The sequence below is a fragment of the Flavobacterium okayamense genome, assembly GCF_019702945.1.
GTDB lineage: Bacteria > Bacteroidota > Bacteroidia > Flavobacteriales > Flavobacteriaceae > Flavobacterium > Flavobacterium okayamense.
Map to the genome: position 1 here is coordinate 2,421,489 of NZ_AP024749.1, position 115,343 is coordinate 2,536,831.

Annotated in this window: 113 protein-coding genes, 1 tRNA gene, 1 other RNA gene and 1 pseudogene (1 of these 116 only partly in view); 50 read left to right on the forward strand and 66 right to left on the reverse strand. The window is 30.8% G+C overall.

All coding sequences use genetic code 11. The features are described 5' to 3' along the window. The 9 genes from KK2020170_RS11330 to KK2020170_RS11370 all read right to left on the reverse strand — a co-directional run. Positions 1-407 carry the 5' portion of a peptidylprolyl isomerase gene (locus KK2020170_RS11330; protein WP_221258437.1) on the reverse strand. It extends 178 nt beyond the left edge of the window, so only the first 407 of its 585 coding nucleotides appear in the window; the start codon lies at positions 405-407; its stop codon lies off the left edge, out of view. 11 nt (positions 408-418) lie between these two features. Then, complete coding sequence (locus KK2020170_RS11335) at positions 419-1,477, reverse strand: nucleotidyltransferase domain-containing protein (RefSeq protein ID WP_221258438.1); 1,059 nt, start codon at positions 1,475-1,477, stop codon at positions 419-421. Beyond that, positions 1,474-2,565 carry a radical SAM/SPASM domain-containing protein gene (locus KK2020170_RS11340; RefSeq protein WP_221258439.1) on the reverse strand — a complete coding sequence of 364 codons (1,092 nt, stop codon included), beginning with the start codon at positions 2,563-2,565 and terminating at the stop codon, positions 1,474-1,476. The genes KK2020170_RS11335 and KK2020170_RS11340 overlap by 4 nt, the downstream gene beginning before the upstream one ends. After that, the gene (locus tag KK2020170_RS11345; RefSeq protein WP_221258440.1) at positions 2,543-2,968 is read right to left on the reverse strand and encodes a hypothetical protein; all 426 of its coding nucleotides are present in this window, start codon (positions 2,966-2,968) and stop codon (positions 2,543-2,545) included. The genes KK2020170_RS11340 and KK2020170_RS11345 overlap by 23 nt, the downstream gene beginning before the upstream one ends. Continuing rightward, positions 2,965-3,360, reverse strand: a complete 396-nt coding sequence (locus tag KK2020170_RS11350) for a hypothetical protein (RefSeq protein ID WP_221258441.1) — start codon at positions 3,358-3,360, stop codon at positions 2,965-2,967. The genes KK2020170_RS11345 and KK2020170_RS11350 overlap by 4 nt, the downstream gene beginning before the upstream one ends. Then, on the reverse strand, positions 3,344-5,527 hold the full coding sequence (locus KK2020170_RS11355; RefSeq protein WP_221258442.1) for an NACHT domain-containing protein: 2,184 nt from the start codon (positions 5,525-5,527) through the stop codon (positions 3,344-3,346). The genes KK2020170_RS11350 and KK2020170_RS11355 overlap by 17 nt, the downstream gene beginning before the upstream one ends. Positions 5,528-5,530: 3 nt before the next feature. After that, positions 5,531-5,809, reverse strand: coding sequence for a hypothetical protein (locus KK2020170_RS11360; protein ID WP_221258443.1), 279 nt, complete (start codon positions 5,807-5,809; stop codon positions 5,531-5,533). 12 nt (positions 5,810-5,821) lie between these two features. Beyond that, complete coding sequence (locus KK2020170_RS11365) at positions 5,822-6,571, reverse strand: nucleotidyltransferase domain-containing protein (RefSeq protein ID WP_221260039.1); 750 nt, start codon at positions 6,569-6,571, stop codon at positions 5,822-5,824. 79 nt (positions 6,572-6,650) lie between these two features. Then, entirely contained in the window at positions 6,651-8,072 is a 1,422-nt protein-coding gene (locus KK2020170_RS11370; RefSeq protein WP_221258444.1) for an RtcB family protein, read from the reverse strand. 176 nt (positions 8,073-8,248) lie between these two features. Here KK2020170_RS11370 and KK2020170_RS11375 point away from each other — a divergent pair, with 176 nt between their 5' ends. The 4 genes from KK2020170_RS11375 (at position 8,249) to KK2020170_RS11390 (ending at position 11,333) form a co-directional block, all read left to right on the forward strand. Then, positions 8,249-8,836: a Crp/Fnr family transcriptional regulator gene (locus KK2020170_RS11375; RefSeq protein WP_221258445.1), complete on the forward strand. Its 588-nt coding sequence runs from the start codon at positions 8,249-8,251 to the stop codon at positions 8,834-8,836. A 65-nt stretch (positions 8,837-8,901) separates the two neighbouring features. Further along, positions 8,902-9,624, forward strand: a complete 723-nt coding sequence (locus KK2020170_RS11380) for a sterol desaturase family protein (RefSeq protein ID WP_221258446.1) — start codon at positions 8,902-8,904, stop codon at positions 9,622-9,624. An 84-nt stretch (positions 9,625-9,708) separates the two neighbouring features. Further along, positions 9,709-10,320, forward strand: a complete 612-nt coding sequence (locus KK2020170_RS11385; protein WP_221258447.1) for an HD domain-containing protein — start codon at positions 9,709-9,711, stop codon at positions 10,318-10,320. A 2-nt stretch (positions 10,321-10,322) separates the two neighbouring features. Next, entirely contained in the window at positions 10,323-11,333 is a 1,011-nt protein-coding gene (locus KK2020170_RS11390; protein ID WP_221258448.1) for a helix-turn-helix transcriptional regulator, read from the forward strand. On the opposite strand, the gene KK2020170_RS11395 is transcribed toward KK2020170_RS11390, so the two are convergent. Beyond that, positions 11,330-11,887: a DUF6642 family protein gene (locus tag KK2020170_RS11395; protein ID WP_221260040.1), complete on the reverse strand. Its 558-nt coding sequence runs from the start codon at positions 11,885-11,887 to the stop codon at positions 11,330-11,332. The genes KK2020170_RS11390 and KK2020170_RS11395 overlap by 4 nt on opposite strands. Before the next feature lie 83 nt (positions 11,888-11,970). On the opposite strand from KK2020170_RS11395, the gene KK2020170_RS11400 reads away from it, so the two are divergent. After that, positions 11,971-12,171, forward strand: coding sequence for a YqaE/Pmp3 family membrane protein (locus tag KK2020170_RS11400; protein WP_221258449.1), 201 nt, complete (start codon positions 11,971-11,973; stop codon positions 12,169-12,171). Here the strand turns inward: KK2020170_RS11400 and KK2020170_RS11405 are convergent. Beyond that, the gene (locus tag KK2020170_RS11405; RefSeq protein WP_221258450.1) at positions 12,168-12,686 is read right to left on the reverse strand and encodes an NUDIX hydrolase; all 519 of its coding nucleotides are present in this window, start codon (positions 12,684-12,686) and stop codon (positions 12,168-12,170) included. The two genes, KK2020170_RS11400 and KK2020170_RS11405, sit on opposite strands and share 4 nt — an antisense overlap. Before the next feature lie 46 nt (positions 12,687-12,732). Further along, positions 12,733-13,773 (reverse strand): GMP reductase, encoded by a 1,041-nt coding sequence (locus tag KK2020170_RS11410; RefSeq protein WP_221258451.1) that lies wholly within the window; start codon positions 13,771-13,773, stop codon positions 12,733-12,735. 314 nt (positions 13,774-14,087) lie between these two features. Between KK2020170_RS11410 and KK2020170_RS11415 the strand changes: the two genes are divergently transcribed. Continuing rightward, positions 14,088-15,308, forward strand: a complete 1,221-nt coding sequence (locus KK2020170_RS11415; protein ID WP_221258452.1) for a glycosyltransferase family 4 protein — start codon at positions 14,088-14,090, stop codon at positions 15,306-15,308. Here the strand turns inward: KK2020170_RS11415 and KK2020170_RS11420 are convergent. Continuing rightward, the gene (locus KK2020170_RS11420) at positions 15,305-16,291 is read right to left on the reverse strand and encodes a hypothetical protein (RefSeq protein ID WP_221258453.1); all 987 of its coding nucleotides are present in this window, start codon (positions 16,289-16,291) and stop codon (positions 15,305-15,307) included. The genes KK2020170_RS11415 and KK2020170_RS11420 overlap by 4 nt on opposite strands. 18 nt (positions 16,292-16,309) lie before the next feature. Then, positions 16,310-16,897, reverse strand: coding sequence for a MiaE family protein (locus KK2020170_RS11425; RefSeq protein ID WP_221258454.1), 588 nt, complete (start codon positions 16,895-16,897; stop codon positions 16,310-16,312). Between the two features lie 197 nt (positions 16,898-17,094). On the opposite strand from KK2020170_RS11425, the gene KK2020170_RS11430 reads away from it, so the two are divergent. Next, complete coding sequence (locus tag KK2020170_RS11430; RefSeq protein ID WP_221258455.1) at positions 17,095-17,325, forward strand: hypothetical protein; 231 nt, start codon at positions 17,095-17,097, stop codon at positions 17,323-17,325. 59 nt (positions 17,326-17,384) lie between these two features. Here the strand turns inward: KK2020170_RS11430 and KK2020170_RS11435 are convergent, their stop codons facing one another. From KK2020170_RS11435 to KK2020170_RS11450, 4 genes are all read right to left on the reverse strand, one after another. Beyond that, complete coding sequence (locus KK2020170_RS11435; RefSeq protein WP_221258456.1) at positions 17,385-18,419, reverse strand: o-succinylbenzoate synthase; 1,035 nt, start codon at positions 18,417-18,419, stop codon at positions 17,385-17,387. A gap of 85 nt (positions 18,420-18,504) precedes the next feature. Further along, positions 18,505-19,182 (reverse strand): metal-dependent hydrolase, encoded by a 678-nt coding sequence (locus KK2020170_RS11440; RefSeq protein ID WP_221258457.1) that lies wholly within the window; start codon positions 19,180-19,182, stop codon positions 18,505-18,507. 31 nt (positions 19,183-19,213) lie between these two features. Continuing rightward, positions 19,214-20,104: a 1,4-dihydroxy-2-naphthoate octaprenyltransferase gene (menA, locus tag KK2020170_RS11445; RefSeq protein WP_221258458.1), complete on the reverse strand. Its 891-nt coding sequence runs from the start codon at positions 20,102-20,104 to the stop codon at positions 19,214-19,216. 76 nt (positions 20,105-20,180) lie between these two features. Continuing rightward, positions 20,181-21,020 carry a 1,4-dihydroxy-2-naphthoyl-CoA synthase gene (locus tag KK2020170_RS11450; RefSeq protein ID WP_221258459.1) on the reverse strand — a complete coding sequence of 280 codons (840 nt, stop codon included), beginning with the start codon at positions 21,018-21,020 and terminating at the stop codon, positions 20,181-20,183. Positions 21,021-21,201: 181 nt separating this feature from the next. On the opposite strand from KK2020170_RS11450, the gene KK2020170_RS11455 reads away from it, so the two are divergent. The 3 genes from KK2020170_RS11455 to KK2020170_RS11465 are packed head-to-tail and all read left to right on the forward strand — an operon-like array spanning position 21,202 to position 23,932. Beyond that, complete coding sequence (locus KK2020170_RS11455; protein WP_221258460.1) at positions 21,202-22,320, forward strand: C1 family peptidase; 1,119 nt, start codon at positions 21,202-21,204, stop codon at positions 22,318-22,320. After that, positions 22,321-22,773 carry a PH domain-containing protein gene (locus KK2020170_RS11460; protein WP_221258461.1) on the forward strand — a complete coding sequence of 151 codons (453 nt, stop codon included), beginning with the start codon at positions 22,321-22,323 and terminating at the stop codon, positions 22,771-22,773. Continuing rightward, positions 22,766-23,932, forward strand: a complete 1,167-nt coding sequence (locus tag KK2020170_RS11465) for a serine hydrolase domain-containing protein (RefSeq protein ID WP_221258462.1) — start codon at positions 22,766-22,768, stop codon at positions 23,930-23,932. Before KK2020170_RS11460 ends, KK2020170_RS11465 begins: the two co-directional genes overlap by 8 nt. Here KK2020170_RS11465 and ygiD read toward each other — a convergent pair. The 4 genes from ygiD to KK2020170_RS11485 all read right to left on the reverse strand — a co-directional run bounded on the left by ygiD (position 23,905) and on the right by KK2020170_RS11485 (position 27,949). Then, on the reverse strand, positions 23,905-24,762 hold the full coding sequence (gene ygiD / locus KK2020170_RS11470; RefSeq protein WP_221260041.1) for a 4,5-DOPA-extradiol-dioxygenase: 858 nt from the start codon (positions 24,760-24,762) through the stop codon (positions 23,905-23,907). The genes KK2020170_RS11465 and ygiD overlap by 28 nt on opposite strands. A gap of 85 nt (positions 24,763-24,847) precedes the next feature. Continuing rightward, a complete protein-coding gene (locus KK2020170_RS11475; RefSeq protein ID WP_221258463.1) occupies positions 24,848-25,810 on the reverse strand; it encodes a YheT family hydrolase in 963 nt (320 codons plus the stop codon). A 45-nt stretch (positions 25,811-25,855) separates the two neighbouring features. Further along, complete coding sequence (locus tag KK2020170_RS11480; protein ID WP_221258464.1) at positions 25,856-26,683, reverse strand: CvfB family protein; 828 nt, start codon at positions 26,681-26,683, stop codon at positions 25,856-25,858. A 45-nt stretch (positions 26,684-26,728) separates the two neighbouring features. Further along, on the reverse strand, positions 26,729-27,949 hold the full coding sequence (locus KK2020170_RS11485) for a porin (RefSeq protein ID WP_221258465.1): 1,221 nt from the start codon (positions 27,947-27,949) through the stop codon (positions 26,729-26,731). 100 nt (positions 27,950-28,049) lie between these two features. On the opposite strand from KK2020170_RS11485, the gene prmA reads away from it, so the two are divergent. After that, a complete protein-coding gene (gene prmA / locus KK2020170_RS11490) occupies positions 28,050-28,889 on the forward strand; it encodes a 50S ribosomal protein L11 methyltransferase (RefSeq protein WP_221258466.1) in 840 nt (279 codons plus the stop codon). Between the two features lie 24 nt (positions 28,890-28,913). After that, positions 28,914-29,189, forward strand: coding sequence for an ATP-dependent Clp protease adaptor ClpS (locus KK2020170_RS11495; RefSeq protein ID WP_221258467.1), 276 nt, complete (start codon positions 28,914-28,916; stop codon positions 29,187-29,189). A gap of 33 nt (positions 29,190-29,222) precedes the next feature. Here the strand turns inward: KK2020170_RS11495 and KK2020170_RS11500 are convergent, their stop codons facing one another. The 3 genes from KK2020170_RS11500 to KK2020170_RS11510 all read right to left on the reverse strand — a co-directional run bounded on the left by KK2020170_RS11500 (position 29,223) and on the right by KK2020170_RS11510 (position 30,546). Further along, complete coding sequence (locus KK2020170_RS11500; RefSeq protein ID WP_221258468.1) at positions 29,223-29,492, reverse strand: heavy-metal-associated domain-containing protein; 270 nt, start codon at positions 29,490-29,492, stop codon at positions 29,223-29,225. A gap of 78 nt (positions 29,493-29,570) precedes the next feature. Next, the gene (locus tag KK2020170_RS11505) at positions 29,571-29,984 is read right to left on the reverse strand and encodes a DUF6691 family protein (protein ID WP_221258469.1); all 414 of its coding nucleotides are present in this window, start codon (positions 29,982-29,984) and stop codon (positions 29,571-29,573) included. A gap of 1 nt (position 29,985) precedes the next feature. Then, the gene (locus KK2020170_RS11510) at positions 29,986-30,546 is read right to left on the reverse strand and encodes a YeeE/YedE family protein (RefSeq protein WP_221258470.1); all 561 of its coding nucleotides are present in this window, start codon (positions 30,544-30,546) and stop codon (positions 29,986-29,988) included. Between the two features lie 87 nt (positions 30,547-30,633). Between KK2020170_RS11510 and KK2020170_RS11515 the strand changes: the two genes are divergently transcribed. The 4 genes from KK2020170_RS11515 to KK2020170_RS11530 all read left to right on the forward strand — a co-directional run bounded on the left by KK2020170_RS11515 (position 30,634) and on the right by KK2020170_RS11530 (position 33,308). After that, on the forward strand, positions 30,634-31,095 hold the full coding sequence (locus KK2020170_RS11515; RefSeq protein ID WP_221258471.1) for a DUF4199 domain-containing protein: 462 nt from the start codon (positions 30,634-30,636) through the stop codon (positions 31,093-31,095). Between the two features lies 1 nt (position 31,096). Beyond that, complete coding sequence (locus KK2020170_RS11520; RefSeq protein ID WP_221258472.1) at positions 31,097-31,555, forward strand: 2-dehydro-3-deoxyphosphooctonate aldolase; 459 nt, start codon at positions 31,097-31,099, stop codon at positions 31,553-31,555. A gap of 67 nt (positions 31,556-31,622) precedes the next feature. Then, positions 31,623-32,441 carry a 3-deoxy-8-phosphooctulonate synthase gene (gene kdsA / locus KK2020170_RS11525; protein ID WP_221258473.1) on the forward strand — a complete coding sequence of 273 codons (819 nt, stop codon included), beginning with the start codon at positions 31,623-31,625 and terminating at the stop codon, positions 32,439-32,441. 18 nt (positions 32,442-32,459) lie between these two features. Further along, positions 32,460-33,308, forward strand: a complete 849-nt coding sequence (locus KK2020170_RS11530) for a hypothetical protein (protein WP_221258474.1) — start codon at positions 32,460-32,462, stop codon at positions 33,306-33,308. A gap of 33 nt (positions 33,309-33,341) precedes the next feature. On the opposite strand, the gene KK2020170_RS11535 is transcribed toward KK2020170_RS11530, so the two are convergent. After that, positions 33,342-33,689 carry a DUF1801 domain-containing protein gene (locus KK2020170_RS11535; protein WP_221258475.1) on the reverse strand — a complete coding sequence of 116 codons (348 nt, stop codon included), beginning with the start codon at positions 33,687-33,689 and terminating at the stop codon, positions 33,342-33,344. 75 nt (positions 33,690-33,764) lie between these two features. Here KK2020170_RS11535 and KK2020170_RS11540 point away from each other — a divergent pair, with 75 nt between their 5' ends. From KK2020170_RS11540 to KK2020170_RS11565, 6 genes are all read left to right on the forward strand, one after another. Further along, the gene (locus tag KK2020170_RS11540; protein WP_221258476.1) at positions 33,765-34,373 is read left to right on the forward strand and encodes a hypothetical protein; all 609 of its coding nucleotides are present in this window, start codon (positions 33,765-33,767) and stop codon (positions 34,371-34,373) included. After that, on the forward strand, positions 34,373-35,020 hold the full coding sequence (locus KK2020170_RS11545; RefSeq protein WP_221258477.1) for a SanA/YdcF family protein: 648 nt from the start codon (positions 34,373-34,375) through the stop codon (positions 35,018-35,020). Before KK2020170_RS11540 ends, KK2020170_RS11545 begins: the two co-directional genes overlap by 1 nt. A 1-nt stretch (position 35,021) precedes the next feature. Continuing rightward, on the forward strand, positions 35,022-35,318 hold the full coding sequence (locus KK2020170_RS11550; protein ID WP_221258478.1) for a winged helix-turn-helix domain-containing protein: 297 nt from the start codon (positions 35,022-35,024) through the stop codon (positions 35,316-35,318). A gap of 41 nt (positions 35,319-35,359) precedes the next feature. After that, a complete protein-coding gene (locus tag KK2020170_RS11555) occupies positions 35,360-35,815 on the forward strand; it encodes a hypothetical protein (protein WP_221258479.1) in 456 nt (151 codons plus the stop codon). A gap of 319 nt (positions 35,816-36,134) precedes the next feature. Beyond that, positions 36,135-37,487, forward strand: coding sequence for a cell envelope integrity protein CreD (creD, locus tag KK2020170_RS11560; protein ID WP_221258480.1), 1,353 nt, complete (start codon positions 36,135-36,137; stop codon positions 37,485-37,487). Positions 37,488-37,492: 5 nt separating this feature from the next. Continuing rightward, the gene (locus KK2020170_RS11565; RefSeq protein WP_221258481.1) at positions 37,493-37,807 is read left to right on the forward strand and encodes a potassium transporter KefB; all 315 of its coding nucleotides are present in this window, start codon (positions 37,493-37,495) and stop codon (positions 37,805-37,807) included. 51 nt (positions 37,808-37,858) lie between these two features. On the opposite strand, the gene KK2020170_RS11570 is transcribed toward KK2020170_RS11565, so the two are convergent. Continuing rightward, entirely contained in the window at positions 37,859-39,061 is a 1,203-nt protein-coding gene (locus KK2020170_RS11570; protein ID WP_221258482.1) for an NAD(P)-dependent oxidoreductase, read from the reverse strand. A gap of 144 nt (positions 39,062-39,205) precedes the next feature. On the opposite strand from KK2020170_RS11570, the gene ssrA reads away from it, so the two are divergent. After that, positions 39,206-39,603: a transfer-messenger RNA gene (gene ssrA / locus KK2020170_RS11575) on the forward strand. An 86-nt stretch (positions 39,604-39,689) separates the two neighbouring features. Here the strand turns inward: ssrA and KK2020170_RS11580 are convergent. From KK2020170_RS11580 to KK2020170_RS11620, 9 genes are all read right to left on the reverse strand, one after another. Next, positions 39,690-40,130, reverse strand: a complete 441-nt coding sequence (locus tag KK2020170_RS11580; protein WP_221258483.1) for a heavy-metal-associated domain-containing protein — start codon at positions 40,128-40,130, stop codon at positions 39,690-39,692. A 32-nt stretch (positions 40,131-40,162) separates the two neighbouring features. Further along, positions 40,163-41,938, reverse strand: coding sequence for an efflux RND transporter periplasmic adaptor subunit (locus KK2020170_RS11585; protein ID WP_221258484.1), 1,776 nt, complete (start codon positions 41,936-41,938; stop codon positions 40,163-40,165). Continuing rightward, the gene (locus tag KK2020170_RS11590) at positions 41,928-42,410 is read right to left on the reverse strand and encodes a DUF305 domain-containing protein (RefSeq protein WP_036122983.1); all 483 of its coding nucleotides are present in this window, start codon (positions 42,408-42,410) and stop codon (positions 41,928-41,930) included. Before KK2020170_RS11590 ends, KK2020170_RS11585 begins: the two co-directional genes overlap by 11 nt. 26 nt (positions 42,411-42,436) lie before the next feature. Beyond that, a complete protein-coding gene (locus KK2020170_RS11595; protein ID WP_027879802.1) occupies positions 42,437-43,228 on the reverse strand; it encodes a cation efflux transmembrane domain-containing protein in 792 nt (263 codons plus the stop codon). 4 nt (positions 43,229-43,232) lie between these two features. Next, complete coding sequence (locus tag KK2020170_RS11600) at positions 43,233-45,728, reverse strand: heavy metal translocating P-type ATPase (RefSeq protein ID WP_221258485.1); 2,496 nt, start codon at positions 45,726-45,728, stop codon at positions 43,233-43,235. A gap of 14 nt (positions 45,729-45,742) precedes the next feature. Next, positions 45,743-48,016, reverse strand: coding sequence for a multicopper oxidase domain-containing protein (locus KK2020170_RS11605; RefSeq protein ID WP_036122979.1), 2,274 nt, complete (start codon positions 48,014-48,016; stop codon positions 45,743-45,745). A 3-nt stretch (positions 48,017-48,019) separates the two neighbouring features. Next, on the reverse strand, positions 48,020-49,246 hold the full coding sequence (locus KK2020170_RS11610) for a TolC family protein (protein ID WP_221258486.1): 1,227 nt from the start codon (positions 49,244-49,246) through the stop codon (positions 48,020-48,022). Positions 49,247-49,256: 10 nt separating this feature from the next. Then, positions 49,257-52,988, reverse strand: coding sequence for an efflux RND transporter permease subunit (locus KK2020170_RS11615; RefSeq protein ID WP_221258487.1), 3,732 nt, complete (start codon positions 52,986-52,988; stop codon positions 49,257-49,259). Positions 52,989-53,091: 103 nt separating this feature from the next. Further along, a complete protein-coding gene (locus KK2020170_RS11620; RefSeq protein ID WP_221258488.1) occupies positions 53,092-53,505 on the reverse strand; it encodes an HYC_CC_PP family protein in 414 nt (137 codons plus the stop codon). A 319-nt stretch (positions 53,506-53,824) separates the two neighbouring features. On the opposite strand from KK2020170_RS11620, the gene KK2020170_RS11625 reads away from it, so the two are divergent. Together KK2020170_RS11625 and KK2020170_RS11630 are read left to right on the forward strand one after the other, a co-directional pair. Then, positions 53,825-54,346 (forward strand): hypothetical protein, encoded by a 522-nt coding sequence (locus tag KK2020170_RS11625; protein WP_221258489.1) that lies wholly within the window; start codon positions 53,825-53,827, stop codon positions 54,344-54,346. A gap of 30 nt (positions 54,347-54,376) precedes the next feature. Next, positions 54,377-54,895: a hypothetical protein gene (locus KK2020170_RS11630; RefSeq protein WP_221258490.1), complete on the forward strand. Its 519-nt coding sequence runs from the start codon at positions 54,377-54,379 to the stop codon at positions 54,893-54,895. 132 nt (positions 54,896-55,027) lie between these two features. On the opposite strand, the gene KK2020170_RS11635 is transcribed toward KK2020170_RS11630, so the two are convergent. The 8 genes from KK2020170_RS11635 to KK2020170_RS11670 form a co-directional block, all read right to left on the reverse strand. Continuing rightward, on the reverse strand, positions 55,028-55,462 hold the full coding sequence (locus tag KK2020170_RS11635; RefSeq protein WP_221258491.1) for a DUF6730 family protein: 435 nt from the start codon (positions 55,460-55,462) through the stop codon (positions 55,028-55,030). Positions 55,463-55,464: 2 nt separating this feature from the next. Beyond that, positions 55,465-56,223, reverse strand: coding sequence for a relaxase/mobilization nuclease domain-containing protein (locus KK2020170_RS11640; RefSeq protein WP_221258492.1), 759 nt, complete (start codon positions 56,221-56,223; stop codon positions 55,465-55,467). Beyond that, a complete protein-coding gene (mbpA, locus tag KK2020170_RS11645) occupies positions 56,220-56,516 on the reverse strand; it encodes a mobilization protein MbpA (RefSeq protein WP_221258493.1) in 297 nt (98 codons plus the stop codon). Before mbpA ends, KK2020170_RS11640 begins: the two co-directional genes overlap by 4 nt. A 72-nt stretch (positions 56,517-56,588) precedes the next feature. Further along, a complete protein-coding gene (locus tag KK2020170_RS11650; RefSeq protein WP_221258494.1) occupies positions 56,589-57,446 on the reverse strand; it encodes a toprim domain-containing protein in 858 nt (285 codons plus the stop codon). A 206-nt stretch (positions 57,447-57,652) separates the two neighbouring features. Then, on the reverse strand, positions 57,653-58,888 hold the full coding sequence (locus KK2020170_RS11655) for a DUF5906 domain-containing protein (RefSeq protein WP_221258495.1): 1,236 nt from the start codon (positions 58,886-58,888) through the stop codon (positions 57,653-57,655). 80 nt (positions 58,889-58,968) lie between these two features. Beyond that, entirely contained in the window at positions 58,969-59,253 is a 285-nt protein-coding gene (locus KK2020170_RS11660) for a helix-turn-helix domain-containing protein (protein WP_221258496.1), read from the reverse strand. A 101-nt stretch (positions 59,254-59,354) separates the two neighbouring features. Beyond that, positions 59,355-59,966 carry a hypothetical protein gene (locus KK2020170_RS11665; RefSeq protein WP_221258497.1) on the reverse strand — a complete coding sequence of 204 codons (612 nt, stop codon included), beginning with the start codon at positions 59,964-59,966 and terminating at the stop codon, positions 59,355-59,357. Then, positions 59,963-61,216 (reverse strand): tyrosine-type recombinase/integrase, encoded by a 1,254-nt coding sequence (locus KK2020170_RS11670; protein ID WP_221258498.1) that lies wholly within the window; start codon positions 61,214-61,216, stop codon positions 59,963-59,965. The genes KK2020170_RS11665 and KK2020170_RS11670 overlap by 4 nt, the downstream gene beginning before the upstream one ends. A 261-nt stretch (positions 61,217-61,477) precedes the next feature. Between KK2020170_RS11670 and KK2020170_RS11675 the strand changes: the two genes are divergently transcribed. The 5 genes from KK2020170_RS11675 to KK2020170_RS11695 all read left to right on the forward strand — a co-directional run bounded on the left by KK2020170_RS11675 (position 61,478) and on the right by KK2020170_RS11695 (position 68,236). Next, positions 61,478-61,864 carry a hypothetical protein gene (locus tag KK2020170_RS11675; RefSeq protein WP_221258499.1) on the forward strand — a complete coding sequence of 129 codons (387 nt, stop codon included), beginning with the start codon at positions 61,478-61,480 and terminating at the stop codon, positions 61,862-61,864. A gap of 122 nt (positions 61,865-61,986) precedes the next feature. Beyond that, a complete protein-coding gene (locus KK2020170_RS11680) occupies positions 61,987-63,078 on the forward strand; it encodes an efflux RND transporter periplasmic adaptor subunit (RefSeq protein WP_221258500.1) in 1,092 nt (363 codons plus the stop codon). A gap of 21 nt (positions 63,079-63,099) precedes the next feature. After that, positions 63,100-66,294, forward strand: coding sequence for an efflux RND transporter permease subunit (locus tag KK2020170_RS11685; RefSeq protein WP_221258501.1), 3,195 nt, complete (start codon positions 63,100-63,102; stop codon positions 66,292-66,294). Then, entirely contained in the window at positions 66,287-67,714 is a 1,428-nt protein-coding gene (locus tag KK2020170_RS11690) for a TolC family protein (protein WP_255567316.1), read from the forward strand. The genes KK2020170_RS11685 and KK2020170_RS11690 overlap by 8 nt, the downstream gene beginning before the upstream one ends. A 141-nt stretch (positions 67,715-67,855) precedes the next feature. After that, the gene (locus tag KK2020170_RS11695; protein ID WP_221258503.1) at positions 67,856-68,236 is read left to right on the forward strand and encodes a RidA family protein; all 381 of its coding nucleotides are present in this window, start codon (positions 67,856-67,858) and stop codon (positions 68,234-68,236) included. 42 nt (positions 68,237-68,278) lie between these two features. Here the strand turns inward: KK2020170_RS11695 and KK2020170_RS11700 are convergent, their stop codons facing one another. Both KK2020170_RS11700 and trxA read right to left on the reverse strand, forming a co-directional pair. Continuing rightward, positions 68,279-68,656 carry a rhodanese-like domain-containing protein gene (locus KK2020170_RS11700; protein ID WP_221258504.1) on the reverse strand — a complete coding sequence of 126 codons (378 nt, stop codon included), beginning with the start codon at positions 68,654-68,656 and terminating at the stop codon, positions 68,279-68,281. Positions 68,657-68,682: 26 nt separating this feature from the next. Beyond that, positions 68,683-68,985 (reverse strand): thioredoxin, encoded by a 303-nt coding sequence (trxA, locus tag KK2020170_RS11705; protein ID WP_221258505.1) that lies wholly within the window; start codon positions 68,983-68,985, stop codon positions 68,683-68,685. A 137-nt stretch (positions 68,986-69,122) separates the two neighbouring features. On the opposite strand from trxA, the gene hemN reads away from it, so the two are divergent. From hemN to KK2020170_RS11725, 4 genes are all read left to right on the forward strand, one after another. Continuing rightward, entirely contained in the window at positions 69,123-70,487 is a 1,365-nt protein-coding gene (hemN, locus tag KK2020170_RS11710; RefSeq protein WP_221258506.1) for an oxygen-independent coproporphyrinogen III oxidase, read from the forward strand. Between the two features lie 48 nt (positions 70,488-70,535). Then, the gene (locus KK2020170_RS11715) at positions 70,536-71,885 is read left to right on the forward strand and encodes a DEAD/DEAH box helicase (RefSeq protein ID WP_221258507.1); all 1,350 of its coding nucleotides are present in this window, start codon (positions 70,536-70,538) and stop codon (positions 71,883-71,885) included. 87 nt (positions 71,886-71,972) lie between these two features. Beyond that, positions 71,973-72,545, forward strand: a complete 573-nt coding sequence (locus KK2020170_RS11720; protein ID WP_221258508.1) for a pentapeptide repeat-containing protein — start codon at positions 71,973-71,975, stop codon at positions 72,543-72,545. 2 nt (positions 72,546-72,547) lie between these two features. Continuing rightward, on the forward strand, positions 72,548-74,035 hold the full coding sequence (locus KK2020170_RS11725; protein ID WP_221258509.1) for a YfcC family protein: 1,488 nt from the start codon (positions 72,548-72,550) through the stop codon (positions 74,033-74,035). Here the strand turns inward: KK2020170_RS11725 and KK2020170_RS11730 are convergent. After that, the gene (locus KK2020170_RS11730; RefSeq protein WP_221258510.1) at positions 74,004-74,975 is read right to left on the reverse strand and encodes an alpha/beta fold hydrolase; all 972 of its coding nucleotides are present in this window, start codon (positions 74,973-74,975) and stop codon (positions 74,004-74,006) included. The two genes, KK2020170_RS11725 and KK2020170_RS11730, sit on opposite strands and share 32 nt — an antisense overlap. Before the next feature lie 20 nt (positions 74,976-74,995). Further along, a complete protein-coding gene (locus tag KK2020170_RS11735; RefSeq protein ID WP_255567317.1) occupies positions 74,996-75,430 on the reverse strand; it encodes a TerB family tellurite resistance protein in 435 nt (144 codons plus the stop codon). Between the two features lie 43 nt (positions 75,431-75,473). Between KK2020170_RS11735 and KK2020170_RS11740 the strand changes: the two genes are divergently transcribed. From KK2020170_RS11740 to KK2020170_RS11770, 7 genes are all read left to right on the forward strand, one after another. Continuing rightward, positions 75,474-75,872 carry a DUF1456 family protein gene (locus tag KK2020170_RS11740; protein WP_221258511.1) on the forward strand — a complete coding sequence of 133 codons (399 nt, stop codon included), beginning with the start codon at positions 75,474-75,476 and terminating at the stop codon, positions 75,870-75,872. Between the two features lie 48 nt (positions 75,873-75,920). Next, positions 75,921-76,124: a YgaP family membrane protein gene (locus KK2020170_RS11745; RefSeq protein ID WP_221258512.1), complete on the forward strand. Its 204-nt coding sequence runs from the start codon at positions 75,921-75,923 to the stop codon at positions 76,122-76,124. Between the two features lie 83 nt (positions 76,125-76,207). Next, positions 76,208-78,133 carry a vWA domain-containing protein gene (locus tag KK2020170_RS11750; protein ID WP_221258513.1) on the forward strand — a complete coding sequence of 642 codons (1,926 nt, stop codon included), beginning with the start codon at positions 76,208-76,210 and terminating at the stop codon, positions 78,131-78,133. Beyond that, entirely contained in the window at positions 78,130-79,389 is a 1,260-nt protein-coding gene (locus KK2020170_RS11755) for a dihydroorotase (protein WP_221258514.1), read from the forward strand. Before KK2020170_RS11750 ends, KK2020170_RS11755 begins: the two co-directional genes overlap by 4 nt. Before the next feature lies 1 nt (position 79,390). Beyond that, positions 79,391-79,705 carry a hypothetical protein gene (locus KK2020170_RS11760; RefSeq protein WP_221258515.1) on the forward strand — a complete coding sequence of 105 codons (315 nt, stop codon included), beginning with the start codon at positions 79,391-79,393 and terminating at the stop codon, positions 79,703-79,705. 24 nt (positions 79,706-79,729) lie between these two features. Continuing rightward, positions 79,730-80,368: an alpha/beta hydrolase gene (locus KK2020170_RS11765; RefSeq protein ID WP_221258516.1), complete on the forward strand. Its 639-nt coding sequence runs from the start codon at positions 79,730-79,732 to the stop codon at positions 80,366-80,368. 6 nt (positions 80,369-80,374) lie between these two features. Further along, positions 80,375-80,836 (forward strand): hypothetical protein, encoded by a 462-nt coding sequence (locus KK2020170_RS11770; RefSeq protein ID WP_221258517.1) that lies wholly within the window; start codon positions 80,375-80,377, stop codon positions 80,834-80,836. Between the two features lie 187 nt (positions 80,837-81,023). On the opposite strand, the gene KK2020170_RS11775 is transcribed toward KK2020170_RS11770, so the two are convergent. Then, positions 81,024-81,593, reverse strand: coding sequence for a fasciclin domain-containing protein (locus KK2020170_RS11775; protein WP_221258518.1), 570 nt, complete (start codon positions 81,591-81,593; stop codon positions 81,024-81,026). A gap of 140 nt (positions 81,594-81,733) precedes the next feature. Between KK2020170_RS11775 and tpx the strand changes: the two genes are divergently transcribed. The 6 genes from tpx to ribB are packed head-to-tail and all read left to right on the forward strand — an operon-like array spanning position 81,734 to position 88,374. Continuing rightward, positions 81,734-82,231, forward strand: coding sequence for a thiol peroxidase (gene tpx / locus KK2020170_RS11780; RefSeq protein WP_221258519.1), 498 nt, complete (start codon positions 81,734-81,736; stop codon positions 82,229-82,231). Positions 82,232-82,234: 3 nt separating this feature from the next. Further along, a complete protein-coding gene (locus KK2020170_RS11785; protein WP_221258520.1) occupies positions 82,235-82,609 on the forward strand; it encodes a diacylglycerol kinase family protein in 375 nt (124 codons plus the stop codon). A 34-nt stretch (positions 82,610-82,643) separates the two neighbouring features. Continuing rightward, on the forward strand, positions 82,644-85,136 hold the full coding sequence (locus tag KK2020170_RS11790) for a DNA translocase FtsK (RefSeq protein ID WP_221258521.1): 2,493 nt from the start codon (positions 82,644-82,646) through the stop codon (positions 85,134-85,136). Position 85,137: 1 nt separating this feature from the next. Continuing rightward, a complete protein-coding gene (gene lolA1 / locus KK2020170_RS11795) occupies positions 85,138-85,785 on the forward strand; it encodes an outer membrane lipoprotein periplasmic chaperone LolA1 (protein ID WP_221258522.1) in 648 nt (215 codons plus the stop codon). Between the two features lie 8 nt (positions 85,786-85,793). Then, positions 85,794-87,263, forward strand: coding sequence for an LptF/LptG family permease (locus tag KK2020170_RS11800; protein WP_221258523.1), 1,470 nt, complete (start codon positions 85,794-85,796; stop codon positions 87,261-87,263). Then, positions 87,238-88,374 carry a 3,4-dihydroxy-2-butanone-4-phosphate synthase gene (gene ribB, locus KK2020170_RS11805; RefSeq protein WP_221258524.1) on the forward strand — a complete coding sequence of 379 codons (1,137 nt, stop codon included), beginning with the start codon at positions 87,238-87,240 and terminating at the stop codon, positions 88,372-88,374. Before KK2020170_RS11800 ends, ribB begins: the two co-directional genes overlap by 26 nt. On the opposite strand, the gene KK2020170_RS11810 is transcribed toward ribB, so the two are convergent. Then, positions 88,371-89,126 carry a sulfite exporter TauE/SafE family protein gene (locus tag KK2020170_RS11810; protein ID WP_221258525.1) on the reverse strand — a complete coding sequence of 252 codons (756 nt, stop codon included), beginning with the start codon at positions 89,124-89,126 and terminating at the stop codon, positions 88,371-88,373. The two genes, ribB and KK2020170_RS11810, sit on opposite strands and share 4 nt — an antisense overlap. A 185-nt stretch (positions 89,127-89,311) precedes the next feature. Between KK2020170_RS11810 and KK2020170_RS11815 the strand changes: the two genes are divergently transcribed. After that, a tRNA-Ser gene (locus tag KK2020170_RS11815) sits at positions 89,312-89,396 on the forward strand. Between the two features lie 350 nt (positions 89,397-89,746). On the opposite strand, the gene KK2020170_RS11820 is transcribed toward KK2020170_RS11815, so the two are convergent. The 6 genes and pseudogenes from KK2020170_RS11820 to KK2020170_RS11845 form a co-directional block, all read right to left on the reverse strand. Continuing rightward, positions 89,747-91,594: a heavy metal translocating P-type ATPase gene (locus tag KK2020170_RS11820; protein ID WP_221258526.1), complete on the reverse strand. Its 1,848-nt coding sequence runs from the start codon at positions 91,592-91,594 to the stop codon at positions 89,747-89,749. Positions 91,595-91,781: 187 nt separating this feature from the next. Further along, a complete protein-coding gene (locus tag KK2020170_RS11825; RefSeq protein ID WP_221258527.1) occupies positions 91,782-92,063 on the reverse strand; it encodes a heavy metal-binding domain-containing protein in 282 nt (93 codons plus the stop codon). Positions 92,064-92,093: 30 nt separating this feature from the next. Then, a complete protein-coding gene (locus KK2020170_RS11830; protein WP_221258528.1) occupies positions 92,094-93,311 on the reverse strand; it encodes an efflux RND transporter periplasmic adaptor subunit in 1,218 nt (405 codons plus the stop codon). Position 93,312: 1 nt separating this feature from the next. Next, a complete protein-coding gene (locus tag KK2020170_RS11835) occupies positions 93,313-97,653 on the reverse strand; it encodes a CusA/CzcA family heavy metal efflux RND transporter (RefSeq protein ID WP_221258529.1) in 4,341 nt (1,446 codons plus the stop codon). A 99-nt stretch (positions 97,654-97,752) separates the two neighbouring features. Next, the gene (locus KK2020170_RS11840) at positions 97,753-98,079 is read right to left on the reverse strand and encodes a DUF6660 family protein (protein ID WP_221258530.1); all 327 of its coding nucleotides are present in this window, start codon (positions 98,077-98,079) and stop codon (positions 97,753-97,755) included. 78 nt (positions 98,080-98,157) lie between these two features. Continuing rightward, positions 98,158-98,436 (reverse strand): annotated as a pseudogene (locus tag KK2020170_RS11845) (tyrosine-type recombinase/integrase); the annotation flags it as partial. 280 nt (positions 98,437-98,716) lie between these two features. On the opposite strand from KK2020170_RS11845, the gene KK2020170_RS11850 reads away from it, so the two are divergent. After that, positions 98,717-99,241: a hypothetical protein gene (locus tag KK2020170_RS11850; protein ID WP_221258531.1), complete on the forward strand. Its 525-nt coding sequence runs from the start codon at positions 98,717-98,719 to the stop codon at positions 99,239-99,241. A 160-nt stretch (positions 99,242-99,401) separates the two neighbouring features. Next, a complete protein-coding gene (locus KK2020170_RS11855; protein WP_221258532.1) occupies positions 99,402-99,920 on the forward strand; it encodes a hypothetical protein in 519 nt (172 codons plus the stop codon). On the opposite strand, the gene KK2020170_RS11860 is transcribed toward KK2020170_RS11855, so the two are convergent. The 10 genes from KK2020170_RS11860 to KK2020170_RS11905 form a co-directional block, all read right to left on the reverse strand. Further along, positions 99,917-100,225, reverse strand: a complete 309-nt coding sequence (locus KK2020170_RS11860) for a hypothetical protein (RefSeq protein ID WP_221258533.1) — start codon at positions 100,223-100,225, stop codon at positions 99,917-99,919. The two genes, KK2020170_RS11855 and KK2020170_RS11860, sit on opposite strands and share 4 nt — an antisense overlap. Further along, a complete protein-coding gene (locus KK2020170_RS11865; RefSeq protein ID WP_221258534.1) occupies positions 100,222-100,563 on the reverse strand; it encodes a hypothetical protein in 342 nt (113 codons plus the stop codon). The genes KK2020170_RS11860 and KK2020170_RS11865 overlap by 4 nt, the downstream gene beginning before the upstream one ends. Continuing rightward, the gene (locus KK2020170_RS11870; RefSeq protein WP_221258535.1) at positions 100,556-101,338 is read right to left on the reverse strand and encodes a relaxase/mobilization nuclease domain-containing protein; all 783 of its coding nucleotides are present in this window, start codon (positions 101,336-101,338) and stop codon (positions 100,556-100,558) included. The genes KK2020170_RS11865 and KK2020170_RS11870 overlap by 8 nt, the downstream gene beginning before the upstream one ends. Positions 101,339-101,343: 5 nt before the next feature. After that, positions 101,344-101,643, reverse strand: coding sequence for a plasmid mobilization protein (locus KK2020170_RS11875; protein WP_221258536.1), 300 nt, complete (start codon positions 101,641-101,643; stop codon positions 101,344-101,346). A 276-nt stretch (positions 101,644-101,919) separates the two neighbouring features. Further along, positions 101,920-103,080, reverse strand: a complete 1,161-nt coding sequence (locus KK2020170_RS11880) for a virulence-associated E family protein (protein WP_221258537.1) — start codon at positions 103,078-103,080, stop codon at positions 101,920-101,922. A gap of 61 nt (positions 103,081-103,141) precedes the next feature. After that, positions 103,142-103,489, reverse strand: coding sequence for a DUF3853 family protein (locus KK2020170_RS11885; RefSeq protein ID WP_221258538.1), 348 nt, complete (start codon positions 103,487-103,489; stop codon positions 103,142-103,144). Between the two features lie 199 nt (positions 103,490-103,688). Continuing rightward, the gene (locus tag KK2020170_RS11890) at positions 103,689-104,660 is read right to left on the reverse strand and encodes a hypothetical protein (RefSeq protein WP_221258539.1); all 972 of its coding nucleotides are present in this window, start codon (positions 104,658-104,660) and stop codon (positions 103,689-103,691) included. Beyond that, positions 104,657-105,940, reverse strand: a complete 1,284-nt coding sequence (locus KK2020170_RS11895) for a site-specific integrase (RefSeq protein WP_430622302.1) — start codon at positions 105,938-105,940, stop codon at positions 104,657-104,659. The genes KK2020170_RS11890 and KK2020170_RS11895 overlap by 4 nt, the downstream gene beginning before the upstream one ends. Positions 105,941-106,213: 273 nt before the next feature. Next, positions 106,214-114,928, reverse strand: a complete 8,715-nt coding sequence (locus tag KK2020170_RS11900; protein WP_221258540.1) for a T9SS type B sorting domain-containing protein — start codon at positions 114,926-114,928, stop codon at positions 106,214-106,216. An 8-nt stretch (positions 114,929-114,936) separates the two neighbouring features. Continuing rightward, positions 114,937-115,317 carry a hypothetical protein gene (locus KK2020170_RS11905; protein ID WP_221258541.1) on the reverse strand — a complete coding sequence of 127 codons (381 nt, stop codon included), beginning with the start codon at positions 115,315-115,317 and terminating at the stop codon, positions 114,937-114,939. Between the last annotated feature and the right edge of the window lie 26 nt (positions 115,318-115,343).

A 115,343-nucleotide genomic window follows, 5' to 3' on the forward strand; every position in this document is an offset into this window, starting at 1 on the left:
AAATTACCTCCAGGTTTAACATTACGATCCATTGTAAATTCAGCTACTAATTCATCTGATGTAGCTCCTTTTTTATATAGCTCTAAAATTTCATTTCGCTTTACATCAATAGCATCTTTTGAAAGTTGACTTCCATCAAAGAAAATATAGTTTAGTTTCATTTCAACAATTGGTTTTGCTTCTAAAAACTTCTGTTGTTCACGTTCCTTTTTTATATTTATTTGATCTTTATAAAATGCTATACTATCTTTTGTAGTAGGAATGTATTCTATCATTGCAAATACATTTGGATTGTCTTTAATAAAAACTTGGGCATCTGACATTGAATTTACTTTACTTAAATCAATGTCTTGCGCAAACATATTTGAAAATGTAATCAAAAATAGTATTGTTAAAATTCGTTTCATTTTATTTTTTGTTAATTATATAATTCTTTACGCATTTCTACTAAAATAGCTATTATTTTCTCAATATCGGGTGTTTCTTGTAATGTTGAAGTGTTATAAAAATCTTCTATTGAAGCAATTAAATCATCTGCTTTTTGTAACAACGCATCATATTCCATTTCGCCTGCTTTTATGGCTAATAATTCTTCACGGTTGGAAACTCGAATATTCAAATTCCCTGTTGCTAAAATTTGTTCAGCAGTTTGTAACAAGCGAATGGTATGCATCATGTTTTTACTGTCATAATTTTTACCGTGCTGCTGATTAGTATTATAGCGTTCCTCATTTCGTTTTTCTATCCAGTCCCAATATTCCGCATATTCTTTACAATATTTAGAATAGCCTTCTAAATTGCAAGACAAATACCCAGTGGGTTCCTCTCCTTTTGGAATAGATGACAACGAAACTTCATTAGACAATTCATTTTTAATAATGCCTCGATAACCCAAGGTTTTATCAGCATCATAAAACAAAGCATAAATTCCTTTTGCATTAGGAACGTTAATTAAACCACATTGCTCCTGATACAAATTGTTTTTCTCCAACCATTTTGACAGCGGAACCGAATCGTAACCGTTTAAAATAGCACAAAAATCCAACAGGCTTTTGCGTTCTTTTGCCATTGGATTCACAATTTTCTTTTTTAAACCGCGCGCTTTTTTAATTTGTGTCATGGCGTAACCGGCAAAACTATCTTTGCATAATTTTGACAAGAAATCGTGCAATTGCAAACGCTCCATTAAGGGATGTTTATATAAAATACAATCCTCTGGTGAAGCTAAAATTTCTAAAATATTTGGGTTATTTTTAAGCAACAACTCCACAAAACGACCCAACTCATAATACACCTCATCATTGGTTTCGTTACTGATTTGCGTAATATACTGCAACCCATAAAACTGTTCTTTAGGTAAATAATATACGCCTTTAATATCCGTATCAGAAGTTGGCGTATTTAAACCAAACGACTTACTGCCCGAAATGACTTCGAAAAGAATAAGATTTTGGGATTTGAGGTCTTGGATGGTCATTTTGTTTTAAAGTTTAACCCAAGCCTATCATCTTTCCAATCACATTGAGACAACTCTTCGATAAACGGACAACCTCCCATACAAGTTTTTTGAAAAGAACAAGAAGTACATCCATTATTCAAAATATTATTTCTATACTTTTTGAAAAATTCATTATTCTGCCATATATCCAACATACTAACTTCTCTTAAATCTCCATACCAATTATTATTTGTCATAAATGAGCAAGGCATCATTCTTAAATTTTCATCAATAAAAGCAGAAAATCTTCCAGCATCACAACCTTCATAAAAATTAGAATTTACATCAAGATATTTTACGACTCCAGAAATACTACAACTATCAAAACCTATTTTAAGAACATTTTTATTAAGCCCAACTAAACTATAAAATTCCTTAATTTTTTCAGTATCTTTTAGCAATAATGACAAATCAGGCTTTCTACCTATAGGCTTATAATTCAAAAAAATAAGTGAATTAATTCCTTTAAGAAAAGAAGGCGGATTTTTCAACCAAGAAATCGCAGTATCAATACTTTTACTATCAGTAACAAAATGTACGTTCGCTTTTATATCATACTCAAATAGTTTTTCAAGATGGCTTCTGAATTCAGAATAGGGTTCATAGGCGCTAATAGCTACCGAGCCACAAAATTCTTTAGTAGCTTTTAATATCTCAGGAGTTAATCCTCTTCCATTTGTAGTATAACAAGGAACTATTCCATATTTAACAGTAGTTTCTAAAATTTCAATAAATTCAGGATGTTGATTCGGATTTCCACCTCCTAGCGCAACTTGAAATACATCAAGTTCTTTAGCTTGTTTCATTATAAAATCATAATCACTTAAGCTCATATGGCTCCCTCTAGTAGTCGATTTTCTATAACAGAAACTACAGCCTTGATCACACCAATTAGTTATACTAATATCCAAAAGTTCAGGACCGTGTTTTGCCCAAAGAGGTTCAGGAAAACCTTTGTCCTCAGCACGTACAAAATAGCCAGTTTTTTTATTAAATATAACTGAGTAGTTTTGGTCAGGATATTTCTTGTATATTATATTTACGCTACCATGCATTTTCTTGAGCATTTATATAAAGATTACCATTTTCATTTTCAATAATAAATTCATCAGTACAAAAAAAACATTCTATTTCATTTGTATCACTGCTTAATGAACCCGCATAAACATTTTTTCCTTTAGATTCAGCCTCTAATATTAAAGGCAATAATTCTTTACCATTTTTCCAAAAATAACTCTCTACAAAATTTTCAAAATTATCATAACCTCTTCTGTTCTCGGTAAACACTTGTCTTATAGGTGTCATATCTTCTTTAAAAGAATTAAATAGTTCTTGGTATATGTCAAGAAATTCAGAATCTCCTTTAATTCCAACAGCTTCAATAAATTCCTTAAAATTGAATTCTCCATCAGAAATTATTACGAATGATGTTGAGGAGCTATTGGTTACAAAGTCATATCTTATTTTCATTTATTTTGTTTTAAAACATTCATAATTCGTTTATACATAGGTTCAGAAGTAATAAACTGTGGGATAGTATAGTCCCCATAAGAATGATCATCCTTTTTAAAAATTCTACAATGCGGATTCTTTTTCTTTTTCTTCATTAATCTTTCTATGTCTTTAACTTCAACATTATATTTTTTGTACAGATAGTTTTCAAAACTTTCATATTCAAAAGAATAGTATTTTTCAAATTCGCTTTCTAAATCAATCAATTCAGAATATATCGAGTTATGAATTCTTGTGAACATATTTAATGCATATCCTTTCTCTGCACCTACAATTTCTAAAAAAGTTTTTAAAGAAAGGCTAGGGTTAATCAACCAAAACGATTTATAAAAATCATACGCTAATTTCATATCTTTTCAAAAATTTGGTTATTTCTAATTTTAGGCTTTCATTTTTTGACGTTAAAGCTCTCTTTATCTGATCCTTTCCGTGACTAAGGTATCTAAAACAATACCTTTCATATAATTCTTTAATGTCATAACTATAATTATTTAAAAACATATAAAGCAATAATTCAAAAAGTTTATGTTGAGAATCAGTTTCTACAATCGTATTATTCAATTTTTCATCTAGTATTTTTACAATTTCTTCCTGATTTATTTTTAAATAGCTAAAACTACTTTCTCCAAATACATTAACAAAATTTTCTCTATACTCTTCCTCGTTCATTTCTCGAATAGAATCAAAGAGAAAATCAATACTAAAAACCTGATTATCCCTTCTATTTATAAGATCTACAAAAATTTTTTTCTTTTTGAAATCAGCATCAAATAAAATCTCCTTAAATATTTTTTTATCATCATCAGAGATAAGCTCATCTTTAATGTTAAAAACACATCTCGAAAAGACATTTTTATACCATTCTTGGTTATTTATTACCAATTTTAATGCTTCGTCAGTACTTCTTTTAGATTTATAAAATAAAAATGTACTACACCCTTCTATCAAAGGCGAGTCTTTATGTAAATCTTTTAAAAATTCAAGGAACTTATCCTTAGCCTTTACATAAAGTTCTGAAATTAAAAAGTCGGAGATTAAAAAATCTCTGAATTCGTCAAAAGTAAAATTCACTACTTCTGTTGGACTAAACACGTTGTTTTCAGATTCAATTAAATCTCTTTTTATCAAAATATTTTCATCTAAGAATCTCACATAAATTTCTTTTTCTGAAGGAGTATCTATAATTTCATCTAAAACAATATTTACGTATTGCTTTTTTTCAATCATTTTAGCAATTACCTTTTTTATAAATTTTTTAATATCAATAGAGCCACTAATTTGACCAGCATTAATGTCATTTAACATTAAATTGATTTGCTCAGATTTTCTATCGTAGTAATAAGTAAATAGCTCTTCTTTATAGATATTATCAATTGTGTCTAATTCTTTACCTTGATAAGTTTCACAAAAAATTCGAAGAAGTAAAAAATTAGAAAGTAATTGATCTTTTACTTCTCTATTGATACTCTTGTATTTTATCTTAAAATTTTCAATATAGATTTTAAACAATTTCTTTTTTATATTCCTATCAATATTACGTTTCATCAAACTATCGATAACTATCATATCGTTTGAAAAGGTAGATTTTTCAAGATTAGTAAAGTTATCTTTATAATACTCACTTCTACAACTTATAATAATCTTAACGAAATCATATTGCTGCATATCAGAAATAAATATTTCCAGATTTTTAGCAAATACTTTAGATTTATAATTTTCATTAATCCCATCAATTATTATAACAAAGTATTCTCCATTTTCCTTACTTATCTGTTTAGCTACATCTAAAATCTCTGAAAAATCTATATCATCATAATCAGGAAATATTCGTTTAATTATAGATTTTCTTATGTCATCTGCGCAAATTTCAATACCAGTTAAAAATACACTTAGTATCTTTTTCTTTAATAAAAAATTTTCGGTATAATCACACAAGAAATTAGTTTTTCCTTGACCAGCCATCTCAGTTATTAGTACAACATTTGATTTAAAAAAATCCAAGTCGTCAACTAAATCTCTAATTTTAATTTCAAAAGTTACTCTAATGTTATTTAATTCAGGATGTGAACAAATAATTCTTTTTTTAGAATCTAAATGTGCATGAAGGTCATCAAAAAACTCTTTAGCGTTGTTTACCGACAATTTTTTTTGGCGCAAAAGAAACGGTTCTATATCTAGATTAAAAAGTTCTAAATTCTTCTTGGCCAAAAAATCATTTAAATATCTAAAATCAAGAACTTTAATAACATCAAATAATTTTTCAGAATAAAAAATCGGAGACGAAAAATATCTCAAAAAATCTTTTTGATTTCCAGTTTCTATAAATGTATTTCTCAAATATTTTCCAGAATTAACTTGAGCTTTAATTTGTCTTATATTTAAGTTTGTTAATGCCTCAATAAGCTCAACCTTAGTGATTACTTTTTTATCACTAATAATTATAGTAGAATGCTTATTTCCTTTAACGCTAATAAATCTAAACGAAGGAAATTTAATGTTTTTAAAATTAAATTTCATTAATTAATCTCTTGTTTTAATTTTTATATCAGAATTTTCATTCTTATTTGCATTTATTAAATCACCTTTTGAAACATCCAAATCAAGTTTGCTTCTAACATTTTTATTAGCATTTATAACAGTATTTATCTTACCTTCTAATAAAAGTACTATTAAGGCAGAAAGTTGTCCTAAAATCGAAATTAAAGGTTCTTCTTCATTATTTTTTAAATACCACTTTATAGAAAGTAGAATCATTACAATGTTAATTATAAATAACAAGGCTTTTACTGATTTACTCATAATTTATTACTCTTAAATTAATATTAAACTTCTAAAAAACTCCTCCAACTCCCCTTTAACCTTCTTACCACTCCCTAAACCAACTGCATTTTCTTTGTTAAACTGCACCGTTTCCTGTAAAAAAGTCGTGATTAACGTCTCTTTTGGGTGTAAGTAGCTTTCTTCTTGGTTGGCTTTTATGTTCAGTAATTCATTTATTTTTTCTTGTATGTTTAGTGGAGCAATCGGTAATAATTCCATAAAATCTACTGGAGGAAAGGTGTTGCGTTCTATAATCCATTTTCCAGCCAATGCTGTGCGTAAAGCATAAAAATAACTTTTCAGTTTTACCTCTTCTTGCTCGCAAACGTCCATGAAATTCTTAGTCGTACCCAAATAATGGTGCAAACACGCTACAGGCGAAAAACAATCTTTGGCTAGTGTTCGCATTTGCTTCATAAAGGCTTCATTTTCATAATACACCACAGGTGAATAAATCCATTCTAGCAAAGGTGCATTGGATTTGGCTAATAATTTTATGGTTTTCCGTAAATCCCAACCACTGCCATCCAAATCGTCTTCGGTCATAAACTCAATTACATCGGTTTGTTCCCATAATGACAAATAGTAATCTAAATCATGCTTGTAGATAAAGCGTATGTCATAATCGCTATCTGGCGAAGCAAATCCCCATGCTCTACTCCCCGATTCAACTGCGTATAGTATTTCAACTCCTTTTTGAAGTTCTATTTCTTTTAGTTTATTAAGTATTGCTTCTTTCATGTAATTCTTCAAATTTAAAAAAACAAAACCACAAACCGATAGTAACTATTCTAATTTGTGGTTAAGTTATTAATATTTATTAATCTTCTCTACTTCCATCATCTGCCATTCGTACCATTTTAGGCGTAAATTTAGCCACTACATCTACCAAATCTTCTTGGCTTGCCATAACTTGATTGATGTCTTTGTACGCCATAGGCGCTTCGTCTAAACCGGCACCAATTAACGTTACGCCATGATCTTTTAAAATGGCTTTCATCTCATTTCGGGTAATGTTTTTAATGGCTTGTGTTCTGCTCATTTGTCGTCCAGCACCATGTGATGCGGAATGTAAAGCTTCGGTTTCGCCTTTTCCACGAACTAAAAATCCTGGAGCCGTCATACTTCCTGGTATAATTCCCATGACACCTTCAGCAGCTGGCGTTGCGCCTTTTCGATGCACAATTACTTCTTCGCCATTATGGATTTCTTTCCATGCAAAATTATGATGGTTTTCCACTTTGGCTAAAACAGTTGCACCTAATGCTTTGGCTATTTTGTTATGAATCACTTCATGACAAGCTGAAGCATAATCGCCCGCTAAATTCATTGCCATCCAATATTCCTGACCTAATTCGGTATCTAAACCTAAATACGCCAAATTTTTTGCTTTCTCAGGAAGTTTACAGTTTTCTTTGGCTAATTTGGTGTAATGTCCGGCAATAGTAGCACCAAAACCTCTAGAACCCGAATGTGTTAACAAAGCCACATATTTTCCTTTAGGAATATTTAAAACGGCATCATCTTTTTCGAATTCGATTATACCAAACTCCACAAAGTGATTTCCACCACCCGAAGTTCCCAATTGCGACCACGCTTTATCTTTCAACTCTTTAATGAATTTACTATTGGTAAAGTCTTTTCGTTCTAAAACTTCATGATCGGATTTGTATTGACCGTGAAATCCATATCCGGCACCAAATTTAGTATGCGCTACCAATTCTCTTTTGAATTTAGCTTCATTTTCGAAATAAAAAAACTCTGGAATATCATATACCGACAATGCCATTCTACAACCAATATCCACACCAACTCCATAAGGAATAACCGCATTTTTAGTAGCCAAAACACCACCAATTGGCAATCCATAACCTTGATGCGCATCGGGCATTAATGCACCGGCAACCGTAACGGGTAATTGCATCGCAACTTCCATTTGTTTTCGAGCACCTTCTTCAATATGATCTTCTCCGTACATCGCAAAAGCCGACGGATTTTCATTTAATGCAATAAAATCTTCAGGTTTTTCATTTGACTTATCTATAATTGCTTGTGCCAAACCACTGAATAACTTATCCTCTAAATACAATTCTGGATGTTCCAAAACCTTTGCGTAGTTTTCCAACATTTGTTCTTTGGTAAATCCGGTTCTTTTTCGGTTACACTTTAAAGCGATTCCAATTAAACTTCCTTCTGGATAACCTAATGCTAATAAATCGTTTCCGTTGATTGCTGTATTCATAATCGTAAATTTAATTCATTTTCTTTTGGCAAGCCCAATGTATTCCCCCGACACATTGGGCGCACTTCCCTTTGTTTGATGAAGCAAAGGTTTTGTATAAGTGCGCAATTATTTTGCGTAGTAATATTTTTTTATTTATAATCTAAAAAATGTAATTTGGTACTAATTATAAAAGCATGGAATCATTTGAACATTTAATAAAAAGTTTTTCAGAAATAATTACACTTGAAGAAAATGAAAAAGAGTTGTTTTTAAAAGCTTTCAAACCAATAAGCATTAAGAAAAATGACTATTTTCTACAATCATCAAATGTTTGTAATCAAATAGGATTTCTGTCTAAAGGTTTAGTACGCTATTTTGTTTTCAGAGATAATGAAGAAGCAACTTTGGAATTCACAAAAGAAGGTGAATTTGTCGCCGATTATGAAAGCTTTTTAACCAAAAAACCTTCTCTACAAAACATTCAAGCATTAGAAGATTGTGAACTACTCATCATTGATTTTGATTCATTACAACATTTATATTACGTTTCTAAAAATGCAAACTATTTAGGTCGAGTTATAATTGAACATCGATTTATCATAATGGTAAGTCAATTGGTTACTTTACATCGCTATTCTCCTGAAGATCGCTATCGATTCTTTTTAGAACAATACAATGACTTAAATCAGCGCATACCACAGTATTTAATTGCTTCTTATGTAGGTGTAAAACCTCAATCTTTGAGCAGAATTAGAAAAAGAATTCACAAAAGCATTAATTAACTTAGGTGCATCAATCTAATATCTAAGGCGTATTAATTTTGATGTCATAATCAAAAGTTTTCATTATGACATTAACAATCATTTTTATCGTATTTGCATTTTGTTTTGTTTTAGAACGTTTAATTCCTGGTTGGAAATTACCAGATGTACCTACTTGGACAATTCGTGTTTTGGCAGTAAACTTTATTCAATTAGGTATAGTAATTTTAGCAGGTTACTCTTGGGAAATCTGGTTATCAAAAATATCCATTTTTCATTTATCAAATTATGTAAACTCTTTTTGGGGAGGCTTAATTGCTTATTTTATAGCAACTTTTGTTTTTTATTGGTGGCACAGATGGAGACATACTTTGGATTTTCTTTGGTTACATTTTCACCAAATTCACCACAGCCCTCAAAGATTAGAAGTTATTACTTCATTTTACAAACATCCTTTTGAAATGACGCTAAATTCAATCATAGGAAGTTTATTGGTTTTTACAACATTAGGTTTGGATGTTGAAGCTGGAGCAATATATACTTTGTTTACAGCACTTGGAGAATTCTTCTACCATACTAATGTAAAAACACCACAATGGGTTGGTTACATTTTTCAAAGACCAGAAATGCACCGAATTCATCATGAGTATGAAAAGCACAGTAATAATTATGGCGATATTGTTTGGTGGGATATGCTTTTTGGCACCTATGAAAATCCGAAAGAATTTAAATCAACCTGCGGATTTGATAATGAGAAAGAACAACGCTTATTTGACATGATAAAATTTAAAGATGTTCATAAAGAATAACTAATGATCTTTTTAATTATACTTTTACTGCGCAAAATGATTTCGTAGTAAAAAAAGAATTGTATTTTTGAGAAAATACTTCGTATGAATCTTGAAAATATTTTTACGGCATTACTTTTAAAGATAGGATTTGAATCCAACGAAATAGGAGTTCTTTGGAAAGGTTTGGAAAAAGCTTATTCAGCAAAATCTAGGTATTATCATAATTTGACGCATTTACAGGAAATGATTGCAGCTTATGATGAATATCATTCTCATTTGCAACATCCCGACGAAGTGTTATTCGCTATTTTTTATCATGATATTATTTATAAAACGACTCGAAAAGATAATGAACTAAAAAGTGCTGAATTTGCTGTTTCGTTAATACAACCTCAACATGAATTGGATAAAGAATTAGTTTTTGAAATGATTCTAGCAACTCAACATCATCAGTTTAACATAATTGAAGATATAAATTGGTTGATTGATTTCGATTTGAAAATTCTATCTAAAAGTTGGGAAGAATATCAAGTATATTGCAATCAAATTCGCAAAGAATATAAGATTTACCCAGATGTCTTGTACAAACCTGGACGTAAGAAAGCTTTGGAACATTTTCTGGAACATGAGTTTATTTATCAAACGGAAACTTTTAGAAATCTTTACGAAAAACAAGCACGAGAAAATATTCAGAGAGAAATTAATTTGTTGTAAGAATGGCACAAAATAAAAACGCATTAATTCGCTACAAAACCATTGATAAATGTTTACAGAATCAATACCGTCAATGGACATTAGAAGATTTAATTGAAGCTTGTAATGAAACATTATACGAATACGAAGGTAAGCAAAATCCAGTCAGTAAACGTACCATTCAATTAGACATACAAATGATGCGCAGTGAAAAATTGGGTTACAATGCGCCTATTGAAGTTTACGATAAAAAGTTTTATCGCTATGCCGATGAGGATTTTTCAATTACAGATATACCGCTTACCGAAACAGATATTAATGTTTTGACCGAAACGGTTTCAATGTTGAAGCAATTCAAAGACTTTTCACTTTTTGCAGATGTTTCGGATATTTTACAGCGTTTGGAGGATAAAATTTATGCAGAAAAAACACATTCGCAACCGATAATCCATTTGGATAAGAATGAAAAACTAAAAGGTTTACATTTTTTGGATAGTATTTATCAAGCTATAGTTAAAAAAGTAGTTTTAATGATTACTTATAAATCATTTAAATCAACCGAAGAAAGTACATTCCAATTTTATCCATTGTTATTAAAGGAATTTAATAATCGCTGGTTCTTAATAGGCAAACGTAATGCTGCTCAACCCATTGTGAACTTAGCATTAGATAGAATTGTTTCAATTGATTTTGATTTTAATAGAGATTTTGTTGAAATCAATTTTGATCCTGAAGAATATTATAAAAACGTAATAGGCGTTACCGTAAATACGGGTTTAAAGCCAAGAGTTGTTCAACTATGGATTGATGCTAAAAACGCACCTTATGTAATTACAAAACCCTTGCATTCAAGTCAACGGTTATTACAAACGAACGATGACGGAAGTATCATTATCAATCTTTTCTTAATTGAGAACTACGAACTGGAACGTGTTTTACTTGGTTTTGGAGACAGTTTGGAAGTCTTAAAACCAGAAAGATTAAGAAATAGAATGAAGCAAATTTTAGAAAGAGGTATAAAAAGATATAATTAATAATACATTTTAAATCCTAAGCTAAAACAAAGCGCATATTGTTTTTCATATAAACCTTCTACAATCTTAAAAATAGAATCTTCCTCTTCGTTTATTGAAAAATATAAATTGTCTAAAATTGTACTAAGTATTGGTACTCTATTTCCATATCCAGAAATTACTTTTGCACCAGTTACATCCAAAAAGTATTGAAAAGTTTCTTCTTCTAAATCCAAACAAAGTGTGTTCGCAAAATGAACTATTTTACCCTTAAGCTTACCCTCAAATAATTCTGCAATTTCTTCAAAAGTAAAATAATAATTTCCCAATTTAATTTGATTACCACTTCCTTCTAGAACCAAATAAATTATGGCATAATCTTTAAAATGCTTATCTTCATATAGCAATGTGCTCAAACTTTCTTCAAACCCTTCAATACTATCACAAGATTTATACACATTAGTTAAACCATATTGAAGTGCTAATGATTCCAAAGAATTTAATACTAAACTTTTCTTTTGAAACTCTAAGTCATCAACAGATTCTAAGCAATATATAAAATGATTATTATTCAATATGTTATTTGCATTTTTAATTTTCAATTTTAATAAGTGTAACTTATTATCAATTTTTCTACTAATTTAATAAAAAACAAAAAATGCGTTACGTTGTTGCTTTTTTCTTTCCATGGCTTAGTCTAATGTTACAAGGAAAAATTGTTTCTGGAATTATTTGTCTTTTACTCCAAATCACTATTATTGGTTGGATTCCTGCTTTTATTTGGGCCGTTACTGCATTAAACAGAATGTATGCTGATAGAAGAACGAATAAAATAATTAGAAAAATGAAAAAAAGTTAAATTTTCGTTTTATAATTTTCTTCCATAACTTTTCTAATGGAAACAAATCCTATTTGATTTATATCAATTTCTAAACGTTTTACCCAAATTAAATCTTGAATTTCGTCTTCTGCATTTATGCTGATTACATTTGTTTGTAACGGACACTCATAAAAAATATCCATTGTTCGATACGGAACATTTTTGTACAAATAATTATTTGGTGAAGTCGTTATATATTTTAAATCATTTGGTTTTACTTCAATTCCTAGTTCTTCATTTATTTCTCTACATGCTGCTTCTTCAGCATTTTCACCTGGATCAATAAATCCGCCTGGTAAATCCCATTTTCCTTTATCAGGATCAACATTACGAACCGTAAACAAAACATTATCTTCAAAAGTAAAAACAATGGCAACCGCCGCTGCTATATTATGGTAATAGGTAAAATTACAATCATTACAAATGAAACGAACATTATTGGGAAATTCAATATTTTCAGATTTACAATTGGGACAGTATTTAAAAATGGACATTAAAAATTGATTAGTGATTAGCGCAAATTTACTTTATACTTTTTACTTACTTCGTAAAAACTCTATTTTCTTGTTCGGTAACTCTAATAAAAGTGGTACGTTTTGATAATTCTCTTAATTGAGCCGCACCAACATAAGTGCAAGTACTTCGTAATCCTCCTAAAATATCTAAAACAGTATCTTCAATTGGTCCGCGATAAGGAACTTCAACTGTTTTTCCTTCACTCGCTCTATATTCAGCAACACCACCTGCATGTTTATTCATCGCAGTATCCGAACTCATTCCATAAAATAGCTTGTACATTTGACCATTTCTTTCCACCAATTCTCCTCCACTTTCATCATGACCTGCAAGCATTCCTCCTAGCATTACAAAATCGGCACCAGCACCAAATGCTTTTGCAACATCACCAGGAACACTACAACCGCCATCACTAATAATATGTCCGCCTAAACCATGAGCAGCATCAGCACATTCTATAATTGCTGATAATTGTGGATAACCAACACCCGTTTTAACTCGAGTAGTACAAACTGAACCTGGTCCGATTCCTACTTTTACAATATCGGCTCCAGAAAGTAATAATTCTTCTACCATTTCACCAGTAACTACATTTCCTGCTATGATAACTTTTTCAGGCAAAAGAGTACGCATTTTCTTTACAAAATGCACAAAATGCTCTGAATAACCATTGGCAACATCAATACACAAAAATTGTAAAGTTGGGTTTTCTTTAAATATGGTTTGAACTTTATCAACATCTTCTTTTCCTGTTCCTGTACTAACCGCTATATAATTGATAATATCTTTTGGAGCACTTTTCATGAAAGTATTCCATTCTTCAATCGAATAATGTTTGTGAATGGCTGTAAAAAGTTGTTTTTCTGCTAAAGCTAAAGCTGCTTGAAAAGTTCCAACCGTATCCATGTTGGCCGCCATAATAGGAACGCCTTTCCACTTAAACGGACTATGCAAAAACTTGTATTCACGTTCTAAACTAACTTGAGAACGACTTTTTAATGTAGAACGCTTTGGCCGAAACATAACATCTTTGAAACCTAATTTTAAATCACTTTCAATTCTCATAAGTCAAAAAATTATACTTTAAAGTTAAGATTTTAAGAGTCTATTAAAGAACGATTTAAAATTTAAAAGTCAACATTTTATTAACATTTTAATTTTTACATTCATTTTCTTTGCTTATCCAAAGAAAACGAATCAAAAGAAAGGACACTTTTACAAGGAATTTTTAATCTTCGATTAAAACCATCTGAAAAACTCTGCGGACTTTGTCCTGAATTTCAGAGCTTTTTCAGACTATTCTGTGTAAAAGGATACAATGCTTCGCATTGTTTTAATAAACAGAAAAGCTAAAACTAAACTTTATTTATATTTGCACAATGCAAAAACATTTAGTAATCATTGGAACAGTTTGGCCTGAGCCGAATTCAACAGCCGCAGGAAGTAGAATGTTGCAATTGATTACATTGTTTCAAAAACAAAACTTTAAGATTACCTTTTTGTGTTCGGCATCTAAAACTGATTTTTCTTTTGACTTAGAAAAGCTAAATATTGTTACCGATTCTATTGAATTGAATAGTGAAAGTTTTAACAACCAAATCGCTTTATTACAACCGGATGTAGTTCTTTATGACCGATTTATGACGGAAGAACAATATGGTTGGCGTGTAAAAGAAGTTTGTCCGAATGCACTAACGATTATAGATACCGAAGATTTACATTTTCTACGAAAAGCGAGAGAAATAGCCTTCAAGCAAAATCGAGAATTGGTTTTTGAAGATTATATTTCTGATGTTTTTAAACGTGAACTAGCTAGTATTTATCGTTGCGATTTGAGTTTAATCATTTCGGAACACGAAATGAAATTGTTAACCCAAACCTTTAAGGTTGATGCTACCCTTTTACATTATTTACCGTTTTTAGTTGATGTAATCAATACAAATCACCCCAATTTTTCTGAAAGAGCGCATTTTGTAAGTATTGGCAACTTTTTACACGAACCAAATTGGCAAACTGTTTTACAACTGAAAAAACTTTGGAAATCAATTAAAAAAGAACTTCCAGAAGCTGAATTACACATTTACGGCGCTTATGCTACCGAAAAAGTATTCCAATTGCATAATGAAAAAGAAGGCTTTTTAGTAAAAGGAAGAGCTAATTCTGTTGGAGAAGTTTTTAGTTATGCGAGAGTTTTATTAGCTCCTATTCCATTTGGTGCAGGTTTAAAAGGAAAATTATTAGAAAGTATGCAATTTGGTTTACCCAATGTCACTTCAACTATTGGTGCTGAATCGATGCAATTTGAAAACCTTTGGAATGGCTTTATTACAGATGATGAAAAAGATTTTGTTGCAAAAGCAATTGAATTATATTCCGATGAAAATCTTTGGAATGAATTTCAACAAAATGGTTATGCCATTTTAGAAAATAAATTTAAAACGAATTTGTTCCAAAATGAATTTTCAAATAAAATTGATTACTTGTTAAACAACTTGAAAGAGCATCGCCAACAAAACTTTTTAGGACAAGTATTCCAACATCAATCTTTACAAAGTACAAAGTTTATGAGTAAGTGGATTGAGTTGAAGAATAAAAATTAATAGAATATTTTTTCAGAATTAAATTCACTATTGTCTATAATCAAGACGTTCTTTGATTTAATTTCATCTTTAAATTCAATCCAATTTTTTTCAAATAAATTATCAGAACTAATTGAAATATTTTCAAAATATTTAGTTTTAACAACTATACTTTTTCCAAATTGCCTATTATATTTATATATGACAATAGATTCAATATCGTTTAATCTGATATAACGATTTTTCCAAAAACAAATCGAATTCTTAACTATTAAATATTTATCAGTTATTCTAAAATAATGAGCATTACCTCCGAGTAAAATTAACAATAAAAGAATAAAAACAGTAGAAATTATAAGTTTACTAATAACTACTGGTTTCATTGAAACGACATCATAAATTATTGGCAAAATAAAAATTAACAGTATTAAACCTGAGAATGAGATTAAAAAAGAGAAATTAATTGTTTTGGATTTTTCATAGGAACTAATATGAATGTTTTTATCAGGAAAATCTAAATCTGAAAAATTAATCGATTTTAACTCATCATTTAACAAAAGTTTGTTCTTAATATAATTTAATACAATTCTTAATTTATAGAAACTAAAATACTTAAAAGAATAAAGATTTATCTCCTTATCATCAAATAAAATAATTTTTGTTCTATCAACTGTAATTCCATAATAATTAACAATTTCAGATAATATTATTTGTTTAATATTTTCAATTTTAACTACTTTCTTTCGGAATAAATAATTTATTAAAATATTAGTCTTTGTTACTTTAATAATTGAAATATAATTAACGGAGAAAATTAAAGAACTTATAAAAAGAAACAACAATATGATTAGAATTACTAAGATTGAGTGTTTAGTCTCTTTGTTAATTTCCTCAAAATATCTAAAAATCATGTAAATTGAAAGAAATCCAAAAATGAAAAATACAATTAACCCAAGTAATAAAATTAATTTAAAATTTGCTTGTATTTTTATTTTTTCAATCATAAAGCCAAAGTACTAAAACTACCCATGAATAGTTTCTTTCTTTCCGTAACCTTGAATAATTTTAGCTTCGGCTTCTAACCATTCATTCCAACGTTTATCAACGTCAATATTTCCAGCATATTTACGTGCAAAACTTATAAAAGTCGTATAATGATTGGCCTCGCTTTCCATTAAATCGCGGTAAAATTTAGCTAAATCTTGGTCTTTTATGTTTTCGCTTAACACTCTAAAACGTTCGCAACTACGTGCTTCAATCATAGCAGCAAAAAGTAAACGTTCGATTAAACCTGATTCTCTAGAACCATCTTGGTTTTGCTTTAAGTATTTCATTAATTCGTTTACATAATCGTCTTTACGTTCTCGCTGAAATTCATAACCTCGCGCCAAAATAATATCGTGTACTGCTTTAAAATGTTCCATTTCTTCAATCGAGATTTTCAACATTTCTTCAACTAAATCTGGCTTTTCAGAATTATTAATAATTAAATTAATGGCGTTAGTTGCTGCTTTTTGTTCGCACCAAGCGTGATCTGATAAAATCTCTTCTAAATTGCCTTCGGCTATGTTGGCCCAACGTGGATCTGTTGGTAATTTTAAACGGAACATATATTTTAAGTTAGAAGTTAGAAGTTAGAAGTTAGAAGTTGTATAACAACTTTAAACTTAAACTTTAACTAAAATTACTTTGCAAATTTAAGTGGTAAACCTCTAATATTAAAATTATATAAGTGTTTTAAAAAATTGTGTAACAAGAGTTGTAACTTCTGAACGTAACTTGCAATTGAATTTAAAAACAAAAAGTCATGAAAAAAGTAACCTTAATTATTGCTACAATTGCCATGTTAGGAATTGTATCGTGTAAAGAAACAAAAGAAGAAAGTAAAACAGTAGTTGTTGAACAAGAAGCTGCTCCGGCCACTGAAGAACCAAAAGAAGGAACTTCTCTAAGTGTTGGTTCCGATGGTGTTGAGTTTTCTACAAACGATGGTGAATCGCAAACAGAAATCGATATTAATACGAAAGACGAAAAATAAAAGCAAATAGTAACTTCACAATGCGTTATAAAAAAAGCAACTCAATTGAGTTGCTTTTTTTATAATCTGAAGTTCCAGTTTTCACTTGGATTATAATGAATTCTTCCCTTTTCGATATACAACGGACTATCAAAATTGTTAGTATATAAACCACCAGTACCTAAACCTTGAGGCATTGGATTATTCAAAGTAAATGTAAATTGGGTAATTGCATTTAATCCAACATTACTCTCTAAAGCAGATGTAATCCACCAACCAATATTGAGTTTTTCAGCAATCGAAATCCACTCTAAAGTCCCTTTAAAACCACCAACCAAACTCGGTTTCAAAATGATGTATTGTGGTTTAATTTTTACTAATAATTGTTCTTTATTTTCAATTCCGAAGATACCAATTAGTTCTTCATCTAAAGCAATAGGAAAAGGTGTGCTTTTACATAGCTCTGACATGTTGTCAGTATTACTTTTTTGAATAGGTTGCTCAATACTATGTAATTTATAATCAGATAATTGATTCAATTTATTTAAAGCTTCATTTAAACCAAAAGCACCGTTTGCATCTACACGAATCTCGATTGTTTTTTCATCAAAATTTTCACGAATAAAACGTAATAATTCTAATTCTTTTTTGAAGTCTATAGCACCAATTTTTAACTTTATACATCGGAAACCTTGCGCTAATTTCTCTTCAATTTGTTGTTTCATAAACACTTGTTCACCCATCCAAACCAAACCGTTAATTTCCATTGATTCTTTACCATCTGTAAACGCACTTGGAAACAATTCAAAAGGTGATTTTGAAGCTAAGGAAAGAAAAGCCATTTCTACTCCAAACTGAATGGAAGGAAACTCGATTAATTCATGCCAAAGTTTGTCTTTTCCTAAATGAATATTCTCGCAAACCCATTGTAATTTTTCTTCATAATCGGGACGGTCATCAATAGAAAGTGTTCGAAGAATACCGCATTCCCCTATTCCTGTCTTTCCGTTTTCTTCTAAAATAAGAAACCAAGTTTCTTTCTCTGTTAAAATGCCTCGAGAAGTTCCACTTGGTCTTTTAAAATTTAAAATATATTTTTTGTAACTGGCTTTCATTTGTAAATGTCCCATCGAGCGGAGTCGAGATGTAATAATTTGTCTAATCTCTCGACTCCGCTCGAGATGACAAACTAAACTAACATTATAATTCTATACTCTCTCCAATTTCTAACAACATTAAATCCTTGTTTTTATCAAAGAACTTACGTTTTGCTTCTTCATGATTGATTTCGATGTAACCAAAAGTATCAAAATGGTAACCTAATACTTTATCGCATTGTATAAAATCAGAAGCTACAATAGCATCGTCAACATCCATCGTAAAATTACTACCAATCGGTAAAATGGCTAAATCTAACTTGGTTCGCAATGGAATAAGCTTCATGTCCATTGTAAGCGCCGTGTCTCCTGCAATGTAGATGTTTTTATGTTCACCTTCAATTACAAATCCACCCGGTTGACCACCATAACTACCATCAGGAAAAGATGACGTATGAATAGCGTTTACATACTTAACTGTTCCAAACTCAAAATCCCAACTTCCACCGTGATTCATCGGGTGAAATTGAAAACCTTTATTTCCGAAATGAGAAGCAATTTCGTAATTTGAAACAATTACAGCATCAGTTCGTTTTGCAATAGCTTCAACATCTAAAATATGATCTTGATGTGCATGTGTTAAAAGAATATAATCCGCTTGGATTGAATTGATATCAATATGTGAAGCTTTTGGATTTCCAGTGATAAATGGATCAACTAAAATGTGAATATCTTCAATTTGAATTCCTAAACATGCGTGTCCGTAAAAAGTAATTTTCATGATTTAGTAATTAGTTGTTAGTAAATAGTAATTAGCTAATAAAAATTAAAGTTAACCAAAATAATATACTTAATGCAAATGTACTCAAAGCAACTTTTTTTAATTCTGGATCGAAATCTTCGTATTTTGTAGCTTTATTTACCTTGTTCCAATTCATGAAAATTGAAATATTAATAATTAAAATTGGAATTAATGAAAAATCTTTTAGTATACAAAATAACATAAATACAACTGAAGAAATAGCCAAAATTATTTCATGATATCTTTTAGCTTTTTTCAAACCTAATTTTACTACTAATGTTTTTTTGCCAGCTGCTTTATCGTTTTCAATATCGCGCATGTTGTTTAGGTTTAAAACCGCCACACTTAATAATCCTATTGAAATAGCTGGAAGAAAAATTTTCCAATCAATGAAATGGGAATACAAAAAGTTTGAACCAACCACACTAACTAATCCGAAGAAAACAAACACAAATAAATCGCCCATTCCGTTATAACCATAAGCGTTACTTCCCACAGTGTATTTTATAGCCGCACCAATTGCGCCAATTCCCAACAAAATAAAAACTGAGCTAACAAGAAAATTCTCTTTACCAAAAGCTACATAAATTAAAATCAAAGCACTTAAAAGCGATAAAATTGAGAATAAAATAACCGCTTTTTTCATTTGTTGAGCTGAAATAACTCCAGCTGCTACCAAACGCTTTTCCCCTATTCTATTGGCATCTGTTCCTTTTACGCCATCGCCATAATCATTGGCATAATTCGATAGAATTTGAAACAATAATGTAGTTAAAATGGCTAAACCAAAAACAGTCCCGTTAAAAGTATTTTGATAATACGCATACGCGCTTCCCATAAAAATACCGGAAACCGATAATGGTAATGTTCGCAAACGCGCAGCTTGAATCCAGTGTTTCATTTTAAGTAGTGATTAGTGAAAAGTAAAAAGTGATTTGCTAAAAACTATTAACTAATCACTCTTCACTAATTACTTATTAAGGAATATATTTTTTCTCGAAATTAGGCTTACGTTTTTCTAAGAAAGCATTTCTACCTTCAATGGCTTCATCACTCATATACGCTAAACGTGTAGCTTCACCTGCAAATACTTGTTGTCCCACCATTCCATCATCGGTTAAATTCATGGCAAACTTCAACATTTTGATAGAAATAGGCGATTTTTCTAAGATTTCTTGCGCCCATTGGTAAGCAGTATCTTCTAATTCATCATGAGGAATTACAGCATTTACCATTCCCATTTCGTAAGCGTCTTGAGCCGAATAATTTCTACCTAAAAAGAATATTTCACGCGCTTTCTTTTGCCCAACCATTTTTGCTAAATATGCCGAACCATAGCCACCATCAAAACTAGTAACATCAGCATCGGTTTGTTTAAAAATAGCATGTTCTTTACTTGCCAAAGTTAAATCACAAACCACATGTAAACTATGTCCGCCACCAACAGCCCAACCTGGGACTACTGCAATAACCGCTTTTGGCATAAAACGAATTAATCGTTGCACCTCTAAAATATTTAAACGATGGTAACCATCTTCACCTACATAACCTTGCTTACCACGTGCTTTTTGATCGCCTCCGCTACAAAAAGACCAAATTCCATCTTTAGATGAAGGCCCTTCTGCCGACAATAACACCACTCCTATTGAAGTATCTTCATGTGCGTCTTTAAAGGCATCTAATAATTCAGAAGTCGTTCTTGGACGAAATGCATTTCTAACATCTGGTCGATTAAAAGCAATTCGAGCAACTCCATCACATTTCTTATACGTAATATCGCTATATTCTTTTACTGTTTTCCACTCAATTTTACTCATTATAAAAGTTTTAATTCGTTAAATTAAAATTTGATTAAGATGTATAATTTTAAATTTAAAAGGTAAAAATACGCCATTTTTATATTAAATTGCAGCAGAAACTTAATAAATTAAAGCTATTAACCGATGACTTCATTTATTAATTTCTATTAACTTTTTGATTACCAAACCATTTAATAAGATGAGAAAATCATTCTTACTACCTATTGCTATACTTTCCTTTGTTTGTAGTTTTTCGCAAAACTATGAGTTTAAGGAAACTATTAACCTTGAACATTTACCTGTAATTTCTCAAGATAAAACAGGAACATGCTGGAGTTTTTCAACTTCTTCTTTTTTAGAATCGGAAATTATTCGGTTAACCGGCAAATACATTGATCTTTCTGAAATGTACCAAGTACGCACAACTTATCCTAAAAAAGCTGAGAATTATATAATGCGTCAAGGAAAAGCGCAATTTGGAGAAGGTGCTTTAGCTCATGATGTTATTAATAGTGCTACACAATATGGATTAGTTCCGGTTTCAGTATTTACTGGACTTTCTGAAGATGAGAAAATTCATAATCACGCCGAATTAGAAGCTGTTTTAATTTCGATGCTGAAAACTTATATTGAAAACCCTGGCAAAAAGTTGTCTCCAAAATGGAAAGAAGCAGTTTCAAGAGTTTTAGATGTTTATTTAGGGACAATCCCACAAAAGTTTAATTACGAAGGAAAAGAATATACGCCAATTTCATTTATGAAAATGACTAAGATTAATCCTAATGATTACTTAACCGTAACAAGTTTTACTCAAGCTCCATTTTATGAGAAATTCATTTTAAATATTCCTGATAATTTTTCAAATGGTAGTTTGTATAACTTACCTCTAAATGAATTTATAACTGTTATTGATAATGCTTTAGAAAAAGGTTATACTTTATCGTTGGATGCCGATGTTTCTGAAGCTACTTTCTCAGCAAAATATGGAGTTGCCTTTATTCCTGAAAATGAAGAAGATGAAAAAACGGGATTAGCAGAAATTATAAAAGAGAAAAACATTACACAAGAATACCGCCAACAAGAATTTGAAAATTTTAATACTACAGATGATCATTTAATGCATATTGTTGGAAAATTAGTAGACCAAAAAGGAAATGTTTACTACAAAGTAAAAAACTCTTGGGGTACTAATGAAAAAAGAGTTAAAAATGGAGGTTATATTTATATGAGTGTTGCTTATATGAAAGCTAAAGCTATTTCGGTTTTAGTTCATAAAGATGCTTTAGATAAAACTATCAGAAAAAAATTATTCTTATAAATGACGTTTCGTTCAGCATTTAGTAAAAAAAGTAAGATCATTTTCAGTGTGGTTGCATTAATTATTATTGCAAGTACACTTCCTGTTTTTTTTGATACTAATATGACTGGAAATTGGCAAGCTAAATTAATTGTACTAACAATTAACATTTTAAGTTTAGTTTTAATATGCTGGATAATTACTAAAACTTTTTATGAAATTAAAGGCGATAGTTTACTCATTTGCAAATCAGGACCTTTTAAAAAGAAAATTCAAATTAAAAACATTAAACGAATTGAATTTCACAACGGTTTAATAATTCCTTCATTATGGAAACTTTCCTTAAGTGACGAAGGAATAATTATCCACTATAATCAATTTGATGAAATTTATATTTCACCCAAAAACAAAGAAAAATTCTTAACCCAAATACTAAAAATAAACCCAAATATTTTATTACCTATCAATGCCTAAAATTTTATTAATCGCCATTTGCTCAATTCTAATTTTAACATCATGCAAAAAAGAGCATAAAAAAGAAAAGCTTAATGAAGTAAATAAAGAAACTGTTTCCTTTCCAGTAGATTTCCCTGAATTAAAAGAAAGTGAAATTAAACAATTTAAGGAAGAGATTCATTCATTCTACACTTCAAAGATAAATTTAGATGATTTCAGTGGATCTTTTCTGGTGGCAAAAAACGGACAAATTTTGTTTGAAAATTATATAGGTTTTTCAAATTATAAAGAAAAAAGTACCATTACTGAAAATACCCCTTTACATTTAGCCTCAATTAGTAAAGTTCTTACAGCAAGTGTTATATTGCGAATGGTAGATGAAAACAAAATTAGTTTAGAAGATTCTTTTCAAAAATACTTTCCAAAATTTCCTTTTGAAAAAATTACTATACGTATATTGTTAAATCATAGAAGTGGATTGCCAAATTATGCTTATTTTACAGACAATGATAGTATTTGGGATAAATCTAAAACTTTAAAAAACAGCGATGTTCTTGATTTATTATGTAGTAAAGAAATCCCTTTAGATTTCACTCCAAATACTAAATTTAGCTATAGTAATACAAACTATGCTTTGTTAGCCAGTTTAATAGAAAAAGTTAGTAAAATGTCTTTTCCTATAGCAATGCAAAAATTACTATTCGAACCTTTACAAATGAATAACACTTTTGTTTTTGAATTAGAAAAACAAAAAGATAGTATTAGTCAATCTTATAAAAGTACATGGGAAAAAATTCCCTACGACCATTTAGATGCAGTTTATGGAGATAAAAACATTTATTCGACACCAAAAGATTTATTAAAATTTGATATTGCTACTTACTCCGAAAATTTTTATTCTAATAAACTACGTTCAGAAATTTTCAAAGGTTACAGCTACGAAAGACCTGGAGTAAAAAATTATGGTTTGGGCATACGTTTAAATGAATGGGATCATACCCCAACCTTATTTTATCACAATGGTTGGTGGCACGGAAATACCAATTCTTATACAACTTTAAAAAATGAAAAAGTTTGTATAATTGCGCTTTCTAACAAATACACACGTAAAGTTTATCAGGCTAAAAAACTTTCTAGCATATTTGGGAATTATCCTTTTGAAATAGAAGAGGAATAACCAATCTTTACGGAAGTCATAGTTAATGAACCTGCAACTAATTTATCGTTAAAAAATTCCACTTTATCATTATCAGTTTGTAAGGCCAAACTGTAAATTAATGGAAAATAATGATCTGGTGTAGGTATAGCAAGTTTTGCTGCACTATTCAATTTTTCGTATTCGAATAAGGCTTTATGATCTTTACTTAAAATTTTATTTTTGAAGATATCATTCATTTCAATTGCCCAATCGTAACCATAATTATCCACATTCATTTTATCCCAAGCTACCATTCTAAGATTATGTACCATGTTTCCACTTCCAATAATTAAAACTCCTTTTTTACGTAGGTTTAATAATTGCTTTGCTAATTGATAATGATATTCCGCAGGTTTATGATAATCTATACTTAACTGTAAAACCGGAATATCGGCTTTTGGATACATATGTTTCACAACCGACCAAGTTCCGTGATCTAATCCCCAATCATGATCAAACTCAACAGCAGGATTAGTTATCATTTTTTGAATTTCATTTGCTAATGAAGGATCTCCAGGCGCTGGATATTGTACATCAAATAAAGCTTGGGGAAATCCACCAAAATCATGAATTGTTTTAGGTTGGTTCATTGCAGTTACAAAAGTTCCTATTGTTAACCAATGTGCTGAAATTACAACAACCGCTTTAGGTTCAGGAATTTCTTTTCCCATTTTCTGCCAGCGTTGTGAAAACTCATTATCTTCAATAGCATTCATGGGTGATCCGTGACCGATAAATAAAACCGGCATTAAGATGTCGGCCTCATTTAAATCATTAGACCAACTATAGAATTGATTTGTAGTTATCATTGCTCCTCCTCCTATTAATAATTTAATAAAATTCTTTCTATTCATTTCTATACAATATTTGTATATACAAATGTATGAAATATTTTTAAATAGAGCTAAAAAATTCTAATGCTTTTATTTCAGCATAACTATATTTAGAATCTTTAACAGGAAAAGCACAATGCCCACCATAATTTGTAACCTCAAAAAAGACATTCGATTTATTTTCAGAAAGTTGTTTAGGAAAACAACCCTCTCCTAAGAAAGGATCATCGTATGAGTTTAGTATTAAAACTGGATGAAAAATATTATCTAAACTTCTTGCTGGTGATACTTGGTAATAATAATCATGTCGGTCAGTAAATCCGTGTAAAGGTGCTGTGAAATTATCATCAAGAAAATCAAAATCTCTAATTTGTTTTACTTTTTCCATGGTAATTACATCAGGAAATTGTTGCGCTTTTAATTTCAGTTTATGTTTTAAGCCAATTAAAAAATTATACATATACACTTTATTAAAACCTTTCTTTAGTGCTTCGGCACTTGCTTTAATTTCAATAGGAACAGAAACTGAAACACCTGCTTTCACTCTACTATCAATGTTTTTAATCCTACCTAAATAATTTAAAACTTGCGCTCCACCCATAGAGAAGCCTACTAAAAAAATTTGTTCAATTCCTTTATTTAAAGCAAATTTCACAACAGCATCTAAATCTTCGATAGAAGCATGATGATACATCTTAGGTAAACGATTCATTTTTCCGCTACATGTTCTATTATTCCACGCAAAAACTGAATAATCTTTTTCAAGAAATAATGTAGCACAACTGTTTATATAAGTTCTTTGCGAATTTCCCTCTAATCCGTGACAAAGTATAACCGCTTTTTTTGGATTCTTTAAATTAAAATCAATTTCTAAAAAATCACCATCAAACAACTCAATAATTTCTCTTGTATATTTTGGAGCAGCAAATTTTTTAAACTTACCTGCATAAATCGTCGAGTAATGCGCATTTTTATGTAATAAGGGAACTTGTGAATTATATGTATTATTTTGTATAAAAGGCATGCGCTGTGTAATTAAAAAAACCTACAAAATTGTAGGTTTAGTGCGTTATAATAATGATATTCCGTTTTCTCTAATTTCGATTACTCTTTGTTTGTATAAGTTTCCTACGGCTTTTTTAAATGACTTTTTACTCATTTGTAAAACCGATTTAATTTCTTCAGGATGACTTTTATCGGTTAAACCTAAATAGCCATTATTAGCTTTTAATTCTTTCAATAAAATTGCAGCATCATCATCAATTGATTCTACACCTACTTTCTTAAACATTACATCAATTTTTCCATCAGGACGAACTTGTTTGATGTAAGCTTTAGTTTTAGTTCCTAATTTTAAATCTTTAAAAACTTCACCTGAAAATGCAAGTCCTTTATACTTATTTTCAATAATAACGTTTATTCCTAAATCGGTAAAATGAGAAATCATAACTTCAACTTCCTGATTAGGTTCATACGAAGGAAAATCTTCAGAAAAATACTTATTAACTTTACTCGTAGCAACTAATCGATTCGTTTGTTCGTCTAAATAAACATAGATTAAATATCGTTTATTTACTTCCATGTTAACTGCTTGTTCTTTAAAAGGAACAAACAAATCTTTTTCTAATCCCCAATCTAAAAATGCACCAAATTTGTTAACAAAATTAACTTTTAAATGTGCAAATTCATTAAGTTTTACATAAGGCTTTAAAGTAGTAGCTACAGGTCTTTCTTCATTGTCAAGATAAACAAAAACTGTCATTTCATCTCCAATAAAGTACTCTTTAGGAACATACTTATTTGGCAATAAAACATCGTGTTCTTCGTCTCCTAGGAACAAACCAACTTTTGTATTTCGTAAAACTTTTAATGTATTGTATTGACCAATTTGCAACATAGTGTAAAAAATATGCCACAAAGGTAGTTAATTGAATTGGATATTTTAAATACCAATTTCTAACTGTAAACGTAAATACCAATTATTTTGAACATCACCTGAGTAATATTCCTTCTCATCCATAGTAACTTCTGCTTGAAGTTTAAATGCATGCTCTCTTAAATATTTTGTAACACCGAAACTATATTGTTTTAAATCGGGTGTAAAAGGCTTTATTTCCTTATCTACATTTTGATTAGAAAATCTTCCAATGATTTCAAAATCATTTTTAAAAATATAGCTTAATTGGTAATCCATTCCTTTACCAGCATAAACATAGTTGAATTGAGTAATATCGTCTGGATTATATGTCACCAAATCAGAAGATTCTCTTTGCATGTAAGCCGACATAAAAGCCCAACCATTATATTTAACCATAAAATCGGCAAAATATGAACGTAAGGTTTTAGGTTCGTAAAGTAGATTTCCTAGTTGTCCATTTGTTCTAACTGCTCTGTTATTTTGTTGATATGCCCCCGAAAATAAAACTTTTGGTGTTTTCTCTCGAGCTAAATCTCCTTCAAAATAAATACCATTATTTTTGAATGAACCAAATGGCATAATTTCTACTTTTCCTGTTAAAGCAACTCCATCATCTGATGTTTGGGTCCAGTTTCGACCTTCGCCTGTTGAAACAGCAGTTTTAACATTGTATGAGAAAGCATCGTTTTTTTCATTAAGATAGTAGGCTTGAAAACCAAAATCTCTATCGATTGTAAAACGAGCATTATTTATAGTTCTATCGGTTAATTGTAAAGCTCCGGATGAATTAACACGTTGACGATTACCTGGCAATTTAGTTTGTCCAAAAATAAAGTTCCAATGTTTATTTGGTCTATAATAGAATGCTGCATCCCTAATAATATTGATATTATCGCCTTCTTGAACCTGACCAACATCGCCTGGAGCAAAAGACAATTGAATAATATATATAAATTTAGGATTCCAAACATAACCATCAAAACGCAAACGAAGACGCCTTATCTGTGCTTCATATCGATTATCTCTATCCTCTTCATTAAAATATGTCACCCTATTTTGCATACGGAAACGAATATTTAATTGAAATAAACTATCTGCTGAAGTAACTCCTAAACCCTTCCCATAACTATAATAAGGTAAGGCTGCTAGTTTTAAATCGTTATTTTTAATTGAGTCATTGTGTGTTTGTGAAAAACCAATACTCGCAAAAAAAACAATAAAAAAAAGTTTATAAAAGAATTTCATTTGCGCGGTGTTTGTTGTGTTGTTGCATTAAGAAGCTGCAAAATTAAAATAATTAATTCATAAATCTAATCTTTAGTTACCTTTGCAAAAAAATTAGAGCATGTCAAACACATATATTGGATATCATTTTAATGTTGAACCAAAAGAACCGGGAACAGAAATTTTAATAGCCGAACTTGGCGAATTAGCTTTTGAAAGTTTTATTGAAACTGAAGAAGGTGTTTCTGCTTATATTCAAAAAGAGTTTTGGAATGAAAATATTCTAGAAGATATTTACATTTTAGAAAATCCTGAATTTAAAATTTCATATACTATTGAAGATATTGAACAAGTCAACTGGAATGAAGAATGGGAAAAGAATTTTAATCCAATTGATGTTGATGGGATTTGTTATGTTCGCGCTCCATTTCACGAAGCTTCAAATGTTAAATACGAAATTGTAATTGAACCAAAAATGAGTTTTGGTACTGGTCATCATGAAACAACTCACATGATGATTCAACATATTCTAGATACTGATGTTGTTGGTAAGAAAACTCTAGACATGGGTTGTGGAACTGCCATTTTAGCCATTTTAGCCGAAATGAAAGGTGCTGAACCTATTGATGCAATTGATATTGATAACTGGTGTTATTTAAATTCAATTGAAAATGCAGAACGTAATAGCTGTAAACAAATTTCGGTTTATGAAGGCGATGCTGAATTGTTAAAGGATAAAAATTACGATGTAATTATTGCAAATATTAATCGTAACATTTTATTAAACGATATGCAAACTTATGTAGATTGTTTAAATGAAAATGGAATTTTATTTTTAAGCGGATTTTACACAGAAGACTTTGATGCCATAAACGAAAGTTGTGTTTCTAAAGGTTTAATTTTTGAAAAAGAAATCGTTAGAAATAATTGGATGTCACTAAAGTATACAAAAAATTCTTAATTTTGAATATTCAATAGTCAGATTATGAGCACAATAGAAAAAGTACAAGAAGAAGTTTTAGTAGAAGAACTTGTTGGTTTAAACAACGAAATTATTCTTTTTAATGATGATGTTAATACTTTTGATCATGTAATTGAAACGCTAATTAGAGTTTGTAATCACGATGCGCTACAAGCAGAGCAATGTGCTTTACTAGTTCATTATAAAGGAAAATGTGGCGTAAAAACTGGAAGTTATGACGAGCTTAAACCGCAATGTTCCGCATTACTCGATGCTGGCTTAAGTGCCGAAATACAATAATAAAAAAGCCGAAAATTAGTTTCGGCTTTTTTATTATTTTGACATCTTCCCTACTGCACAACTCACATACGATTTAGCTTTTGCAGTAATTGAATTGGCTTCTCCATCTTCTGGATAACCCAAACGATTTAATGTATTCTTTACATTTTCTAATTTTTCATCTGAAGAAAATTCAAAACTAACTGAACTTTCTTCTACATTAACCAAAACATTCGATATACCTTCAATTTCAGTTAAATTTTTGGTAACCGTATTGGCACAACCACCACATTTTAAATTTTGTATATATATTGTAGTATTCATTGTAATAAAGATTTAATACTACAAATTTACGTAATTTTAAAGCTGCATATTGGTAACAAAAGTCACTTTAACTTAATTTTAATGCGGTAATTTATCTTTAAAATAACCATAGATAAAATTTCCAATAAGAGCTCCGAATAATACAATTCCAATGGTTCCAATACCTGCTCCAAGTAAAACAAAAATTGGTCCAGGACAAGCACCTACTAATCCCCAACCTAAACCAAACATAATTCCTCCTATAATATAACGGAACTTTGAAGGTTCTTTATCTAAAATTTCAATTGGTAAACCTTTATAATCCTTAATTTCTTTTTTCTTGATAAATCGAATTCCTACAACACCAGTCAGGATTGCTGTAAAAATGATTCCATACATATGAAAAGAATGAAAATTGAACATTTCAAAAATTCGATACCAAGAAATGGCTTCGGCTTTAGTTAATACAACTCCAAAAATAAAACCTACTATAACAAAACGTAATAATTTCATCTTATCCAAAAATTAAAGGAATTATAAAATGAACCGCTATAAGTCCGCCAATAAAAAAACCAATAACAGCAATTAAAGATGGTAATTGTAAATTACTCAAACCTGTAATAGCATGTCCAGAAGTACAACCTCCAGCATATGGTGTTCCAAATCCAATTAAAATTCCACCAACAAATAACATTATTACAACTTTATAATTGCTTAAAATTTCCCAACCGAACAATGCTTCTGGAACAATTTTACCGTTTGGAGCATCAATATTATAATCGTTTAATAATACTAACGTTTTTGAGTTTAATTGGAGTATTGAATCGCTTTCTAAAAAATGAGTTGCAAAAAAACCTCCTAAAATAGCTCCAATAACAACTGCTAAATTCCACTTTTGCTCTCGCCAGTCAAACTTAAAATAATTAATTTTTCTTCCTACACCAGCTATTGAACAAAATGTCCTAAGGTTTGAAGACATTCCAAAAGTTTTTCCAAAATATATTAAGGACAGCATCACCAATCCAATCACCAGTCCAGAAATTGACCAATGCCAAGTACCTGTTAAAATCTCCATATTGCAAATTTGAGAATACAAATATAATCAACCAAAAACGAATAACTTCTATCAAATATAGTATCTTTGAAACGTTAAACTAAAATTATGAACAAATATTCAGTTGAGATAAAATGGGCGTTTATTTTTGGTGTAGCCTATCTAATTTGGATGTTACTTGAAAAGTCATTAGGTTATCATTCAATTAAAGCAGTACAAGAACCAATTTTTAACTTACTCTTTACTTTAATTTCATTTGTAATTTATTTTTTAGCTTTAAAAGAGAAAAAGACAAAAATTTATCAAAATGAAATGGAATGGAAACATGGTTTTGCAAGTGGTATAGTTTTGAGTTTTTTTACAACAATTATTACAACAACAGTTGTTTTTATCACTTTTAGTTTAATTTCGCCTACTTTTTTTGAAAACGCTATTGAATTAGCTGATAATAAAGAATTAGCTCAAATTAACTTTAATCTACCCGTCTTTGTTAAAAACAATATCTTCGATAAACTTTCGTTTGGTGTAGTATTTACTGCTTTAATTAGTTTCATGATAAAATCTAAGTAAGATGAAATATCTATTCTTTTTTACGTTTTTTATATTATTTAGTTGTACTAGTACAAAATCAACTATTCAAAATATTGACAACACTGCAATAAAACCGAAAATTAAGAATAATGCTTTTTTACTAACGGAATATTCGAATGACGCAAAATATGGTTATAATGCTGACTACCCTATCAACATAGGCTTAATTTTAGAACGCCAAGAAGATATTTATATTGGCTATTTTTTTAACGCACTTGAGGGTGAAAAAGGAAAAAAAATAGAAAAATTTGAAAAAGTTGATACTTGTTGTCCTTTTCCAACTACACATAATACTATGGGCGCAGGAACATTATCGATTTATGAAATTACTTTTGAAGGTAGTAATAACAAAGTAAAATTACATTTTAACATTTACGAAAAAGGGAAATTAGTTTGTCCTAAAGGATTTATAATCAAAAATTCCATTTCAACAAATTAATATTTTGTAACAAAAGTTTCACATATAAAAGTTTAATAGTTAGTATCTTTGCAATCAAATTTTTACCATGAATTTAAATAATATTCCACAAATAAAACATACTGATAGTGGTAATTTCTTTGTACTAGCCGGTCCATGTGCTATAGAAGGAGAAGAAATGGCAATGCGAATTGCTGAAAAATTAGTGACTATCACAAATAATTTAGAAATTCCTTATGTATTTAAAGGATCTTTTAAAAAAGCAAATCGTTCTAGAGTAGACAGTTTTACTGGTATTGGAGATGAAAAAGCTTTAAAAATTTTAAATAAAGTTTCTAGAGAATTTGGAATACCTACTGTTACAGACATTCATACTAATGAAGATGCTGCAATGGCTGCTGAATATGTGGATATATTACAAATTCCAGCTTTTTTAGTTCGTCAAACCGATTTAGTTGTAGCAGCTGCAAATACTGGTAAAACAGTTAATCTAAAAAAAGGACAATTTATGAGTCCTGAAAGTATGAAACATGCAGCTCAAAAAGTACTTGATAGTAATAACGAAAACTTCATGATTACTGATAGAGGAACTATGTTTGGTTATCAAGATATGATTGTAGACTTTAGAGGAATTCCTACAATGAGAGAATTTGGAACTACAGTTTTAGATGTTACTCATTCCTTACAACAACCTAATCAAATGAGTGGTGTTACAGGTGGTCGTCCTGATATGATAGAAACAATTGCCAAAGCTGGTATTGCTGTAGGAGTGGATGGAATTTTCATAGAAACTCACTTCGACCCTGCAAATGCTAAAAGTGATGGTGCTAACATGCTACACTTAGATTATTTTGAAGGACTAATGACAAAATTAGTTGCTATTCGAAAAACCATAAATCAATTTTAACCTATATTTTAAATTTTAATGAAACAATCATTTTTAATGGTTGTACTATCTTTTTGTGTTTTTTCACAGTACGCCATTTCGCAAGAAATAGTTGAAGCACCTGAAAAATACACGGCACATAACAAAGGAAAGTTTTATATTTTCTGGGGAGGAAACAGAGAAAGTTATTCTAAATCTGATATTCGTTTTAAAGGTAGTGATTACGATTTTACACTTTATAATGTAGAAGCTCACGATAAACCTAAAGGTTGGCATTGTGATTATATCAATCCACTTCGAATGACAATTCCTCAAACTAACTTAAGAATAGGCTACTTTATTAATGATCATTACAATATTTCAATAGGTGTAGATCATATGAAATATGTAATGTATCAAGATAAAACGGTTAAATATTCTGGTTATTATCCTAATGCTGGTTCTTATAATGAAAATCCAACCTCTGACGAATTAACGCTTCACGAAGATTTTCTAACATTTGAACACACAGATGGACTGAATTATATTAATACTGAGTTTTCTAGAGTTGATGATATTTCTACACTTTTTTGTAAAACTTTAAATACCGACAAATTTCAAATTAATGTAACTGAAGGATTAGGTGCCGGAATACTTTATCCTAAAACTAATACAACGCTTTTAGGAAAAGATCGTTATGATGCATTTCATACCGCTGGTTATGGACTTTCTGCTAAAGTGGGATTAAACTTTACATTCTTTAAGCATTTCTTTATTCAAACTGAATTGAAAGGTGGGTATATAAATATGAATGATATTAGAACTACAAGTAATACATCCGATCATGCGGAACAAGATTTTTGGTTTTTCCAACAAATTATAGCCTTTGGAGGTATCTTTAGAATATAAAATAAAAAAGCCGATTAGATGTAATCGGCTTTTTTATTTGTATAATGTTATGGCTTCATGAATTACAGAAAGTAATATTTCATGATTAATCTCCTCTAAACTTGAATACCTTAAAGACTTAACGGTATTACGCTTCTCTCCTATTAATATTTCTTGATTCAATACAAGCTGATATCCTCTTGTAAATCCTAAATCGACATATCTCTTTTTATTGGGAGCCATATATAAAAAGGGTTTCTTCTTATAATAGAAATAAGGAATTCCCCATTTAAACAATAACTCTGTTTCTTCGAGTTCATTCTCAACAACGTTTATGACATACAACATAATATCTTGAAAAGATTGAGGTTGTTTTAAAATATATTCTTCAACTGGATTCATTTGATAAAATTAATTCAAAAAATATTTGGTTGGAAAAAAAATTTACACTTACTTTGTTTTTCAAAGTACTTTAATATGGAAGCAAGCAAATACTTAAACGACATCAAAGAAATTAAGGATATTATGAATCGTTCAACTCAATTTTTTTCTTTGAGTGGCCTTTCAGGAATATTAGCTGGTGTATATGCTATTTTTGGTGCATTATATGTAAATCATCTTATCAATAATCACTATGACCGTTACATAACATTAGAAAGTTTAGTATTTAAAAAAATAGTGTTAACAGCATTTGTTACTTTGCTTGCTTCATTAGTTACTGCATATATTTTAACTGCTAAAAAGGCTAAGAAGAATAATGAAAAAGTTTGGAATACATCATCAAAAAGATTACTTGTCAATTTTGCAATCCCGTTAGTGGCTGGTGGTATTTTTGCTTTACTTTTACTTCGTAATGGCTATTATGGTTTAATAGCTCCAATTACACTTTTATTTTATGGTTTAGCTTGTTTTAGTGCTAGTAAATACACATTACGAGATGTTCGTTATTTAGGAATTACCGAAATTATATTAGGTTTAGTTGCTGTAGAATTTTCTGGTTACGGACTTTGGTTTTGGGTGTTAGGTTTTGGGGTTTGTCATATTGTATATGGTAGTATGATGTATTTTAAATATGATAGAAAATAATGTTATTTAAAAAACATATCTATATAATATACATTGGCTTTTGGTGTCTATTACCAATAGTAATTGTATCTTTTTTTTGCAATACTATTGTATTAGAAAACTCTAAAAATAAAAGTTTCTCAGACGCGAGTAAAATTTCACACAACAAAGTTGGACTCGTTTTAGGAACCTCAAAATATTTAAAAAATGGAAAATTAAACCCTTATTTTACATGCCGAATTAAAGCTACACAAAAACTATATAATGCAAATAAGATTTCATTTATACTAGTTAGTGGTGATAATTCACAAATAGATTATAATGAGCCTTTAGATTTTAAAAAAGAGTTAGTATTACTTGGCATTCCTGAAAACAAAATAATTTTAGACTATGCTGGCTTTAGAACTCTGGATTCAGTTGTAAGAGCAAATAAAATTTTTAATTTGAATTCATTTACTATTATTTCACAACCATTTCATACAAGAAGAGCATTATTTATATCAAATGTGAATAATTTAAATGCAATTGCTTTTAATGCTGAAGAAATAGAAGGAACTGCCAATATTTTCTCATCAATTAGGGAATATTTTGCAAGAACTAAAGTACTTTTGGATTTTCTTTTTGGAATTGAACCCAAATTCTTAGGTGAAAAAATTTTAATCAAATAAAATGAAAAACATTATCCAAAATATCAACAAAGCTTTTGATCACCGAATTCGTTTGGGGATTATGTCGGTATTGATGGTTAATGAAAGTGCAGATTTCACCTCGCTAAAAGAAATCCTTGGTGTTACTGATGGCAATCTTGCCAGTCATGCTAAGGCTTTAGAAGTTGAAAATTATATTGTAGTAGAAAAGCAATTTATTGGAAGAAAACCAAACACAAAATACATTGCAACAAAAGCTGGAAAAAAAGCATTTCAAGAACATATTGAAGCTTTAGAAAAATTAATATCTGGCCAATAATATATTTTTTTATTATTTAACTTTGAAATACAAAGTACTTTATGAAAGATAAAATAATTGAATTTTTGTACAAAACGATTAAAATCCCCTACTCGTATTTCTTTAAAAATAGCGAACCTTGGGGCGTTACAGTAAGCTCTTTGCTACAAAATGAAACAGGAAGCTTGGGTCACGATTTAGGGCAATTTTTATTAATTAACAACTACCAAGTACAAGATAGTTTAGAAGAACACGATGTTTTTCATGTATTAACGAAAATTGGTACTTCTGTAAAAGAGGAAGTTGATATGCAATTTTATCTATTGGGAAATGGCAAAAAAAGTCTGTTTGTTTTTATAGTTATTACTACAGGAATCATCTTTTATCCTAACCATTATAAAAGTTTTATCGACTGCTACAAAAGAGGAAAAAATGCTTATCAATTCTATGATTTAGAATTTATTAGATTATTACATCAACCCACAAATGTTATTCAATCAATTTTTAATATTAAATAATTATGGACGAATTAAGACAATTTAAAAATTTATATCCAACAACTCAACTTATGCTGGTTTCATTGGCTTTTGGCACATTACTATTAATGATTCACTTAGTACTACCAAAAAATGAATTTGTAATTATAATCGGCTACTTCTATGTGATACTAACTTTCATAATAAATTTTTTAGCCGCTATAATATTGATTATCAAATTATTTTTAAATCTAAAAGAATATGAAATGTACGTCATCCGCTTGCTCATTTTATTCGCTAATATACCTATTGCTGCATTATACTTTTATATCACAATAATTACTTTTTAAAATCAAAAATCATGGAAAATCAAACAGAAAAAGAAACATTTGAAAGATCAACTTGGTTTCAAACCAATACTGCCAAAATGATGATGGTAGGAATTTTAACTTTAGTTTTATTAATTCCCCTAACCATAGTTCAAGATCTTATTAAAGAAAGATCAGAAAGAAAAAATGAAGCTACAATTAAAGTCACGAATTCTTGGGGAGATAATATAAACTTAATGGGGCCTATTTTAAAAGTTCCGTATAAGATTTATTCACAGACCGAAGAAATAGATGAAAAAACTAAAGAGAAAACCATTAAAAAATATTCCTACACACAAAATGCTTATTTCTTTCCATTTGAACTTAATCATACAACTAAAGTTGATAAAGTTGATAAACTAAAACTTGGTTTATATAAACCAATAGTATTTAAAGCTAATGTGGGTGTTAATGGAAATTTTAAAGAATTAAACTTCGAAAAACTAGGTATTAAACCCGAAAATGTACTTTGGGACAAAGCTACTATTCAAATAAGAACTTCAAACTTGAAAAGTATAAAAAGTGATTTGTTCATTAAACTTAATGGCGATAAATATACATTAGAAACAAATGGAGAATCTAAAGGTAATTTTGATGTTTTAGAAACTAAAAATTTTAACCTAGATTCGATTACTAATTTAGATTTTAACTTTGATATACAATACAACGGAAGTAATTCTATCGAATTCATTCCAATAGGTAAAACAACCAAAACTAGTATTGATGCGAATTGGAATTCGCCTTCTTTTATAGGAAGTTATGCGCCACTAGATACAACGAAAAACATTACAAACAAAAGTTTTCATGCCGATTGGAAATTAATTCATGTAAACAGACCATTTGCACAACAATATTCAGAAAAGATTCCTAATTTAAATGAATATTCTTATGGAGCTAAACTAATTGAAACGGTTGATCAGTACCAACAGAACGAACGTGCATCTAAATACGGTTTTTTAGTAATTGGTTTAACATTTTTAATTTTCTTTTTAATACAAACCATCAGTAAAATAAACATTCACATTTTTCAATATACGATGATTGGTTTAGCTCTAATTATGTTTTACACATTATTAATTTCAATAACCGAACATTCAAGTTTTATGATTGCATATTCTATTGCTGCAAGTTCAGTTATTGTAATGTTGTTATTATATTCGATATCAGTGTTGAAAAACAAGAAATTTCCATTATTTATAACTGCTGCATTAACACTACTTTATAGTTTTATTTATGTAATTATTCAGTTAGAAGATTATGCTTTATTAGTAGGAAGTATTGGATTATTCTTAATTTTAGCAGCGGTAATGTATTTCTCAAGAAAAATTGACTGGTCTAAAAACTAAGTACTATGAAACCAATTAATCTATCAACCTTAATAAAATTTGCAATTACTGGAGCAGTTATAGCTTTAATCTTAATTTCATTATTGATTTTTAGTGTTAATACTCCAAAACCCGAATGGGGTCAACATTGGTATATAAGGCCACTAATAGTAACTCAATTTGTAACGTCAATTGGAGGAATTGCTTTATATCTCTTGAATTTAAAAGATTTTAAGTCTAAAATTCTCAACTTAATTTTATTAATATGTAGCATTTTAATATTCGTTTTCTTCCTATGGATAGGTACAATTCTTGGCTTAGACGGAACACTATGGAATTAATTAAAAAAGGGATTACATTTTGTAATCCCTTTTTTAATATTTTATTTAATTTTACTTCCCATCAACATAACTCTGAAGATAAGCAAAACGTTCTGTTAGTTTTCCATTCTCGGTAATTTTAGCTCTTTGTAAAATTCCATCGGCATCATTATTAAAAAATGCTGGAATTACCCTTTCTAAAAACACTTCACCAAAACCTTCACTAGCATCTTTAGGTAATTCACATGGTAAATTATCTACAGCCATAACCGTTATTGCAGCAGGATGATTAAAAGCCACTTCTTTATGTTCGCTTGGTAAATAACCATAATTTGGTTCAGCAATTGTGCTTGGTTTTATTGTACAAGCAATAGGTCCATCAATATCACAAGAAACATCAGCTACCACTTTCAATTTACATTTTGGGGAGCGTAACATTTCTCTTGACAAAATAACAGGGGCTCCATTTCCATAAAAATGTCCAGTAATTAACATATCTGAAACTTCAGCAAATCTTTCAAAATTTGATTCGTAAAGTTCTGGTTGAGAATAAAACTCTTTCTTATCAAACTCACCACCATCTTTACGCTTATTGTAATCATGAACATCAATAAAAGTATAGACTGGCTCATCATAACTTTTAGTTAAATAATTTTCAACAGAAACTTCTTTAAGTTTCATACCATCAAGCATTTCTTTTGCACCGTAAGCTACTTTACCTCTACCTGTTAATACAATTTTAATATTTGGAAGACGATTTTTACGCAGTCGCTCAATTAAAGCTTTTTGATCTGGTAAAGTTTCAGCTTTTGCAATATCAAATAAATCATATTTTAATCCAAAAGCTCTAATTCCATTATAGGCACCAACGATTCCAGCATATCGACCAAAACCAATCAATCGATGATTTTTTTCATCAACTATAGTTTCATGGTCAAATAATTCGATGTTTTTATCTAAAATAGCTTTAAGTAGTTTTCTATTATATGGCTGTTTTTTTATCGTGTGTGAAAAGAAAAAGTATTTTTTGTTTGGGATTAATGCTTCAATTGGAACTTCTTTTACGCCAATTAAAACATCACAGTCATCCATATCAGTTGTTACTTCAAAACCTTTTTCAAGGTAAGTTTCATCTGAAAAAACTCTAATATCTGAACTTTCAACTTTGATATTAGCTTGCGGAAATTGGGCTTGTAATCGTGTTAATTCATCGGGTGAAAAAACGACTCTTCTATCTGGCGGTGTCTTACGTTCTTTAATTATACCAAAAGTCATGTTTAATTGTTAGTTTGTTTAAGGTTCACAAATATACTATTTTCATAAAAAAATTTAGTCTTATTTTTATTTATAAGTTATAAAATGTACTTTTGGCCTAAATTTTGCAGTTTTTATAACTGAAATTTCAAATTCTCCACTTAAGGGGTCGACTGGTTTTGACAGCGAGTGGAATTGATTTGTAAGCACGCCGAGCCAAGTATGGTAGGCTCGTAAATATCTGCTATACGAACTTTAAACGGCGAAAATAATTACGCTTTAGCTGCTTAATCTGAATTATAGTAAGATTTGCCTAGTTCCTACAAGGTAGGAAAGCTAGATTCTCCTCAAAAGCCTTGGTTTATGGCGTTTGGTTATGGAGAACCGTAAAAGTAAACCTAGAAGTGGTAAAGCTTTAAATCCACTTTGACACTTATAAAGCTAAGCTAAAAGTGACGGTTTTCAGTCTAGCTTTTAGTCGAAAATCTAAGTGAAGACTAAGCGTGTAGAAAGCTCTTCGATTGCTTGTTTGGACGAGAGTTCGATTCTCTCCGACTCCACAAAAAACCCTGTAATACATTGTTTTTACAGGGTTTTTTATTTTCAACTGACAGTTTTGCTGACAATTTAAATTTTATATTTCATCATTTTAGTGATTATGATTTGAATGATCTTCTGATTTCATTTCACCTGATTGATTCATCATCATTTCGTGGTCGTATTGACAACAACCTGGTAAATTATTATATGCTTCTTCATTACCCGCAACTTTTTCTGTATCATACCCTGAAGCTGCAATTGCATTGTGTATTGCCATTTCATTAGTTTTTGAACTATCAAATGAAACATCAATTTTCTTCTTATCTTTATCCCAATTAGCAGCTGAAACACCATCAACACTATTAACCGCTTCTTCAATTGTTTCTTTACACATACCACAGTTCCCTCTTACTCCAAAAGACAAATCTGTCATTGCAATTTCATTTGATACTTCTGTTGTTGTAGTGTCTTCAACTTTTTTAGTTTCATTTTTACAACTAATTACCCCCATAGCTACTATTATAGCTACACTTAAAATTACCTTTTTCATTGTTTAAAAATTTAATTATTATATGTATTTATTTATTCTATTGTTTGTTTAACTTCACCACACTTCAGCATTGCATCACCAAAATATGGATTTCGAATTTTTTCTTCTTGACTTAACCAATACGCTCCTTTATTATTATCTGCCATAGGGCAAAATTCTACATATACCTTTTCATTGATACCAAAAAGTTGAATCGCATTTATGAAATGTGAAGATAAATGTTTAAAGTGATTTCTTTGCGTTTTAATGTTTTTAGAACTAGCTATGGAAGTTGCAGAAGATTTAATTTCAGTTTCAATAGTCATCCAATGATTATGTGCTTCTTCATTAAGTAATTTCATATCTACTTTACTTAAATTTGATAGTAATTTTGATGCATTTTGTGAACTACCTTTTATATCTTCATTTATTAAAGCGTCTTTTAAATTGATGTAGTTATTGTATATATCTCTTAGCTGTCCTTTAAACTTCTCTGACACTTTTAGTCGTTCATTCATTTTAGTTTCATTCATTTCGGTATTTGATAAATTCTTATCCATGCCTAAATGACCTTCATGACCTGTCACCGTTTTACCACCTTTCTTATTCATCATTGATTTTTTGCCTTGGAGTTGTGCGGCGGCATCAACTGTAAATGTACCATGAGTTACTATTTCGTTTCCAGAATATAAACCTTCTAAAACTTCATAAGAGTCTCCTATTTTATTTCCTAAAGAAACTTCTTTCATTTCAAATATTGGTTCGTTAGGATTTGTTTTTAGATAAACTACTGAACGTTCTCCTGTCCACAAAACAGAAGAAGAAGGAATAGTAAGTATTTCATTTGAAAGAGAATTTGTTGCTTTTACTTTTGCTGTAACAAACATACCTGGTTTAAAAATAGCTTCCTTATTATTTAAAACAACTCTTAATTTAACTGTTCTAGTTTTAGTATTTAAAATAGGGTCTATAAAATCTACTTTACCTTTAAATTCTTTATTAGGATACGCATTGGTTATTATATTAACTTCTTGACCTTTCTTGAATTGTTCTATTTGGTTTTCATATACATCAAAATTTGCCCAAACATTATTTAAATTAGCAATTTTAAGTAAAGGTTGACCTTGTTTAATGTAATCGCCTTGTTCTACTAATTTTTCCGTTACGGTCCCTGAAACAGTTGCATAAACTGGAAAATTCTCCATGACTTTTCTTGTTTTTTCTATTTGATTGATTTGATTTTCAGAGAGTTTCCATAATTTCAATTTATTACGGACTGCTTTGTATAAAGCAGGTTGAGATTCTTTTAAAGAAGCTGCTGTGATTAATTCTTGTTGTGCTGCATAGAGTTCTGGCGAATAAATGGTTGCCAATAATTGACCTTTACGAACTTCTTCGCCTGTAAAACTCACATTCAAACGTTCAATTCTTCCAGCGAAATAACTTACCTGTACTGCATTGGCTTCTTCGTTTTCAGCAATTTTACCAGATAACTTTATGGTGTTGCCTTCAACATTTCCCTTGCCTACAACAGTTGTTTGAATATTGGCTAATGCCATCGCATTTTCTGTTAGTTTAAATTGGTCTGCCATTAAGCCATCACTTCCGCTTTCCGCAGGAATTAAATCCATACCACAAATAGGACAATCGCCTGGTTCTGGTTGCATAATTTGTGGATGCATAGAACACGTCCACATTTGATTGGTTGCTGCAACCGCATCGTGATTATGGTCTGTTTCTTCATTTGTCGAGCCACCAAAAAGCAACCAACCCAATAACACACCTACTACGAGTATGCCAATATATATGACTATTTTATTATTTTTCATTCTCTAATCGTTTTATCATTGCTTTCATTTCTTCTATTTCTTTACGTTGTGCTTTTATAATGTCTTCTGCTAATTTTTTAACTTCTGGGTCTTGAATATCTGCTCTCTCACTTGTTAAAATAGCGATAGAATGATGTGGTATCATTGCTTTCATCCAAAGGACATCACCAATAATGGGTGCTTGTGTTCTTACCAACCCTAATGCACCAACAAACAGAATGAAACTACTTGCGAGTATTGCGATATTCTTCTTTTTATCATTATACATTTTTCGCATAAAAAACCACATTATTACTGCCATTGTTGAAATCCCTAAACACGTCATATAGAATCGTGTTAGACTAAACCATACGTGGTCTATGGAATAGGTGTTTAAATACATCGTTATGTACATTGCTACAAATGAGCAAGCCAACATTATAAAGAAGGTTTTGTAATTTCCTTTGTTTGAGTGTTCTTTTGAATTTTCCATATTTTTTGATTTTATAGTTAAACTTTTTACTTACTTAATTTTAATATCCTGAATGCACCTTGTATCACCAATCCAAATACAATGATTCCTATAATTAAATCTGGAATACCAGAATGCAGCCAATTGACTAAAACGCCTGCTGTAATTACGCCAAGATTTATTATAATATCGTTAGAGGTAAAAATCATACTGGCACGCATATGTGCTTCTTGACTTTTAGATTTTTGTAAGAGGTACAAGCAAATGCCATTTGCAATCAAAGCAAATACTGAAACTATAATCATTGTTGAAAATACAGGTAAAGCTTCATAGCCTAAAAATCTACGTATTACCTCAACGATTCCGATAATTGCAAGTGTTATCTGAAAATAGCCTGCATATTTTGCAATCCGTTTCTTTTTTAAAACTGTACCACCAACCGCTATTAAACTCAATCCGTAAACAAATGAATCTGCCAACATATCTAAACTATCAGCAACTAATCCCATTGATTTTGAAATAAGTCCTGTACTCATTTCGATAATAAAAAATGCAAAATTGATGATTAGAACTGTCCACAACAGTTTGGATTGACTCCTTGTAGATTCAGTAATAATTGTGTCTGTATCTTCTGAACTGATTAAACTTTCATTTAATTTTAATTCATTTAAGGCATTACCAATTTCATTTACATTTGAATTATGATATAGTGTTAAGATTCTTTCTTCTAAATTAAAATCAAGTTGTTTGATACCATCTATATCAGATAGCTTCATCTTAATTAGATTTTCTTCAGAAGGACAATCCATTTTTGATATTTTGAAAACTGTTTTCTGCATATAATTAAATGTTTTTTGTTCTTAATCGTAATGCGTTACCTATTACCGAAACCGAGCTAAAACTCATTGCTAAAGCTGCTATCATTGGCGAGAGTAGTATTCCGAAGAATGGAAACAACACACCTGCTGCAATAGGTACACCTAAAGTGTTGTAGATAAGTGCAAAAAATAGGTTTTGCTTAATGTTCTTCATTACAGCATTACTCAAATTTTTTGCTTTTACAATACCGTGTAAATCGCCTTTTACTAAAGTTATCATAGCACTTTCTATCGCTACATCTGTTCCTGTTCCCATTGCAATACCTACATCACTTTTTGCCAATGCTGGTGCATCATTAATACCATCACCTGCCATAGCAACCACTTTCCCTTTTTCTTGCAGTTTCTCTACTTCTTTGAGTTTATCTTCTGGTAGCATACTGGCTTTAAAATCTGCGAGATTAAGTTCTGATGCTACTGCTTTTGCAGTATCGTGATTATCGCCTGTAAGCATTATAACATCAATGCCTTTATCTTGAAGTGCTTTAATGGCTTTAGCACTTGTTTCTTTTATTTTATCGCCTATAACTACATATCCAACTACGGTTTCATCTATTGACAAATAAGAAACTGTTTTACCCTGTTCTTGGTAAGATTTAGCTTCGTCTTTCATTTTAGAAGTAATATCCGCTTTAGCATATTCCATCATTTTAGGATTACCTAATGCTACATTTTTTCCATCAATTTTAGCTTCAACACCTTTTCCTGTAACAGCACTAAAATCTTCGGACTTTAAAATTTCTGCGTTGTGTTCTTTGCCATATTTAACTGTCGCTTCTGCCAAAGGATGTTCACTATTGGTATTTAATGAAACGATGTATTGAAGTAGCTCATTTTTGTTTAAAGCATCATTAAAAGCTCCAACGGTTTCAACTGTTGGTTTTCCTTCGGTAATTGTTCCTGTCTTGTCAACGATAAGCGTATTTACCTTATCCATTTTTTCAAGAGCTTCAGCATTTTTAATCAATACACCATTTTGAGCACCTTTACCCACACCAACCATTACAGACATTGGTGTTGCTAAACCTAAAGCACAAGGACAAGCAATGATTAGTACTGCAATTGCATTGACAAACGCATACACATAAACTGGTTCTGGTCCCCAAATAGACCATACAATAAATGTGATAATAGAAATAAGAACTACAACTGGCACAAAATAGCCTGAAACTTTATCTGCTAAATTTTGAATAGGTGCACGACTTCTACTGGCATCATTAACCATATGAATGATTTGTGATAATAAAGTGTCACTTCCTACCTTTTCTGCTTTCATTAAAAAGGATTGATTCCCATTAATGGTTCCGCTACTTACTTTATCTTCTTGAGATTTGTTTACAGGAATAGGTTCGCCTGTAATCATAGATTCATCAATAGTTGTTTCGCCTTCAGTTATCACACCATCCACAGGAATTTTATCTCCTGGTTTCACTTTTAGAATATCATTAAGTTCTATCTCGTCAATACTGACTTCAACTTCTTCACCATCTACTATTTTTATGGCTTTATTAGGTGCTAATTTCAACAGTTCTTTTACTGCCGAATTGGTTTTACTATGTGCACGAGCTTCTAACAATTGACCTAAAAGCACTAACGTTAAAATCACAGTTGCTGCTTCAAAATAGACGTGAACTGCACCTGATTCTGTTTTAAATTGACTTGGAAATACGTCTGGAAAGAACATACCAAAAACACTAAACGACCACGCCACACCTGCACCAATCCCAATAAGTGTAAACATATTGAGATTCCAAGTCTTAATGCTTTTATAGGCACGTTCAAAGAACATCCAAGTGGCATAAAACACTACTGGAATTGATAATGCAAACTGAATCCAGTTCCAATATTTCTGTTCCATTATATCGTACAACGGATTGTTATTGAGCATTTCGCTCATAGCCATTAAGAAAATGGGCAAGGTAAATGCTGTGGCAATCCAAAATTTCTTTAATAGCTTTTTATACGTTTTTTCTTCTGCTGAACTATCTGCTTCCATTGGCACTAAATCCATCCCACAAATAGGACACGAACCTGCTTCGTCTTTGACAATTTCTGGATGCATCGGACACGTCCATTGTTCCTTTGAAGTTGCTGATAGATTTTGTTCTTCCACCAAATCCATTCCGCAAACAGGACAATCGCCTGGTTTATCATAAGTTTTATCGCCTTCGCAATGCATAGGACAATAAAATGTGCCTGTACCTTTAGGTTGCTTTTCCTTTTTAGCTTCTGAATGCTGATGGTGTTCACCTTGTTTATGAATGCTATATGTACCACCATCTTTTTTTAAGGCTTCTTGAAATGTTTCTATGGGAATATGTGATTCCATTTCTATGTTAGCTTCTGCCTTATCTAAATCGACTGTTGCTTTTGAAACACCTCCTACTTTAGAGAGCGTTTCCTCAACGTGACTGCGACAACCGTTGCAAGTCATTCCGTGTATGTGATATGTGTGTTTCATTGTTATAATTTTATTTAAAATCTAATTGAAAGTCCACCACCCCAACCATATCGGTTGTTATAATTCCCTTGAATTGAAAAATTTCGAGATAAGATGTACGATGCTCCAATTAACCATTGAGTTTCACCTTCATAAGAATTGTTGTTTTCTAAATCATTGACCCATCCAAAATCCGCTCTATACTCGTATTCTCCTTCGAGAAAAATTCTAGGAAAAATCAATAGTTCTCTGTCCAAACGTATTCTTGGGCGCAGTTGATGGTCCATACTCACATCCACATTAAATCTGTAAGGCGTGAAATATTTAACTCCAACTAATCCTACAGTATTAAATGTATCATAAGAATTTGGTGTAGAAGTTTCAGTATTTACACCTGCATACACACGTACCCAATCATTGAGATATCTGTTATAATTTACTTCTATCTCGGCATTTTGGTTATAATCAAACTCGGCACGTAGTCCAAATTCGTTACGAATGTTGCTTGACATCAATAAAAGTTCATTAAAGTTTGAACCTACACGTGCAGCTCCCCAAGAGTAATAATGGTCAGTTTCATCAATTAGTTTTTGAACTGGATAAGGTTTCATCCTTTCATCGCGTGGTGTATCATAGCTAAATACTCTTGCCATACCACCCATCATATGATATAACACGTGACAATGAAAGAACCAATCACCATATTCTTCGTTATAAAATTCGATGACCACTTTTTGCATAGGTGGTACATTGACGGTATGTTTTAATGGGGAACGTTCGCCATTTTCATTGATGACCCTAAAGTAATGTCCGTGTAAGTGCATTGGATGATGCATCATTGTTAGGTTATTCAAAGTAATTCTAGTAACCTCTCCACCTTTAATTTTAATTTTGTCTGTTTCCGAAAGTGGTATGCCATTCAAACTCCAAACATAACGTTGCATATTACCTGTTAGATTAAGTAAAAGGTCGGTTACAGGTATGTCTGCCTTATAAGTCGTGTTTTCTTTTGCCTTTAAAAAATCATAATTGAAATAGGTTTTACGTGTGTCATAATTAAATGAAGTGGTGTCCTTTTGCATCATCTTATGATTCATTGGCATCACATCCTTTTTCATTTCCATATTCATTTCATTCTCCATCTGTCCATCTTTCATATCCATATTCATCTTCATCCCATATTTCTGCATTAGGACTTCTGGTGTGTTACTGTTTTTATTTCCTACTAAAGCAGGTGCACCCATCTTCATATCCATTTTTGCCATTTGCTTCATCATAGCTACTTTATCTGGTCTGTCTATAACTGTTGCTGGATACAGTTTTCCGCTACCTAAACGAATGGACATATTACCAGAACCATCTTGTGCTGTTGCGGTAATTTCCAATGTGCCTTCTGGAATGGTTACAATCACATCATAGGTTTCGGCAATTGCAAAAAGAAATCGGTTTTTATATTTTGGTGTTACATCCACACCATCACTCGCTACAATCATCGGGTTACCACCACCAAAATCCAGCCAATAATAAGATGAAGCAGATGCATTAATAAAACGTAGTCGTACTTTTTCACCTGCTTTAAACTCTGGATATTCTGCAACTTTTTTACCATTGGCTAAAAACGCAGGATAGTAGATATCTGCAATATCTGCACCTTCCATTCTATCGCGCCAAAATTTGAATTGTGCGCCTAATGCATCTTCTTTTATAACTCTGCTTAATGGTACCGCTGTTCCTTTTTTTACCTGATACCACTCATTTCCTCGTTTAAGGTTTCGCAGTACATTTATTGGTTTTTCATTTGTCCAATCGGAAAGGACTACGACTAAATCCTTATCATAGTCCAAGGTCTTTTCTTTAGGATGAATGACTATTGAGCCATAAACTCCTTTTTGCTCTTGCAACATCGTGTGGGAATGATACCAATATGTGCCAGATTGGTTTATAGGTATTCTATATTGAAATGTAGTGTTTGGTTTTATAGGTGGCGTAGTTAAATAAGGTACACCATCATAAAAATTAGGAAGTATTAAACCGTGCCAATGTACAGAGGTTTCTTCATCCATTTTATTGGTTACGTTAATAATAGCGAGGTCACCTTCATTAAATTCTAATGTAGGACCTGGAATTCCACCATTAATTGTCATTCCTTTGGCGGTTACACCTGAAAGAGTTATTTCATTTTCTTCTATAGTAAGGTTATACTCTTGTATGTTTCGGCCTTCTTCTTTTCTATCTTGACCATTTGTACCAACTTGGGCAAATGCCATTGAAGTTAGAAACAAGAGAAATATTGTGTTAAATGTTTTCATTGTTTACTGAATTAAATAATTAATGATTGTACTTTGCACATAGTAGGTCTTCACAGATTCTATTTGGTTCATTTGAAACTTTAGCTGCAACTCTTGAATATCCAAAACATCATTAAAATCAATCGTTCCTGTTTCATAGCTTTTGATTAAAATGTCTTCTGCATCTTTGGCTTGCTGTAGGTTTTTGGTTTGGGTAGCATAACTTATTCTTGCAGAAATGCGTTCGTTATTCGCTTTGTCTAAAAGCGTTTCCAATGCATTTAAACGTTCCTGTTTTTGAGCAGTAATTTCCTGCTGTTGCAAATCATTTTGTTTGGTTTGGGATTTATATTTCTTATTGAAAATTGGGATAGATACCGAAACCATTGGCATTACAATATCCTTTCCGTTATCGCTGAAATCCATATTTGGTCTTTCAGCAACATTGATATAATCTAATCCAAAACCAATCATTGGACTACTTTCTTTTTGATTCAAAAGTTCCGATTTTTCAATAGATTGATACAGTTTATCAAACTTCAAGAGTTCAGGATGTACCGATAAATTTTCAGAATTAATTTCAAAATCTACTTCAGGAATGTCCAAACTATCGAATATTGTGATTTGAACATCATTTTCTCTATTTAAAAGATTATTAAGATAAGTTTGTTCTGATAAAAACTGTTGCTCTAATATTTCTTTTAATTGCTGTAAATCATTTTGGCGCATTTGCAAACGCAATACATCTACTGCTGAAGCTTTTCCTATTTCAACAGATGTTAAAGCCATTGTTTCATAAGTTTTTAATAACTTAATGTTTTCACCTAAAATATTTTGTTTTGCTTGATTAGTATATAAATTATAATATGATTGTGAGACCGAAGCCATTAATTTACGTTTAGCAATAACGATGTCTTGGTATTTTGTATCTGCTAATGATTTTACATAATTTTCTCTTGAAGTAATTGTACCAAACCACGGCAACATTTGTTTAGCGGATACCTTAAAACGCTGTGCACCTGTTCTTGTTTCAGGTTCACTAATAAAATATCCAACACCGAACTCAGTATTAGGAATCACATTAACCTCATTGACTTTTTCGGAAGCTATTTTGTATTGCAACTCAAATTTTTGAATTTCAGGATTATTTGCAAAGGCATCATCTATTAAAGACTGTAATTCTTGTGCTTGACTAAAATTACTTATGCCTACAAAAACAACTATAAAACTATATTTAATTAATATTTTCATAAATTCTTTTTTAAACCGTTGTGGATTTTGATTGAATTTTTAATTTCCTACCTGCAATAAATTCTTTTCTCCAACTGAATAATACAGGAACAATAAAGTAAGATGTGATATCGATTAGCATACCACCAAAAATTGGAATAGACATCGGTATCATTATATCACTACCTTTTCCAGTAGAAGTTAGAACTGGTAATAATGCCAATATGGTTGTAACTGTTGTCATTAAACACGGTCTAATTCGCTTTGAAGCCGCTTCTAAAGTAGAATTTCTAATTTCTGGAATAGTAGTTGGATCATTTTGACTAAAAGTTTGTGTTAAGTAGGTTGCCATAACCACACCATCATCAGTAGCAATACCAAAGAGAGCAATAAAACCAACCCAAACCGCAACACTTAAGTTAATGGTTTTCATATTGAACAATTCCCTAAGATTTTCTCCAAAGAAATTAAAGTTTAAAAACCAATCTTGACCATACAACCAAATCATGACAAAACCACCTGCAAAGGCAACTGTTATACCAGAAAACACCATTAAAGTAGTGGCTACGGAACGAAACTGGAAATAAAGAATTAAAAAGATTACTATTAATGCTAAAGGAACAATAACCGATAAAGTTTTTTCGGCACGTAATTGGTTTTCATAAGTTCCTGTAAACTTATAACTGATACCATGAGGAATAATTAATTCTCCAGAATCAATTTTACTTTGAATTAAAGCTTGTGCATTTTCTACTACATTCACTTCTGCAAAACCATCCAATTTATCGAATAAAACATAGCCTACTAAAAAAGTATCTTCACTTTTTATTACTTGTGGACCTTGTTCATAACGAATAGATGCTACTTCTTTTAATGGAACAGGACTTCCTTTTTCAACAGGGACATAAATTTGTTCTAAATCTGTTGGGTTATCTCTTAACTCTCTTGGATAGCGTACACGAATACCATAACGCTCTCTACCTTCAACAGTTTGTGTTAACACCATTCCTCCTACGGCTACTTTAAGTACATTTTGAACTTTTTCAATGCTTACACCATAACGCGCTATTTTCTCTCTATCAATATCTATTAACAAATAAGGTTTCCCTACAATTCTATCTGCAAAAACGGCTTCATCTTTAACACCCTCAGCTTCTTTTAAGATATTCTCTAATTGTATCCCAAAAGCTTCGATTTGTTTTAAACCTTGACCTTTAATTTTAATTCCCATTGGTGCTCTCATACCAGTTTGAAGCATTACCAATCGGGTTTCAATAGGCTGAAGCTTAGGTGCAGAAGTTACGCCAGGTAATTTGGTCACTTTTACAATTTCGTTCCAAATATCATCTGGTGATTGTATTTCAGGTCTCCAATTTCGATAGAACTCTCCATTATCATCTTCGATTAGTTGAGTACTTTCGATTGCACTTAAAGTTACATTTTCAGTATTATTTGGGTTTGCTATTAAACGACCGTCTTTTAATTCAAATAAACCATCATTATTTACTTTGTATCGCTGACGAATTCCATTTTCATTCAGCATAAATTCTGGTTTATACTGAATAATGTTTTCATACATCGATAAAGGAGCAGGGTCTAAAGCAGATTCCGTTCTACCTGCTTTACCCACCACAGTTTCAATTTCAGGAATACTTGCGACTGCCATATCCAACTGTTGTAACACTCGTTTATTTTCTTCAACTCCTGAGTGTGGCATGGAAGTAGGCATTAACAGAAAAGAACCCTCGTTTAGTGAAGGCATAAACTCTTTACCTGTATTTTTATAAATATAGAAGCCAAATATTAATAATGTAACGGGAATTGTTAAGAAAAGTAATCTATTGGCTAATGCCCATTTTAATATTCTAGTATAGTAACTTTTAAAGACTGAAAAGGTTCCTAACAAACCAAAACAGATAATAGCCACAAATAAAAGATTCCAAAAAACACTTTTATCAACCCCAAGAGGTCTCCAATATTCCGCTAATAAAAAAATTATGGCTAAAGCTGAAAGGTAAATATTGTAAGTAGTAGCTTTTTGACTGCTTAGTTTATCTCTAAGTTTTAAATAACCTAGAATACCAAAACCTATTAGTGCAATACCCATCCATTGTCCTAATATCATTGTTAATACACCTAATCCTATTAAAATTATATTGAAGAAATAACTTAGTCGTTTTGTTACATTCATTTTCTTAAAAAAGAAAGCAGCAAAAGGAGGTATAAGAAATAATGCTATTATTAACGAAGCTGTTAGTGCAAAAGTTTTAGTAAATGCTAATGGTCTGAATAATTTACCTTCAGCACCAATCATCGTAAATACAGGGATAAAACTAATGATTGTTGTCATTACTGCTGTAACAATTGCTCCTGATACTTCAGCAGTAGCATTGTATACAATTTGATTAATGGATAGATTTTTATTATCTTCATCTAAATGCCTTATGATGTTTTCGGAGAGAATAACACCTACATCTACCATTGTTCCAATCGCAATGGCAATTCCGGATAAGGCTACTATATTCGCATCTATACCAAAGAATTTCATTGCAATGAAAACCATTAAAACAGCAACCGGTAATAATCCAGAAATTAAAATTGAAGCTCTCATATTAAACACCATCACCACGATTACTAAAATAGTAATGAGAATTTCTAAAGTTAAAGCTTCATTTAGTGTTCCTAATGTTTCTTGTATCAATTCAGTTCTATCGTAAAAAGGAACTATAGTTACTTGAGAAGTTCTACCATCGCTTAATTTTTTTGCGGGTAACCCTGAACTTAATTCTTTGATTTGATCTTTTACATTATTAATTACTTCTAAAGGATTTGCGCCATAACGAGCTACGATAACTCCACCTACAACTTCTGCACCTTCTTTATCTAAAATACCACGTCGGGTTGCAGGACCCAGAGAAACTTTTGCTATATCTTTAATTTTAATAGCGGTGAAGTCTTCTGAATTTACTACAGCATTTTCAATATCTGATAAAGATTTTACATATCCTAAACCACGTACTAAGTATTCTGCTTGATTAATCTCTAAAGTTTGAGCGCCAATATCTTTATTGCTTTCTTTTATTGCCTTTACAACATGGTTTAGCCTAATATTGTATTGACGCATTAATTCAGGATTTACATCAACTTGGTATTCTTGTACATAGCCTCCAATTGAAGCTACTTCAGAAACACCACTTGCCGAAGAAAGTGCATATTTTACATAGTAATCTTGAATACTTCTTAATTCATGTAAATCCCAACCTCCTGTAACATTACCGTTTTCGTCACGACCTTCCAATGTGTACCAAAATATTTGACCTAATCCAGTTGCATCTGGACCTAAAGCTGGATTAACTCCATCTGGTAATAAACCACTAGGTAATGAATTGAGCTTTTCTAGAATACGACTACGACTCCAATAAAATTCAATATCTTCTTCAAAAATGATATATATACTTGAAAAGCCAAACATAGATGAACTACGAATGGTTTTTACTCCTGGAATACCTAATAAGGAAGTAGTAAGTGGATACGTGATTTGGTCTTCAATATCTTGTGGAGAACGACCATCCCATTTTGTAAATACAATTTGTTGATTTTCTCCAATATCTGGAATAGCATCAACAGCTACAGGATTATTAGGTAAAAAACCAGTATCCCAATTGAAAGGAGCGTTTACTATTCCCCATCCTACAAAAAGAATAAGTGTTAGTACTGCTACTAATTTATTTTCTATTAAAAATTTTATGCTTTTATTTAGCATGATTTAGATTTTAAAACGGTTAGACATAGTATTTTGAATATACCGAATACAAAAATTCTCCCAACAATATATATCTATGGGATAAATTTGTCTATGTTTAAAATCAAATTAAGTACGTTTCGTCAATTTTGTAGATTTGCCTTATAACGAGTGGCGGTTTGTATTCTTCAAAAGAAAAAACCCTTCTATTTTCTTCAATAAATAGATTGTAATATGAGTATACAAATGATGTAATGAAAACTTTTTGTTCAAATGAAATTTTGTCTACAGATTTTTGAACTTCATCCTGACCATCATGTATTAATTGTTTTTCATCACAACAATTTTTTTTATTAATTGAGCAATCGCTGTTTTCTGGTTTTTCCATTTCCATCCCACAGCCTTTAGTTTTATGGAAGAATGCGGTTTCTACTAAATTTCCACCACAATAATGCATATTTATTGAAAATGACATTGTAGAGAATAACAATACAAAAGCCATTGCTAAAGACATTATTTTATGGAAAAATTGCTTCATATCTATTTGCAAAGGTATAAAATTTTAATCATTATCATTTTAATTAACAGTTTTTTTAAAAAAAATCACTTATATTAAAGTATAAAAACAATTAGTTAATTGAGTTAACTTTTAATAAATTTACAGTTCAAAAATATTAACGATCGCGTAAGCTGTTAATCTTGGAAATAGAAAACTAGGAATCTTCTAAACAAACCAATGAATTAATAGGCTTACGCCCGTGCATGATACTTGCGTGGGCGTAGTCTTCTGTTTGTTGGGTCTCCTAGTACCTCTATTTCGGTTGGCTAATGTCTCACGCATTTTATTTATGCATATTATGGAAGATTTAATCAAAAAAACTTACAAAGTTTTACAACCAGTAATTAATCAATTGTTGTTTGAAAAAACTAACAATCCTCATTTTAGGGAAGATAAAGTAAACCTTTCAGATAAGTTTTCTAATCTTATTAAAAAGAAACATAACAAATCATTTCTTAGAGAATCAACAAGTCATTCGGTAGAAACAATTATGAATATATTTTCTTCATTAGAAGAGAATGAAAGGTTGTCAATATTAAAAATTATGATGAGTGATTTAGAATTTAAAACATATATAATGTTTAAGTATTTAAGTGTAAATGAAAAGAGTATTGATAATCTAGAGATGCTACCTAATTTGGTTGATGAAGAAATAATAAGATATGGAAGAACTGGAAAGTTAAACGTATTTGTAGTACTCTATTTTGAAAATTTCTTTGAAGACATTTATAATTATAATTTTTCTGAACAAACTATTATTACCGAAAAAGAATATCAAGAAATTTTAGACCAATATTTACAAGCTAAAACATTAGTTTAAGTTTTATAGATTACTTTTAAATAATTCAATATGATTGACAGAACAACCCTTTTATCATTAATTAGTTGTCTTGAACTAAGACATACTATTGAAGAACATGAATTGTCTATAATGGAAAATTATTTATGGATTGAAACTGGAATTCGTGAAGAGTATCCGCTAACATTCCATCAATTAAAAACTTGGAATAAACTTAATAATTATTTAGTCATTAAGGCAAATACAACTTTAGATAGAGAAGCTGAATTATGGGGAAAAGGATTTCGAGGTAGAACGCATATTGAGATTGCAAATGCTGAAATTTGGGAACAAATTCAATTAGAAATAGGACCTCTTGAACTGTTTTTTGATGAAAATGTATTCACTTTTGAAGATTTAAACATTTCATTTATTAAAAATGAAACTGAAACAAATAGATTAAAACCAACTTATATAGAAACTACAGAAGCAGATATATTTGAAGAAATGTCAAATTATCTTCTCCCAAATGACGATGATTTAGATGATTATGACCTAGATAACAATCCAATGATTGAATCTAAGAGTTAGTTGTTTTTATCACATTAAATGAATAATGCTTTATCTTATTTGGTTTGGGAGTTGGATTAATTCGATTGTACTTTTTATTGTCATTACATCAAAAATCCCGGCTTTAGTTGGAATTAGTATTATTTTGCCATATCATTCATTTTTATTCCATTCTCTGTATGCTTTTAAAGCTTTTGGGTTATCTTTAAAAAAACTGTCTATATGAATAAAAACACTTTTCCTGCCTAGTTCAAATGCTTCTTCTTTAGCATTCAAATTTGTTCTAAATTGAAGATAATTAATTGAAATACTTATCATTATAATACTTAAGCATACAAGAAATGACAAACCTATCCAATTTGGAACATTATTTGACTTTGTTTTCCCATCTGTTTGAATTCTAAGTTTTTCTATATCGTGATTTAACTGCTTTAAAAATTGAGAAAAAATACTTTCAATTTTTGAGGAGTCTATTATAAGTTTTGTGTTATGTATTTTATTGGATTCTTCTTTAAGTTTTGAGATATTTTGTTCAAAAATTTTAATTTCATCCATTAATAATGCTGTGATTTCTTCTATTTTAGCCATAATTAAATTCTACGTTTATTTGTTTTAAAATTTGTTCTCCCTTTTTCCTCTTTATGTTTAATTAAATTGTTTATAGATAGACTTCTATGCACTTCACTTCCTTTAAATGATTTGTTTATAAATTCATATCTAAAGCCTTGCAGTTTACTCTTATTATTAATAACAGGTTTAACTTTTATTCCACTTTTTTCAAGTTCATCGATGTAGATACTACAATTTTTAATATCAAAAAAAGCAAAGGCTTCATCGTGTTTAACCTTAATAAAATTTCTAATATCCTTATCATTTTCAAGTTTTTCCTCAATGACTTCTTTAACTGTTTTTAGTCCTAATTTTAAAGCTACAATTTCAGCGATTTTCTGGGTTTTTTTACCAATAAAACTATCATTGTAAGCATTTCCATTGAAATCAATTCTATTAACATATAAGTGAATGTGCTTATGTTTCTTATCTTCATGCACAAAAGCTATTGATTGATGATTAATCAATTTCATTTCAGAGATAAAACATGAAGTAATTTTATTTAATTCTGTTATACTTAATTTTTCACCATCTTCTATAGTCGGACTAAGAACAAAACTAAAAGTGTTTCGTTTACAATTTGAGTTCATCGATTGAATGATTTTGAATTCATCGGTTACTTCAGTTGGAGATATACATGCTAAATTATTTTTAAATACAATTTGTGAGCGTTTTTCCTGATTCCATCCATATAGAATGGATGCTTTTGTATGTGATATAGATTTACCTTTACCTATCATTTTTGAAAGTTTTTTAGATGAGTTCTGATTTCATCTGCCAGTTCATTTACTTTTTGATGTAATAAAGGGTCTTTATTTTTAATTAAATTCCCTATACTTTTAAAGTTATTATGATATTTAATTAACATTTTATAAAATTCAATATGCTCTTGATTTAATTTTTCAACTATTGTTTTGTCAAGTGCTGAATTTCTACAAAAATCACTTACAGTTAAACCTGATTTTTGAGCTTTAATTTTAATTAACTTTTTATCAAAAAGAGAACATCTAAATTCGATTTTAACATTTTTCATTAATTCCTTTTTCTTTTGCGACCGAAGGGAGAAAAAGCAAGATTTGTCCTGACAAGGACACATCTTGAAAACTCAACGCAACGGTAAGTTTGTTAAATAGTCATTTAAGTCTTTAAAACCTTTATAAAACACCCTACAATCTTTTGCATTTTTGAATTTCTCTAGTGTCAACATCGTTTGTTGATTTCCTGCTTCATCATTATCAAAATACAGTTCGATTCCATCATATTTTGATAAAATTTCGTCACATCGATTGATTAATGTTATTGAATTAAGAACAAGAAAATCACTATCTAATTTGAAAGCATTTTTGAATGATAAGTAATCGAAGAAACCTTCAAAAACTCTTAATTTGTTTTTATAACCTTTTACCAATAGCGTGACATCTTTTTTACCAATACATATTTTAGAATATTTAGAACGAATTTCAAATCCGTCAGTATTATTTTTGAAACCAATACCGAAATACTTTTTATTATTAATTTGAAAATGAACTTCTTTTAAATTTGGTTCATCTTCATACAGGTAAATTTTTCTATTTTCTAGATATTCCTTTAAAGCGAAATGTTGAATATCAATTACTTTATTTATTTTAATTGTTGTATCTTTTTTAGCATCATTTTTCACTAAAGCTTTTTGCTTTTGAAAAGAAAAAATAGAAATTTCATCATCAAAATCTTCTAAAAAATGTAAAGTTTCTGAGATTGAAAAATGATACATTTCGATGATTAAATCGACTAAATTTCCTCCTTTTTGAATACCATGGTCATACCATTTATTTATTTTAGTATTAACTTTAAACGAAGATGTTTTTTCTTCACGGAAAGGACTTAAATACCAAGAATCATTACCTCTAATTTTTGAGGGTAAATGATTCAATTTTTGAAGTACAAATTCTATAGGAATTTGCTTTGCTTTTTCAATATTCATAGAAATAAAAAATTTTGAGTTTTTTTTGATGCAGTGATGCAAAACCCTGTAATTAATTGATTTTAAAAAACTTACCTTGCATCACTTCTGCATCATTGCATCAAACTATTTTCATTTTCTGCATCACTCTTGCATCAAAAAGGGAGTTTTTCAGGTTTGATGCAAATTTTGATGCAGACTAAGTTTTTGTTATTCAATACTTTAACCTATTCTTGCATCACTGCATCAAAAATTTTAGAAAAAAAATCTCGATTTATAGTATAAAATCTACCTCGCCTACCAATAGTTGTAAACTCTCCATGTGATAAAAGTTCGATTCCTTGATAAGATTTTGTGTTATTTTCAGGTTCTAAATTCCACTTCTTTAATATCTTTCTTATTTCATTAGCAGAACCTATATACAACTTTGGATTATACTTTTTAAGCATTAGAAATATTTCTCCTGGAGCGAGATATAATTCCTCATCTTCAGTTTTATCAAAGCACTCATTAATAAATTCAATTAAGGCTAATTCAATTTTATTGTTACTGATTAAACGAAGCAAAGAATCGGTCATAATTTGTTCGCGAGTAAACCACATTCTTGTTTTTTGTTTACTCTTATATTCTCGAGTTAATAAGTATTTTAAGAAATAAGGAATTTCTTCTTTGAGTTTAGTCAAAAAGTGAACGTCTTCCGATTTTAAGGGTCTAACTTTTCTAATCCAAAATCGAATTTCTTCTTCGTCAATCTGAATGAAATTATCCTCATTATTGGAACAAAGTATAAACTTGGCAAAAAATTCAATTTCTTGTCTGTCTTTTCCTTTCGCTTCTACTTTATCCTTATCAGTTGTAGAAAGGTATTTTAAACGCTCTGTAATCTCTTTTCTATCAAAAAACACTTCATCAATAGCCACTAGAACCATGCTTGCCCAATCGCTATTAAATTGAGAACTAAAAGCATCTCCTTTGATGTATGTCATATTCAAACTAAAAATAGATTTCATCCATTTAATGAATGAACTTTTACCTGTAGCCCTTTCTTTACTTATCAAACAAAGAATTGGTAAAGTTTGAGTTGGTTTTTCGTAAAGTATTTTAATGTAATCTAATCCAAACTCATAATGTTCACCAAAAACATGACGAATAAAATTGAGAGAATTCGGAATATTATTTTCCAATTGTTGTAAAGTAAGTTTTTCATCTATTGGCTTTACATCAAGTTCATTATAGGTATTGTAAAAATTTTCAATAATTAAATTATACTCCAAATGGTTTGGAATACAACAAAAACCATCTAATTTTAAAATTTTCTCCAGGAATGATTTTCCGTGATCGGTAATAATGGTATCTCGATTCCATTTTACCATCACTTTTACCTTATCTCCTGAAATAAGTGGTTTATCAATAATTTTATAGTAGGATGTTCCTACACGAATATAGGGAATATCTAAATTCATAAATAATACAATTTATTCGTATATTTGTAGTTCATATACGAAGGTTAATAAATGAAAAAGACAAGCACAGAATGGCAGTTCTATGCTTGTCTTTTGTATTTTAAAGATTTCACTTCGTTCAAAGAATCAAACAGCTCTTCATGTCTGATTAACTTTCTTCTTCCTATAAAAGTAGCTTTTATATTACCTCTATTAATGTGGTTGTTAATAGTCTGCTTATCTACTTTTAAAATAGCAGCAGCTTCTTTTACTGTATAAAGTTTATTAGATAAGTCTTCTTTGGGTGTAGTCAAAATTTGTTTAACCATACCTTTCAATTCATTTAATTCTGAATGAATTGCTTCAAATGGATTTGTGTGTGTCATAACATTGCATTTTTAAATTCCTTGCAATGTTACACTTGGATATACTTTACATAACTTTATGTAGATTCAGATAAAGTAAATTTTATATGTAAAAATACTTTTTAAGAGTTAATATCCCTAAATTTTTCTTGAATTTCCTTAAACCTTTCGTAATGAAGTGAATGATTACAAACTTCTTTAATAGACTTTATTTTTGCTTTTCCATCCTTCCAAATAAATAAATTATTTGCCGTTTGACTAAAATGTGATTCAGAGAAATTATCAAACTCAAATGAACCATTAATTTGCCTTAATAATTCAGAATTGCTGATTTTTTTATCAAAAATATAGTATTGAACATATAAAAAAAGAATTGCAAAATCAGTTTTAGAATTTAAATTTAATTCAGAAATGACAAAATTAATTTTTTTCTTTAATTTTTTCTCAACCAATTCTTCATTAGTATAAGGCATTACCTTATCATGTGTTCCTAATTCAATCTCGATTTTTTTTACTGATCGACTTGGGTTAATCAAAATAATCTTTTTTATTAAGGGGATAATAAATAAAAAAGTAAGAATTCCGTATAAAAAGACATAATATAAATAATAAGAATTTTGGTCTCGGATATTCCAAAAATGAATTGAAGCAAATAAATAAATTAATGCTAATAAAAACATACTTGATTCCACATCAAATGAATTTAAATTTTTAGCAATTTTATCCTTTATCATACAACTTTCATTTTAAGTTCAACATTAAATACTTCCTCTACAGCTTCTTTAGTCTGATTATCATCAACTTGGTAATACTGATTTAAAGTTTTCATATCAGTATGCCCTGTGATTCTACCAATTAATTTATCACTTTTCCCTTCTCTTTTCATCATCGTAATGAAAGTTCTTCTAGCCGTATGAGTACTTATACGATTATAAAACTCTAATTCTTCCTTAATATTTTCTTTACCACGCGTAGTGATTTTTTGAACCTTATGATTATATTCTAATTCTTTAAAAACCTCTTTGATATATTCATTTTGCTTTTGGTTAGCTATTAAAGGGAGTTTAAAATTATACTTCTTCAAAATAAATTTTGATATAGTTGTCAACGGAATATTTCGAGCTGGTTTATTCGTGTCTTTATCTTCTTTTAGTAAAATTTCGGAATCGGTAACATTACTTTTTGAAATTAAAGACAATTCACCAAAACGCATTCCTGTAACACAGGCAAAAACAAACACATCCCTTACTTTTTCAAGTCTTTCGCTTCCAAAATCATGCTCCATTAATTTTTGCAAGTCTTCCAATGTTAAAGCAACTTGGTTCGTAATTACTCTCTCAACTTTTTTAAATTCGATAAAAGTGTTATTGAAAGTGTATTTATTTTTCATAGCCCAAAACATAAAAGTTTTGAACAGCCCTAGATTACGGGCATAGGTGTTGTTTATATGTTTTAAATCATCCATACAATAAGAGGTAAACTCTCGATGAAAAGAATGATTAATTGCACTAAAAGTTAGTTTGAAATTTCTTTTTTCTTCAAAGTTTTTTAAAATATTTTTGATATTATTATATCTTTTGATTGTTGCTTCAGACCATTCTTTCCCCTTTTTTTTCTCTTCCATAAATATATCATACGCATCGAAAAATATATTTTTACCTTTCAAGGTCTTTTTGAAAAAATCATCAAATTCTTTCTTTAAAATTTTTGAAGTGAGTGGTTCATTTATCCTTTTATACAAACTATCAGTTTCTAACAGTAAATCAGAATATCTCCCTATCTGCTTTTTAATAGTACTTGCGAATTTATCCTTTTTTTGCCCTTTTAAAATAGGACTATTTGTTTCAAAATTCCAATGAATTGGCAGTATTTTCTCACCTGTAGAATACACAAACTTCTTATTTTCTTCTTTAAAATAAGTCGCAAAAAATATTGTCGTTGGCTTGTCTGACTTCGGTTTATCTAAATAAAAAAAGTATTTCATGTAATAATTTTTACTGACAATTTAACTGACAGTTTTAATATATTTAGTTATAAAATTGAGATATAAACAAATATAAAAAAAAATTGTATATCTTTGTAAAACAGAGGTTTTTAACATTATAACAAATATTAGAAGATATAAAGTTCGATTCTCTCCGACTCCACAAAAAAGAAAGTCATAAGGCTTTCTTTTTTTTATTAACAAATCATTACAAAAAAAATATTTGCTCAATTTTTAACTTTACATACATTTGTACAAGAAATGAGCAAAACAAAGTTTAAATATTTAGTTTCTATTATCACATTGTTGTTATGTGTGAACTTTCTTGGTTTTACATTAGGAACTAATTATATAAACCAACCCTCAATTGCAACTATTCAAAATCAAAATGGTCCGCAAAAACGTACATTTAATTCAGCTCATAACATTCTTGCCAAAATTCAAACCGATAAAGATGAAACTGATGAGGATGTTGAAGAAGAATTAGAAGAATATTTCAATAAAGATTTAAATTCATTCAATTATTTTTCTCATTTCACTAAATCTATTGCTAATAAAAGTTTGATTAGCAGTAAATTTGGCTCTAAATCTCATCCCTACAATTCTTTAAATACACTCTATATAATCTTTAGAGTATTTCGACTTTGATTTTTAATTTGAAAGCTTAACCGCTATCGTTTTTTTATGCTTAATTATTTTATAAAAAAATAATTATCCTGCATTGATACGCTATTGTATCATCTAAAAATCAAATTAAAATATAAGTAGAAATGATAAATAAGAAAAATCTCATTTTATTGATTTTAAGTATTGTATTACTTAATACGAGTTGTAATTCTCATAAAGAACATAAAGAAGAACATACCAAATTTGCAATAACAAATCCTGTAAAAAAAGATACTGTTATTGACAGAAAATATGTTGCACAAATTCATGCAATAAAACATATCGAATTAAGAGCTTTAGAAAGAGGTTATCTCCAAAGTATTTATGTTGACGAAGGACAATCACTTACACAAGGGCAACGCATGTTTAAGATTATGCCAAATGTTTATGAATCTGATTTACAAAAATACCAAGCTGAAGCTGAAATTGCTGGAATTGAATACCTTAACACAAAAAAATTAGCAGACAAAAACGTTGTATCTCAAAATGAACTAGCGTTAGCTAAAGCAAAACTTGATAAAGCAAAAGCAGAAGTAAAGTTAGCTCAAACACATTTAAACTTTACAAATGTTAATGCACCTTTCGCAGGAATTATGGACCACCTACATGTAAGAGAGGGAAGTTTGTTAGATGAAGGCGAATTATTAACTACTATTTCTGACAATAGTAAAATGTGGGTATATTTTAATGTTCCTGAAGCTGAATATTTGAATTATGCTTTGAACAAAACAAATAAAAACCCTTTAAAAGTTCATTTAGAATTAGCAAACGGACAATTCTTTAATCATGAAGGTATTGTAGAAACTATTGAAGGAGAGTTTAACAACGAAACGGGTAATATTGCTTTTAGAGCAACTTTTCAAAATCCTGATAGAATCTTACGTCATGGAGAAACTGGTAATATTGTAGTAAAAAATCGTTATGAAAACGCAATTTTAATTCCTCAAAAAGCAACTTTTGAAGTTTTAGATAAAAAATATGTATTTGTTATTGACAAAGATAATGTGGTACACCAACGCGAAATTCAATTAGCTGAATTAGAATTACCATATTTATTCATAGTAACAAAAGGATTAAATGAGAACGATAAAATTCTTTTAGATGGTATTCGTAAAGTAAAAAATGGGGAAAAAATAGCGACTGAATATAAAAGCCCTAAGGAAGTAATGTCTTCACTTGAACTTTACGCAGAGTAATTAACTTAAAAATATACCATTATGTTTAAGAATTTTATCAAACGTCCCGTCATGGCGATAGTAGTATCGCTTATGATTATATTTTTAGGATTACTGTCAATTAAAACTTTACCTATTTCTCAGTTTCCTGAAATTGCTCCTCCGAGAGTTATTGTAACTCTAGCTTATCCAGGTGCAAGTGCAGATGTATTAGTAAAATCTGCATTAATTCCATTAGAGCGTTCTATTAACGGTGTACCAGGAATGAAATATATGGTTTCCGATGCAACAAGTGCAGGTGAAGCTACAATTCAAGTTATTTTCGAATTAGGAACCGATCCTAATCAAGCCGTTGTAAACGTTAAAAATCGTGTTGACAAGGTTATCAATAACCTTCCAAAATTAGTCCAAATGGAAGGAGTTATTGTAAACGTAGTTCAACCTAGTATGTTAATGTACATTAACTTATATAGTAAAGAAAAAGGCTCTGATGAAAAGTTCTTGTATAACTACGCTAACGTAAATATTATTCCTGAAATTCAGCGCATTAACGGAATTTCTCAGGCTCAAATTTTAGGTAACCGTAACTATGCAATGCGTGTTTGGTTAAATCCAGACAGAATGAGAGCTTATAAAGTCTCTATTGATGAAGTAATGGAAGCTATGGCCGAGCAGAGTATTATTGGTAGGCCAGGTCGTTTAGGACAAGCAACTGGTATTAAAGCACAATCTTTAGAATATGTTTTAGTTTATCAAGGGCGCTACAACAAACCTGAACAATATGAAGATATCATTATACGATCTAACTCTGAAGGTGAAATTATTAAGCTCAAAGATATAGGAAAAGTCGAATTTGGAAGTGAATTCTTTGATATTTATTCCAATAAAGACGGACATCCATCAGCGGCTATTCAATTAAAACAAGTTTACGGAAGTAATGCTAGTGATGTAATTGATAAAGTAAAAGATAAAATGGAAGAATTAAAAACTTCTTTCCCTCCAGGAATGGATTACGAAGTAAGTTATGACGTTTCTAGTTTCTTAGATGCTTCAATTGATAAAGTTTTACATACTTTAGTTGAAGCCTTCGTTCTTGTTGCATTAGTAGTTTTTATTTTCTTAGGAGATTGGCGTTCTACACTTATTCCAACAATTGCAGTACCTATTTCGTTAATTGGTGCATTCATGTTTATGAAAATGTTCGGGCTAACAATTAACTTAATCACTCTTTTTGCCCTTGTTTTAGCTATTGGAATTGTGGTAGATGACGCCATAGTAGTTGTGGAAGCCGTCCACGCCAAGATGGAAGAAGAACATGTCAGTCCATATAAGGCTGTACAAAAAGTATTAGGAGAAATTGGCGGAGCAATTGTTGCCATTACTTTATTAATGACATCAGTATTTGTTCCTGTAGCATTTATGACAGGTCCTGTTGGTATTTTCTACCGACAATTCTCCATTACTATGGCTTCTTCAATTGTAATTTCTGGAGTTGTAGCCTTAACATTAACACCTGTTTTATGTGCTATGATTTTGAAAAACAATCATGGTAAACCAAGAAAGAAAACACCAATAAATATTCTTATAGATGCTTTCAACCGTTGGTTCGAAAAGTTAACAGGCCGCTATACTAACATTTTAAATAAAATTATAACTAGAAGAATAGTTACATTTGGTGCTTTAGGAATATTTGCAGTAGCAACAATTTTTGTAAACAAAACACTACCTGCTGGGTTCATTCCAAGTGAAGACCAAGGTATGATTTATGCGATTATTCAAACGCCTCCAGGTTCAACATTAGAATATACAAACGACGTAGCGCGTAAACTTCAAGGTTTAGCCGAAAAAGTTGATGGTATTAAATCGGTTTCTTCATTAGCCGGTTACGAGGTCTTAACAGAAGGTCGAGGTTCAAACGCAGGTACTTGTTTAATTAACTTAGAAAGTTGGGAAGACCGTGAACACTCAGTAACAGAAATTATTGAAGAACTAGAAGAAAAATCAAAAGATTTTGGTGCTGTTATTGAATATTTTGAACCACCTGCAGTTCCAGGGTATGGAGCCGCTGGAGGTATTTCTTTACGTATGCTTGATAAAACTAATGGAGAAGATTATCATGAGTTTGAAAAAATAAACAATGAATTCATGGCTGCTTTAGGCGAAAGAAAAGAATTAACAGGTTTATTTACTTTTTACGCGGCTAATTATCCGCAATATGAAATAGAAATAGATAATCAAGCTGCTATGCAAAAAGGTGTATCTATTGGAGATGCTATGGAAAATCTAAATATTCTAATTGGTAGTACTTACGAACAAGGATTTATCCGTTTTAATAATTTCTTTAAAGTGTATGTGCAAGCCGATCCAGAATATCGTCGATATGCAAGCGATTTATTGAACTACTATGTAAAAAATGATAAGGGTGAAATGGTTCCTTATTCTGCATTTATGAAGTTGAAGAAAAAACAAGGTCCAAATGAAATCACTCGTTACAATCTATATAATTCAGCAGCAATTAGAGCTGTTCCTGCAAAAGGTTACACAACTGGTGAAGCCATTAAAGCGATACAAGAGGTTGCAAAACAACATTTACCAAGAGGTTATGATATTGATTGGGAAGGTTTAACCTTTGATGAAGCAAGGAGAGGTAATGAAGCTGTTGTAATTTTTATAATTGTATTAATATTTGTTTACTTCGTTTTAGCTGCACAATATGAAAGTTTTATTTTACCTCTAGCAGTAGTTTTATCATTACCTTCCGGAATTTTTGGAACTTTCTTACTTTTAAAATTATTCGGATTAGCAAATGATATTTATGCTCAAGTAGGACTCGTAATGCTTGTTGGTTTACTCGGTAAAAATGCCGTGTTGATTGTTGAGTTTGCCGTCCAGAAAAACCAGCAAGGCATGTCAGTACTCGAAGCCGCTATTGAAGGTGCAAAAGTACGTTTTAGACCAATTTTAATGACATCTTTCGCATTTATCGCAGGATTAATTCCATTAGTAAAAGCTACAGGGGCTGGAGCAATTGGTAACCGAACAATTGGAACATCAGCTTTAGGAGGAATGTTGTTCGGAACCATATTCGGAGTTCTTTTAATCCCAGGATTATACTACATATTTGGAAGACTTGCAGAAGGTAGAAGAATGATTAAAAATGAAGATTTTAAACCATTAACTGAAGATTATAATTATAACGACAAAAATGAAAATGATAAAAAAGATAAACATGAATAAAGCAAAGTTTATTTTAGGTGTAGTTGCTTTACTTATTCTTCATTCTTGTGGAATTCCAAAAATATCAACTAAAGAAAGTGAAGTAACTTTACCTGAGAACTATGTAACCAGTTCAAAGGATACTTTAAGTTCATCTGAATTAAAATGGAAAGATTTTTTTGATGATGAAAACTTAAATGCATTAATTGAAGAAACTCTTAAAAACAATCAAGAGTTAAATATTCTAATGCAAAAAGTTGCCATTGCGCAAAACGAAATTCAAGCTCGTAAAGGTGAATATTTACCTAGTGTAGGGTTTGGAGCTGGAGCTGATGTAGATAAAGTTGGAGAATTCACTAGAAATGGTGCAGTGGAAAAGAACTTAGAAATTAAAGACGGAAAAGAATTTCCAGAACCATTACCTAACTACCAATTTGGTTTATATAGCACTTGGGAAGTAGATATTTGGAAAAAATTACGTAATGCTAAAAAAGTAGCCTATATGGAATATATGGCTTCTCAAGAAGGCAGAAATTTATTGATTACAAATTTAGTTGCCGAAGTTGCTAATTCATACTATGAGTTAATTGCTTTAGATAGCCAACTTTCAAACCTTGAGCAAAATATTGAGATTCAAAAAAATGCTCTGGAAATTGTAAAACTTTTAAAAGAGTCAGCAAGAACTACTTCGCTAGCTGTAAAACGTTTTGAAGCAGAAGTTCAAAAAAATCAAAGTGAGATTTACAACTTAAAACAGGAAATCGTTGAAACCGAAAATAAAATTAACTTTTTAGTAGGACGCTTGCCTCAACCTGTAATAAGAAACTCGGCTAACTTTATAGAAATGCGACCAAAAATGGTTAATGTTGGTTTGCCTTCACAATTACTTGAGAACAGACCTGATGTTAGAAAAGCACAATTAGAATTAGATGCTGCTAAATTGAATATCAAAGTTGCTAAAGCTAACTTCTACCCTTCTTTAGGGTTGAAAGCTGGTATAGGTTTCGAAGCTTTTAAGCCAGATTTTCTATTAGAATCTCCTGCTTCATTATTGTATAATATTGCAGGAGAATTATCGGCTCCTTTGGTAAACCGAAATGCAATTAAAGCACATTACAAAAACGCTAGTGCAAAACAAATTCAATCAGCATATGATTATGAACAAACACTTTTAAATGCTTATATAGAAGTTGTTAATCAATTATCTAAAATTGATAATTTAGAGAAAAACTACGATTTAAAGAACAAACAAGTTGCTTCTCTAGATGAATCTGTAGAAATTTCTAATTTACTATTTCAATCGGCTCGTGCTGATTATATGGAAGTTTTACTAACTCAACGAGATGTTTTGGAAGCCAAAATGGCTTTAATTGAAACCAGAAAAGACCAAAAGATTGCTATGGTTAATCTGTACAGAGCACTTGGTGGTGGATGGAATTAATATGTAAATATTCATATCTTATATTTAGTTTATTTTGATTTTATGAAAAGCTACTTTTGAAAGTAGCTTTTCTTTTTTTAATTACTTAGAGTTAGAAAACATTCTTTACTTTTGAAATCTTAAAACATTAAATAATTTATAATGAAAAGAATAATATTTACAGACAAAGCGCCAGCTCCTATAGGTCCATACAATCAAGCAGTGTTAGTTGGAAATATTCTATACACATCAGGACAAATTGCAATTGATCCTCAAACTAACGAATTAATTCTTAGTGATATTGAAACGGAAACAAAACAAGTCATGGAAAATATGAAAGCGGTTTTGGAAGCTGCTGATATGAAATTTGAGGATGTTGTAAAAACTTCAATATTCATAAGTGATATGAATAATTTTGCAAAAATCAATACTGTTTATGCTAAATATTTTAATGAAGAGCTTGCCCCTGCAAGAGAAACTGTTGAAGTAGCATGTTTGCCTAAAAATGTAAATGTGGAAATTTCTATGATTGCTATAAAATAAAATAGCTACCAAAAGGTAGCTATTTTATTTTATTACTTCTATTTATTTTCCTGAAGCTTTCCAAGCAGAATAACCCCCTTCTAAATCAGTTACATCTTTGAAACCCATTTCTTTTAGTATTCCGGCAGCTTTTGCGCTTCTTCCACCCATTTTACAATAAACCATTACCGGTTTATCTTTATCTAAATTCGCAACTTTATCTTGAAAATCATCTTGTAAAACATCAACATTAGTTGCATCTCCTATATGTCCTTCTGCATATTCACCTGCAGTTCTTACATCTAATACTTGAACATTAGACTCTTGCATTTTTTGTTCAAATGCCTCAGGTGATGCTACTACAACTCCTTCTTGCTTTTGGTTAACACAAGATACTGCCATTAAAATAATTGATGTAATTCCTAAAACTAACTTTTTCATAATTTATTTTTTTATAAAATTACAAATTAATTTAGATGCTGACGTAATAAATTCACTAAATCATTCGTACCTAAAACACCTGATTGACGCCATAACATTTTTCCATCTTTAAATAACATCAAAGTCGGTACACCTCTAACCATAAATTCTGCAGCCAAATCTTGATGTTGATCTACATTTATTTTTATAATCTTAACATCGTCTTTAACCACTGTTTTAACTTCTTGCAAAATTGGTGACATCATTTTACATGGACCACACCAATCCGCATAAAAATCTACCAATGTTAATTGTTCTTGACTAATTATCTCGTTAAACTTTGCGTTCATATCTTTTGAATTTTTAACAAATTTAGTGCAAGAATTGTTCCTAAACTGTGATAAATGTTACATTTCTGCCAATATGACAATTGTCATTTTTTTTACGTGAAAACCATCTTAAATTTGAACCTATATTCATCTAGATTATGGCAGTTTCACTAATTCAAAAATATAATGTCCCTGGACCTCGATATACAAGTTATCCTACAGTTCCGTATTGGAAAGAAAATAGTTTTACTCCAAATCTATGGCTTAAATCATTAATAGAAACATATTCTGCAACCAATAAAACTGAAGGAATTAGCTTATACATTCACCTCCCGTTTTGTGAAAGTTTGTGTACTTTTTGTGGTTGCCATAAAAGAATAACTAAAAGACATGAAGTTGAACATCCATATATTGAAGCTGTAATCAAAGAATGGAATCTTTATTGTGATATTTTACCAGAACGCCCTAATATTAAAGAAATTCATTTAGGAGGTGGTACCCCAACCTTTTTTTCTCCAGAAAATTTAAAATACTTAATATCTTCAATTCTTGCCATTTCAAATGTCGAAGAAAATTACGAATTTAGTTTTGAAGGTCATCCTAATAACACATCTAAAGAACATCTACAAACTTTATACGATTTAGGTTTTAGAAGAGTAAGCTTTGGAGTTCAAGATTATTCAGATAAAGTCCAACATGCAATTCATAGAATCCAACCTTTTCATAATGTTGCTAAAGTGACACTTTGGGCCAAAGAAATTGGTTACACTTCTATAAGTCATGATTTGGTTTTTGGTTTACCTTTTCAAACCTTAGATGATGTTTTAGATACTATTGATAAAACCAATGCTTTACATCCAGATAGATTAGCGTTTTATAGCTACGCTCATGTTCCTTGGATAAAAGGTAACGGTCAACGTGGATTTAAAGATGAAGATGTTCCTAAAGATGATGAAAAACGAAAACTTTACGAGCAAGGAAAATTACAACTAAGCAAACATGGTTTTGTGGAAATTGGAATGGATCATTTTGCTTTAAAAAGCGATTCTATGTACCAATCATTTAAAGAAGGTAATCTACATCGAAATTTCATGGGGTATACAACAACTAATACTAAAGTAATGATTGGTTTAGGTGTTTCGTCAATTAGCGATAGTTGGAATGCTTTTGCGCAAAATGAAAAAGTTTTAGAAGACTATTATGCTCGCTTAGATAAAAACGAAATTCCTGTTTTTAAAGGTCATATTTTATCTGAAGAAGACTTAGTTATTCGCCAACATATATTAAATATTATGTGCCAATTCGAAACGAATTGGAATAACGAACATTTACAATTTACTGAATTGACAGAAGTAATTGATTCACTTTACGAAATGCAACAGGATGGTTTACTCGAATTACAAGAAAACAAACTCATTGTTACCGAAAAAGGAAAACCATTTGTGCGAAACATTTGTATGGCTTTCGATTTGCATTTAAAACGTAAAGCTCCCGAACGTCAATTGTTCTCGATGACGATTTAAACCTTCATCTCAATTAAAAACACTATTTTTGCAGAAATTCTGCATAAAATGAAGACTTTCCAAGATTTTGATTTACCTAAATCGCTTCAAAAAGCAATTGATGCTTTAGGACTAACCAATCCAACTCCAATTCAAGAGAAAGCAATGCCTGTTATATTATCTGGTAGAGATATGATGGGAATTGCGCAAACAGGTACTGGTAAAACTTTTGCTTATTTATTGCCTATTTTAAAGCAATGGAAATTTCAAGACACCGAAAGTCCTCGTGTCGTTATTTTAGTTCCAACACGTGAGTTGGTGGTTCAAGTTCAAGAAGAATTAGAAAAATTAACCGAATTCATGTCCGTTCGAGTGGCTGGAATTTTTGGAGGAGTAAATATTAATACCCAGAAAAAAGCTGTTGCAGAAGGAGTTGATATCGTGGTGGGAACACCCGGACGAACAATGGATTTAGCTTTAGATGGTGTTTTACGTTTCGATTCATTACAAAAGTTGGTTATTGATGAATTTGACGAAATCTTGAATTTAGGATTCCGTTTTCAAGTGACTTCTATTTTAACGATGATGAAAAACAAACGTCAAAACATTTTATTTTCAGCCACCATGACAGATGAAGTGGATGAAATGCTTGACGAATATTTTGATTTTCCTGAAGAAGTTTCATTAGCACAAAGCGGAACGCCACTTGAAAAAATCAAACAAATTGGGTATCATGTTCCAAATTTCCTTACCAAAGTAAACTTGCTAAAACACCTATTAGCAACTGATGAAAGTATGGAACGTGTGCTTGTTTTTGTGAATAATAAAAAGATTGTTGATACAGCACATACAATTATAGATGAAGATTTTCCAGAGCAATTTGGGGTAATTCATTCTAACAAATCGCAGAATTATCGTTTGAATACTATGGCTTCATTTCAACGTGGTGAATTACGTGGTTTAGTTACGACAGATATCATGGCGCGTGGTTTAGATATTTCAGATATTACTCACGTTATCAATTTACAATTCCCTGAAATTGAAGAACAATACATTCACCGTATTGGTCGTACGGGTCGTGCTGATAAAGATGGCGTAGCGATTAGTTTAATTGCTCCAAACGAAGAAGAATCGCAAGTGGAAGTTGAACTATTAATGAATCAGGAATTAGAAATTTTAGCTATTCCTGATGAAATCGAAATTTCTGAAAAGAAATTAGAATTTGAAAAAGACCGTCGTAAGTTTAAAACGATTGGTAAAAAACTAAATACGGTAAGTAAAGGAGAAGCTTTCCATGAGAAAAAAGATAAAAACAAAAAAGTAAATCTTGGCGGACCTGGAAAACGTAAACCGAGAAAAACGGCACCAAGGAACAGAGCTGCTGAAGCTAAAAAAGCACAGAAACGTAAAAGAAAATAGTACAAATTTGTCATTCCGAATGAAATGAGGAATCTCATAATGTGATTTCTCGACTTCTCTCGAAATGACAATAACATAACTCATTTTATGTCAGATTTCATCTCCGAAAAGAAATACAAAGACAACATTTTCAATGAAAACGATATTAAGTTTAAAGAATTTGAAAATTGTGTTTTCGATACTTGCGATTTTACCGCTTGTATTTTTCTAAGTGTGGTCTTTGTCGATTGTACGTTTATCAATTGTAATTTTCACGATACAAAAATTAATTACGTTTCACTTCGCGGTGTAGAGTTTAACGATTGTGATTTTACGAATGTAAATTTCGCCATGACCGACCAAGTCATTTATTATTTCAACTTTACCAATTGTCGCTTAGATTACACCAAATTTTACAGTTTGAAATTAAAAAAAATGCGTTTTACAGGTTGTAGTTTAGTTTCCGCGGATTTTATGGAAACCGATTTAACCGAAACTATTTTTGATAATTGCGATTTGCGTCGCGCTGTTTTCTATAAAACCAATCTTCAAAAAGCAGATTTTTCAACAAGTCGCAATTTTGTTATCGATCCGGAACAAAACAAAATGAAAAAAGCTGTATTTTCGTTGGAAGGCTTAAAAGGTCTACTCGAAAAATACAACCTGAACATAAAAGGATAAATATGAAATTAAAATTTCCTTCTGCACAAACTATATTATTATTAATTACAGCGCTTACTGTTTTACTAACTTGGTTTATACCTTCAGGAAAATATGATACGCTTGCATATGATAAAGAAGCTAATGGATTTGTGTTAAAAGGAAAGGAAACTTCATTACAACTAAAAGCGAGTCAACAAACTTTGGATTCGTTAGCGATTAAAATTCCATTAGATAAATTTACTTCTGGTGATATTTGGAAACCGATAAACATACCCGACACTTTTCACTACATTGAAAACGAACCACAAGGTTTAGTGTCGTTTCTGAAAGCTCCAATTAAAGGTATTATTCAAGCAGCCGATATTATTTTCTTTGTATTGATTTTAGGCGGAACTATTGGAATTATGAATTATTCTGGTGCTTTTGATGCAGGAATTACAAGTTTAGCTCAACTATTAAAAGGCAAAGAATTTCTACTGATTATCATCATTACAACGCTAATCGCATTGGGCGGAACAACTTTTGGTTTAGCTGAAGAAACTATTGCCTTCTACCCTATTTTAATTCCGGTTTTTTTACGAGCAAAATACGATGCAATGGTTCCATTAGCTGCGGTATACATTGGTTCGAGCGTTGGAACCATGATCTCTACGGTAAATCCGTTTTCGACAATTATTGCTTCAAATGTTGCAGGTATTAACTGGACAACTGGACTAACTTCAAGAATTATATTTCTGACTATTTGTACGATTGTTTGCATAGCTTACATCATGTGGTATGGAAAGAAAGTCCAAAAAGATGCTTCAAAATCGATTATTTTTAATCAGAAAAAAGAAATTGAACAGCATTATTTCTACAATAAAACAACAAATATTACATTAAATATTCCACAAAAAATTGCTTTAACCATTTTTTTATTATGTTTTATGGTGATGATTTATGGCGTTTCACAATTAGAATGGTGGTTTGAAGAAATGACTGCTGTTTTCTTAACGGGTTCAATCATTATCGGATTTGTCTTACTAATTAACGAAAAGAAATTTGTAACTGAATTCATAAAAGGTGCTGGTGAATTACTTGGCGTAGCTTTAATTATTGGAATTGCTCGTGGTGTTTCAGTAATTATGGAAGAAGGAATGATAATCGATACCATTTTATATCATGCAAGTACAATTACAAGTGGAATGAACAAAGGTATTTTTGCTAATATGATGATGCTAATTTATTCGGGATTATCGTTTTTTATTCCATCTTCATCTGGAATGGCAGTTTTAACGATGCCTATTTTTGCTCCTTTAGCAGATACTGTTGGAATAGGACGAGAAGTAATTGTAGATGCTTACCAATTAGGGCAAGGTTTGTTTGCTTTCATTAATCCAACAGGTTTAATTTTAGCTTCTCTCGCGATTGTAAATGTTGGTTATGACAAATGGTTAAAGTTTGTAATGCCATTAATTGGAATTTTATTGGTTCTAATTATTGGATATTTAACTTTAATATCGATTTAATTTTAATAATTTCCTCTTGAACTTTATCAGACTCAGTATTAAATATTGTATGTCCTGACTCTTTAAAACAAATAAACTTCTTATTTTCAGCATTTAATGCTTTAAAATATTTCTTTGTAATCTTAAAATGAGTTTGATTGTCATATTTCCCGACAAAAAAGTAAATTGGACATTTAATCTCAGGAGCAGTTTGGAACAAATTACTTTTTGCATTTTCTTTCCAAATTGGAAACCAAGTTTCCATCCATTTATAATAATTCTTCTTAAAATCTTCATTTAGAACACCATCAACGCCATTATGCACAAATAACCATTTTTGAAATAAAAAGAAATATGTTTCAGTTTTAAATGGAACATTTATGGTATTCAATTCTTCAATTGCAACATCCATTTTTTCATTTTTAGCCCATTTTTTTAATTCTATTAAAGATAATAAAGAACTCTCATCACAATCTACAACAGGACTAATAGGAATATATGCGGAAATTAATTCAGGATAATTTTTTGCCAAATAAAATCCCATTACAGAACCCCACGAATGAGATATTAAAAATATTTTCTTACGATTAAATTTTTTGAGTAAATACTTTACCATTTCAACAGCGTCTTGCTGAAATAAACTAACCGTAAGTAAATTGGGTGAAGAATTTAAATCTAATGTTTTTGAAGTTTCTCTTTGATCCCAATTAACAATAGTAAATTCATTTCTCAATTTGTCGGTAAAAATATTAGAAAACTGAAGTAATGATCTTCCTGGACCACCATGTAAAATCAATAGAATTGGGTTTTCTTTATTATTTCCTTTTATATCAATAAACTGTTTTATACCACCAATCTGAACAATTTCAGTAGTATCAATTTTAATTTTATGATTTTCAATTGAACTTTTAGCTTCAACCGAAAATGTAATAAACATTAATATTATTAATACCTTTTTCATCAAATGAACAAATATTAAACCTAATTATGCTGTTCAGAGAAAACCGAAAGTAACGTATCTCCATCAACCATTGCGTTTGGTGAGTTTTTCATAAGGTGTAAAACACGTTTCATCGCATAAGGATTCAATCCCATATTAATGCCAATTTCATTAATTTTAACTTGTTCGCGCTCGTGTAAAACGCCATCGGCATGCATTAATAACGCTAAACGATAAAACTGACAAATTCTATTAAATTCGTCTTTGATAACTGTTTTCTCGTGTTTTTTATCGAAGAGTTTATGCAAAGTTTCTTTGTCGATTTCAAGCTCTTCGGCAACAATTTGAATAAAATCGTATTCTCTGTCGTGCAATTCTCCATCTACAACAGCAAACGCAATCATTTCTTGTAATAAACCTATTCTTTCTTGATAATCTTCCATAATAAATAACTTTACTAGTGTAAAAGTAAACATTCTTTGGTTTTTATTGAATATCTTTGACTCATAATTTATTAACATGACAAACAACGATATATTTAAAAAGCTTCGTGTAGCCTTGCAATTACGAGATGATCAAATTGTTGAAATCTTACAGCTAGTCGATTTTAGAATGTCTAAAGGCGAATTAGGAAATTTCTTTAGAGATGAAAAACATCCAAAATATATGGAATGTGGCGACCAAGTTTTGCGTAATTTCTTGAACGGATTGGTTATTTATTTACGAGGCACGAAAGAAAACCCGAATAACCCTATGACTGTTTTGGCTTCTCAAAAACCTACTTCTGAAAAACCTAAAACAGAAGAAAAAGCAAAACCAAAACAAGAAAACAAACCTAAAAAATTCACACCAAAACCAACAAAAAAACCTGTTGTTGAGAAAGTTAAATTCAAAAACGGTAAGAATAAAAAATCATAGTTATAATTTTTTTCGTACATTTAAGGTAACAATCTAAAACGTACGACTATGAAAAAAAACATGGGAAAAACAGATAGAATGATTCGAATTATTCTAGCTATCATTTTAGTTTCAGTAGATTTTTTTAATGTTTTAAATTGGGAATATTCTTGGGTTTTATCACTATTTGCGATTGTACTCGTATTAACTTCGCTAATAAATTATTGTCCTCTTTATTCACCATTTAAAATAGATACTAGAGAAAATAAATAATAATAAAAATCCTCGTTAAGAGGATTTTCTTTTTCCTAAGTAATTCGTATTTTTGAAAACTGAAATAAGGCAAAACAAATTCAATGCACTTTAAACATCCAGAAATTCTATATTTCTTGTTTCTTTTGGTTATACCAATTCTTGTGCATTTATTCCAATTGCGAAAGTTCAAAAAGACGTATTTTACTAACGTAAAACTCTTAAAAGAACTTCAGCAACAAACTCAAAAAAGTAGTACTATAAAAAAATGGCTTTTATTGGTCACTCGCCTACTTTTAATTGCTTTTTTAATTCTTGCTTTCGCCCAACCTTTTTTTAAGGCTAAAGACGACACCAATGCAAAAAACGAATTGATTATTCTTTTAGATAATTCGTTTTCGATGCAAGCTAAAGGTGCAAATGGAGAATTGTTACGTAAATCAATTCAAGATATTTTAGAAAATATTCCTGAAAATCAAGAATTTTCTCTATTAACAACATCCGATATTTTTTGGGATACCAATAGCAAAGCCATTCAAAGTGATTTACAAAAACTGAAATATTCAAGTTATGCTTTTCAACCGCACTATTTGATTTCTAAAGTTGAAGCTAAAAAACCAAATACTACAAAAGACTACATTATTATTTCTGATGGAATTGGTTTTACTGAAAAGGAGTTGGAAAAATTCAATACTGAAACTACTTTTTTAAGTTTATCAAAAGCCGAAAATAAATCGAATATTGCAGTTACAAAAGTTGATATTTCTGCAGTAACTGATAATTTCTACGAAATAACCATTGGTTTACAACAATTCGGAAATAATGAAAATGAAATTCCGTTAACGATTACTGAAAACGAAAACACAATTGCTAAAACGCAAATCAAGTTTTCAAAAGAAAGCGAATCGGTAAAAATTAATATTCCAAAAAAAGCAATTAGCGGAAAAATTTCTATTGAAGATGGAAGTTTGCCTTACGATAACAATTTTTATTTCAGCATTGAAGAACCTAAAAAACTAAATGTTCTTATCATTGGAAACGAAACTAAAAATGATTTTTTACAACGTATTTTTAAAGGTGACGAATTCGAAACAACTGAAACAACTTTTGCCCAACTTAATTTCAATAAAATTGAAAACCAACAAACGATTATTTTAAACGAATTAGATGAAATTCCGCAATCGTTACAAAATACACTTTCGGTTTTTTACAAAAATGGTGGAAATTTAGTTCTTATTCCTTATGAAAAAATGAATCTTTCTAATGTAAATTCAGCATTGAAAAATTGGAGTTCAATTTACTTTAGTTCATTAAATAATCAAGAAAAATTAATTACTAAAATCAATTTCAATCATCCGCTATATAAAAATGTTTTTGAAAAGAAAATTAGTAATTTTCAATATCCAAAAGTTAATTCGAATTTTGCAATTCAAGGTAATTCTTTTTCGGTTTTACAATATGAAGACGGCAGTAACTTTCTAGCTTCAACAACAAATTCACTTGGAAATCTTTACCTTTTCAGTGCACCAATAAACAAGGAAAATAGCAACTTTCAAAATTCACCTTTAATAGTTCCTACTATATATAACATGGGAATTAACAAAGGAAATAGCAACCAATCGACATTTACTATTTCGGAAAATGAATCTGTTGTATTAGATGCTGTTTTATCGAAAGATGAAGTGCTTTCGGTTAGTAATGCGAATTACAGTTTTATTCCTTTGCAACAAATTTTGAATGATAAAGTAAAATTGTCGTTTGGCGATTATCCAGAACAAGATGGAAATTATTCGGTAACACAAAAAAACAACACTATAGCTAAATTGAGTTTTAACTATCCACGAACAGAAAGCAATTTGACTGTTCAAGATGAGGCTAATTTTAGTACTTTTACCAAAATTAATTCGGTACAAGAAGCCATGGATATTTGGCAACAAAAACGCACCGAAACTAATTTATGGAAATGGTTTCTAGCAACAACACTACTTTTACTCATAATTGAACTACTAATCCAAAAATTCGTAAAATGACAACGGTCGTACTTAAACAAGCAACAATACACGATTCTTCGAGTAAACACAACCAATCAACAAAAGATATAAAAATTGAAAATGGCGTTATCACTGAAATTGCCGATTCAATTGCTACAAATGATTCAGATATTGTTGTAAAACACGATGATTTACATGTTTCGCAAGGTTGGATGGATAGTTCAGTAAGTATGGGTGAACCTGGATTTGAAGATAGAGAAACCATTTCAAACGGACTTGATGTTGCAGCAAAAAGCGGATTTACAGCGATTGCTTTACAACCCAATTCGTATCCAGTAATCGACAATCAAGCGCAAATAAAATTTGTACAAGGAAAGGCAAAAGGAAAAGCCACAAACTTATATCCAATTGGTGCTTTAACTAAAAATAGCGAAGGAAATGATTTGGCTGAATTATTCGACATGCAAAATGCTGGAGCCATTGCTTTTGGGGATTATAACAAAGCTTTAGAAAATGCCAACATTCAAAAAATAGCTTTACAATATGTTCAAGATTTTGATGGATTAGTGGTCAGTTTTTGTCAAGATGCAAATGTTAAAGGAAAAGGAATTGTAAACGAAGGTGTTATTTCAACCCAATTAGGTTTAAAAGGAATTCCAACATTAGCTGAAGAATTGCATATCGCGAGAAACTTATATTTACTAGAATACACTGGCGGAAAATTACACATTCCAACAATTTCAACTTCAAAATCTATCGCTTTGATTAAAGAAGCGAAAGCAAAAAGCTTACAAGTAACGTGTAGTGTTTCAGTACATCATTTAGTTTTAAACGACGAAGTTTTACAAGGTTTCGATTCGAGATACAAAGTTTGTCCGCCATTGCGTGATGAAGCAACTAGAAAAGCTCTAATCGAAGCTGTTTTAGACGGAACAATTGATTGTATTACTTCCGATCACAATCCAATCGATATAGAACATAAAAAATTGGAATTCGATTTAGCAAAAGATGGAACAATTGGTTTAGAAAGTGCTTTTGGAGCATTACAAACCATTTTACCAACAGACGTTATTATCGATAAACTTACCGCAACAAAAACTATTTTCGGAATTGAAAAATCAAGTATCGAAATTGGTAACCAAGCTGATTTAAGTTTATTCACAACAAAAGGAAATTGGACTTTTAGCAAAGAAAATATTATAAGTAAATCTAAAAATTCAGCTTTCTTAGGACAAAATATGCTAGGGAAAGCATTAGGAGCTGTGAACAATGGACAATTGATAATGAATAATTAATATGGAAAAAGGAAAAAATACAGCAATTGTAGCTTACGTTACAATAATAGGGAGTGTAATCGCAATTTTTATGAATCAAGATGAAAACAAATCTGAATTTGCAAGTTTTCACATTCGTCAAGCGCTTGGAATTTTTTTAACTTGGGGTTTGTTTGGATATATTGTTGGAAACTTAGATAATTGGATTATGTCATCTGCCCTTTATATATGTATTTTTCTTTTATGGGTTTTCGGTTTTATTGGTTGTTTAAATGGTGAAAAAAGAGTTGTTCCTATTGTTGGAGAATTTTACCAGAAGTTTTTTAAAAGCTTATAAACGAATATACAAATTAACAATAGAATGAACCTACATTACCTCATACGCGAACCAAAAAAAATAAAAGAACAAAATCCGGTTTTAATCTTAATCCATGGTTACGGTAGCAATGAAGAAGATTTATTCTCATTTGCCAGCGAATTACCTTCAGAATATTACGTAATTTCTCTACGAGCTCCTTACGATTTACAACCTTATGGACACGCTTGGTATGCCATTCATTTTGATGCCGATGCTAATAAATTTTCAGATGATGAACAAGCCAAACAATCTCGCGATTTAATTGCTAGTTTTATTGATGAAATCGTAACTAAATATCCAATTGACAAAAACAATATAAATCTAATTGGTTTCAGTCAAGGTGCTATTTTAAGTTATGCCACTGCTCTATCTTATCCAGAAAAAATAAACAAAGTAATTGCTTTAAGCGGTTATTTAAATAAAAATATTTTAGTGAAAGATTTTGCATCAAAAAACAACCAACATCAAAAATTCTTTATTTCACACGGAACTGTTGATCAAGTGATTCCTGTTGATTGGGCTCGAAAAGCAGCGCCTTTTATTCAAAATTTAGGCTTAGACGTAACATACAAAGAATATCCAGTAGGACATGGAGTAGCGCCTCAAAATTTTTATGACTTTAGAGATTGGTTAAATAGTTAATTTATTTTGGAAGAAGTAAAAAATATTTTTTTTAAAAGTAATCTTTTCAGTAGTGATAAGAAACTAGTTTTTCATCCAGAATATTTAGAATTAACAAATAAAAAATCAAATATTTTCAAATCAAAATTTGAAAAAGAATCAATTGCAAATTTTAGATATGGAATAAAATGGTTGAATGGTTACGCTTTTACTTTTGGAAGAATATATTGCATTGATATTGAAAACGATAAAAATGAAATAATTAAAATTAGATTAAAATCATTTTATGGCTTTAATCTTAAATCATTGTCAGATAAATATGTAAAAATTATTGATTTTCTTCAAGATTATTACTTTGATGATATTTCTAGAAAATATTTGTACAATTTTACAAATGATATTTCTTTTATAATTAATAACATAGAATTTAACAAAAATGGAATTATTTTAAAAAAAAAACATTGTTCTTTGGGAAGATGTAGAAACTAAAAATTTCATAAAATACTTTTCAATAAGCTCTAAATCTGATCACTCAAAATATGTTCTTGTAGATTATATGAATGATTGGAATGGGAATGTTATTTACTCTGTTACAAGAAAAATACTAATGGATAAAGGTTTATTGTAAATAAAAAGCCCTACAAGTAGGGCTTTCACTTTAAAAAATTAACTAAAACTACATTTTTGGCAATACTACAGTATCAACAACATGTATAACTCCATTTTTTTGAAATACATCAGCAATAGTTACTTTAGAATTGTTCCCGTTTTCATCAGTTATGTAAACATCTTTTCCTTTCATCCATGCAGTTAAAGTTCCTCCGCTTAAAGTTTTAAAAGAATATTTACCATTTCCTTTTTTAATAGCTCCCATAATATCTTTTGCACTCCAATTTCCAGCTGCAACATGGTATTTTAAAATCGTTTGAAGCATTTCCTTGTTTTCTGGCTTTAAAAGTGTTTCAACAGTACCTTTAGGAAGCTTATCAAAAGCTGAATTTGTTGGAGCAAAAACCGTGAAAGGTCCATCAGAAGATAATGCTTCTACTAAACCTGCTGCTTTAACTGCAGCTACCAAAGTTGTATGATCTTTAGAATTAACTGCGTTTTCAACAATGTTTTTAGTAGGATACATAGGAGCTCCTCCTACTTCAACCGTTTTTTCTTTGCTTTGAGCATTCATTTGAGTTCCTAAGAACAAAGTAGTTACAACTAATAATGTTGCTAAAATTTTGTTGGTTTTCATAATATTTAATTTTATCATTTCCTTTTACTTACGTAAATAGTTTTATTTTGGTTTTACATCAAGAAAGAAATTAATCAAACATTAATAAGGGTCAATATTAATTTTAGTATTTTTGTAACTTATTATAATAAAATAAAACTATGGCAACAGTTACTTTGGGTGGAAACCCTATACATACAAATGGTGAATTACCAAAAGTAGGTGATTCTTTAAACGATTTCATTTTAATCCAAAATGATTTATCTACAGCTTCTTTAAATGATTTTAAAGGTTCTAAATTGGTTTTAAATATTTTTCCAAGTATCGATACAGGAACTTGTGCAACTTCAGTTCGCCAATTTAACGAAAAAGCAAGTTCATTAGACAATACTAAAGTTTTATGTATTTCTCGTGATTTACCATTTGCACAAAAACGTTTTTGTGGTGCTGAAGGTTTAGATAACGTAATTAATCTTTCAGATTTTAAAGAAGGTAGTTTTGGAAAAAACAACGGATTAGAAATCGTTGACGGGCCTCTAGCTGGTTTACACTCTCGTGTTGTAATTGTTACCGATGAAAATGGCAAAATTTTACACACTGAACAAGTTTCTGAAATCGCTAATGAACCTAATTACGAAGCTGCTTTAGCTGTTTTATAAAAAATGAAATTTCAAAAAGACGAAACTTTATTTACAGGTCGTTTAAAAAGTATGGTTTTTGCCGCTAAAGGCGCTTTTAAATTAATTACTACCGAACATAGCGTAATGGTACAAAGTACAGTTGCTGTTTGTATGATTATTGCAGGATTTTACTTTGGTATTTCCAAAGAGGAATGGTTAGTTCAAACACTTGCTATGGGATTAGTTCTAGGAATTGAAGGCTTAAATACTGCTGTTGAAAAAATTGCCGATTTTATTCATCCTGATTATCATGAAAGAATTGGATTTATTAAAGATATAGCTGCTGGCGCTGTCTTTTTTGCTGCATTAACAGCTATTGCAATTGCTGCAATAATTTATATTCCGTATTTAGGATAATTTCTCTATTTTTGTAAAATACACAAATAGCTGAATGGCAAAAAAAGCAAAGACAAATACTTCTGAAAATAAACCCAAAAAGCCAAAATTTAACTGGCAAATAACACGCCAACAAAAATTTGCAATAGGAATACTTCTTGTATTACTTTCTATTGCATTATTGTTGTCGTTTGTGTCGTATTTCATTACTGGAAATTACGATCAAAGTCAGGCTAATGATGTTTTCAATAGAGAATCTCGCGTACAAAATTGGTTGGGTAAATTTGGAGCCTATTTAGCCGATTTCTTTTTATATAAAGGTTTCGGTGTTGCTTCCTTTATAATCATTAGAATACTTTTCTTAGCCGGAATTTATTTGGTATTAGACATTGCATTGAGTAAACTAAAGAAATCACTTTTTTGGGATTTATACTTAATTATTATAGTTTCTATTCTATTTGGATTTTTTTGGGAATATCTTCCGCAATTAGCAGGAACTGTTGGTTTCGAAATGAATTTATTCATTCAAGACTACATTGGAACAATAGGAACATTACTGACTCTTATTTTTGGAATTATAATTTTCTTAGTCTTCAAAATAAAAGTTTCACCAGATTCGGTTAAAAATTTCTTCGAAAAGCCAGAAAAAGAAATTACTGAAGAAACAATTGATGAAGTAATTCCTGTAACAGATGAAGTAATTTCAACAGAAGAAACTCCGAATATTATTTCACCTAAACAAGATGATGATTTTATTATTCGTGAAGATGAAGAAGCAATTTCAAATATTGAATTGAAACCTAAATCGGCTTTTGAAATTGATAAAGAGGCTTTAAAACCTACAATTTCTTCTGCATCAGAATTAAATTTAAAATCAAAAGAAGACGAACCGACTTTGGTTACTGAAAATAAACCAGAAGTTCTAGAATCAAAAACTGATGAACCAACTAATGATAGCGATTTTGTAATTGAGAAAATTGCCGAAGAAGAATCAGTTGAAGAAAATTTAGCGGCTAAATTGGTTCAAGATTTTGGTGAATTTGATCCCACATTAGATTTATCGAATTACCAAATGCCTCCAATTGACTTATTAAAAGAATATTCAACTGGAGGAATAACTATAGACCAAAGTGAATTAGAAGAAAATAAAAACCGAATTGTAGATACATTAAAAAACTACAACATTGGAATTTCACAAATAAAAGCTACTGTTGGTCCAACGGTTACATTGTATGAAATTGTTCCGGAAGCTGGAATTCGAATTTCAAAAATTAAAAACTTAGAAGACGATATTGCGCTTTCATTAGCCGCATTGGGTATTCGTATTATTGCTCCAATTCCAGGAAGAGGAACAATTGGTATTGAAGTTCCAAACAACAAACCTTCAATGGTTGCTATGAAAACGGTAATTGCTTCGTCTAAATTTCAACAAGCAGAAATGGAATTACCAATTGCCTTTGGTAAAACTATTTCAAATGAAACTTTTGTTGTCGATTTAGCTAAGATGCCTCACCTATTAATGGCAGGTGCAACAGGACAAGGAAAATCTGTTGGTTTAAATGCGATTTTAACTTCGTTATTATATAAAAAGCATCCTGCAGAAGTAAAATTTGTTTTAGTCGACCCTAAAAAGGTTGAGCTTACACTATTCAATAAAATTGAAAGACATTATTTAGCGAAACTTCCCGATACGGAAGAAGCTATTATTACCGATAACACCAAAGTTATCAATACTTTAAATTCGTTGTGTATTGAAATGGACAACCGTTATTCATTATTGAAAGATGCGATGGTTCGTAACATTAAAGAATACAACGAGAAATTTAAACAAAGAAAATTAAATCCAGAAAACGGTCACCGATTTTTACCTTACATTGTATTAGTTGTCGATGAGTTTGCCGATTTAATTATGACAGCTGGTAAAGAAGTGGAAACACCTATTGCACGTTTAGCTCAATTAGCCCGTGCGATCGGAATTCACTTAATTATTGCTACACAGCGTCCATCGGTAAATGTAATTACAGGTATTATTAAAGCCAATTTCCCTGCGCGAATTGCTTTTAGAGTAACTTCAAAAATTGATTCGAGAACGATTTTAGATTCGCCAGGAGCTGATCAATTAATTGGACGTGGTGATTTATTGTATACACAAGGAAATGAATTAACTCGTGTACAATGTGCTTTTGTTGATACACCTGAAGTTGAGAAGATTTGTGACTTTATTGGTGGACAAAAAGCTTATCCTGATGCCTACTTACTTCCTGAGTATGTTGGTGAGGAAAGTGGCACGACTCTTGATATAGACATAAACGACCGAGATTCGTTATTTAGAGATGCCGCAGAAGTAATTGTGACAGCACAACAAGGAAGCGCTTCTTTAATACAACGTAAACTCAAATTGGGTTACAACAGAGCGGGTAGAATAATTGATCAATTAGAAGCCGCTGGAATTGTAGGTCCATTCGAAGGAAGTAAAGCAAGACAAGTTTTAATTCCAGATTTAGTAGCATTAGAACAATTTTTAAACAACGAACAAAACAATAATTAAAATGAATAAGTTAGTTAAGATTGCATTTGTTTTCTTAGTAAGTATTACGAGTATACAAGCTCAAAATTCTCAAAAAGCTAAAGCACTTTTAGACGAGGTTTCAGCTAAGGTAAAATCATATGAAAACATAGTAATCGACTTTAAATATGCTTTAAACAATCAAAAAGAAAACATTAACCAAGAAAGTAAAGGTAATGTTGCATTACAAGGAAATTTATACAATTTAAATTTCATGGGGGTTACTAAAATTTTTGATGGTAAAAAGGTTTATACAATTGTTCCTGAAGACGAAGAAATAAGTATTTCAAAATATGATGAAAATGACAAAGATGCTGTTACTCCTAACAAGATGTTAACTTTCTTTAATTCAGGTTATAAGTACAATTGGGATATTTTACAAAACATAAAAGGAAGAAAAATTCAATATGTAAAGTTAAATCCGATTAGTTCAAAAGATCAAAGAAAAGAAATCTTAATAGGTGTTGATGTTCAAACTAAAAATATTTACAATTTAATCGAAATTGGGAAAAATGGTACAAGAACTACTTTAACTGTTAATTCTTTTAAAACAAATCAGCCTTTATCAAAAAATCATTTTACCTTTGCTGAATCAAAATATCCAAACTATTACATCAATAGGTTAGATTAAGATTTCAGGTGAAAATATTAGATCGATATATAATAAAATCTTACATGATTACATTTACTACGGTATTTGTAATCTTGTTTTTTATATTCGTATTACAAGGAATTTGGCTTTTTATATCAGAATTAGCTGGAAAAGATTTAGATACTTTTACTATAGTAAAGTTTTTATCTTTTTACGCTCCTACAATTGTTCCATTAGTTTTACCATTGTCTGTTCTACTAGCTGGTATTATGACTTTTGGTAGTTTTGCCGAAAACTATGAATTTGCCGCAATGAAATCATCAGGTATTTCGTTGCAACGTGCTATGAAATGGTTATCTGCTGCAATTATTTTATTAAGTTTAATATCTTTCTTTTTTGCAAACAACGTAATTCCGGAATCTCAATACCGTTTTTTAAACCTCAGAAAAAACATAGTTCAGCAAAGACCCGCTATGGCAATTGCTGAAGGACAATTTAATTCTATTGGAACAATTACAATAAAAGTTGGTAAGAAATCAGGTGACAATGGAAACGAATTGGAGAATGTCGTTATGCACGTAAAAAACCAACAATTAGGAAATGGTGCAAGTACAGTAATAAAAGCAAAAAGAGGCTTACTGAAAAGTGAGAAGAATTCTAATTACTTACAACTACAACTTTTTGACGGTAATTACTACGAGAATGTTTTACCAAAAGACTATAATGAACGTAAAAAAGTTCCTTTTGCCAAAAGTAGTTTTAAAGAATATATTTTAAACATTGATTTAACTAAATTAAATACATCTGAAGGAGATGAAAGCGATATCACTTCTGAAAAGATGTTAAACATCAATGAGCTTACTTATACAATTGATTCATTACAGACAAATTATGATAAGGATATAGTTTCATATAGTGAAAATATTATATTACGTTCAAATATTTACACTCCAGAAAATTCAAACGATTCAATTATCAAACCTGTTAATAAAAAAGTAGAAAACATACTTGATTTATTCAATTTTACTGATAAAAAAAGAATCTTAGAAATTGCTAAAAATAATACTGCAAGTGTACAATTTAGCATTGAAAACAGTAATAACGATTTAATGTATAAAAAGAAAAACATTTATGCGCATTGGATTGTATATCATGAAAAATTTATGATTGCATATTCATGTTTACTTATGTTTTTCATTGGTGCTCCCCTTGGGGCAATTATTCGTAAAGGTGGAATTGGATTGCCTATAGTTTTTGCTATAATAATTTTTATTGCTTACCATTTTATGAATGTATTTGGTAGAAAACTTGCCCAAGAAGCTGCTATATCTCCTTTTTTAGGCACATGGCTTGCTTCAATAGTTTTAACACCACTAGCAATCTTTTTAACCTATAGAGCTACAAATGATATTGGATTAATGATAAGTTTCGATTGGATTACAGAACCTTTCCAAAAACTTTTTTCAAAGTTTAATAAAACAAACAAACAAAATGACACAACACAACATACAGCTTAATACTATTGAAGAAGCGATTGAAGACATTCGAAATGGAAAAGTAATTATCGTTGTAGATGATGAAGACAGAGAAAATGAAGGTGATTTTTTAGCAGCTGCAGAAAAAGTAACACCTGAAATGATAAACTTTATGGCAACTCATGGCCGTGGCTTAATTTGCACACCTTTAACGGAAAGTAGATGTAAAGCATTGGACTTGCATGCAATGGTTAGAAACAATACTGACCACATGGAAACTGCTTTTACGGTATCTGTAGATTTAAAAGGGCATGGTGTAACAACTGGAATTTCAGCTGCAGATAGAGCCAAAACGATTGAAGCCTTAATAAATCCAGAGACAAAACCATACGATTTAGCACGTCCTGGGCATATATTCCCATTAATTGCAAAACAAGGTGGAGTTTTAAGAAGAACTGGTCATACCGAAGCTGCAATTGATTTTGCAAGATTAGCCGGATTTCAACCAGCCGGTGTAATCGTTGAAATTATGAATGAAGATGGAACAATGGCAAGATTACCACAATTGGTAGAAGTTGCAAAAAAATTCGATTTAAAATTAGTTTCAATTGAAGATCTAGTTGCCTATAGAATGCAACATGATAGTTTAATTCAAAAGAAAGAAGATTTTGATATCGAAACCCGTTTTGGAAAATTTAGACTAAGAGCTTATCTTCAAACAACAAATAAACAAGTACATATAGCATTAACAAAAGGAACATGGAGTTCTGGTGATCCTGTTTTAACACGGATAAACTCAACTCAAGTCAGTAATGATATTTTGGGTACATTAACAAATAATGTAGATTCAAAATTAGACAATATGTTTAAAAAAATAAATGAGGAAGAAAAAGGAGCTATAATTTTTATTAATCAAGAAATTCAATCCATGGAGCTTTTATCTCGTTTAAAAGAGCTAAAAGAGCTTCAAGAACAAGGAATTACTAAAGCACCAAACATTAAAATGGATACAAAAGATTTTGGTATTGGAGCTCAAATCTTACATGATTTAGATATTTCCAAAATGATGCTACTTTCTAATAGTAATGCACCTACAAAAAGAGTTGGAATGATAGGCTATGGTTTAGAAATAGTCGACTATGTAAATTATTAAAAAAACCACAATTTTATAGCTAATGACGATACTGTAATAATTAAAAACAATTTTATTACTTTATCGTCTTTTTTTACGCTCCATCTACTTGCAACCCAAGCTCCCGAAGCATTACCTAAAGTAAGTATTAAAGCTAATGGATAATTTATTTTATCTTCGAATGCAAATACTAAAACAGCTCCAATAGTATAAACAGCAACAACAAATACTTTAGTAACATTCGATTTTAATAATGATAAGCCATTTAGGTAAGGTAAAATTACTAACATTAAGAAACCGATTCCTGCATTTATAAAGCCTCCATATATACCCAAAAAGAAGAAAATAAATATAGAAACATATAAATATTTGCCTGTTGTTCTTTCCGGTAATTCTGTGTAATTTTTTATGGGATTCAATAAAATTGTAGTTAAAACCATAACCATAATTATAGCTAAAATTTTATTGAAAAGTTCTCCTGTAATATTAATGGCAAGCTTTGCTCCTAGCAAAGATCCAAAAAAAGCTGATATCCCTAAATACAAACTAAAAGGATATGTTGAAACCCCTTTACTTTTAAACCCCCTAACTGCAGTAAAAGTTTGTATTAAAATTGCAATCCTATTTGTACCATTTGCTATTGGAGCTGGCAGACCTAAAAATAGTAAAGTTGGCAAAGTTAATAATGTACCTCCTCCTGCAATTGTATTTAAAAAGCCCGCAATAAAGCCAATTGGAATTAAAAGTAAATATTCTATAGAAAAATCCATCATTTTAAATAATACTACAAAAATATTGAATTCTTAATTAAAAAAAATTTAATTATTATTATTTTGAATTTCAATCACTTGAAAAAAAACCTAAAAAAAAGTTTATTTTTTTTCTTCATTTCTTTTTGTAGGTTAAAAAAGGTTTATATATTTGCACTCGCAATACAGAAATAATTGCACGTCTTATTGGAGAAATGGCAGAGTGGTCGAATGCGGCAGTCTTGAAAACTGTTGACTGTAACAGGTCCGGGGGTTCGAATCCCTCTTTCTCCGCGATAAACATTGAAATACAATGTTTTACAGGAATTACACCCAATTTTACACCCAAAAATGTAAAATTGGGTTTTTTGTTTTAAAAAGTAAATTACTGAAAAAATTGAGCAATAAATAAAATCAGAATCTTTGTATTCAAGCCTTTGTTTTTAAAATGAAAATAGTCGCCAAATGACGACTACTTGAATATTTTTTTAATTTTGCTTTTGAGGTATTGTAAATTGGAATCCCATATTAACCAGTATTTTTTTCATATTAGCAATTGCAATTAAAATGACTTGAATTGCTTTTTCACACTTTTTTTTATTTGGTTATTTATTTCTAAATCAATGAAATTTAATTGCTCATTATTAAAATTTCATCCTCTGAATTCTAACTGCGTTTAAGATTGCAAGAAGTGCAACCCCAACATCGGCAAAAACTGCTTCCCACATTGTTGCTAATCCACCTGCTCCAAGAATTAAAACTATAGCTTTTACAGAAAAAGCAAGAATGATATTTTGCCAAACAATTTTTTTAGTTTGTTTACCAATATTAATTGCCATTGGTATTTTGCTTGGCTTATCGTCTTGAATTACTACATCAGCAGTTTCAATTGTTGCATCGCTACCTAAACCACCCATCGCAATCCCAACGTTACTTAATGCTACTACTGGTGCATCATTAACTCCATCACCGACAAAGACAACGGTTTCATTTCTACTTGTTATTTCTTTTACTTTATTTACTTTGTCTTCTGGTAATAAATCTCCAAAAGCATTTGCAATACCTAGTTTGTCTGCAACAAATTTTACTACATTAGTTTTGTCACCACTTAACATCGTTGTTTTTACATTTAATGCATTCAATTTATTAATTGTTTCTTGAGCATCTTGTTTTATACTATCAGCTATTGTAAGAAAACCAACAAATTTTTTATCATAAGCCACTGCAATTAATGTGTAAACTATACTTGAAGGATCAATATCATATGCAATAGAAAATTTATCCATTAATTTGAAATTACCTACTAATAATTCTTTTTCATTGATTGTAGCTTTTAGACCATGCCCCGCAATCTCGTCTACATTTTCTAATTTTATGGAATGGTCAATTTTGCCAACAAATTCATGAATAGCAGTTGCAACTGGATGTGTGCTTTTGCTTTCTAAAACGTTTATATATTTTAGAATTTCATCTTTATCAATATCAGAATTAAACACAACTTCTTGCACTTTAAAAACACCTTCGGTCATTGTTCCAGTTTTATCCATCACTACATTTTGAATAGTAGCAATTACATCTAAAAAATTGCTTCCTTTAAAAAGAATTCCATTTTTTGAAGCTGCACCAATACCACCAAAATAACCTAAAGGAATAGAGATAACTAAAGCACAAGGACAAGAAATAACTAAAAACACTAATGCTCTATACAACCAATTTGAAAAAACATAATCATCTACAAAAAAATAAGGAATAATTGTTATTAATACTGCTAATAATACTACAATTGGAGTATAAATTTTGGCAAATTTTCTGATAAATAATTCTGTGGGAGCTTTCTGTGAAGTGGCATTTTGCACTAATTCTAATATTTTAGATAGCTTGCTATCTTGATAAGCAGTTGTAACTTTGACTTGTGAAACTGTGTTAAGGTTAATCATACCTGCTAAAACGGTTTCGTCTTTTACTATAGAATCTGGTTTGCTTTCACCTGTTAAAGCTGCTGTGTTAAATGAAGCTCTATCTGAAATTAATGTTCCATCTAATCCTAATTTTTCTCCTGGTTTTAATTGTATAATATCACCAATGTTTACTGCTTCTGCTTTAACTGTTTTAGGTATATTATTCTCAATAATAGTAACTTCATCTGGTCTTTGGTCTAATAGTGATTTAATATTTGATTTAGCTCTTTTTACAGCTAATGTCTGAAATACTTCTCCTACTGCATAAAATAACATTACTGCAACTCCTTCTGGATATTCACCAATAGCAAATGCACCTATAGTAGCTATAGTCATTAATAAAAACTCTGAAAATATATCTTTTTTGATTATACTTTCAATAGCTTGTTTTATTACCGGGAAGCCAACAGGAAGATAAGCGATTAAATACCATGCTATTCTAAAATAACCTTTAAACCAATCTTTATTTATATAATTATCTAATGTAATAGCTATGATTAGAAGTATAAACGAAATAATAGCCGGTAAGAACATCTTGAAAGTACTTTCATTACCACTATCGTGATTATGACCGTCATTTTCACTATGTTCTTTGACCGCTTTATTTACTTTTTTTTTCGGTTGTACAACAATCTTCGTTTATTAATTTATTTTGATTTTTCATATAAATATATATTTAAATTAAAATAACCCCCATCGTTAAATGGGGGTAGGGGTGACTTTAGTGGTCGTGACCTTCATGATTTTCGTGGTCATGACCTTTATGGTTTTCTAAACCAACAGTCGTTTCTAATAAGTCCATGTTGCAAATTGGACATTTTCCTGCCTCAGTGTATGTTTTTCCTTTTTCACAATCCATAGGACATGAGTAGGTAATTTTATCAGACTTGATTACAGTTTCTGTTGAGTTCTCTGTATTAGAATCTGTTTTTGGGTCTGATTTACATGATTTCATTGAGAATGTAGCTAAGGCAATTGCCATAATTAAAATTGTTTTTTTCATCTTATAATATAGTTTTTAAGTTAATAAAAATTAATGCTCATGACCTCCACCACCTTCAGACTTTAATAAATGACTTTGGATATAATATGCTCCTTTTAATGCTATTTTTGCATCAGAATCTATTTTTTGTAATAGTGATATTTGTGTAAAACCTAATTGTTTTGTTCCTGATTTAACCTCAATTCGTTGAAAATGATTCATTTTTTCTGTTTCAATTTTTTCTTCATGATCTTCTTCTAATATAAAAATAAACTCTCTACCATCTGCTTTTACTATTGCCTCATCAGGTAAAGCGAAAACTTCATTAGTGCCAATACTAATTAAAGCATTTATATACATACCAGAAATTAATTTTTGATTGTTATTATTTATTTCTACATGAACTGCTACTGCTTTTGTATCGTTCTCAAATGCTTTTCCAATACTAAAAACCTTTCCTGTTATTTCTATTTGATTTTGATTTGTGAAAATAAAACGTACTTTTTGACCGACATTAATCTTGTATAAATCTTTTTCGTAAACTAATAAATCCACATGTAATTTAGAATTGTCTACAATTGAAAGTAATGGTTTACCTATTTCTACATTGCTACCTATTTTAATGTTTATTGTTGTAACATATCCAGAAATTGGTGCACTAACAGCAACTGTTGCAGTTGCATTACCGTTACCATTGATATTAAAAACAGCTAATTGTTTTTGTAAAGAATTATAACGTGCTTTTTCTATTTCATACTCGGATTTGGATTTTTGGTAGGCTTTTCTCGAATTTACTTCTTCTTCATTTAATGTTTTTTGTCTTTCAAATTCTAATTTTAGGAATTCTAAGTTACTTTTTGAAGTTAAATAAGCTTCTTGTAATTTAGTAAATTCTGGACTTTCTATTATAGCTAAAGTTTGTCCTTTATTTACATATTGTCCTTCTTTAAACAAAATTGATTTTATTACACCAGTAGTTTGTACGGAGACATCGGCTTGATTTTGAGGTGGTAATTTTGTATAACCATTTGCCTCAATAACTTGGCTTAAATTTTTTTTGGAAAATGTCCCCAGTTCTATATTTGCTGCTTTGAATTGTGCATCGTTTAATACAACTTCTTTTATTGTTGCTAGTTCTACAACTCCTTTAGATGTTTTTTCATGAGCATGATCGTGTCCTTCATGGTTTGTATTACGAAATACAAAGTATAGAATGCTACATAAAATAATTAAAGCTATTGTTATATATATTATATTAGATTTTTTCATTTTATTGATTTGTTAAGTATTGTAGATTGATAATTGTTAGATTGTAATTTAAAATAGCTTCATTATAATTCAATTGTATCGCTGCTGCTGTTTCCAAACTTGTTGCATATTCTAAATAAGAAATATTACCATTTTGATATTCTTTTGAAGCATTTTTCAAAATCTCTTTTGCATTTGGTAAAGCTGTTTTTGTGTAATACTCTAAATTTGCTTTATAAGTATTTAATTGGTCAACTTGCTGGTTGAATTGACTTTGCATCTGCACTTGTAAATATTCTAAATTTATTTCTTCCAATTTAATTTTAGTTTTAGCTGCTTTTGATTTTGCAATAGAGCTTCCTGCAAAAATGGGTAGTGAAACTCCAACAGAGAAGCCATTGAATTGAAGCGAATTATCTGCTAATGAACTGCTATTTGTTTCTGGTGTTCCAATAATGGATTGCATGAAATAGCCTGCTGAAAATTCAGGATATAGAGTTGATTTTTCAAATTTATAATTAGCTTTTGCAATTTCAATATGATTAGAAGCTAACTCGATAGTTGGGTTTTGTTTTATTAAAGTAGAATCTACATCTATAGTATTGGCAATAAATAATGTATCAGTTATAATAAAATCTGACTTTAAATCTAAAAAAAATTTTATTTTAGACTTTTCAATTTCTATTTGCGTTTTGGTCTGTTTTATTTTTTGCTCTAATTCTTGTTGTTTTACTTTGGCAATATTTTTCTCTAAAACATTTGTTTCACCAGTTGTATAGCGTAAGGTTGCAGCTTTTACAAATTTCTGATATACGTTGTTTTGTTCAGCAAGTAATTTATTTTGAGCTTCAAAAAATAATATGATATTCCAAGCTTGACGAATAGAAAATGTAAGTTCTTGTTTGGATATTTTAATTTGTGTTTGACTAGCAAAATTGTTTTCATTCAGAACTTTTTTACGAGCACTAATTTGAAATGGACTAAATACTTGACTTATGGTTAAGTTCTTGTCTCTTGCAAAAGTATTCATCTGGCCAAAAGTTCCTGTAAAATCTGTTTTGGGTAACTCAAATGCTGATTTTGTTAACTGTCTGCTACTTTCAGCATTTAGTTCAGCAGCTTGAATATTTTTATTTTTTTGCAGTCCAATTTCAATGGCTTTTGGTAAATTTAATTCTTGCATATTTTGTGCATTTACATTAAAAGAAACAAACGAAATAAGTAGAATAGTTATAATTTTAGAGTTCATTTTTACTGATTTTTTAATTCCTTTTTCTAAATAATAATAGAGAATTGGTAGTACAATTAAAGTTAACAAAGTAGCTGATAATAATCCACCAATTACAACAGTAGCTAATGGTTTTTGTACTTCTGCACCAGCACTGCTACTTAAAGCCATTGGTAAGAACCCAAGTGAAGCAACTGCAGCTGTCATAATAACTGGACGTAATCTTACTTTTGTTCCTTCTTTAATACGTTCATTTACATTCTCCATTCCTTCTTCTCTTAATTGATTAAAGTATCCAATTAATACAATACCGTTTAAAACTGCTACACCAAATAGTGCTATAAAACCAACTCCTGCTGATATACTAAAAGGCATATCGCGTAACCAAAGTGCAAAAACACCACCAATTGCAGAAAGTGGAATTGCTGTAAAAATTAATAAAGATTGTTTGATAGATTTAAATGTAAAATAAAGCAAAACAAAAATTAATAATAACGCTATTGGAACTGCAATAGAAAGTCGTTTGTTAGCTTGTATTAAATTTTCAAATTGACCACCATAAGTTATGTAGTAACCATCAGGTAATGTTAAACTTGACTCTAGTTTAGTTTGAATATTCTCAACTACTGTTTTTACGTCAGCACCACGAACATTAAAACCTACTACAATTCTACGTTTTCCATTTTCACGTGAAATTTGCATTGGTCCATCTTCAAAATTAACATCAGCAATTTGGCTTAAAGGAATTTGATTGCCAGATGATAAAGTTATAAATAACGCCCTTAAATTATCGATATCGGTTCTATCACTGCTGTCTAATCGAACTACTAAATCAAAACGTTTTTCTCCTTCATATACTACACCAGCAACTTCACCTGCAAACCCCATTCTAACCGTTCTGTTAACATCACTTATTTTTAAACCATACGCTGCCATTTTATTTTTATTGTAACGAATCGTTATTTGAGGTAAACCAGCTACACGTTCAGCTTTGGCTTCTGAAACCCCATTAATAGAATTAATCAGTTGAAGTACTTCATCACCTTTGCTAACTAATACATCTAAATCTTCTCCATATATTTTAATAGCAACATCACTTCTAACACCTGTCATTAATTCATTAAAACGCATTTGAATTGGTTGTGAGAACTCGGTAAAAGCACCAGGAATATCTTCTAGAGCTTCTTCCATTTTTTCCATTAACTCTTCTTTTGTTTCAGCAGAAGTCCATTCACTTTTATCCTTTAATAAAATAATCATATCTCCAGCTTCGATAGGCATTGGGTCTGTTGGAATTTCAGCAGCCCCAATTTTTGTAACGATCATTTTAATTTCTGGAAACTTTGCTTTTAAGATTTGTTCTGCTTTTGTAGTGGCTTCAATCTCTTGTGATAATGAACTACCAGATGCAATAATTAAATGTGTTGCAATATCTCCTTCATCTAATGTTGGAATAAATTCTCCACCTAGTGAATTAAATACAAGTAATGCTAATACAAATAATCCTAATGCAATTGAAACAACAATAGCCTTAATTTTTAAAGCTTTTTCTAAAATGGGTTCATATAAATTGTGTAGTTTTTCAATAATTTTATCACTAAAATTTTTCTTATGACCTGTTAGTTTTTTTAATGTTAGTGCAGTCATCATCGGTACATAAGATAAGGATAAAAGAAAGGCACCAAGTATAGCAAATGAAACCGTTTGTGCCATAGGTCCAAACATTTTTCCTTCAATTCCTACCAAAGCTAAAATTGGCAAATAGACAATTAAAATTATTATTTCACCAAATGCAGCACTACTTCTAATTTTTGATGAAGCTTGATAAACTTCTTCATTCATTTCAGCAGTAGTTAATTTTCCTTTTTTACTAACCTGCAATCGATGTACAATTGCTTCTACAATAATTACTGCACCATCTACAATAAGACCAAAATCAATTGCACCTAAACTCATTAGATTTCCACTTACATTAAATAATTTCATCATAGAAATTGCGAATAATAAAGCTAATGGAATAACTGAAGCTACCACTAAACCAGCACGCCAATTACCTAAAAGAAGTACCAAAATAAAAATAACAATTAATGCACCTTCAATTAGATTAGTTTGTACAGTTCCTATTGCTTTATTGACTAATAATGACCTGTCCATAAAAGGTTCTATATCTACTCCATCAGGCAACGTTTTTTTGATTTGTTCCATTTTGGCTTTAACAGTTTGGATAACTTCTCCACTGTTTTGTCCTTTTAACATCATTACCATTCCAGATACTTCTTCGCCTTTACCATCTTTAGTTACAGCACCGTATCGAATACTACTACCTATTTGCACTTTAGCAACATCGCGAACTAAAACAGGAATTCCATTTTGATTTTTTATTACAATTTTTTCAATATCTTCTATCGAACTTACCATTCCAATACCTCTAATGAAATAGGCATAAGGTTTTTTGTCTATATATGCACCACCAGTATTTTCGTTGTTAGCCTCTAAAGCATCAAAAATTTCAGCAATTGAGATATTCATGCTTTTTAACTTGTCAGGTTGAACAGCAACTTCATATTGTTTTAAATTTCCACCTAAAGTATTTACTTCTGCAACTCCTTTTGTGCCTATTAGTTGTGGTTTTATGATCCAATCTTGTATAGTTCTTAATTCTGTTGCATCATATTTATCTTCAAATCCTTTTTTAGGAAATACAACATATTGATAAATTTCTCCTAACCCTGTTGATACAGGTGACATTTCTGGTATTCCAACGCCTTTAGGAATTGTGTTTTCAGCTTCTTTAATTCTTTCGGAAATTTGAGTTCTTGCCCAATATATATCTACATCTTCTTCAAAAACAACTGTTATAACACTTAAACCAAATCTACTTATAGAACGAAGTTCAACGATGTTTGGAATAGATTTTACTGATAATTCTATAGGATATGTGATGAATTGTTCTACTTCCTGAGTAGCTAATTTAGGAGAAGAAGTGATTATTTGTACCTGATTATTTGTAATATCCGGTAAAGCATCACTAGGAAGTGTATATAGAGAATAACTCCCCACAATTATTAATGCTAATGTAAATAGACCAATAATGAATTTATTATTGATACTAAAATGTATGATTTTATCTAACATTGAAAATTAAGTATATGAATTAGAATTTAGCAAAAAGGGAATTTGCAGTTATTTTGCGTTTTTAACGCAAATATCTAACCCGAAATTACTCGGGCTTCATTATACTAATTGAGGCGGTTGCCAAATACTTCTAGAGAAAATTTTAATTAGGTTAGAATTGTAGTTTGAATTAAAAGTTCTTAATTCTTGAATTTGAACAGAAAAGTCATAAACTATTGCTGGATGATAGTTAATAATTGTTTGTCCACAGCAATTACATACACAAAAAGGAGAACATGAATCATCATTAGTATCATGAGAATGGTTTTCATGGTTTGAAGAATACTCATTAACAGAATTAATAGCAATACCTTCTTTTGTATCTGAACATGGAATACACGATAAAAAGATTAAATATAAAGATAATATGAAATTAATGATTTTCACAACTGTAAAAGTAGTAAAAAAATAATACAATCAAAATAACAAGAATTTTGTTTGCATTATATATTATTTATAAGGAATTTAATATTTTGTTTTTTTATATTCCAATAATGTGAATTTCTCTGTCAAAATCTTCATATCGTCACTCACTTTTCTATCTAATACTTTTGCGTAATGTTGTGTTGTTCTTAAATTTTTGTGTCCAAGCATTTTGCTCACAGTTTCAATAGGAACTCCATTTGTAAGCGTTACAGTCGTAGCAAAAGTATGTCGAGCGATATGAAAAGTTAATTCTTTTTCAATTTCACAAATTCCAGCAATTTCTTTTAGATACGCATTCATTTTTTGGTTGGTTAGAATAAAAATTACTCCTTATTTTTTTATACAAATATATTTTTAAACACAATATTATCGTTTTTTTTCTGGAATTCTTTACTAACTTTACAATTCGAAAATATTAACGCTTGCGTAAGCTATCTTTATTGGTTACTGAAAACTAGGAATCTTCAAGACAACCGAATAATAGATAGACTTACGCCCGTGCCTAATCCAGGCGTGGGCTAAGTCTTTCTGGTTGTCGGGTATCCTAGTACCTCAGTAACGGATTGATTTTAGTTCCACGCTTTTTAAATTAGGTACTATGGAAAATACAATCAAACAAACTTATGAAGTTTTAAAACCTTTAATTAACAAAGTCTTATTTCAAAATTTTGATGAACCAGACTTTAAAGAGTTAAAAAATGTAAAGCTAAATACATCATTTGTTAATCTTATTAATAAAAAGAAAACTGATGAAAATTTAAGATTATCTACTAGTTATTTATTTGAATGTTTTACTGAAGTTTTCTCAAAATTTACTGAAGCAAATAGATTGTCTATTGTTAAAATTTTACTGCACGACATTGAATTTAAATCATTTGTAATGTTTAAGTTTTTACTTGGTTATAAAAATATCAATCCGGAATTAGATTTAACTGCTGATGATATTCAAGACATGATATTATTATATGGTAAATCTGGTAAAATGAATGCGTTTGTTGCATTATATTTCGATTTGTTCTTTGAAGATATTTTCAATTTTAAATTCTCTGAACCAGATAGTATTACCGAAAATGAATATCAAGAAATTTTAGATCAATATTTACAAGCTAAAACATTAGTTTAAGTTTTATAGATTACTTTTAAATAATCTTTTTGCGACCTTCGGGAGAAGAAAGCGAGATCGCTATTTTGGATGCAAAAACGAAGTTTTTGTGGCCACAATGGCACATCTCGATGAATTAACTCATTTTTGTTCATTTTCAAATCCTTAAAAATAATTCAATATGATTGACAGAACAACTCTTTTATCATTAATTAGTAGCCTTGAACTAAGACATACTATTGAAGAGTGTGAATTAGCATTACTACAAAATTATTCATGGATTGAAACTGGAATTCGTGAAGAGTATCCGCTAACATTCCATCAATTAAAAACTTGGAATAAACTTGAAAATTATTTAGTTATTAAGGCAAATACAACTTTAGAAAGAGAAGCTGAATTATGGGGAAAAGGATTTCGAGGTAGAACGCATATAGAGATTGCAAATGCTGAAATTTGGGAACAAATTCAATTGGAAATTGGACTTCTTGAACAGTTTTTTGATGATAATGTATTTACATTTGAAGATTTAGATATCTCATTTATCAAAAGTGAAACTGAAAAGAATAGATTAAAACCAACTTATATAGAAATTACAGAAGCAGATATATTTGAAGAAATGGCGAATTATCTTCTCCCAAATGATGACGATTTAGATGATTATGACCTGGATAATAATCCAATAATAGAATCTAAGAGTTAGTTGTTTTTATCTACCCAATTTTCTAAATCGTTAAGAGCTTCTGGGTGTTGTTCATAATATTCCTGGAATAATAAAACGAAGGCCTCTCTTGTCTTTATTTTTTCAGATTTGTCTTTATTCGATTCGTAGAATTCAAAACACAAAATGATTTCAAGTAGAATAAATACTATTTTGAAATAAAAATTCACTTTTTGATGTAAATAACTAACTTGATTTTCACGGAAACTTTTTTGTATTAATCGAAGATTTGAAAGTTCATTTTCGACTAATTTTATTTTAACATCTAAATCTTCTTGAATTTTCATTTAAATAAAAGTATAAAAAACACAAAAACTATTAAACCATAGGCTATATATTGATGTTGAAGCAGTCGTTTTTCGGTTTCTTCAATTCTTTTGATTAACGACTCATCATTTTTAATGGTTAACTGCTCAGCTAATGACAGGTGATTAGCTAACACACTTTTTAATAATTCAATCGTCTTTCGGTATTCTGAAAGGTTCTTTTCGTTTTCAATTCTATAACTGTCTATGTTTAATTTTGGTTTGTGATTTTTAAGAAAATCTATAATTTTCTTCAACTCTTCAGTTTCTTCAATTAATATCGAAACAGTATCTTCTAATTTGGGTCTGTGCTTAGTCATTTCTTCTAAATTTAGTTGCTTTTGTTTTACTAGTTTGTTCACCAATTTTTTGAATTTCTCCAAAATTTTTCAAGTTGATTTTTCTGTTTATCTCTGAAGTTTTAAAATTTTCATTTGTGGCCACATTTAAAAATCGGTGTCCTTGAATTTGCCCTTGCTTATTAATAGATGGTTGAACAATGATACCCATTGATTTCATAACATCGAAATATGAGTCTAATGAGTCTAATTGCATGGAAATAGCTTTTTGATGCTTTTCAAAAATTTCTTTTTTTGTTGTTTTTAATTCCTTATCATCGGCTGAATTAATTTTGTTAACCATGATTTGTTTTGCGGAAATCAATCCTCGTTTTGTAGCAATTTTATGTGCGGCCCACTGGGCTTTTTTGCCAATAAAATGATCGCTCAGAGCTTTTCCAGTTAAATCTATTCTTGAACAATATATGTGAATATGCTTGTGTTTTTGTTTCTCATTATGAATAAATGCAAGAAACTGATGGTTTTCTGTGTTAATATTTAATTCCTTTAAAAATTCAATTGTGAGTCCTTTCAAATCTTGATCATTTAGTTTCTCAGTATCTTCAATAGATGGAGATAAAACTAAACTCAACACCTTGTTAGTTGTTCTTTGATTTAACTCTTGAGATATTCTAAACTCTTCCAGCAACTCTTGTGATGTGTTCCCACATAAATTACTTCTAAATAATTCATAACCTTTTCTCTCATTAATGATGTAGTTTAGCAAGGAACCACCACCTGGACAAGCTTTAGCCATTCCAATCATTTGAATTTTTGTATTAAAATTTCACGTATTTCCTTTGCAGTTTCCATTGATATTTTTTTGAATGAATCATAATCTTTTTCGCGTACTAGATTTGAAATTCTCGTAAAATTCAAACTATAATTTGTTAGCATTTTAAAAATTTCTAGCTCTTCTTGTGTTAGTTTTGATTTCACTTTATAATTTAATAATGCTGCTCGAATTAATTCAGATGTACTTACACCTAATTGATTTGCTTTTTTGGTAATTATCCTCTTTTCTAATGTTGAGACTCTTAATTTTAAAATTTTGTTTCGCATTGATTTATTTTTTTGTTTCCCTTTTGTTCATTAAGAACATGAGGGAATGAAAGATTTTTTAAAAACTAGTTACCAAGTTACCAAAGTCACATATAGTCTAAAAGGTAAGTGGTTTTATATACTTTTTTTAAGTTACCTTTCTTACCAAATCAACTATTAAATGGTAAGTTAGGTAACTTATGGTAAGATTAAATTAATAGTCTCTTACCCAGTAAAAAACCAATGTTTAAGCTAGTTAATTTAAACAGAGGTAACTTGGTAAGAATAAACTATAGATTATGTTACTTCATACAATGGCAATGTAATAACCAAGTATCCGTAAACTCCTCTTTCTTTATCCTTAACTCTTTCAAACCCCAATCCAGTCATTGCTTTTCCAATGCTAATATGATTGAGTCTAGGATATTTAATTGATAGAAAATGCATAACATCACTAGCTGTCATAAAAATCGGTTCTGAATCTTTTACAGGAAGTTTAATGTATTTACTGATGACTTCCTGTTCAAATGATACAGTTGCATATTTTAAGTTTCTTTTTTCGTTTTCTTTTACATCATTAAAAGAAAGTTCACAATCAAAACCATTTATAGAAAGAGCATAGGCTTGAGCCCAAACTTTGTCAATATTTATTTCATTTTTATAATCAAAGTTTATAGTTCCTGATAGTTCAAAACATAACCACCTTACACTACCAGTTTCATCATTTAAAAAAGTCGCCATATTGGTGCTTCCAATAAAAGAACATACTCTTGGTAAAATACTATTCTTTCGATCATAGGGCAATCTCTCATTAATTACAGTTTTAGAGAAATATGATTTTAATTGATTTATTTCTTTTTTTGATAAAACAGCTAATTCATCAAGATTAATCAAAAAGTTTTTTGCCAACAAAATTCTAGCATCTTTATCATTTGATATATCCTCGGCAATATAGTTTGAAAGAGTAGGTGGACACATGAAGCGACAAAAAGTACTTTTCCCACTACTTTGTCCTTTATGAACTAAAACCAAAGCTTGTTTATTAAAATAGTCTTCTATAAAAACACATTTAACACACCTTACGCACCATTTTAGAAAATGGTATTCAAATTGCTCTTTATCAAATGTAGGTACATAACTAGACAATTTTTGAATATGAGGTTGGCCATCCCATTCAGGTAGACTTTTAAAATAATCTTTAATTGGATTAAAATTTCCAACAAAATCACTTTTTAATAATGCTAAAAGATTATTTATGGATATTTTAATTCCTCTTTTTTGAAGTTCTATAAAAAGAGAATTTTCATTTAGAGGTTTAAAAACTCCGCAATTATTCTTTCTATATTCGATTTCTAGAGAGACTTCATTAAATCTAAATTCATATTTTTTTGAAAGGTATCTTTCAGTTATATCAAATATATTTGTTACAACTTCCTCTTTTTGGTTATCAATTTCCATAGTAATGCTTTATTGTGGAAAACATTACGTATATTTGTAATGGATTCCGATTAGAAAAAATTTAAGGCGTAATACTTTTGACGAGGTTAACGCCTTTTTTAATTAAGTTACTTTCTACCTGTTTTTCTGTTTTTGCTAATTTTAAAGCTAAGTCAGCATCGACTATTATTTTTCTACCTATTTGAGTGATTGCAGCATCTATTTTTTTGCTCTTTTTTAATCTATTTGCTGTAGGCTTACTACATCCAAATAATTTAGCAATGCCATCTATTCCATAAACATATTTTTTTGAGCTTGGGTCTAACGAAAATTTATTGTCATTTTCAGAAGAATTTTCCTTATTTAACATTAGAAATTCTTCAGTCGTTAGTTGCCATAATGGTTTTTTTAACAATTCTTGAATGTCCATAATTTTAAAATGTTTCATTTAACAATAGTCTTGTACATAGACTTTTAGCGTTCGAACATTGTAAAATTATGTTCTTAAAGAAGGGGAAATAAGGGGATTTAAAAAATAAATTAAATATTAAATATATGGTTATCAGTATTTTATATATTTTTTTTTTAAAATTAAAAGGGGAAAAGATACTTTTTGATACTTTACTAAATCATTTTTGTAAAATTTCATCTAATTCATCAATAAAACGAGCTGCTTTTTTATTATTATTTGATGTCTTATTATACTCTAATTCATTAGATTTCTTTTTATAAAAATCTAAAAAATCTAATTTATTTAAAATTGCTTCTCTCCAAATAGTTCTATTATCAGTATCAATTAAAAGTGATATTCTTTTTATCAAATGACAGATATATATTTTTTTTCCTTTTCTGATTATTAAATCTTTTGAATCATTAGAAAGATTAAAAAAAAGATAAAAATTAATACTTGTAGTTTCTTCAAAATATTCGTCTTTGCAAAATTCAAAAACTTGTGATAAAACTTTAACATCTAAATATTCATTAACTTTTAAAATACCTAGTGGTAAATATTTTTTTAATATGTCTAAAATTTTTACACTCAATATAAAGGTATCATTAAATCTATTTTTTAAAAATTTTAAAGAATATTTCTCTCTTTCTTTTTTTTCATCGTATAATTCATCAAGTTCCTTTTTTTCATCATAATAAATTTCTTTAGCTTGATAATACTCTATTTTTCTCTTTTCAATTTCCTCTAATTTATGACTTCCATAAGCTGTTGCTTCTAAACTTTTATTCGTTTCTTGAAATTTATTTGCTATAGGCTTTATTGAAATCAACTTTTGTTTAATTAAATTGTCATAAAGCCCACTATATTCATAATATAACTCTTTTATATTCAAACCATCTAGAAAAATTTTATTTTCGTTGTAGGATTTAACAAATTGATCAACCTCTGCATAAAGGACTTTTAAAAATTTAGTTTCATTAATATTATTTAAAAGAACAATACTTATTTGATTTGAATCTGAGTATTTATCAAAATAATTACTGATTTCAACTTGTTGATCAAAAGTTATTTTTCTTACACTTAAAATACTATTTAAAAGTCTATTTATTTCTTGGTAATCAACAATTATTCTTTTTAACTCTTCTATCATAATAAATTAAATTTTTGCATTTCACTTGCTTTCAATTCATCAACTACATCAATGTAAGGCTTCATAGCTTTATAGTCACTATGTCCAGTCCATTTCATAACAATTTGAACTGGAATACCAATTGAAAGAGCATAACAAATAAATGTTCTTCTTCCTGCATGAGTGCTTAACAATGCATACTTTGGTGTAATTGTATCTATTCTTTTATTTCCTTTGTAATAGGTTTCATGTACAGGTTCGTCAATACCTGCTAATTCTGCCAACTCCTTAATGTAATCGTTCATCTTTTGATTACTTATAACAGGTAAAGCTCTATCATCTTCAAAATGAATATCTTTATATTTATCAAGTATTTCTCTTGAATAATTATTTAGGTCAATTAAAAGATTATCAGCTGTCTTAACTGTTGTAACTTCAATATGATTCTTTTTTACATTACTTCGTCTTAAATTATTAACATCGGAATATCTAAGAGAACTATAACAACAAAAAATGAATACATCTCTAACTCTTTCGAGATATTGTTTAGTTTCAGGCAATTTGTATTCACGAAGTTTTTTTAATTCTTTAGGAGTAAGAAAAATTACTTTTTTTGGAGTACTTTTTAGTTTAGGTTTGAATGTTTCAAAAGCTAAGTTTTTGTTGTAACCTTTTTGTTTTGACCATCGTAAAAACCATTTCAGGAAACCAATTTGTTTTCCGATTGTACTATTTCGCATTTGTTCTACATCACGAAGAAAAATTACATAATCATTCAACCCTTTTTCATCAAAAAGGTCAAAAGAGAGTTTAGTGCTAAATTTAATTAGATGATTTTTTACACTTGCAAACTTTTCAAATGTAGAATAAGTCCAGTCATTTTGTCTACCACTTTCTTTAGTAAATTCATCAAAAACTTTTAAAAATCCTTTTTTAGAACTCTTTTCTTTTTCATTATCATCTTTGAATAAATTCTTAAATTCTGTTTTAAGTAATTCAGTAGTTGGATTTATATCTTGAGTTTCAAATATTTTGAATATATTTTGAATATTGTTTTCGTATTCCTGGAGTTTCGTATTAATATCAGAAGAGCTCTGTTTTAGTTTATTTGTACAACCATTTTTAACTCTTTGTTTTTTCTCATCCCATTTAGAAGTATCTATTCTAAATCCAGTTGAAAAATCAACACGATTACCCATGAAAATTACTCTCATTCTAATTGGAACATTCTCTACAACAGGAACACCATTCTTTTTTCTGTTTTCAAGTGAGAAAATAACATTACGTTTAATATCAATCATATCATTTGGATGCAAAAGTTACACCCAAATTTACACCCAATTTTTGATATATTCAATGATATTTTATGATTTTTAATGAAATTTAAAATTTGTAATAACTTGCTATATAACAGATTATTAATACTAATTGAAAATTTATGATATTGTAGGTTATAGAGCCTCTTTCTCCGCAGGTAAAGCTTCAGATGAAAATCTGGAGCTTTTTTTATTGAAATACAGAAATAAAAAAATCCCCACTATTTAAGTGAGGATTTTTTTTATGATTTTTGTTTATTATCTTTTCATTGCGAAGTGTGCCTTAAACTCTTTAGCTACTCCGTTTTCTAAATATTCTAAACTAAACCAGTAATCTGTCGATGGTAATTGCTCACCATTATACGTTCCATCCCAACCCGGTCCTACTGTACTTAATTGCTTGATTAACTTACCGTATCTATCAAAAATGTACAACTTCGCCTCTGGTTGGTTTAAACCTATTATATTCCATGTATCATTATATCCATCTCCATTTGGTGTAAAGAAGTTTGGATAATCTATCACCAATACTGTCTCTTGTAAATAAGTACACCCTTGTGAATCGATAACCGTAATAACATGTTCTCCTGCACTTACTCCTGTAAACACATTCGATTCTTGGAATGCTCCACCATCTATCTGATACAATAACATACCATTTCCTCCTGTTACCGTAACAACAACTGTTGCGTTATCACTAAATGCATCAGTTACCGTTGTGATAAAACTTGTCGCTGGATTGGTCTCTATTACACTTACTGTGTTTGAAGTACCCTCACATGAAGTGTCCGTTGAACTTAAATCTCTTACCACTACATAATAACTACCCGCTACAGCTACCTCTAAACTTGGAACTCCTGTTATTGCAATAGGATTAACTGGATCTGATGACTCATACCATGTATACTGATAATTTGTCCCTGGTAATCCTTCAACTGTTAACCAATACGTTTGGAAAACTGTTCCTATATCATTAACACATATCGCACCATCTGTTAAAACCGGTTGTGGATTAGGATTTACATAAACCGTAAAGTCTCTATACTCTCCATCACATCCATTTAATGTAGCCCAAATGCGGTAAACCACATAACCTTGAACATAGGAATCTGTTAATGTTAAAACATCCTCTATTAATAATGGCTCCGGTAATGGTCCGCCTGAACTATATCCCGTTACATTATAATAATCTACAACATCATATATCAATTCTGTCCCCGCTACAAATGGATCTGAAGTGATACTCATCGGCGTAGCTTCTCCATCACATATGTAATATTCTGGTAATCCGTTTGGAACTCCCGGAATAGGATTAACAGTAATTACTTCACTCACTACTGTCGCTCCTGGACATCCATCTCTATAAGGTGTAAAATCAACTTCTATTGTTCCTGATAATCCAGGTGTAGAGTTCTCTAATACTAACATTAATGTACCTGTAGTTATCGTTCCACTTGTAACGCCTCCCACAACAGTAACTCCGGTATTATTTATTACCGACCAATCGTAAGTCGTTCCTCCTAAATTACTCGTTACAGTAAAAGTAACTTCATTGCCTGAACAAATCGTATTCTGATCTACTGAAACAGAACTTATAACCGGATTTGGATTGATTCGAACTGGTACTTGTATCGCATCTCCTGAACAGCCATTAGCAAAAGGGGTAATTGTTATCGTAATATCGCCTATCTGATCCGAATTTATTAATGATAAAACTTGATCTAATGTACTTTGATCTCCATTACTAGGATAAGTAACATTATTGCTAGAAGCCGTATACGTTAAGGTAGTACCCGCTACATTACTTGTCCAGTCTACATGTAAAAACTCTCCATCACATAAAGTTATTGGCAATGGATTATTTATTGTTAATACAGGTCTAGCTGTAATTTCAATTGTTGTTGAAACAGTATAAGAACTACATGCACCGTTTGTAGGTACTAAGTAATTGATTGTATAAAATCCTGGTGTACTATTTTGTGTATTAATTTGACCTGTAGATATATTTATATCCAATCCTGCAGGAACACTTGTATAAGTTCCATTTACACCTGTACCGACAAAAACAATATCTACTGTACCGTGGCTTACACAATAAGATAATAAAGGATAAGAGATTGTTGCTGACAAATAAGGATCAATATTTACTGTTGCAACACTACTATCATCAACACATGGTGCAACTCCTGCTATAATATATTCAAAAGTAGATGTCGTTGCGCCTGGTGCCGGTGTATACGTTCCTGCTCCTGCATTAAACACTCCTCCTGTTCCCGATGTCTGTGTCCAAACGCCACCTGATTGTTCTCCTGTAATTAACGAGAATAAATCGATTGTTGCTGAACTATTATCACAAACTGTTGTATTACCATCTGTTCCAGCATTTGGCTGTGCATTGATATTTATCGTTGCTACACTACTATCATCAATACATGGAGCAACTCCTGCTATTGTATACGTAAACGTTGATGTTGTTGCGCCCGGTGCTGGTGTATAAGTTCCTGCTCCTGCATTAAATGTTCCACCTGTTCCCGATGTCTGTGTCCAAACTCCGCCTGATTGTTCGCCTGTGATTAATGAGAATAAATCGATTGATGCTGTACTACTATCACAAACTGTTGTTGAACCATCTGTTCCAGCATTTGGCTGTGCATTGATATTTATCGTTGCTACACTACTATCATCAATACATGGAGCAACTCCTGCTATTGTATATGTGAATGTTGATGTTGTTGCGCCTGGTGCTGGTGTATACGTTCCTGCTCCTGCATTAAATGTTCCGCCTGTTCCTGAAGTTTGTGTCCAAACTCCGCCTGATTGTTCGCCTGTAATTAATGAGAATAAATCTATTGCAGCCGTACTACTATCACAAACCGTTGTAGAACCATCTGTTCCAGCATTTGGCTGTGCATTTATTGTAATTGTAACTACACTACTATCGTCAACACATGGTGCAACTCCTGCTATTGTATACATAAAGGTTGATGTTGTTGCGCCCGGTGCCGGTGTGTAATTACCTGCTCCTGCGTTAAACGTTCCGCCTGTTCCCGATGTTTGTGTCCAAACTCCGCCTGATTGTTCTCCTGTGATTAACGAGAATAAATCGATTGCTGCGGTACTACTGTCACAAACTGTTGTATTACCATCTGTTCCAGCATTTGGCTGTGCATTGATGTTTATCGTTGCTACACTACTATCATCAATACATGGCGCTACGCCTGCTATTGTATATGTGAATGTTGATGTTGTTGCGCCCGGTGCCGGTGTGTAAGTACCTGCTCCTGCGTTAAACGTTCCGCCTGTTCCCGATGTTTGTGTCCAAACTCCACCTGATTGCTCTCCTGTAATTAATGAGAATAAATCGATTGTTGCTGTACTACTATCACAAACTGTTGTAGAACCATCTGTTCCAGCATTTGGCTGTGCATTGATGTTTATCGTTGCTACACTACTATCATCAATACATGGCGCTACGCCTGCTATTGTATATGTGAATGTTGATGTTGTTGCGCCTGGTGCTGGTGTATACGTTCCTGCTCCTGCATTAAATGTTCCACCAGTTCCTGAAGTTTGTGTCCAAACGCCACCTGATTGCTCTCCTGTAATTAACGAGAATAAATCGATTGTTGCTGTACTACTATCACAAACTGTTGTATTGCCATCTGTTCCAGCATTTGGCTGTGCATTGATATTTATCGTTGCTACACTACTATCATCAATACATGGCGCTACGCCTGCTATTGTATATGTAAATGTCGATGTTGTTGCGCCTGGTGCCGGTGTGTAAGTTCCTGCTCCTGCATTAAACGTTCCGCCTGTTCCCGATGTCTGAGTCCAAACTCCGCCTGATTGTTCGCCTGTAATTAATGAGAATAAATCGATTGTTGCTGTACTACTATCACAAACTGTTGTAGAACCATCTGTTCCAGCATTTGGCTGTGCATTGATATTTATCGTTGCTACACTACTATCATCAATACATGGCGCTACGCCTGCTATTGTATATGTAAACATTGATGTTGTAGCACCTGGTGCTGGTGTATAAGTTCCTGCTCCTGCATTAAACGTTCCGCCTGTTCCCGATGTTTGTGTCCAAACTCCACCTGATTGCTCTCCTGTAATTAATGAGAATAAATCGATTGCTGCGGTACTACTATCACAAACTGTTGTAGAACCATCTGTTCCAGCATTTGGCTGTGCATTGATGTTTATCGTTGCTACACTACTATCATCAATACATGGCGCTACGCCTGCTATTGTATATGTGAATGTTGATGTTGTTGCGCCTGGTGCCGGTGTATACGTTCCTGCTCCTGCATTAAATGTTCCACCAGTTCCTGAAGTTTGTGTCCAAACGCCACCTGATTGTTCTCCTGTAATTAACGAGAATAAATCGATTGTTGCTGTACTACTATCACAAACTGTTGTATTGCCATCTGTTCCAGCATTTGGCTGTGCATTGATATTTATCGTTGCTACACTACTATCATCAATACATGGCGCTACGCCTGCTATTGTATATGTAAATGTCGATGTTGTTGCGCCTGGTGCCGGTGTGTAAGTTCCTGCTCCTGCATTAAACACTCCTCCTGTTCCCGATGTCTGAGTCCAAACTCCGCCTGATTGTTCGCCTGTAATTAATGAGAATAAATCGATTGTTGCTGTACTACTATCACAAACTGTTGTAGAACCATCTGTTCCAGCATTTGGCTGTGCATTGATATTTATCGTTGCTACACTACTATCATCAATACATGGCGCTACGCCTGCTATTGTATATGTAAACATTGATGTTGTAGCACCTGGTGCTGGTGTATACGTTCCTGCTCCTGCATTAAACGTTCCGCCTGTTCCCGATGTTTGTGTCCAAACTCCACCTGATTGCTCTCCTGTAATTAATGAGAATAAATCGATTGCTGCGGTACTACTATCACAAACTGTTGTAGAACCATCTGTTCCAGCATTTGGCTGTGCATTGATGTTTATCGTTGCTACACTACTATCATCAATACATGGCGCTACGCCTGCTATTGTATATGTGAATGTTGATGTTGTTGCGCCTGGTGCCGGCGTATACGTTCCTGCTCCTGCATTAAATGTTCCACCAGTTCCTGAAGTTTGTGTCCAAACGCCACCTGATTGTTCTCCTGTAATTAATGAGAATAAATCGATTGCTGCGGTACTACTGTCACAAACTGTTGTATTACCATCTGTTCCAGCATTTGGCTGTGCATTGATTGTTACAGATGTGGTTGTCACTACTGGTGAACATCCAGGTGTAGCAGGAATAGTATAAGTAACTGTATATGTACCTACAGTAGAAATAGATGGATCAATATCTCCATTTGCAACATTAATTGATAAACCAGTAGGTGCACTATAGCTTCCTCCTGTGTAAACTCCAGTACCATTTAAAGTAACATTTTGTAAAGTGGAATTAGAATTACAAAATGGTGATGAGTAACTAATTGATGCCGTTGGAGGTGTACAATTATTTGACACACATGTTTGATTTGTAAACGTAAAACAAGTCCCAGCTCCACCAACAGGTGTAACTGTAATTAAAACACTATCAGCAGGTACTAATCCTGAAACTACATAATTTAATACATTCCCAACATCTCCAACATTAACTACAGGATTAGAGTTAATTTGGTAACTAATTGTGTAACTAGTAGCCCCTGTAACTGCAGCCCAATTAAACTCAACTGAGGTAGAAGTTAATACTCCGCAACTAATAACAGGAGAAAGTAATGGGTTTATATTTATTGTTGCTACACTACTATCATCAATACATGGTGCTACGCCTGCTATTGTATATGTGAATGTTGATGTTGTTGCGCCTGGTGCTGGTGTATACGTTCCTGCTCCTGCATTAAATGTTCCACCAGTTCCTGAAGTTTGTGTCCAAACGCCACCTGATTGCTCTCCTGTAATTAACGAGAATAAATCGATTGTTGCTGTACTACTATCACAAACTGTTGTATTGCCATCTGTTCCAGCATTTGGCTGTGCATTGATATTTATCGTTGCTACACTACTATCATCAATACATGGCGCTACGCCTGCTATTGTATATGTAAATGTCGATGTTGTTGCGCCTGGTGCCGGTGTGTAAGTTCCTGCTCCTGCATTAAACACTCCTCCTGTTCCCGATGTCTGAGTCCAAACTCCGCCTGATTGTTCGCCTGTAATTAATGAGAATAAATCGATTGTTGCTGTACTACTATCACAAACTGTTGTAGAACCATCTGTTCCAGCATTTGGCTGTGCATTGATGTTTATCGTTGCTACACTACTATCATCAATACATGGTGCTACGCCTGCTATTGTATATGTGAATGTTGATGTTGTTGCGCCTGGTGCTGGTGTATACGTTCCTGCTCCTGCATTAAATGTTCCACCAGTTCCTGAAGTTTGTGTCCAAACTCCACCTGATTGCTCTCCTGTAATTAATGAGAATAAATCGATTGCTGCGGTACTACTATCACAAACTGTTGTAGAACCATCTGTTCCAGCATTTGGCTGTGCATTGATATTTATCGTTGCTACACTACTATCATCAATACATGGCGCTACGCCTGCTATTGTATATGTAAATGTCGATGTTGTTGCGCCTGGTGCCGGTGTGTAAGTTCCTGCTCCTGCATTAAACACTCCTCCTGTTCCCGATGTCTGAGTCCAAACTCCGCCTGATTGTTCGCCTGTAATTAATGAGAATAAATCGATTGTTGCTGTACTACTATCACAAACTGTTGTAGAACCATCTGTTCCAGCATTTGGCTGTGCATTGATATTTATCGTTGCTACACTACTATCATCAATACATGGCGCTACGCCTGCTATTGTATATGTAAATGTCGATGTTGTTGCGCCTGGTGCCGGTGTGTAATTACCTGCTCCTGCGTTAAACGTTCCTCCTGTTCCCGATGTCTGAGTCCAAACTCCGCCTGATTGTTCGCCTGTAATTAATGAGAATAAATCGATTGTTGATGTACTACTATCACAAACTGTTGTATTGCCATCTGTTCCAGCATTTGGCTGTGCATTGACTATAACTGTCGTTGTTGTTGTAACAACTGTAGCACAACATGCACTAGCTGGAATGGTATATGTAACCGTATATGTTATACCTGTAGTACTTGTAGAAGGATCTATTTGACCTGTAGTAGGATTTATAGATAAACCTGCTGGAGTAGCACTAAATGTACCTCCAGTAAATCCGCCAGTTCCCGTTAAAGTAACATTACCTAAAGCTGAATTCTCACAAAATGGATTTCCAACATAACTAATATTAGCAGTTGCACATTGAGGAGCTACATTAATAACAACGTCGCGGGTAAACTGACATCCAAACTCATCTGTTGCAGTAACAGTATATGTAAAGGAGCCTAAATCATTGAAAGGTCCTACTGTAGGAGAGTTATTTAATTGTGTACCAGTACATGTTCCTGTAACAGGACAAGTGTCTGGCCCTGGATCTACTACAACAGTTGTTGTAGTTGTTTGAGTTGGTAATGAAGGTGCACTTGGCGAAACTGTTGACCAAGTTAAATCTGTAATATCTGGAGTAACAAATTCAACAGTTCCATAACAAGCTGCAGGAAAAGTTAAAGACCATCCACTAATAAATCCATCATCCCAAGTAAGGTTATCCGTAATTTGTAATGTCCAAACTCCATTTAAATCTGAACCATTAAGTACAGCAAAAGAATTTGTAGAATTATAAGTTTGAGGTATGTAATTGTTACCTGTCTCACAAGCACCAGTCCAGTTAGCACAAGTACTAGTTGCTGTTGTTGTTGCAGCAGCTGCAGTCCAACTTATTCCTCCTGAATTAACTACAGTATAAGTAGCAGTACAACCTGGCACTCCATCATCTGCTCCATTGGAACAAGTACCAAAATTTGTTCCTCCTCCATGCTGATCATAAACTATTACCGATTGACCAGTAGGTGAGATTAATGTTATCTCTAAATCACCAGAATATGAATGTTCTAGATCAAAAGTTAATGTAGGGTAACATCCAGCATTTAGGGTAGCACCAACCGGAAATAAACCAGTAAAATCTAATGTAGAAGTATAACTAGATCCTGAACCATCTGGTAAAGAAACAGGGCTTCCTGATACAGAAGGAGCTTGTTGGGTAATTGTTTGAGAAGTTGCAATCCCAGTTAAATTAACATTGTCTCCACAATTAATATTAATCGGACCTGTTGTTGTTCCAGTAAAATCAGCATCGGGTAAAACTCTTACTACCCTAGTCTCTGAATTAGTATTTGCACAACCTAATGGATTATTATCTTGAACCTTTAAAGAAACATTGTAAACTCCAATCCCTGGAAAAGTATGAGTAGTGGTAGGTGAAGCTGTTGTAGTAGTTGTTCCATCATTCCAATCCCAAATATATGAAGTAATAGGGTTCCCAACAGGTGAATATGAAGGTGATGCATCAAATGCAACTGTTAGAGATCCTGGATTAACAGCATTTGGAGAACAAATATTAACAGTTGAATTGTCAGCCATTTGAGCTACCGGTGGTGTACAAGGGGTTGAACAAGCTATGGTTGATGTCCAACCAGCGAAACTCGTTCCCGAATCGGATACAAAATGAAAAGTTAAACATCCATCTGGACTTGTTGAAAAAACAGTAAAAGGAACTGGTGGTGTACCCATAAGTACATCATCTGCAGGACCAGTCATAGAGTTTCCTTGCCAAATTTCTAAATAATCAAAACCGTCTTCAGTGTTAAATGCTGTAAATGTTATTGCTACAACTGTACCGGGTGTAGAAGGACAAAATGTAACGCTACTATCTTGGTTATTAGCATAATTTCCAGCACCATCTCTAAAAGTTCCTGAACAAGTTGAATAAGATGCGGTACCTGTTCCGGTAGGCATATTATAAGTTTGCCCATAAGTAATGCTTATTGCGAAAAGCAATAATAATTGCAATAGGTAATTGTTTCTCATAGGTTAAATTATATGGTAGTAAGTTTTTCTTTAAGTGTTTGATCAAAAGCAAAAATATACCAAAGCTCTTCTTTTGAGTATATTTTCTTAACCTTGTCTGAAAGTGAATTGATAAACAAATTTCCATTTTCTAAATATTTAAAATACTCTGGATTAGAATTTTTTAAAGTAGAAATTTCATTTTCAGGAATATCTTTTAAAAATTTTAAATCTTTATTTGAATAGTCTTGATTTGTAAATTTAGTATCATCTAATTTAAAAGATAAATCGATAATTGATTTTTTAGGATGAAGTTTATAACCTGGAGGTAAATTATAATTTTTGTTATTTGTTTGGGAATATATGTTTATCGCAAAAACAAATAAAATAAGTAGTAAAGCTTTTTTCATGAAATTAACATTTGATAAGGATTAAA

Coding starts and splice junctions, on each gene's coding strand:
- KK2020170_RS11335 (WP_221258438.1), bottom strand. CDS start 1,477: ATGACCATCCAAGACCTCAAATCCCAAAATCTTATTCTTTTCGAAGTC.
- KK2020170_RS11340 (WP_221258439.1), bottom strand. CDS start 2,565: ATGCTCAAGAAAATGCATGGTAGCGTAAATATAATATACAAGAAATAT.
- KK2020170_RS11345 (WP_221258440.1), bottom strand. CDS start 2,968: ATGAAAATAAGATATGACTTTGTAACCAATAGCTCCTCAACATCATTC.
- KK2020170_RS11350 (WP_221258441.1), bottom strand. CDS start 3,360: ATGAAATTAGCGTATGATTTTTATAAATCGTTTTGGTTGATTAACCCT.
- KK2020170_RS11355 (WP_221258442.1), bottom strand. CDS start 5,527: ATGAAATTTAATTTTAAAAACATTAAATTTCCTTCGTTTAGATTTATT.
- KK2020170_RS11360 (WP_221258443.1), bottom strand. CDS start 5,809: ATGAGTAAATCAGTAAAAGCCTTGTTATTTATAATTAACATTGTAATG.
- KK2020170_RS11365 (WP_221260039.1), bottom strand. CDS start 6,571: ATGAAAGAAGCAATACTTAATAAACTAAAAGAAATAGAACTTCAAAAA.
- KK2020170_RS11370 (WP_221258444.1), bottom strand. CDS start 8,072: ATGAATACAGCAATCAACGGAAACGATTTATTAGCATTAGGTTATCCA.
- KK2020170_RS11375 (WP_221258445.1), top strand. CDS start 8,249: ATGGAATCATTTGAACATTTAATAAAAAGTTTTTCAGAAATAATTACA.
- KK2020170_RS11380 (WP_221258446.1), top strand. CDS start 8,902: ATGACATTAACAATCATTTTTATCGTATTTGCATTTTGTTTTGTTTTA.
- KK2020170_RS11385 (WP_221258447.1), top strand. CDS start 9,709: ATGAATCTTGAAAATATTTTTACGGCATTACTTTTAAAGATAGGATTT.
- KK2020170_RS11390 (WP_221258448.1), top strand. CDS start 10,323: ATGGCACAAAATAAAAACGCATTAATTCGCTACAAAACCATTGATAAA.
- KK2020170_RS11400 (WP_221258449.1), top strand. CDS start 11,971: ATGCGTTACGTTGTTGCTTTTTTCTTTCCATGGCTTAGTCTAATGTTA.
- KK2020170_RS11405 (WP_221258450.1), bottom strand. CDS start 12,686: ATGTCCATTTTTAAATACTGTCCCAATTGTAAATCTGAAAATATTGAA.
- KK2020170_RS11410 (WP_221258451.1), bottom strand. CDS start 13,773: ATGAGAATTGAAAGTGATTTAAAATTAGGTTTCAAAGATGTTATGTTT.
- KK2020170_RS11415 (WP_221258452.1), top strand. CDS start 14,088: ATGCAAAAACATTTAGTAATCATTGGAACAGTTTGGCCTGAGCCGAAT.
- KK2020170_RS11420 (WP_221258453.1), bottom strand. CDS start 16,291: ATGATTGAAAAAATAAAAATACAAGCAAATTTTAAATTAATTTTATTA.
- KK2020170_RS11425 (WP_221258454.1), bottom strand. CDS start 16,897: ATGTTCCGTTTAAAATTACCAACAGATCCACGTTGGGCCAACATAGCC.
- KK2020170_RS11430 (WP_221258455.1), top strand. CDS start 17,095: ATGAAAAAAGTAACCTTAATTATTGCTACAATTGCCATGTTAGGAATT.
- KK2020170_RS11435 (WP_221258456.1), bottom strand. CDS start 18,419: ATGAAAGCCAGTTACAAAAAATATATTTTAAATTTTAAAAGACCAAGT.
- KK2020170_RS11440 (WP_221258457.1), bottom strand. CDS start 19,182: ATGAAAATTACTTTTTACGGACACGCATGTTTAGGAATTCAAATTGAA.
- menA (WP_221258458.1), bottom strand. CDS start 20,104: ATGAAACACTGGATTCAAGCTGCGCGTTTGCGAACATTACCATTATCG.
- KK2020170_RS11450 (WP_221258459.1), bottom strand. CDS start 21,020: ATGAGTAAAATTGAGTGGAAAACAGTAAAAGAATATAGCGATATTACG.
- KK2020170_RS11455 (WP_221258460.1), top strand. CDS start 21,202: ATGAGAAAATCATTCTTACTACCTATTGCTATACTTTCCTTTGTTTGT.
- KK2020170_RS11460 (WP_221258461.1), top strand. CDS start 22,321: ATGACGTTTCGTTCAGCATTTAGTAAAAAAAGTAAGATCATTTTCAGT.
- KK2020170_RS11465 (WP_221258462.1), top strand. CDS start 22,766: ATGCCTAAAATTTTATTAATCGCCATTTGCTCAATTCTAATTTTAACA.
- ygiD (WP_221260041.1), bottom strand. CDS start 24,762: ATGATAACTACAAATCAATTCTATAGTTGGTCTAATGATTTAAATGAG.
- KK2020170_RS11475 (WP_221258463.1), bottom strand. CDS start 25,810: ATGCCTTTTATACAAAATAATACATATAATTCACAAGTTCCCTTATTA.
- KK2020170_RS11480 (WP_221258464.1), bottom strand. CDS start 26,683: ATGTTGCAAATTGGTCAATACAATACATTAAAAGTTTTACGAAATACA.
- KK2020170_RS11485 (WP_221258465.1), bottom strand. CDS start 27,949: ATGAAATTCTTTTATAAACTTTTTTTTATTGTTTTTTTTGCGAGTATT.
- prmA (WP_221258466.1), top strand. CDS start 28,050: ATGTCAAACACATATATTGGATATCATTTTAATGTTGAACCAAAAGAA.
- KK2020170_RS11495 (WP_221258467.1), top strand. CDS start 28,914: ATGAGCACAATAGAAAAAGTACAAGAAGAAGTTTTAGTAGAAGAACTT.
- KK2020170_RS11500 (WP_221258468.1), bottom strand. CDS start 29,492: ATGAATACTACAATATATATACAAAATTTAAAATGTGGTGGTTGTGCC.
- KK2020170_RS11505 (WP_221258469.1), bottom strand. CDS start 29,984: ATGAAATTATTACGTTTTGTTATAGTAGGTTTTATTTTTGGAGTTGTA.
- KK2020170_RS11510 (WP_221258470.1), bottom strand. CDS start 30,546: ATGGAGATTTTAACAGGTACTTGGCATTGGTCAATTTCTGGACTGGTG.
- KK2020170_RS11515 (WP_221258471.1), top strand. CDS start 30,634: ATGAACAAATATTCAGTTGAGATAAAATGGGCGTTTATTTTTGGTGTA.
- KK2020170_RS11520 (WP_221258472.1), top strand. CDS start 31,097: ATGAAATATCTATTCTTTTTTACGTTTTTTATATTATTTAGTTGTACT.
- kdsA (WP_221258473.1), top strand. CDS start 31,623: ATGAATTTAAATAATATTCCACAAATAAAACATACTGATAGTGGTAAT.
- KK2020170_RS11530 (WP_221258474.1), top strand. CDS start 32,460: ATGAAACAATCATTTTTAATGGTTGTACTATCTTTTTGTGTTTTTTCA.
- KK2020170_RS11535 (WP_221258475.1), bottom strand. CDS start 33,689: ATGAATCCAGTTGAAGAATATATTTTAAAACAACCTCAATCTTTTCAA.
- KK2020170_RS11540 (WP_221258476.1), top strand. CDS start 33,765: ATGGAAGCAAGCAAATACTTAAACGACATCAAAGAAATTAAGGATATT.
- KK2020170_RS11545 (WP_221258477.1), top strand. CDS start 34,373: ATGTTATTTAAAAAACATATCTATATAATATACATTGGCTTTTGGTGT.
- KK2020170_RS11550 (WP_221258478.1), top strand. CDS start 35,022: ATGAAAAACATTATCCAAAATATCAACAAAGCTTTTGATCACCGAATT.
- KK2020170_RS11555 (WP_221258479.1), top strand. CDS start 35,360: ATGAAAGATAAAATAATTGAATTTTTGTACAAAACGATTAAAATCCCC.
- creD (WP_221258480.1), top strand. CDS start 36,135: ATGGAAAATCAAACAGAAAAAGAAACATTTGAAAGATCAACTTGGTTT.
- KK2020170_RS11565 (WP_221258481.1), top strand. CDS start 37,493: ATGAAACCAATTAATCTATCAACCTTAATAAAATTTGCAATTACTGGA.
- KK2020170_RS11570 (WP_221258482.1), bottom strand. CDS start 39,061: ATGACTTTTGGTATAATTAAAGAACGTAAGACACCGCCAGATAGAAGA.
- KK2020170_RS11580 (WP_221258483.1), bottom strand. CDS start 40,130: ATGAAAAAGGTAATTTTAAGTGTAGCTATAATAGTAGCTATGGGGGTA.
- KK2020170_RS11585 (WP_221258484.1), bottom strand. CDS start 41,938: ATGAAAAATAATAAAATAGTCATATATATTGGCATACTCGTAGTAGGT.
- KK2020170_RS11590 (WP_036122983.1), bottom strand. CDS start 42,410: ATGGAAAATTCAAAAGAACACTCAAACAAAGGAAATTACAAAACCTTC.
- KK2020170_RS11595 (WP_027879802.1), bottom strand. CDS start 43,228: ATGCAGAAAACAGTTTTCAAAATATCAAAAATGGATTGTCCTTCTGAA.
- KK2020170_RS11600 (WP_221258485.1), bottom strand. CDS start 45,728: ATGAAACACACATATCACATACACGGAATGACTTGCAACGGTTGTCGC.
- KK2020170_RS11605 (WP_036122979.1), bottom strand. CDS start 48,016: ATGAAAACATTTAACACAATATTTCTCTTGTTTCTAACTTCAATGGCA.
- KK2020170_RS11610 (WP_221258486.1), bottom strand. CDS start 49,246: ATGAAAATATTAATTAAATATAGTTTTATAGTTGTTTTTGTAGGCATA.
- KK2020170_RS11615 (WP_221258487.1), bottom strand. CDS start 52,988: ATGCTAAATAAAAGCATAAAATTTTTAATAGAAAATAAATTAGTAGCA.
- KK2020170_RS11620 (WP_221258488.1), bottom strand. CDS start 53,505: ATGAAGCAATTTTTCCATAAAATAATGTCTTTAGCAATGGCTTTTGTA.
- KK2020170_RS11625 (WP_221258489.1), top strand. CDS start 53,825: ATGGAAGATTTAATCAAAAAAACTTACAAAGTTTTACAACCAGTAATT.
- KK2020170_RS11630 (WP_221258490.1), top strand. CDS start 54,377: ATGATTGACAGAACAACCCTTTTATCATTAATTAGTTGTCTTGAACTA.
- KK2020170_RS11635 (WP_221258491.1), bottom strand. CDS start 55,462: ATGGCTAAAATAGAAGAAATCACAGCATTATTAATGGATGAAATTAAA.
- KK2020170_RS11640 (WP_221258492.1), bottom strand. CDS start 56,223: ATGATAGGTAAAGGTAAATCTATATCACATACAAAAGCATCCATTCTA.
- mbpA (WP_221258493.1), bottom strand. CDS start 56,516: ATGAAAAATGTTAAAATCGAATTTAGATGTTCTCTTTTTGATAAAAAG.
- KK2020170_RS11650 (WP_221258494.1), bottom strand. CDS start 57,446: ATGAATATTGAAAAAGCAAAGCAAATTCCTATAGAATTTGTACTTCAA.
- KK2020170_RS11655 (WP_221258495.1), bottom strand. CDS start 58,888: ATGAATTTAGATATTCCCTATATTCGTGTAGGAACATCCTACTATAAA.
- KK2020170_RS11660 (WP_221258496.1), bottom strand. CDS start 59,253: ATGACACACACAAATCCATTTGAAGCAATTCATTCAGAATTAAATGAA.
- KK2020170_RS11665 (WP_221258497.1), bottom strand. CDS start 59,966: ATGATAAAGGATAAAATTGCTAAAAATTTAAATTCATTTGATGTGGAA.
- KK2020170_RS11670 (WP_221258498.1), bottom strand. CDS start 61,216: ATGAAATACTTTTTTTATTTAGATAAACCGAAGTCAGACAAGCCAACG.
- KK2020170_RS11675 (WP_221258499.1), top strand. CDS start 61,478: ATGAGCAAAACAAAGTTTAAATATTTAGTTTCTATTATCACATTGTTG.
- KK2020170_RS11680 (WP_221258500.1), top strand. CDS start 61,987: ATGATAAATAAGAAAAATCTCATTTTATTGATTTTAAGTATTGTATTA.
- KK2020170_RS11685 (WP_221258501.1), top strand. CDS start 63,100: ATGTTTAAGAATTTTATCAAACGTCCCGTCATGGCGATAGTAGTATCG.
- KK2020170_RS11690 (WP_255567316.1), top strand. CDS start 66,287: ATGAATAAAGCAAAGTTTATTTTAGGTGTAGTTGCTTTACTTATTCTT.
- KK2020170_RS11695 (WP_221258503.1), top strand. CDS start 67,856: ATGAAAAGAATAATATTTACAGACAAAGCGCCAGCTCCTATAGGTCCA.
- KK2020170_RS11700 (WP_221258504.1), bottom strand. CDS start 68,656: ATGAAAAAGTTAGTTTTAGGAATTACATCAATTATTTTAATGGCAGTA.
- trxA (WP_221258505.1), bottom strand. CDS start 68,985: ATGAACGCAAAGTTTAACGAGATAATTAGTCAAGAACAATTAACATTG.
- hemN (WP_221258506.1), top strand. CDS start 69,123: ATGGCAGTTTCACTAATTCAAAAATATAATGTCCCTGGACCTCGATAT.
- KK2020170_RS11715 (WP_221258507.1), top strand. CDS start 70,536: ATGAAGACTTTCCAAGATTTTGATTTACCTAAATCGCTTCAAAAAGCA.
- KK2020170_RS11720 (WP_221258508.1), top strand. CDS start 71,973: ATGTCAGATTTCATCTCCGAAAAGAAATACAAAGACAACATTTTCAAT.
- KK2020170_RS11725 (WP_221258509.1), top strand. CDS start 72,548: ATGAAATTAAAATTTCCTTCTGCACAAACTATATTATTATTAATTACA.
- KK2020170_RS11730 (WP_221258510.1), bottom strand. CDS start 74,975: ATGAAAAAGGTATTAATAATATTAATGTTTATTACATTTTCGGTTGAA.
- KK2020170_RS11735 (WP_255567317.1), bottom strand. CDS start 75,430: ATGTTTACTTTTACACTAGTAAAGTTATTTATTATGGAAGATTATCAA.
- KK2020170_RS11740 (WP_221258511.1), top strand. CDS start 75,474: ATGACAAACAACGATATATTTAAAAAGCTTCGTGTAGCCTTGCAATTA.
- KK2020170_RS11745 (WP_221258512.1), top strand. CDS start 75,921: ATGAAAAAAAACATGGGAAAAACAGATAGAATGATTCGAATTATTCTA.
- KK2020170_RS11750 (WP_221258513.1), top strand. CDS start 76,208: ATGCACTTTAAACATCCAGAAATTCTATATTTCTTGTTTCTTTTGGTT.
- KK2020170_RS11755 (WP_221258514.1), top strand. CDS start 78,130: ATGACAACGGTCGTACTTAAACAAGCAACAATACACGATTCTTCGAGT.
- KK2020170_RS11760 (WP_221258515.1), top strand. CDS start 79,391: ATGGAAAAAGGAAAAAATACAGCAATTGTAGCTTACGTTACAATAATA.
- KK2020170_RS11765 (WP_221258516.1), top strand. CDS start 79,730: ATGAACCTACATTACCTCATACGCGAACCAAAAAAAATAAAAGAACAA.
- KK2020170_RS11775 (WP_221258518.1), bottom strand. CDS start 81,593: ATGAAAACCAACAAAATTTTAGCAACATTATTAGTTGTAACTACTTTG.
- tpx (WP_221258519.1), top strand. CDS start 81,734: ATGGCAACAGTTACTTTGGGTGGAAACCCTATACATACAAATGGTGAA.
- KK2020170_RS11785 (WP_221258520.1), top strand. CDS start 82,235: ATGAAATTTCAAAAAGACGAAACTTTATTTACAGGTCGTTTAAAAAGT.
- KK2020170_RS11790 (WP_221258521.1), top strand. CDS start 82,644: ATGGCAAAAAAAGCAAAGACAAATACTTCTGAAAATAAACCCAAAAAG.
- lolA1 (WP_221258522.1), top strand. CDS start 85,138: ATGAATAAGTTAGTTAAGATTGCATTTGTTTTCTTAGTAAGTATTACG.
- ribB (WP_221258524.1), top strand. CDS start 87,238: ATGACACAACACAACATACAGCTTAATACTATTGAAGAAGCGATTGAA.
- KK2020170_RS11810 (WP_221258525.1), bottom strand. CDS start 89,126: ATGATGGATTTTTCTATAGAATATTTACTTTTAATTCCAATTGGCTTT.
- KK2020170_RS11820 (WP_221258526.1), bottom strand. CDS start 91,594: ATGTTCTTACCGGCTATTATTTCGTTTATACTTCTAATCATAGCTATT.
- KK2020170_RS11825 (WP_221258527.1), bottom strand. CDS start 92,063: ATGAAAAAAACAATTTTAATTATGGCAATTGCCTTAGCTACATTCTCA.
- KK2020170_RS11830 (WP_221258528.1), bottom strand. CDS start 93,311: ATGAAAAAATCTAATATAATATATATAACAATAGCTTTAATTATTTTA.
- KK2020170_RS11835 (WP_221258529.1), bottom strand. CDS start 97,653: ATGTTAGATAAAATCATACATTTTAGTATCAATAATAAATTCATTATT.
- KK2020170_RS11850 (WP_221258531.1), top strand. CDS start 98,717: ATGGAAAATACAATCAAACAAACTTATGAAGTTTTAAAACCTTTAATT.
- KK2020170_RS11855 (WP_221258532.1), top strand. CDS start 99,402: ATGATTGACAGAACAACTCTTTTATCATTAATTAGTAGCCTTGAACTA.
- KK2020170_RS11860 (WP_221258533.1), bottom strand. CDS start 100,225: ATGAAAATTCAAGAAGATTTAGATGTTAAAATAAAATTAGTCGAAAAT.
- KK2020170_RS11865 (WP_221258534.1), bottom strand. CDS start 100,563: ATGACTAAGCACAGACCCAAATTAGAAGATACTGTTTCGATATTAATT.
- KK2020170_RS11870 (WP_221258535.1), bottom strand. CDS start 101,338: ATGGCTAAAGCTTGTCCAGGTGGTGGTTCCTTGCTAAACTACATCATT.
- KK2020170_RS11875 (WP_221258536.1), bottom strand. CDS start 101,643: ATGCGAAACAAAATTTTAAAATTAAGAGTCTCAACATTAGAAAAGAGG.
- KK2020170_RS11880 (WP_221258537.1), bottom strand. CDS start 103,080: ATGGAAATTGATAACCAAAAAGAGGAAGTTGTAACAAATATATTTGAT.
- KK2020170_RS11885 (WP_221258538.1), bottom strand. CDS start 103,489: ATGGACATTCAAGAATTGTTAAAAAAACCATTATGGCAACTAACGACT.
- KK2020170_RS11890 (WP_221258539.1), bottom strand. CDS start 104,660: ATGATAGAAGAGTTAAAAAGAATAATTGTTGATTACCAAGAAATAAAT.
- KK2020170_RS11895 (WP_430622302.1), bottom strand. CDS start 105,940: ATGATTGATATTAAACGTAATGTTATTTTCTCACTTGAAAACAGAAAA.
- KK2020170_RS11900 (WP_221258540.1), bottom strand. CDS start 114,928: ATGAGAAACAATTACCTATTGCAATTATTATTGCTTTTCGCAATAAGC.
- KK2020170_RS11905 (WP_221258541.1), bottom strand. CDS start 115,317: ATGAAAAAAGCTTTACTACTTATTTTATTTGTTTTTGCGATAAACATA.